The organism is Aquibacillus saliphilus (assembly GCF_020404745.1).
GTDB lineage: Bacteria > Bacillota > Bacilli > Bacillales > Amphibacillaceae > Aquibacillus > Aquibacillus saliphilus.
The window spans coordinates 57,672-169,431 of the sequence record NZ_JAIZAP010000004.1 but is presented as its reverse complement, the minus strand read 5'-3'; the positions used below and the strand labels follow the sequence as shown (position 1 = coordinate 169,431).

174 protein-coding genes and 1 pseudogene (1 of these 175 running past the window's edge) are annotated in these 111,760 nt (G+C 31.5%); 55 read left to right on the top strand and 120 right to left on the bottom strand.

Annotated elements, in window-relative coordinates; translation table 11 throughout:
• The 73 genes from LD272_RS06280 to LD272_RS05940 all read right to left on the bottom strand — a co-directional run.
• A protein-coding gene (locus LD272_RS06280) for a replicative DNA helicase (RefSeq protein WP_226035743.1) crosses the window boundary here: on the bottom strand, nt 1–1,251 show its 5' portion. Its footprint begins 357 nt before the window's first position; only the first 1,251 of its 1,608 coding nucleotides appear in the window; its start codon is at nt 1,249–1,251; its stop codon lies beyond the left edge, outside the window.
• A gap of 12 nt (nt 1,252–1,263) precedes the next feature.
• Entirely contained in the window at nt 1,264–1,848 is a 585-nt protein-coding gene (locus tag LD272_RS06275) for a YorH family phage-derived protein (RefSeq protein ID WP_226035742.1), read from the bottom strand.
• A complete protein-coding gene (locus tag LD272_RS06270; RefSeq protein ID WP_226035741.1) occupies nt 1,835–2,482 on the bottom strand; it encodes a sigma-70 family RNA polymerase sigma factor in 648 nt (215 codons plus the stop codon). Before LD272_RS06270 ends, LD272_RS06275 begins: the two co-directional genes overlap by 14 nt.
• A gap of 62 nt (nt 2,483–2,544) precedes the next feature.
• Nucleotides 2,545–2,784, bottom strand: a complete 240-nt coding sequence (locus LD272_RS06265; RefSeq protein ID WP_226035740.1) for a hypothetical protein — start codon at nt 2,782–2,784, stop codon at nt 2,545–2,547.
• A gap of 220 nt (nt 2,785–3,004) precedes the next feature.
• Entirely contained in the window at nt 3,005–3,712 is a 708-nt protein-coding gene (locus tag LD272_RS06260) for a DNA-methyltransferase (protein WP_226035739.1), read from the bottom strand.
• Nucleotides 3,713–3,780: 68 nt separating this feature from the next.
• A complete protein-coding gene (locus LD272_RS06255) occupies nt 3,781–3,987 on the bottom strand; it encodes a hypothetical protein (RefSeq protein WP_226035738.1) in 207 nt (68 codons plus the stop codon).
• Between the two features lie 54 nt (nt 3,988–4,041).
• Nucleotides 4,042–4,233 (bottom strand): hypothetical protein, encoded by a 192-nt coding sequence (locus tag LD272_RS06250; RefSeq protein ID WP_226035737.1) that lies wholly within the window; start codon nt 4,231–4,233, stop codon nt 4,042–4,044.
• Nucleotides 4,234–4,436: 203 nt separating this feature from the next.
• The gene (locus LD272_RS06245) at nt 4,437–4,682 is read right to left on the bottom strand and encodes a DUF3310 domain-containing protein (RefSeq protein ID WP_226035736.1); all 246 of its coding nucleotides are present in this window, start codon (nt 4,680–4,682) and stop codon (nt 4,437–4,439) included.
• Nucleotides 4,683–4,697: 15 nt separating this feature from the next.
• Nucleotides 4,698–4,898 carry a hypothetical protein gene (locus LD272_RS06240; protein ID WP_226035735.1) on the bottom strand — a complete coding sequence of 67 codons (201 nt, stop codon included), beginning with the start codon at nt 4,896–4,898 and terminating at the stop codon, nt 4,698–4,700.
• 30 nt (nt 4,899–4,928) lie between these two features.
• Nucleotides 4,929–5,954 carry an HNH endonuclease gene (locus LD272_RS06235; protein ID WP_226035734.1) on the bottom strand — a complete coding sequence of 342 codons (1,026 nt, stop codon included), beginning with the start codon at nt 5,952–5,954 and terminating at the stop codon, nt 4,929–4,931.
• Between the two features lie 4 nt (nt 5,955–5,958).
• Nucleotides 5,959–6,672, bottom strand: coding sequence for a 3D domain-containing protein (locus LD272_RS06230; RefSeq protein WP_226035733.1), 714 nt, complete (start codon nt 6,670–6,672; stop codon nt 5,959–5,961).
• A 10-nt stretch (nt 6,673–6,682) separates the two neighbouring features.
• On the bottom strand, nt 6,683–7,792 hold the full coding sequence (locus LD272_RS06225) for an AAA family ATPase (protein WP_226035732.1): 1,110 nt from the start codon (nt 7,790–7,792) through the stop codon (nt 6,683–6,685).
• A 49-nt stretch (nt 7,793–7,841) separates the two neighbouring features.
• Nucleotides 7,842–8,624 carry a hypothetical protein gene (locus tag LD272_RS06220; protein ID WP_226035731.1) on the bottom strand — a complete coding sequence of 261 codons (783 nt, stop codon included), beginning with the start codon at nt 8,622–8,624 and terminating at the stop codon, nt 7,842–7,844.
• Between the two features lie 16 nt (nt 8,625–8,640).
• On the bottom strand, nt 8,641–9,732 hold the full coding sequence (locus tag LD272_RS06215) for a YorF family protein (RefSeq protein ID WP_226035730.1): 1,092 nt from the start codon (nt 9,730–9,732) through the stop codon (nt 8,641–8,643).
• A 102-nt stretch (nt 9,733–9,834) separates the two neighbouring features.
• Entirely contained in the window at nt 9,835–10,341 is a 507-nt protein-coding gene (locus tag LD272_RS06210) for a hypothetical protein (protein WP_226035729.1), read from the bottom strand.
• Nucleotides 10,342–10,602: 261 nt separating this feature from the next.
• Nucleotides 10,603–10,770, bottom strand: a complete 168-nt coding sequence (locus tag LD272_RS06205; protein ID WP_226035728.1) for a hypothetical protein — start codon at nt 10,768–10,770, stop codon at nt 10,603–10,605.
• Nucleotides 10,767–11,168 carry a hypothetical protein gene (locus LD272_RS06200; protein ID WP_226035727.1) on the bottom strand — a complete coding sequence of 134 codons (402 nt, stop codon included), beginning with the start codon at nt 11,166–11,168 and terminating at the stop codon, nt 10,767–10,769. The genes LD272_RS06205 and LD272_RS06200 overlap by 4 nt, the downstream gene beginning before the upstream one ends.
• A gap of 62 nt (nt 11,169–11,230) precedes the next feature.
• Complete coding sequence (locus LD272_RS06195) at nt 11,231–11,389, bottom strand: hypothetical protein (RefSeq protein WP_226035726.1); 159 nt, start codon at nt 11,387–11,389, stop codon at nt 11,231–11,233.
• Between the two features lie 15 nt (nt 11,390–11,404).
• Nucleotides 11,405–11,932 (bottom strand): hypothetical protein, encoded by a 528-nt coding sequence (locus tag LD272_RS06190; protein ID WP_226035725.1) that lies wholly within the window; start codon nt 11,930–11,932, stop codon nt 11,405–11,407.
• A gap of 63 nt (nt 11,933–11,995) precedes the next feature.
• Entirely contained in the window at nt 11,996–12,640 is a 645-nt protein-coding gene (locus LD272_RS06185) for a hypothetical protein (protein WP_226035724.1), read from the bottom strand.
• A gap of 717 nt (nt 12,641–13,357) precedes the next feature.
• Nucleotides 13,358–13,609, bottom strand: a complete 252-nt coding sequence (locus tag LD272_RS06180; RefSeq protein ID WP_226035723.1) for a hypothetical protein — start codon at nt 13,607–13,609, stop codon at nt 13,358–13,360.
• A 32-nt stretch (nt 13,610–13,641) separates the two neighbouring features.
• Nucleotides 13,642–13,815, bottom strand: coding sequence for a hypothetical protein (locus LD272_RS06175; protein ID WP_226035722.1), 174 nt, complete (start codon nt 13,813–13,815; stop codon nt 13,642–13,644).
• Nucleotides 13,816–13,843: 28 nt separating this feature from the next.
• A complete protein-coding gene (locus tag LD272_RS06170) occupies nt 13,844–14,044 on the bottom strand; it encodes a hypothetical protein (RefSeq protein WP_226035721.1) in 201 nt (66 codons plus the stop codon).
• Between the two features lie 36 nt (nt 14,045–14,080).
• Nucleotides 14,081–14,356 (bottom strand): hypothetical protein, encoded by a 276-nt coding sequence (locus tag LD272_RS06165; protein ID WP_226035720.1) that lies wholly within the window; start codon nt 14,354–14,356, stop codon nt 14,081–14,083.
• Nucleotides 14,357–14,590, bottom strand: coding sequence for a hypothetical protein (locus LD272_RS06160; protein ID WP_226035719.1), 234 nt, complete (start codon nt 14,588–14,590; stop codon nt 14,357–14,359).
• Complete coding sequence (locus LD272_RS06155; protein ID WP_226035718.1) at nt 14,584–14,838, bottom strand: hypothetical protein; 255 nt, start codon at nt 14,836–14,838, stop codon at nt 14,584–14,586. Before LD272_RS06155 ends, LD272_RS06160 begins: the two co-directional genes overlap by 7 nt.
• On the bottom strand, nt 14,835–15,143 hold the full coding sequence (locus LD272_RS06150; protein ID WP_226035717.1) for a hypothetical protein: 309 nt from the start codon (nt 15,141–15,143) through the stop codon (nt 14,835–14,837). Before LD272_RS06150 ends, LD272_RS06155 begins: the two co-directional genes overlap by 4 nt.
• Before the next feature lie 19 nt (nt 15,144–15,162).
• On the bottom strand, nt 15,163–15,372 hold the full coding sequence (locus LD272_RS06145; RefSeq protein ID WP_226035716.1) for a hypothetical protein: 210 nt from the start codon (nt 15,370–15,372) through the stop codon (nt 15,163–15,165).
• Between the two features lie 79 nt (nt 15,373–15,451).
• Nucleotides 15,452–15,778 carry a hypothetical protein gene (locus LD272_RS06140; RefSeq protein ID WP_226035715.1) on the bottom strand — a complete coding sequence of 109 codons (327 nt, stop codon included), beginning with the start codon at nt 15,776–15,778 and terminating at the stop codon, nt 15,452–15,454.
• A gap of 33 nt (nt 15,779–15,811) precedes the next feature.
• Nucleotides 15,812–15,985 (bottom strand): hypothetical protein, encoded by a 174-nt coding sequence (locus LD272_RS06135; RefSeq protein ID WP_226035714.1) that lies wholly within the window; start codon nt 15,983–15,985, stop codon nt 15,812–15,814.
• Nucleotides 15,986–16,011: 26 nt separating this feature from the next.
• Nucleotides 16,012–16,344 carry a BC1872 family protein gene (locus tag LD272_RS06130; RefSeq protein ID WP_226035713.1) on the bottom strand — a complete coding sequence of 111 codons (333 nt, stop codon included), beginning with the start codon at nt 16,342–16,344 and terminating at the stop codon, nt 16,012–16,014.
• A 30-nt stretch (nt 16,345–16,374) separates the two neighbouring features.
• Nucleotides 16,375–16,578 carry a hypothetical protein gene (locus tag LD272_RS06125; RefSeq protein WP_226035712.1) on the bottom strand — a complete coding sequence of 68 codons (204 nt, stop codon included), beginning with the start codon at nt 16,576–16,578 and terminating at the stop codon, nt 16,375–16,377.
• Nucleotides 16,579–16,615: 37 nt separating this feature from the next.
• Nucleotides 16,616–16,954, bottom strand: coding sequence for a hypothetical protein (locus tag LD272_RS06120; protein WP_226035711.1), 339 nt, complete (start codon nt 16,952–16,954; stop codon nt 16,616–16,618).
• Between the two features lie 33 nt (nt 16,955–16,987).
• Nucleotides 16,988–17,173, bottom strand: a complete 186-nt coding sequence (locus LD272_RS06115) for a hypothetical protein (RefSeq protein ID WP_226035710.1) — start codon at nt 17,171–17,173, stop codon at nt 16,988–16,990.
• 16 nt (nt 17,174–17,189) lie between these two features.
• Nucleotides 17,190–18,047 (bottom strand): RNA ligase family protein, encoded by an 858-nt coding sequence (locus LD272_RS06110; protein WP_226035709.1) that lies wholly within the window; start codon nt 18,045–18,047, stop codon nt 17,190–17,192.
• 39 nt (nt 18,048–18,086) lie between these two features.
• Nucleotides 18,087–18,710 (bottom strand): HNH endonuclease, encoded by a 624-nt coding sequence (locus LD272_RS06105; protein WP_226035708.1) that lies wholly within the window; start codon nt 18,708–18,710, stop codon nt 18,087–18,089.
• A 114-nt stretch (nt 18,711–18,824) separates the two neighbouring features.
• The gene (locus tag LD272_RS06100; protein ID WP_226035707.1) at nt 18,825–19,475 is read right to left on the bottom strand and encodes a hypothetical protein; all 651 of its coding nucleotides are present in this window, start codon (nt 19,473–19,475) and stop codon (nt 18,825–18,827) included.
• Nucleotides 19,476–19,509: 34 nt separating this feature from the next.
• Nucleotides 19,510–19,881 (bottom strand): hypothetical protein, encoded by a 372-nt coding sequence (locus LD272_RS06095; RefSeq protein ID WP_226035706.1) that lies wholly within the window; start codon nt 19,879–19,881, stop codon nt 19,510–19,512.
• Nucleotides 19,882–19,898: 17 nt separating this feature from the next.
• Nucleotides 19,899–20,168, bottom strand: a complete 270-nt coding sequence (locus tag LD272_RS06090; protein ID WP_226035705.1) for a hypothetical protein — start codon at nt 20,166–20,168, stop codon at nt 19,899–19,901.
• Nucleotides 20,165–20,350, bottom strand: a complete 186-nt coding sequence (locus LD272_RS06085; protein ID WP_226035704.1) for a hypothetical protein — start codon at nt 20,348–20,350, stop codon at nt 20,165–20,167. Before LD272_RS06085 ends, LD272_RS06090 begins: the two co-directional genes overlap by 4 nt.
• Before the next feature lie 35 nt (nt 20,351–20,385).
• A complete protein-coding gene (locus tag LD272_RS06080) occupies nt 20,386–20,886 on the bottom strand; it encodes a ReoY family proteolytic degradation factor (protein ID WP_226035703.1) in 501 nt (166 codons plus the stop codon).
• Nucleotides 20,870–21,112 (bottom strand): hypothetical protein, encoded by a 243-nt coding sequence (locus LD272_RS06075; RefSeq protein WP_226035702.1) that lies wholly within the window; start codon nt 21,110–21,112, stop codon nt 20,870–20,872. The genes LD272_RS06080 and LD272_RS06075 overlap by 17 nt, the downstream gene beginning before the upstream one ends.
• Nucleotides 21,113–21,114: 2 nt before the next feature.
• Nucleotides 21,115–21,516, bottom strand: coding sequence for a hypothetical protein (locus tag LD272_RS06070; RefSeq protein ID WP_226035701.1), 402 nt, complete (start codon nt 21,514–21,516; stop codon nt 21,115–21,117).
• A gap of 82 nt (nt 21,517–21,598) precedes the next feature.
• The gene (locus LD272_RS06065; protein ID WP_226035700.1) at nt 21,599–21,904 is read right to left on the bottom strand and encodes a hypothetical protein; all 306 of its coding nucleotides are present in this window, start codon (nt 21,902–21,904) and stop codon (nt 21,599–21,601) included.
• A gap of 46 nt (nt 21,905–21,950) precedes the next feature.
• Nucleotides 21,951–22,271, bottom strand: a complete 321-nt coding sequence (locus tag LD272_RS06060; protein WP_226035699.1) for a hypothetical protein — start codon at nt 22,269–22,271, stop codon at nt 21,951–21,953.
• 35 nt (nt 22,272–22,306) lie between these two features.
• On the bottom strand, nt 22,307–22,513 hold the full coding sequence (locus LD272_RS06055) for a hypothetical protein (protein ID WP_226035698.1): 207 nt from the start codon (nt 22,511–22,513) through the stop codon (nt 22,307–22,309).
• Between the two features lie 62 nt (nt 22,514–22,575).
• On the bottom strand, nt 22,576–22,815 hold the full coding sequence (locus tag LD272_RS06050; protein WP_226035697.1) for a hypothetical protein: 240 nt from the start codon (nt 22,813–22,815) through the stop codon (nt 22,576–22,578).
• Nucleotides 22,816–22,857: 42 nt separating this feature from the next.
• Nucleotides 22,858–22,980: a hypothetical protein gene (locus LD272_RS21415; RefSeq protein WP_255639666.1), complete on the bottom strand. Its 123-nt coding sequence runs from the start codon at nt 22,978–22,980 to the stop codon at nt 22,858–22,860.
• Between the two features lie 77 nt (nt 22,981–23,057).
• On the bottom strand, nt 23,058–23,252 hold the full coding sequence (locus LD272_RS06045) for a hypothetical protein (RefSeq protein ID WP_226035696.1): 195 nt from the start codon (nt 23,250–23,252) through the stop codon (nt 23,058–23,060).
• Nucleotides 23,252–23,443 carry a hypothetical protein gene (locus tag LD272_RS06040; protein WP_226035695.1) on the bottom strand — a complete coding sequence of 64 codons (192 nt, stop codon included), beginning with the start codon at nt 23,441–23,443 and terminating at the stop codon, nt 23,252–23,254. The genes LD272_RS06045 and LD272_RS06040 overlap by 1 nt, the downstream gene beginning before the upstream one ends.
• 143 nt (nt 23,444–23,586) lie before the next feature.
• The gene (locus LD272_RS06035; RefSeq protein ID WP_226035694.1) at nt 23,587–24,036 is read right to left on the bottom strand and encodes a macro domain-containing protein; all 450 of its coding nucleotides are present in this window, start codon (nt 24,034–24,036) and stop codon (nt 23,587–23,589) included.
• A gap of 27 nt (nt 24,037–24,063) precedes the next feature.
• Entirely contained in the window at nt 24,064–24,270 is a 207-nt protein-coding gene (locus LD272_RS06030) for a hypothetical protein (RefSeq protein WP_226035693.1), read from the bottom strand.
• A gap of 32 nt (nt 24,271–24,302) precedes the next feature.
• Entirely contained in the window at nt 24,303–24,587 is a 285-nt protein-coding gene (locus LD272_RS06025) for a hypothetical protein (protein ID WP_226035692.1), read from the bottom strand.
• Nucleotides 24,588–24,611: 24 nt separating this feature from the next.
• Nucleotides 24,612–24,815, bottom strand: coding sequence for a hypothetical protein (locus tag LD272_RS06020; RefSeq protein ID WP_226035691.1), 204 nt, complete (start codon nt 24,813–24,815; stop codon nt 24,612–24,614).
• A gap of 36 nt (nt 24,816–24,851) precedes the next feature.
• Complete coding sequence (locus LD272_RS06015; RefSeq protein WP_226035690.1) at nt 24,852–25,436, bottom strand: HNH endonuclease signature motif containing protein; 585 nt, start codon at nt 25,434–25,436, stop codon at nt 24,852–24,854.
• Between the two features lie 141 nt (nt 25,437–25,577).
• Nucleotides 25,578–25,847, bottom strand: coding sequence for a hypothetical protein (locus tag LD272_RS06010; RefSeq protein ID WP_226035689.1), 270 nt, complete (start codon nt 25,845–25,847; stop codon nt 25,578–25,580).
• 330 nt (nt 25,848–26,177) lie between these two features.
• Nucleotides 26,178–26,429: a hypothetical protein gene (locus LD272_RS06005; RefSeq protein ID WP_226035688.1), complete on the bottom strand. Its 252-nt coding sequence runs from the start codon at nt 26,427–26,429 to the stop codon at nt 26,178–26,180.
• Between the two features lie 32 nt (nt 26,430–26,461).
• Nucleotides 26,462–26,764 carry a hypothetical protein gene (locus LD272_RS06000; RefSeq protein ID WP_226035687.1) on the bottom strand — a complete coding sequence of 101 codons (303 nt, stop codon included), beginning with the start codon at nt 26,762–26,764 and terminating at the stop codon, nt 26,462–26,464.
• Nucleotides 26,765–26,779: 15 nt separating this feature from the next.
• Nucleotides 26,780–27,322 carry a hypothetical protein gene (locus tag LD272_RS05995; RefSeq protein ID WP_226035686.1) on the bottom strand — a complete coding sequence of 181 codons (543 nt, stop codon included), beginning with the start codon at nt 27,320–27,322 and terminating at the stop codon, nt 26,780–26,782.
• A gap of 36 nt (nt 27,323–27,358) precedes the next feature.
• Nucleotides 27,359–27,565: a hypothetical protein gene (locus LD272_RS05990; protein WP_226035685.1), complete on the bottom strand. Its 207-nt coding sequence runs from the start codon at nt 27,563–27,565 to the stop codon at nt 27,359–27,361.
• A 47-nt stretch (nt 27,566–27,612) separates the two neighbouring features.
• Entirely contained in the window at nt 27,613–27,768 is a 156-nt protein-coding gene (locus tag LD272_RS05985; RefSeq protein ID WP_226035684.1) for a hypothetical protein, read from the bottom strand.
• Nucleotides 27,769–27,814: 46 nt separating this feature from the next.
• Nucleotides 27,815–27,940, bottom strand: coding sequence for a hypothetical protein (locus tag LD272_RS21410; RefSeq protein ID WP_255639665.1), 126 nt, complete (start codon nt 27,938–27,940; stop codon nt 27,815–27,817).
• Nucleotides 27,941–28,052: 112 nt separating this feature from the next.
• Nucleotides 28,053–28,187: a hypothetical protein gene (locus tag LD272_RS21405; RefSeq protein WP_255639664.1), complete on the bottom strand. Its 135-nt coding sequence runs from the start codon at nt 28,185–28,187 to the stop codon at nt 28,053–28,055.
• 40 nt (nt 28,188–28,227) lie between these two features.
• Complete coding sequence (locus LD272_RS05980; RefSeq protein WP_226035683.1) at nt 28,228–28,371, bottom strand: hypothetical protein; 144 nt, start codon at nt 28,369–28,371, stop codon at nt 28,228–28,230.
• Nucleotides 28,372–28,408: 37 nt separating this feature from the next.
• Nucleotides 28,409–28,540 (bottom strand): hypothetical protein, encoded by a 132-nt coding sequence (locus LD272_RS21400; RefSeq protein ID WP_255639663.1) that lies wholly within the window; start codon nt 28,538–28,540, stop codon nt 28,409–28,411.
• Between the two features lie 36 nt (nt 28,541–28,576).
• Nucleotides 28,577–28,942 carry a hypothetical protein gene (locus LD272_RS05975; RefSeq protein ID WP_226035682.1) on the bottom strand — a complete coding sequence of 122 codons (366 nt, stop codon included), beginning with the start codon at nt 28,940–28,942 and terminating at the stop codon, nt 28,577–28,579.
• Nucleotides 28,943–28,980: 38 nt separating this feature from the next.
• The gene (locus tag LD272_RS05970; RefSeq protein ID WP_226035681.1) at nt 28,981–29,145 is read right to left on the bottom strand and encodes a hypothetical protein; all 165 of its coding nucleotides are present in this window, start codon (nt 29,143–29,145) and stop codon (nt 28,981–28,983) included.
• A gap of 39 nt (nt 29,146–29,184) precedes the next feature.
• A complete protein-coding gene (locus tag LD272_RS05965) occupies nt 29,185–29,448 on the bottom strand; it encodes a hypothetical protein (protein ID WP_226035680.1) in 264 nt (87 codons plus the stop codon).
• Nucleotides 29,449–29,488: 40 nt separating this feature from the next.
• A complete protein-coding gene (locus LD272_RS05960) occupies nt 29,489–29,977 on the bottom strand; it encodes a hypothetical protein (protein ID WP_226035679.1) in 489 nt (162 codons plus the stop codon).
• A 76-nt stretch (nt 29,978–30,053) separates the two neighbouring features.
• Nucleotides 30,054–30,203, bottom strand: coding sequence for a hypothetical protein (locus LD272_RS05955; protein ID WP_226035678.1), 150 nt, complete (start codon nt 30,201–30,203; stop codon nt 30,054–30,056).
• Nucleotides 30,204–30,240: 37 nt separating this feature from the next.
• Nucleotides 30,241–30,396: a hypothetical protein gene (locus LD272_RS05950; RefSeq protein ID WP_226035677.1), complete on the bottom strand. Its 156-nt coding sequence runs from the start codon at nt 30,394–30,396 to the stop codon at nt 30,241–30,243.
• Between the two features lie 130 nt (nt 30,397–30,526).
• Entirely contained in the window at nt 30,527–31,555 is a 1,029-nt protein-coding gene (locus tag LD272_RS05945; protein WP_226035676.1) for a phage lytic cycle repressor MrpR family protein, read from the bottom strand.
• 189 nt (nt 31,556–31,744) lie between these two features.
• Entirely contained in the window at nt 31,745–32,173 is a 429-nt protein-coding gene (locus tag LD272_RS05940) for a hypothetical protein (protein ID WP_226035675.1), read from the bottom strand.
• 228 nt (nt 32,174–32,401) lie between these two features.
• On the opposite strand from LD272_RS05940, the gene LD272_RS05935 reads away from it, so the two are divergent.
• The gene (locus LD272_RS05935) at nt 32,402–32,725 is read left to right on the top strand and encodes a helix-turn-helix domain-containing protein (RefSeq protein ID WP_226035827.1); all 324 of its coding nucleotides are present in this window, start codon (nt 32,402–32,404) and stop codon (nt 32,723–32,725) included.
• 92 nt (nt 32,726–32,817) lie between these two features.
• Here LD272_RS05935 and LD272_RS05930 read toward each other — a convergent pair whose 3' ends face one another.
• The 44 genes from LD272_RS05930 to LD272_RS05730 all read right to left on the bottom strand — a co-directional run bounded on the left by LD272_RS05930 (nt 32,818) and on the right by LD272_RS05730 (nt 61,086).
• Complete coding sequence (locus LD272_RS05930) at nt 32,818–33,882, bottom strand: hypothetical protein (RefSeq protein WP_226035674.1); 1,065 nt, start codon at nt 33,880–33,882, stop codon at nt 32,818–32,820.
• 124 nt (nt 33,883–34,006) lie between these two features.
• Nucleotides 34,007–35,845, bottom strand: coding sequence for a DEAD/DEAH box helicase (locus LD272_RS05925; RefSeq protein WP_226035673.1), 1,839 nt, complete (start codon nt 35,843–35,845; stop codon nt 34,007–34,009).
• A 19-nt stretch (nt 35,846–35,864) separates the two neighbouring features.
• Nucleotides 35,865–36,515, bottom strand: a complete 651-nt coding sequence (locus tag LD272_RS05920; RefSeq protein WP_226035672.1) for an HNH endonuclease — start codon at nt 36,513–36,515, stop codon at nt 35,865–35,867.
• 82 nt (nt 36,516–36,597) lie between these two features.
• Nucleotides 36,598–36,864, bottom strand: a complete 267-nt coding sequence (locus LD272_RS05915; protein ID WP_226035671.1) for a hypothetical protein — start codon at nt 36,862–36,864, stop codon at nt 36,598–36,600.
• A gap of 32 nt (nt 36,865–36,896) precedes the next feature.
• Nucleotides 36,897–37,103, bottom strand: coding sequence for a helix-turn-helix domain-containing protein (locus tag LD272_RS05910; RefSeq protein ID WP_226035826.1), 207 nt, complete (start codon nt 37,101–37,103; stop codon nt 36,897–36,899).
• Between the two features lie 37 nt (nt 37,104–37,140).
• Entirely contained in the window at nt 37,141–37,815 is a 675-nt protein-coding gene (locus LD272_RS05905) for an HNH endonuclease (RefSeq protein WP_226035670.1), read from the bottom strand.
• Between the two features lie 119 nt (nt 37,816–37,934).
• Entirely contained in the window at nt 37,935–38,180 is a 246-nt protein-coding gene (locus tag LD272_RS05900) for a hypothetical protein (RefSeq protein ID WP_226035669.1), read from the bottom strand.
• Between the two features lie 16 nt (nt 38,181–38,196).
• Nucleotides 38,197–38,376, bottom strand: a complete 180-nt coding sequence (locus LD272_RS05895) for a hypothetical protein (RefSeq protein ID WP_226035668.1) — start codon at nt 38,374–38,376, stop codon at nt 38,197–38,199.
• Nucleotides 38,377–38,403: 27 nt separating this feature from the next.
• Nucleotides 38,404–38,610 (bottom strand): hypothetical protein, encoded by a 207-nt coding sequence (locus tag LD272_RS05890; protein WP_226035667.1) that lies wholly within the window; start codon nt 38,608–38,610, stop codon nt 38,404–38,406.
• Between the two features lie 44 nt (nt 38,611–38,654).
• Nucleotides 38,655–38,876, bottom strand: a complete 222-nt coding sequence (locus LD272_RS05885; RefSeq protein ID WP_226035666.1) for a hypothetical protein — start codon at nt 38,874–38,876, stop codon at nt 38,655–38,657.
• Between the two features lie 122 nt (nt 38,877–38,998).
• The gene (locus LD272_RS05880) at nt 38,999–39,199 is read right to left on the bottom strand and encodes a hypothetical protein (protein ID WP_226035665.1); all 201 of its coding nucleotides are present in this window, start codon (nt 39,197–39,199) and stop codon (nt 38,999–39,001) included.
• A gap of 19 nt (nt 39,200–39,218) precedes the next feature.
• The gene (locus LD272_RS05875) at nt 39,219–39,431 is read right to left on the bottom strand and encodes a hypothetical protein (RefSeq protein ID WP_226035664.1); all 213 of its coding nucleotides are present in this window, start codon (nt 39,429–39,431) and stop codon (nt 39,219–39,221) included.
• 109 nt (nt 39,432–39,540) lie between these two features.
• Nucleotides 39,541–39,723: a hypothetical protein gene (locus LD272_RS05870; RefSeq protein WP_226035663.1), complete on the bottom strand. Its 183-nt coding sequence runs from the start codon at nt 39,721–39,723 to the stop codon at nt 39,541–39,543.
• Between the two features lie 29 nt (nt 39,724–39,752).
• A complete protein-coding gene (locus LD272_RS05865) occupies nt 39,753–39,908 on the bottom strand; it encodes a hypothetical protein (RefSeq protein WP_226035662.1) in 156 nt (51 codons plus the stop codon).
• Between the two features lie 84 nt (nt 39,909–39,992).
• The gene (locus tag LD272_RS05860) at nt 39,993–40,679 is read right to left on the bottom strand and encodes a beta clamp domain-containing protein (RefSeq protein ID WP_226035661.1); all 687 of its coding nucleotides are present in this window, start codon (nt 40,677–40,679) and stop codon (nt 39,993–39,995) included.
• A 278-nt stretch (nt 40,680–40,957) separates the two neighbouring features.
• Complete coding sequence (locus LD272_RS05855; protein ID WP_226035660.1) at nt 40,958–41,200, bottom strand: hypothetical protein; 243 nt, start codon at nt 41,198–41,200, stop codon at nt 40,958–40,960.
• A gap of 27 nt (nt 41,201–41,227) precedes the next feature.
• The gene (locus LD272_RS05850) at nt 41,228–41,407 is read right to left on the bottom strand and encodes a KOW domain-containing RNA-binding protein (protein WP_226035659.1); all 180 of its coding nucleotides are present in this window, start codon (nt 41,405–41,407) and stop codon (nt 41,228–41,230) included.
• Nucleotides 41,408–41,492: 85 nt separating this feature from the next.
• Nucleotides 41,493–41,669: a hypothetical protein gene (locus LD272_RS05845; protein WP_226035658.1), complete on the bottom strand. Its 177-nt coding sequence runs from the start codon at nt 41,667–41,669 to the stop codon at nt 41,493–41,495.
• A gap of 46 nt (nt 41,670–41,715) precedes the next feature.
• On the bottom strand, nt 41,716–41,862 hold the full coding sequence (locus LD272_RS05840) for a hypothetical protein (protein ID WP_226035657.1): 147 nt from the start codon (nt 41,860–41,862) through the stop codon (nt 41,716–41,718).
• 88 nt (nt 41,863–41,950) lie between these two features.
• The gene (locus tag LD272_RS05835) at nt 41,951–42,217 is read right to left on the bottom strand and encodes a hypothetical protein (RefSeq protein ID WP_226035656.1); all 267 of its coding nucleotides are present in this window, start codon (nt 42,215–42,217) and stop codon (nt 41,951–41,953) included.
• 164 nt (nt 42,218–42,381) lie between these two features.
• Nucleotides 42,382–42,768 (bottom strand): hypothetical protein, encoded by a 387-nt coding sequence (locus LD272_RS05830; protein WP_226035655.1) that lies wholly within the window; start codon nt 42,766–42,768, stop codon nt 42,382–42,384.
• Nucleotides 42,769–43,078: 310 nt separating this feature from the next.
• Nucleotides 43,079–44,692, bottom strand: a complete 1,614-nt coding sequence (locus LD272_RS05825) for a DNA N-6-adenine-methyltransferase (RefSeq protein ID WP_226035654.1) — start codon at nt 44,690–44,692, stop codon at nt 43,079–43,081.
• Between the two features lie 68 nt (nt 44,693–44,760).
• A complete protein-coding gene (locus LD272_RS05820) occupies nt 44,761–46,623 on the bottom strand; it encodes an LPD29 domain-containing protein (protein WP_226035653.1) in 1,863 nt (620 codons plus the stop codon).
• A gap of 477 nt (nt 46,624–47,100) precedes the next feature.
• A complete protein-coding gene (locus LD272_RS05815) occupies nt 47,101–47,361 on the bottom strand; it encodes a hypothetical protein (RefSeq protein ID WP_226035652.1) in 261 nt (86 codons plus the stop codon).
• A 286-nt stretch (nt 47,362–47,647) separates the two neighbouring features.
• Nucleotides 47,648–48,013: a hypothetical protein gene (locus LD272_RS05810; protein WP_226035651.1), complete on the bottom strand. Its 366-nt coding sequence runs from the start codon at nt 48,011–48,013 to the stop codon at nt 47,648–47,650.
• A gap of 155 nt (nt 48,014–48,168) precedes the next feature.
• On the bottom strand, nt 48,169–48,294 hold the full coding sequence (locus LD272_RS21395; protein WP_255639660.1) for a hypothetical protein: 126 nt from the start codon (nt 48,292–48,294) through the stop codon (nt 48,169–48,171).
• 41 nt (nt 48,295–48,335) lie between these two features.
• Nucleotides 48,336–48,485, bottom strand: coding sequence for a hypothetical protein (locus tag LD272_RS05805; RefSeq protein ID WP_226035650.1), 150 nt, complete (start codon nt 48,483–48,485; stop codon nt 48,336–48,338).
• Nucleotides 48,486–48,528: 43 nt separating this feature from the next.
• Nucleotides 48,529–49,011, bottom strand: coding sequence for a hypothetical protein (locus LD272_RS05800; protein WP_226035649.1), 483 nt, complete (start codon nt 49,009–49,011; stop codon nt 48,529–48,531).
• A gap of 28 nt (nt 49,012–49,039) precedes the next feature.
• Nucleotides 49,040–49,222 carry a hypothetical protein gene (locus tag LD272_RS05795; protein ID WP_226035648.1) on the bottom strand — a complete coding sequence of 61 codons (183 nt, stop codon included), beginning with the start codon at nt 49,220–49,222 and terminating at the stop codon, nt 49,040–49,042.
• Between the two features lie 113 nt (nt 49,223–49,335).
• Nucleotides 49,336–49,542 carry a hypothetical protein gene (locus LD272_RS05790; RefSeq protein ID WP_226035647.1) on the bottom strand — a complete coding sequence of 69 codons (207 nt, stop codon included), beginning with the start codon at nt 49,540–49,542 and terminating at the stop codon, nt 49,336–49,338.
• A 21-nt stretch (nt 49,543–49,563) separates the two neighbouring features.
• Nucleotides 49,564–49,737, bottom strand: coding sequence for a hypothetical protein (locus LD272_RS05785; RefSeq protein ID WP_226035646.1), 174 nt, complete (start codon nt 49,735–49,737; stop codon nt 49,564–49,566).
• Nucleotides 49,734–49,862 (bottom strand): hypothetical protein, encoded by a 129-nt coding sequence (locus tag LD272_RS21390; protein ID WP_255639659.1) that lies wholly within the window; start codon nt 49,860–49,862, stop codon nt 49,734–49,736. Before LD272_RS21390 ends, LD272_RS05785 begins: the two co-directional genes overlap by 4 nt.
• Nucleotides 49,863–50,217: 355 nt before the next feature.
• Nucleotides 50,218–50,586, bottom strand: coding sequence for a hypothetical protein (locus tag LD272_RS05780; protein ID WP_226035645.1), 369 nt, complete (start codon nt 50,584–50,586; stop codon nt 50,218–50,220).
• A complete protein-coding gene (locus LD272_RS05775) occupies nt 50,586–50,909 on the bottom strand; it encodes a hypothetical protein (RefSeq protein WP_226035644.1) in 324 nt (107 codons plus the stop codon). The genes LD272_RS05780 and LD272_RS05775 overlap by 1 nt, the downstream gene beginning before the upstream one ends.
• Before the next feature lie 1,388 nt (nt 50,910–52,297).
• Nucleotides 52,298–53,824, bottom strand: a complete 1,527-nt coding sequence (locus LD272_RS05770) for a DEAD/DEAH box helicase (protein WP_226035643.1) — start codon at nt 53,822–53,824, stop codon at nt 52,298–52,300.
• Nucleotides 53,825–53,845: 21 nt separating this feature from the next.
• Entirely contained in the window at nt 53,846–54,034 is a 189-nt protein-coding gene (locus tag LD272_RS05765) for a hypothetical protein (protein ID WP_226035642.1), read from the bottom strand.
• A 99-nt stretch (nt 54,035–54,133) separates the two neighbouring features.
• Nucleotides 54,134–55,177 (bottom strand): tyrosine-type recombinase/integrase, encoded by a 1,044-nt coding sequence (locus LD272_RS05760; protein ID WP_226035641.1) that lies wholly within the window; start codon nt 55,175–55,177, stop codon nt 54,134–54,136.
• A gap of 227 nt (nt 55,178–55,404) precedes the next feature.
• Nucleotides 55,405–57,639, bottom strand: a complete 2,235-nt coding sequence (locus tag LD272_RS05755) for an FtsK/SpoIIIE domain-containing protein (RefSeq protein WP_226035640.1) — start codon at nt 57,637–57,639, stop codon at nt 55,405–55,407.
• Nucleotides 57,620–57,742, bottom strand: coding sequence for a hypothetical protein (locus LD272_RS21385; RefSeq protein WP_255639658.1), 123 nt, complete (start codon nt 57,740–57,742; stop codon nt 57,620–57,622). Before LD272_RS21385 ends, LD272_RS05755 begins: the two co-directional genes overlap by 20 nt.
• A 15-nt stretch (nt 57,743–57,757) precedes the next feature.
• Nucleotides 57,758–58,690, bottom strand: coding sequence for a hypothetical protein (locus LD272_RS05750; protein WP_226035639.1), 933 nt, complete (start codon nt 58,688–58,690; stop codon nt 57,758–57,760).
• Between the two features lie 185 nt (nt 58,691–58,875).
• Nucleotides 58,876–59,367, bottom strand: a complete 492-nt coding sequence (locus LD272_RS05745) for a hypothetical protein (RefSeq protein WP_226035638.1) — start codon at nt 59,365–59,367, stop codon at nt 58,876–58,878.
• Entirely contained in the window at nt 59,321–59,530 is a 210-nt protein-coding gene (locus tag LD272_RS05740; protein WP_226035637.1) for a DUF7394 family protein, read from the bottom strand. Before LD272_RS05740 ends, LD272_RS05745 begins: the two co-directional genes overlap by 47 nt.
• A 16-nt stretch (nt 59,531–59,546) precedes the next feature.
• Nucleotides 59,547–60,542 (bottom strand): hypothetical protein, encoded by a 996-nt coding sequence (locus LD272_RS05735; protein ID WP_226035636.1) that lies wholly within the window; start codon nt 60,540–60,542, stop codon nt 59,547–59,549.
• Between the two features lie 118 nt (nt 60,543–60,660).
• Nucleotides 60,661–61,086, bottom strand: a complete 426-nt coding sequence (locus LD272_RS05730; RefSeq protein ID WP_226035635.1) for a helix-turn-helix domain-containing protein — start codon at nt 61,084–61,086, stop codon at nt 60,661–60,663.
• 145 nt (nt 61,087–61,231) lie between these two features.
• On the opposite strand from LD272_RS05730, the gene LD272_RS05725 reads away from it, so the two are divergent.
• A complete protein-coding gene (locus LD272_RS05725) occupies nt 61,232–61,387 on the top strand; it encodes a hypothetical protein (RefSeq protein WP_226035634.1) in 156 nt (51 codons plus the stop codon).
• On the opposite strand, the gene LD272_RS05720 is transcribed toward LD272_RS05725, so the two are convergent.
• The 3 genes from LD272_RS05720 to LD272_RS05710 all read right to left on the bottom strand — a co-directional run bounded on the left by LD272_RS05720 (nt 61,362) and on the right by LD272_RS05710 (nt 63,461).
• Nucleotides 61,362–61,910, bottom strand: a complete 549-nt coding sequence (locus LD272_RS05720; RefSeq protein ID WP_226035633.1) for a M23 family metallopeptidase — start codon at nt 61,908–61,910, stop codon at nt 61,362–61,364. The two genes, LD272_RS05725 and LD272_RS05720, sit on opposite strands and share 26 nt — an antisense overlap.
• 177 nt (nt 61,911–62,087) lie before the next feature.
• Entirely contained in the window at nt 62,088–62,393 is a 306-nt protein-coding gene (locus tag LD272_RS05715; RefSeq protein ID WP_226035632.1) for a hypothetical protein, read from the bottom strand.
• 6 nt (nt 62,394–62,399) lie between these two features.
• Nucleotides 62,400–63,461, bottom strand: coding sequence for a ParM/StbA family protein (locus tag LD272_RS05710; protein WP_226035631.1), 1,062 nt, complete (start codon nt 63,459–63,461; stop codon nt 62,400–62,402).
• 168 nt (nt 63,462–63,629) lie between these two features.
• Here LD272_RS05710 and LD272_RS05705 point away from each other — a divergent pair, with 168 nt between their 5' ends.
• The 53 genes and pseudogenes from LD272_RS05705 (at nt 63,630) to LD272_RS05445 (ending at nt 111,727) form a co-directional block, all read left to right on the top strand.
• Nucleotides 63,630–63,854 (top strand): helix-turn-helix transcriptional regulator, encoded by a 225-nt coding sequence (locus LD272_RS05705; protein ID WP_226035630.1) that lies wholly within the window; start codon nt 63,630–63,632, stop codon nt 63,852–63,854.
• A 131-nt stretch (nt 63,855–63,985) separates the two neighbouring features.
• Complete coding sequence (locus tag LD272_RS05700; RefSeq protein ID WP_226035629.1) at nt 63,986–64,162, top strand: hypothetical protein; 177 nt, start codon at nt 63,986–63,988, stop codon at nt 64,160–64,162.
• 33 nt (nt 64,163–64,195) lie between these two features.
• Nucleotides 64,196–66,700 (top strand): hypothetical protein, encoded by a 2,505-nt coding sequence (locus LD272_RS05695; protein ID WP_226035628.1) that lies wholly within the window; start codon nt 64,196–64,198, stop codon nt 66,698–66,700.
• A 224-nt stretch (nt 66,701–66,924) separates the two neighbouring features.
• A complete protein-coding gene (gene hbs, locus LD272_RS05690) occupies nt 66,925–67,218 on the top strand; it encodes a non-specific DNA-binding protein Hbs (protein ID WP_226035825.1) in 294 nt (97 codons plus the stop codon).
• Between the two features lie 19 nt (nt 67,219–67,237).
• Complete coding sequence (locus LD272_RS05685) at nt 67,238–67,888, top strand: PhoH family protein (RefSeq protein ID WP_226035627.1); 651 nt, start codon at nt 67,238–67,240, stop codon at nt 67,886–67,888.
• A gap of 88 nt (nt 67,889–67,976) precedes the next feature.
• Entirely contained in the window at nt 67,977–68,891 is a 915-nt protein-coding gene (locus LD272_RS05680) for an HNH endonuclease (RefSeq protein WP_226035626.1), read from the top strand.
• A gap of 74 nt (nt 68,892–68,965) precedes the next feature.
• Entirely contained in the window at nt 68,966–69,166 is a 201-nt protein-coding gene (locus LD272_RS05675) for a YonK family protein (RefSeq protein WP_226035625.1), read from the top strand.
• A gap of 12 nt (nt 69,167–69,178) precedes the next feature.
• Nucleotides 69,179–70,435 (top strand): hypothetical protein, encoded by a 1,257-nt coding sequence (locus tag LD272_RS05670; RefSeq protein ID WP_226035624.1) that lies wholly within the window; start codon nt 69,179–69,181, stop codon nt 70,433–70,435.
• A 317-nt stretch (nt 70,436–70,752) separates the two neighbouring features.
• Nucleotides 70,753–71,034: a hypothetical protein gene (locus LD272_RS05665; protein WP_226035623.1), complete on the top strand. Its 282-nt coding sequence runs from the start codon at nt 70,753–70,755 to the stop codon at nt 71,032–71,034.
• A gap of 445 nt (nt 71,035–71,479) precedes the next feature.
• The gene (locus LD272_RS05660) at nt 71,480–71,809 is read left to right on the top strand and encodes a hypothetical protein (protein WP_226035622.1); all 330 of its coding nucleotides are present in this window, start codon (nt 71,480–71,482) and stop codon (nt 71,807–71,809) included.
• Nucleotides 71,810–72,017: 208 nt separating this feature from the next.
• Complete coding sequence (locus LD272_RS05655; RefSeq protein ID WP_226035621.1) at nt 72,018–73,043, top strand: YonG family phage-derived protein; 1,026 nt, start codon at nt 72,018–72,020, stop codon at nt 73,041–73,043.
• Between the two features lie 33 nt (nt 73,044–73,076).
• A complete protein-coding gene (locus tag LD272_RS05650) occupies nt 73,077–74,891 on the top strand; it encodes a terminase (RefSeq protein ID WP_226035620.1) in 1,815 nt (604 codons plus the stop codon).
• Between the two features lie 29 nt (nt 74,892–74,920).
• Nucleotides 74,921–76,396, top strand: coding sequence for a hypothetical protein (locus LD272_RS05645; RefSeq protein WP_226035619.1), 1,476 nt, complete (start codon nt 74,921–74,923; stop codon nt 76,394–76,396).
• 22 nt (nt 76,397–76,418) lie between these two features.
• Nucleotides 76,419–77,969 carry a DUF8531 domain-containing protein gene (locus LD272_RS05640; RefSeq protein WP_226035618.1) on the top strand — a complete coding sequence of 517 codons (1,551 nt, stop codon included), beginning with the start codon at nt 76,419–76,421 and terminating at the stop codon, nt 77,967–77,969.
• A gap of 75 nt (nt 77,970–78,044) precedes the next feature.
• Nucleotides 78,045–78,587 (top strand): hypothetical protein, encoded by a 543-nt coding sequence (locus LD272_RS05635; protein WP_226035617.1) that lies wholly within the window; start codon nt 78,045–78,047, stop codon nt 78,585–78,587.
• A 50-nt stretch (nt 78,588–78,637) separates the two neighbouring features.
• The gene (locus tag LD272_RS05630; protein WP_226035616.1) at nt 78,638–79,621 is read left to right on the top strand and encodes a YonB family capsid-like protein; all 984 of its coding nucleotides are present in this window, start codon (nt 78,638–78,640) and stop codon (nt 79,619–79,621) included.
• A 71-nt stretch (nt 79,622–79,692) separates the two neighbouring features.
• Nucleotides 79,693–80,325: a hypothetical protein gene (locus LD272_RS05625; RefSeq protein WP_226035615.1), complete on the top strand. Its 633-nt coding sequence runs from the start codon at nt 79,693–79,695 to the stop codon at nt 80,323–80,325.
• A 16-nt stretch (nt 80,326–80,341) separates the two neighbouring features.
• Nucleotides 80,342–80,770 carry a hypothetical protein gene (locus tag LD272_RS05620; protein WP_226035614.1) on the top strand — a complete coding sequence of 143 codons (429 nt, stop codon included), beginning with the start codon at nt 80,342–80,344 and terminating at the stop codon, nt 80,768–80,770.
• 35 nt (nt 80,771–80,805) lie between these two features.
• Nucleotides 80,806–81,465 carry a hypothetical protein gene (locus LD272_RS05615; protein WP_226035613.1) on the top strand — a complete coding sequence of 220 codons (660 nt, stop codon included), beginning with the start codon at nt 80,806–80,808 and terminating at the stop codon, nt 81,463–81,465.
• 18 nt (nt 81,466–81,483) lie between these two features.
• Entirely contained in the window at nt 81,484–81,795 is a 312-nt protein-coding gene (locus tag LD272_RS05610) for a hypothetical protein (protein WP_226035612.1), read from the top strand.
• A gap of 2 nt (nt 81,796–81,797) precedes the next feature.
• A complete protein-coding gene (locus LD272_RS05605; RefSeq protein ID WP_500784461.1) occupies nt 81,798–82,283 on the top strand; it encodes a YomW family phage-derived protein in 486 nt (161 codons plus the stop codon).
• On the top strand, nt 82,283–83,008 hold the full coding sequence (locus LD272_RS05600; protein ID WP_226035610.1) for a hypothetical protein: 726 nt from the start codon (nt 82,283–82,285) through the stop codon (nt 83,006–83,008). The genes LD272_RS05605 and LD272_RS05600 overlap by 1 nt, the downstream gene beginning before the upstream one ends.
• Before the next feature lie 42 nt (nt 83,009–83,050).
• Nucleotides 83,051–83,794, top strand: a complete 744-nt coding sequence (locus tag LD272_RS05595) for a YomU family phage tail tube protein (protein ID WP_226035609.1) — start codon at nt 83,051–83,053, stop codon at nt 83,792–83,794.
• A 94-nt stretch (nt 83,795–83,888) separates the two neighbouring features.
• Nucleotides 83,889–84,431: a YomO family phage-derived protein gene (locus tag LD272_RS05590; protein ID WP_226035608.1), complete on the top strand. Its 543-nt coding sequence runs from the start codon at nt 83,889–83,891 to the stop codon at nt 84,429–84,431.
• A 12-nt stretch (nt 84,432–84,443) separates the two neighbouring features.
• Entirely contained in the window at nt 84,444–84,941 is a 498-nt protein-coding gene (locus LD272_RS05585; protein ID WP_226035607.1) for a YomN family phage-derived protein, read from the top strand.
• Nucleotides 84,942–84,958: 17 nt separating this feature from the next.
• Nucleotides 84,959–85,957 carry a tyrosine-type recombinase/integrase gene (locus LD272_RS05580; protein WP_226035606.1) on the top strand — a complete coding sequence of 333 codons (999 nt, stop codon included), beginning with the start codon at nt 84,959–84,961 and terminating at the stop codon, nt 85,955–85,957.
• Nucleotides 85,958–86,233: 276 nt separating this feature from the next.
• Entirely contained in the window at nt 86,234–88,018 is a 1,785-nt protein-coding gene (locus LD272_RS05575) for a DUF4046 domain-containing protein (RefSeq protein WP_226035605.1), read from the top strand.
• A 75-nt stretch (nt 88,019–88,093) separates the two neighbouring features.
• The gene (locus LD272_RS05570; protein WP_226035604.1) at nt 88,094–88,276 is read left to right on the top strand and encodes a hypothetical protein; all 183 of its coding nucleotides are present in this window, start codon (nt 88,094–88,096) and stop codon (nt 88,274–88,276) included.
• A 96-nt stretch (nt 88,277–88,372) separates the two neighbouring features.
• On the top strand, nt 88,373–89,422 hold the full coding sequence (locus tag LD272_RS05565; protein WP_226035603.1) for a hypothetical protein: 1,050 nt from the start codon (nt 88,373–88,375) through the stop codon (nt 89,420–89,422).
• A gap of 273 nt (nt 89,423–89,695) precedes the next feature.
• A pseudogene (locus LD272_RS05560) lies at nt 89,696–90,235 on the top strand (phage tail tape measure protein); the annotation flags it as partial.
• A 215-nt stretch (nt 90,236–90,450) separates the two neighbouring features.
• Nucleotides 90,451–94,152, top strand: coding sequence for a LysM peptidoglycan-binding domain-containing protein (locus LD272_RS05555; RefSeq protein WP_226035601.1), 3,702 nt, complete (start codon nt 90,451–90,453; stop codon nt 94,150–94,152).
• 37 nt (nt 94,153–94,189) lie between these two features.
• On the top strand, nt 94,190–94,957 hold the full coding sequence (locus LD272_RS05550; protein WP_226035600.1) for a distal tail protein Dit: 768 nt from the start codon (nt 94,190–94,192) through the stop codon (nt 94,955–94,957).
• Between the two features lie 15 nt (nt 94,958–94,972).
• The gene (locus LD272_RS05545) at nt 94,973–95,812 is read left to right on the top strand and encodes a phage tail spike protein (RefSeq protein WP_226035599.1); all 840 of its coding nucleotides are present in this window, start codon (nt 94,973–94,975) and stop codon (nt 95,810–95,812) included.
• Nucleotides 95,805–97,514, top strand: coding sequence for a phage baseplate protein (locus tag LD272_RS05540; RefSeq protein ID WP_226035598.1), 1,710 nt, complete (start codon nt 95,805–95,807; stop codon nt 97,512–97,514). Before LD272_RS05545 ends, LD272_RS05540 begins: the two co-directional genes overlap by 8 nt.
• 42 nt (nt 97,515–97,556) lie before the next feature.
• A complete protein-coding gene (locus tag LD272_RS05535; protein WP_226035597.1) occupies nt 97,557–99,833 on the top strand; it encodes a phage tail family protein in 2,277 nt (758 codons plus the stop codon).
• A gap of 11 nt (nt 99,834–99,844) precedes the next feature.
• Entirely contained in the window at nt 99,845–100,273 is a 429-nt protein-coding gene (locus LD272_RS05530) for a hypothetical protein (protein WP_226035596.1), read from the top strand.
• Nucleotides 100,266–100,403 (top strand): hypothetical protein, encoded by a 138-nt coding sequence (locus tag LD272_RS05525; RefSeq protein ID WP_226035595.1) that lies wholly within the window; start codon nt 100,266–100,268, stop codon nt 100,401–100,403. The genes LD272_RS05530 and LD272_RS05525 overlap by 8 nt, the downstream gene beginning before the upstream one ends.
• On the top strand, nt 100,400–100,564 hold the full coding sequence (locus LD272_RS05520) for a hypothetical protein (RefSeq protein WP_226035594.1): 165 nt from the start codon (nt 100,400–100,402) through the stop codon (nt 100,562–100,564). The genes LD272_RS05525 and LD272_RS05520 overlap by 4 nt, the downstream gene beginning before the upstream one ends.
• A 158-nt stretch (nt 100,565–100,722) precedes the next feature.
• Nucleotides 100,723–101,532: a hypothetical protein gene (locus LD272_RS05515; RefSeq protein ID WP_226035593.1), complete on the top strand. Its 810-nt coding sequence runs from the start codon at nt 100,723–100,725 to the stop codon at nt 101,530–101,532.
• A 3-nt stretch (nt 101,533–101,535) separates the two neighbouring features.
• Nucleotides 101,536–101,820: a hypothetical protein gene (locus LD272_RS05510; RefSeq protein WP_226035592.1), complete on the top strand. Its 285-nt coding sequence runs from the start codon at nt 101,536–101,538 to the stop codon at nt 101,818–101,820.
• A gap of 121 nt (nt 101,821–101,941) precedes the next feature.
• Nucleotides 101,942–102,211, top strand: coding sequence for a hypothetical protein (locus tag LD272_RS05505; protein WP_226035591.1), 270 nt, complete (start codon nt 101,942–101,944; stop codon nt 102,209–102,211).
• A gap of 20 nt (nt 102,212–102,231) precedes the next feature.
• A complete protein-coding gene (locus tag LD272_RS05500; protein WP_226035590.1) occupies nt 102,232–102,459 on the top strand; it encodes a hypothetical protein in 228 nt (75 codons plus the stop codon).
• Entirely contained in the window at nt 102,460–104,628 is a 2,169-nt protein-coding gene (locus LD272_RS05495; protein WP_226035589.1) for a hypothetical protein, read from the top strand.
• 107 nt (nt 104,629–104,735) lie between these two features.
• Nucleotides 104,736–105,080: a hypothetical protein gene (locus LD272_RS05490; RefSeq protein WP_226035588.1), complete on the top strand. Its 345-nt coding sequence runs from the start codon at nt 104,736–104,738 to the stop codon at nt 105,078–105,080.
• A 208-nt stretch (nt 105,081–105,288) separates the two neighbouring features.
• Nucleotides 105,289–106,053 (top strand): hypothetical protein, encoded by a 765-nt coding sequence (locus tag LD272_RS05485; RefSeq protein ID WP_226035587.1) that lies wholly within the window; start codon nt 105,289–105,291, stop codon nt 106,051–106,053.
• A gap of 176 nt (nt 106,054–106,229) precedes the next feature.
• Nucleotides 106,230–107,096: a GIY-YIG nuclease family protein gene (locus LD272_RS05480; protein WP_226035586.1), complete on the top strand. Its 867-nt coding sequence runs from the start codon at nt 106,230–106,232 to the stop codon at nt 107,094–107,096.
• Nucleotides 107,097–107,126: 30 nt separating this feature from the next.
• The gene (locus LD272_RS05475) at nt 107,127–107,330 is read left to right on the top strand and encodes a DUF5659 domain-containing protein (RefSeq protein WP_226035585.1); all 204 of its coding nucleotides are present in this window, start codon (nt 107,127–107,129) and stop codon (nt 107,328–107,330) included.
• Nucleotides 107,331–107,377: 47 nt separating this feature from the next.
• Nucleotides 107,378–107,953, top strand: coding sequence for a helix-turn-helix domain-containing protein (locus tag LD272_RS05470; protein WP_226035584.1), 576 nt, complete (start codon nt 107,378–107,380; stop codon nt 107,951–107,953).
• A 284-nt stretch (nt 107,954–108,237) separates the two neighbouring features.
• Entirely contained in the window at nt 108,238–108,609 is a 372-nt protein-coding gene (locus tag LD272_RS05465) for a hypothetical protein (RefSeq protein ID WP_226035583.1), read from the top strand.
• 19 nt (nt 108,610–108,628) lie between these two features.
• On the top strand, nt 108,629–108,859 hold the full coding sequence (locus LD272_RS05460; protein WP_226035582.1) for a phage holin: 231 nt from the start codon (nt 108,629–108,631) through the stop codon (nt 108,857–108,859).
• A gap of 83 nt (nt 108,860–108,942) precedes the next feature.
• Complete coding sequence (locus LD272_RS05455; RefSeq protein WP_226035581.1) at nt 108,943–110,289, top strand: peptidoglycan recognition protein family protein; 1,347 nt, start codon at nt 108,943–108,945, stop codon at nt 110,287–110,289.
• Between the two features lie 16 nt (nt 110,290–110,305).
• A complete protein-coding gene (locus LD272_RS05450) occupies nt 110,306–110,482 on the top strand; it encodes a DUF5659 domain-containing protein (RefSeq protein ID WP_226035580.1) in 177 nt (58 codons plus the stop codon).
• 84 nt (nt 110,483–110,566) lie between these two features.
• Nucleotides 110,567–111,727, top strand: a complete 1,161-nt coding sequence (locus LD272_RS05445) for a hypothetical protein (RefSeq protein WP_226035579.1) — start codon at nt 110,567–110,569, stop codon at nt 111,725–111,727.
• The last annotated feature ends 33 nt before the right edge of the window (nt 111,728–111,760 follow it).

Here is a 111,760-nt window from a genome sequence, read left to right as displayed (position 1 = left end):
TACGTTTTTAATTTTCTTAGAATCGCCTAAACATCTTTCATCTAAATATCTCATTCTAATTGCTTCATCTGCAGCTTGAACAGTTGCAAACAATGAAACGTCTAATCCTGTATCCTTCTCCATCAAAGAACCAATCCGTTCAAAATCCTCTGTGAATCGTTGCCAACGTGGTAAATTACCACCCCCTTCAGTGGGTTTCGCTGTATCTAAAATCATTTTTCTGTAATTACGATGAGCATAATGCCTCATAACCATTTCAACGTGATCGATTGTATAGTCGTCAAGTGGTACAAATTTGACTAAGGCATTATCACCTTCAAGGTTTTCTTCAATCCACGTTATCGCTGCATGAAGACGTGCCTTTTCTTCGTCTGTAAAATCACCTTTATTAATATTCTTACGGTCAAATCCTTTCAATCCATTTGTTTTCTCATATAAATCTTTTGAACCCATTATAGTTATTAATGCAAGTTTTCTATATGCTCTAACACCCATTTCATTTCCCATAATTAACAGTTTCTCTTTGTTAACTAAGCAACCTATTATTAAACTATGTACAGAAAACGATGATTTACCATTACCTGAGAAACCTGAAAGAATTGTTAAAGTATTGTCTCCCCAACCTTGCATTATCTCGTTTAACTTGTCTGAATTATACATCGGCATTCCAAAATCAGACTCAATATCTAATTCATTTACCATTTCTCTCATTTCATCTGGATCAAACAAATCATATTCTTTTATAGGAACATCATTAGTTATAGCAATCTCATTAACAATATCTTGCCAGTATGTTTGCACTTGAAACCTGTTCATCTTTTTATAATTATACTTTTCTGTATTCTGAGAAACTTTATCTCCAAATACATCTCTTAAACTTCTTAAAAGATTATACTTCTTAACTTCCTCGTAATACTTTTCAAAGTTATCCTTTTTGTCTTTAACATAGTCCATATTCTCACTAATGAAATCAAATTCGCCGTACTGTTCAAACTTCTTTTCTAAGCCATATTCTTTAACGACTTGAGAGATAGCTATTTCATCAAAGTTTTGTAATTTTCTTTGATGTGCATAACGTCCAAGTTGGAAGAAGAATCCCCATACTTTATTACCGAATGATCTTTCACTCACTTTATCTGCCGGATAATATAAATAAAATTCAGGGTGTTTCCAAAATAACGCTGTTAAAAAGGATTCAGACGGATAAACCTCGTCTTTTAATTTGTCATCTTCTAATACTTTATCTGTCAAAAGTTATCACCTCTAGTCTAAGAAACTTGATGCATCTTTTTTTGAATCTGTTTTTTTATACTTTTTAGGTTGTTTGTTGATATGCTCAAATACACTTTCCGCTTGTTGTTCAGTAGCTTTTTCAAATTCTCTTTTACGATCTCTACTTTCAATCCTATAGGCAACTTGTCCAACTTTATCAGCCACAATTGCTCTCGTGTATTTAAGTAGATTCATAGTTCCATTGAAATCTCTGTTATTCTTCGCCCAATTAATAGTGTCCTTATTTTCCTCATACGTCATAGAAATCGCTTTATAACTATAACCAGACTTGCTTTTCTTCTGTCCAACCTTGCCAAACAGTTGATTACCATTGCGTAAGTCTTGTAGATAACTGAAAAATTGAGGCGGAACAACTTCTATCCCATGAACTTCTTTAATAACTTCAACTAACTCATCTAATTCTAATTTTTCTTGTTGTTTAAATTCTTGATCTTTTATGTATAAATCATAGCATTCAACCTTATGATATCGCTTATTCTGTTTGCCATGTTTTACGATGACCATTTTTTCATCTATATCTTTATTTTTACAATATTGACATTTAAACTGTCTCACTCACCTCACTCCTTTTTCTTGAGTGTCCATATCCAGTTAACTTTTTTCTCAACTTTTTCACTTCTCTAATATTCATCTTGCTTACTGCTTGTCTAGATATTCCATAATGATCAGCTATTTGTGTAAAAGTCATACCTTGATAATATTTAATAAGAACATCTCGACTTCTCTCATTTAACATATTAAAAGCTTCCTTTATATCCATTTCCATAATTTTACCGTCAATCGTATCAGCTTCATCCATTATAATATCCTCATAAGTTAAAGTTGCTGTATGTGACAAAGGCTGACTTGTACTTTTTGTTGTAGTTGCATGACTTAATCTTTCAGTATATTCCATGCTGTCTGGATAATGAATAAGATGATTTCTTTTTAATAGAGTTATCATTTTATTATAAATAATTCTATATACATATGTACCAAATTTAACTTGCAAGTCAGGATTGTAACTTTTCTGAGCTTTTATGATTACGATCTTTCCTTCTTGAATGAAATCTTCCAAAGCCATTCCTTGTAGAGACAACTTTTCTTCTATTTCATTTTTCCTGTTGGTCTTAAGAAGTTTGTGCATAATGTCGTAAATCATTCTCTCATAGTCTTCTATTACCTCATCTAATCCAGCGATAATTTTCACCTCCTGTTATATTAACCTTAACACTATTATAGTATAATTTTATTTATATATCAAGCATATTGTCAAATTAATTTCAATTTATTTATAACTTGCTCCTGATTAATTTGCCTCAATTCATAATTGAATAATATTTCATAATAAGGATCACGTATATCCATATCATCTTCAATTTGTAAATGATTTAATATTGTATCGTATATGCTATGTTTAAGATTTTCTAATGCTTCATCTTCATGTGTATTGATTAACTCGATTGATTCATCTGCTTTATTTAGTAAATCCTTAATTAGTTCTTCATTCACTGTAATTCCTCCTGTTGTTGTGATAAAAATTTCCTTTTAATGAGAAATATAACTTAATTTGATGATTCTAATTTTACTTTTTGTTCAGGCACATAATAAAAATATTGATCACACGCCCCACACCTATCGTCTGTAATCATAATTTCACCACTCGGAGTGATTAAAAAGTCGTCTATATACTCTAGATATTTTGTATCCCAAGCCTTAAAATTTATTTTTATCACCTCGCATCATATTTTTTATTATTAATCCACCTTAGAGATTTCTCATAGTAATCTCTATCCTTCTCAAACCCTATGTAGCTTCTATTTACTTCAATACATGCAACAGCAGTCGTCCCTGCACCCATACAATTATCTAAGACAATATCACTCTCATTTGTATATGTAAGTATCAATTTTTTAAACAGTTCAACAGGTTTCTGGGTCGGATGCCATTTATTAGGATCGTCGTTATTCATTACCTTAATATCCCATACTGACGTTGGGTACCTATCTGTTTGACCTCCACCACTTACGCCAATTTTTGTTTTACCATAATTAGTACCATCACTAGTATGTTTCGTGTAAGCATTCGCTGGTTTATGACCATTAGTTTTTTGTGGATTGTATATTGGTAACTTATTATAGAATACTAAAATTTCTTCATGTGATCTTAATGGCATTCGTTTAGCATTTAGGAATCCTGTACTCTTATTTTTTTGCCAAATAATGTCATAACGATACCATTTAGGATTACTCATTATTAATTGTGCTGAGAATGGTTTGGCTGCAGTTAAAACAATTGCACCACTATCTTTAATAACTCGTTTATATTGATTCCATAATTTATCAAAAGGAATAACAACATCCCATTTATTCTGAGCAGTTGTACCATAAGGCAAGTCGCAAAGTATCATGTCGATTGACTTATCTTCAATGCGACTCATACCAGTCAAGCAATCCTCATTATATATCTTATTTAATTCTATTTAAATCCACCTCCTCAAGAGTTTATTTACATTTCTGTTTTTCTAAATATTCTTACTCTCTCTAAGTTTTTATTATTTTCTTCTAACTCTCCCGTAACTTTTATTATTTCTTGTTGCAAGTTTATCTTTTTATTTAACAGTTTATTTCCCTCTTTGGGTAGTCGATTCTCCAAAAATGGGATACCAACCTTTTTAAGATACCAAGTGTTAATTTTTTCTTTAAATTTTTTCATTTCATTCTCCCTTTCACTATAATTTTATTTATATAACCTGATAAAACATGCCATTTACAGCTTAAAAACACCTAAGACATATCTCATTTCAAAACTCCCACCAACCCAAGTAAAGAATTTATTTTGATTGATAACAGCATTTTTATATTCTTCAATTAGATTCTTATCGGAATACACTATATGCATCATTGGCATACCCATTGGATGACCTACAACTAAATTATATCCTTCTGTTATTTCTTCCATTTTATCTCTCCTTTTTCATTACTTCTAACATCATTTTTGCGTTCAATATATCTGAAATATCCGTCGTTTTATTTAGAAAATCCTGAGTTGATATGTGAGAAGAATCCCACCTAACACCATCAATCTCTTTAAAATATGCAAGTATTAGGTGACGATTATTCTTTATGTTTTTGCCGTATTTTGCGTAAATTTTTTCTATATTTTCAATTATTGGATGCATTATCAACATACCTTAGTGCAAATTCCAAGTATTTAGCTGCTTTATTCAAATCTTCTTCTATTCCATCATGCTTATATGGTGCTCTTGCTAGATATTTCAGACTATTCCCAACACAATAACTGACAAACCCATCATCATAACCTTTTGTTATCTCCTCAATAATTTCAATTGTTTCAAATTTACCTGAGTTGTAATGAGATGGATGATTAATACTATCTTTTTCCTGCATGTTCTCAATCCCTCCTTAATCTACAAACTCGAATTGGTCTTCTGTAAACCAGTCATCAACTTGATCAGTAAATGTGATTCTATAGAACATTATTCCATCATCCATTTCGTTCTGATTGGTAATAAAGCCTACTCTCTCAACATAATCCTTTAGCAATGCTGGTTCGTAGTGTGATTTTACCTTTACGTGTTTACCTAACACTTCTGAAAATTCCATATATTATTTCCCCTTTTAAATTTAGTATTTTTATTTGTCCATTTCGCTAAATGGTATATTTTCTTTTCTGTAGTTGGCAACTACATTGTTAGCATCATTAGGGTTGTCAAAAGTTCCTAATCGAACAGTCTTTCCATCAATTGTAACTCGTGTAGCCCATTTGCCTCCGTTTGCTTTATGTACACCCCTGTACCCACTAGAATTGTTTGTTTGGCGACTTTTCCTGTTTAGCATATTTTGACTTTGAGTACCCAACCTTAAATTAACTCGTCTATTGTCTAATGGATTCCAGTTTATATGGTCAACAATTTCTTCATCTTTTGCATTCATTATTACTCTATGCAATCCGACTCTTTTCCCTTTTACGTTTATATAAACATAACCGTTACCACTCAAAATAAATATATTATTCTTCGCAAACTCCAATAGGTCGTCATCTACTAAGCAAATGTCTCCATTGTCAAAAACAACTTCAATATATTCACCTTTGTCAACAACAGTTCTCATGCTTTTAGTCAAGTTGATTTTTCTAAGATCACAAGAATTGCCATTTTTATAATAAATTTGATTAGTTGCATTAGGGACATCTAAAACTAATTGGATTAGTGAAACACCTCTCTTGCCATTGAAACTAGACATCGTTGGTGTTACACCACCTGCCAAGTAAACTGATTTAGTCTTAATTTGATTCCAAATATCCTTATCTAGTAAAACCTCTTCGTTTTTACGTGTATAAATAATTACATATGATCCTTTGTCAATGTAGAATTGATTACTTTTAATAAATGAAAGATTGTCTCGCATACAGTTAAAGTTATCATCATCAGCATTGTAAACTTTTTGCTTCATCAAATCATCTATATCTTTAAACTCACCTAACTCAAATAATATTAATTTTTTCATATACATTCGTCTATATTTGCCTTCGATACGGGTATATGTTGCAGGACTTCCTCTGTCTACATACCATTTGTAATAGCGTAATTTCTCATAAATTGAATCGTCTACTATAACTTTCTCACCATCACGACAATAAATTACACTTATTAAAATCATCTCCTTAATCTAATATTTTTACTTCTAAAGACTGTCTTCCAAATTCTCTAGCATCCTCAACATATTTCATATATACGTCTATTTTCCCTCGTGTTATAGCCGACCCTCTATCGAAGCATGTATAAGTGTTATCAAAATATGGTATGTAAACCCTTGTACCAAAATCCATGTTAGGTGGACATGCAATCGTGTGATAGCGTTGAACCGTTCTACCACTTGCCGTTACGCCATAATCAGGATGATCGGGTGTTTTCCCAGTGGACTCTACTCCTGCTGAATATGCTGTTACTTCGAATGTCCTATATTCACCACTACTTGTCTCATTATCGCTTGTTTCAGTTATAGCATTTTCACTAGACAATTGTTTTACTTTTCCGTCATGGGAAACGCTTTGTTTATCCATTTTCACCTTATCTTCCATACTAATTTCACGTTGATTTTCTATTTGTAAATGTTCAATTTTTATTGATTCATCAAGGTTTATGGTTGTCCACATACTTGTATCTTCTTCGTGTGTCGTTGGATTTAATACTTCACCTATCAACGTTTTACCTGAACCACTCAAAGGATCAATATCCTGTAAGACAACTGAAGGGGATGAGTCTTCGTTAACCCATCCCCCAGTTGATATGTACCAAATAAATGAAGTGATAATGAGAGTTCCGAGTAAAGTATAAAAGATGTCTTTTATTCTATTATTTTTGTTATTAATACTCATATATCCTCCATTATTTAATAGATTTTGCAATATTTACTGCATCATACAACTTCTCTTTAGTATCTAATTCAGCAGGTTTGCTTGCACCTAATTCATTTTGCAAACGTTCTTTAAATTGTTCCTTATCGACTTCGTTTAGCAAGGATTTAAGCTCAGCTTTAAGATCGTTTTCGTTATGCTTTGCTAACTCTTTTTCTTTTTCAACAATCTTGTTAACCTTTTCTATCTTTTCTTTCGCTTGTTCCTTTTTTACTTCTTTAATATTACCTTTTTTGCTTTTTTGCTTATCGTGTGCTTTTTGAATAGCGCCTTCTACTGCACTAATGAATTGATCGACATCCAAATCAATCTGTGGAATGATTTCAGAGAACCGTGATTTAGAATCAATATTAAAGTTGTCATCACGGAATGTAATAATACGACTTTCGTCCGTAACCTTGCCAACAGTCTTATCATCGCCAATCTTCTGTTTTACTCTGTGTTTTGCGATAGACCTGTCGATAGACGCAACGCCTAGCACATGCAATTTTGTTTTAATTGCGTTAAAGTAACGATTAGCAAGATTTGCAGTTAGTGTGTCGTACTCTTCGCCAGAAACAACATCTGTTTTCCCTCGCATTTTGGTGTGACCTAAAACCATGATTTGAACTCCTACACTTTTAAGTTCCCACATCTTATCTAGAACAATTTCAATAGCTTTATCTTCGCCAGCCATAAATCCGCCAAACGCAGCCTTTATTGATTTTGTTCTTTTTTCGGGATATTCTAAATTGTGCAGACGAATTACTTCTGGTTCGGCAATACGAAATAGCTCATCGATTGTATCATAGACAACAACTTGCAAATCTTTATAGTCAGTTGTGCGGTTTTCTACAACGTCATCCACAAAATCCTCAAAAGTTTCCCAATCAGGAATGTTTTCGTACACTGCATCAGGGATAGCATCTACTCCATCTTCCTTACCAATATTTAATAGAATATACCCGTCCTCGCTTACTAATTTATCACAAAATTCAACTGCTAGTGTTGTTTTACCAATGCCTGACTCCCCTAACAAACCAATGTTATAAGCTAGAGGGTCAACTTTTATTACATTCCTTTTACCAAATTTACGTCCCATTAATGAACATCTCTCCCTTTATTCTTATTGTATTTTTATATAATTTTATTTATATCAAGCATTTATAAAAATCATTATATCGATCAATGTAGTCCCATCGGTTTTCAAATCTTGAGTATTTATTGTTTCCATCTGCATTTATGTAAACAGTAGACACGTCTAACAATTTACTTGGTATCAGGTACCAATTTAATACCTGGTCTCGATTTTCATTAAATCCAAGACATAAGAAAATATCACATTTATGATACTTACTAGGCATGTTATATGCGTAAGTATTTTTACCGTTTCTTTCCCAAATAGTTGCTGATTTTACGTCCACTTTAACATGGTTGTTTATAAGTAGGTCGTATGGTGCAATAGTGGACAAGTTCAAAACTTCTTTCCCTAATGATCGTATTTTTTCAACAGCGACATCTTCTCCATTTTGACCAAACTTAGTATCGCTTTCTTTAATCTCAAGATTTAAATATTCAGCCCATCCTTTAAATCCTTTTGTTTTCATAATGGCGTTTGATAAAGATGTCGTATCGTTATCATATTCTTTTATTTCATGATATGTAGGCATCCTTGTTAAACCCTGTTGAGCCATGCACTTTACTATGTGTGACTCTATATCGTCTTCATTATACGTATTTATCCTCTTTTTCATGGACAGATTCAGTTTATCCGCCCATGAAATATAACCACCATATCTTGAGATTTTAGAGTCTAGCACACTGTTGGTTAACCGTGTCTCACTTGATGTAGGCATCCTAGATATATTCAATATCTTCATTACTTTAAATATCTCATTTCTTATATCCTCTTCGATCTGTAAGTCAACCTGCATTAAAAGTCAACCTGCATTAAAAGTCATCGCTTTCGGCAAAAGGATCGATATTCGAATCATCTGAATTAGGCGACTTACCCCAGTCATCGTTGTTATCTTCTTGTTGCTTAAAAGGATTTCCTTCATCTTGATTGCCATTCTTTTCTTCTGGTGGAAACAAGTCTTTCTGAGAGTACTTTCTTTCTTCAATTGTTTCAGGATATCCACGAGTGATTTCAAATGATTTATCTACCCCTGATACAGACTTTTGATTTTGTTGTGGTTGGAATCCTACAGGTTTTTCACCCCATCCATCATCAACGTCCACTTGAACATCTTGATATACAGGTCGGCTATGAATATTGCCAGAAACCTTTATTTGTGAACCAAATGGTAACTTTTTCAATTTACTAATCAAAGAGGAGTATTCTTCACCATTAATCCAAAATGTCTCTGGAACAGTTTTAATCTCACCAAAATCTTTTGCGATTATGTAGGCAGAAATGTATGCCTTCTTTTCTTTTTTATCTACATCAACGCCATTAATAATGACATTCTGATCAAATGAAGAAAGCTCTTCAAATCCTTCTTCATCAACATCAATTGAATTGTCTGACAGATAGATTTTATTAATTGACTTTTTACAATTAATAATCTTTTCTCCCTGTTGACTGTCAAACATACTAAACTCATTCCGACCACCAACAAATACTGTATCTCCGTCTTTTAAATTTTCATGGATATACTTTGCTGCATCGTATTGATCCATGCTTTGAGATACCGTTTTACCATCTTTGTCTCTTTTTACTTTTCCATCATCGTCCAATTCTAGACCAGTAGTTACTCCCATGAATACATTCCATCCATCAGGAATTGTCTCACCTCTTGCCACTTCATCTTGTCTGTTATCGTCTCTGTCAATTGGTTGGATTCTTATTTTATCAAACTTAAATCCCCTTAATTCGACTTTAACAACATTGTCATCGCTAGTCTTAATACTAAACTTTAACTGATGTTGTGGAAATCCATTCTTAGTATCATCGTCATTGAAAGAAAATTTACTGTTAGTTAAGCCCTGAACAGTCCCTCTAAGTTTAAAATTACCGTAAGTTGGTTGTAATTCTGCCAATCAAATCTCTCCCTTTATTCTTATTATAGTATAATTTTATTTATATATAGCATGAAAAATATGTATTAGCTTGCCATCACCTCCTATAATGAATCTAGTAAACTACTCTTCTCGTTGCAACTTATCTATCGTTTGTTTAATATCATCAGCTACCAGAGTACTTGATTCGATATACGCCTGTTTAAGTAGTCTAACTTGCTCAGATAAGTCATAAAGCACATCCCATGTATCTTCATCTTTAACAAGTTTCACCTTGTCCCACCCCAACGATCTCTTATATTGCATATCGTCATAAAAACTAACTCCGTTTTCAGTTGACGAAGTAACAATATAAAAAGGCTTCTGAGTTGCTTTGTCTCTATGTAACGGCGCAATCTTATCTGTCGGCTTAGCCGGAATAGGCTTGTCTACTAATTTATACTCCCCGTCTTGCAATACGTATGTAATACCGTAGCTATCTTCAGCAATAATTCTTCCCTGCCAAAGCACACTATCTGACGCTATGATTGGATTTGCATCGGTCACAACTACCTTTTGATTGTGCCAATCTACGTTCGGCTTGTTTACTATAACGAAATCTCCAACTTTAACATTCGATTCCTCGCTCATTCCTTTCCCCTCCCTGTTATTATTTTACCTGTAATTATAGTATAATCCTATTTATATATTAAGTCAACAGTTTTTATGAATATTTTTTATTTATATCACATATACTATTAAATTAACGTTTACTCCTCTTCCTTCTCACCATTCTGTTCATACATTTCCTGAATCTTCTCGATCACATACTTATCATTTTCATCAATTTTCTTTTGTTCTTCTTTTTTATTCATTTTCACCATCCTTTATAGGGGGGGGGGGGTAGGGGTACTAATCCCCTACTGATTGAAAATACTTCTTAATTTGACTATGTATAGTAAACTCATCTGTCAAAGGGAAGGCTGTATGCTCCCATAATATGTAATGACAATCATCATCTGTAGCGTCCGGCTGATATTTACGTATCACATCATACCATTTCAACCCTCTGAGTATCATTCCAATGCTTCCTCAAAAGATTTATCGATTTCTGACTTCATAATGGATTCAGCATTTCTAAATCCTGACTCTAGCATAGTCATGATTTCAGCGTACTTTTCTGTATTTTCAATATCTTCTAATTTAGCGTCAAAATAAATTTCTAACTCATCAATCAAAGCTTGTTTTTCTGCTGTTATTGTTCCTTCTAATTTTGATTTAATTAGCTCTTCAATCGTAGAATCAATATCTGTTAACATTTCGTCTCTAATCTGGTCTTTGACTGCTGCAACTTCTGCGTTATTGTCAATTTTAACCCTTGTTGACCAGTCTGTGTTTGCATTTCCTGTTAAATTCCCTACTGCGAATATTGAACCTGCTACGATAACTCCTGCGATAATTTTCTGGTATTTTTTCAAAACTAAAACCGACTCCCTTGTAATTTTATTTATATAATCACACTTGTTGTGTGTTGATTTGGTTATTCATTGCTAATAAATAATTTATAACTGTCTTCTTCACAATCTGGTTGAGGGTAAGCAATATACACTTGATCATGTTTATTTGGCGGTGCAGTAAACCGATAACAATCATCTGCTAAATCACAATTTTGATGAGTACACATCATTATATCTGCCATTTCATCACGTCCTTTCTAATCTTCTCTATCCCAACCTCGTCCATATTTAGTGTATCCAATATTTCTTAATCTCTGATAATCCCTTCTATACCTATCCCTTTCACGTTGCAAGTAACTAATTGTTCTATTCATACCATCGATGGCATTAGGATCTTTACTCTTCATCATCTTTTCTACCTCTCTAGATAGCGAACGAATCATGGAATCCTTTAAGACTTGTTCATCTTCACCTAACTCTTGTTTCTTGGCACGTTTAATGGATTGATAGCCATTAGAAATCACACCTATATGACTAGGTATCTCATCTTTAACTTTCTCATACAGTTCGTGAGGCATAACATAATAATTATAATGTCCACAGAATGTGTTATGAGCCTTGCTACGAAAATCGGCAATAGATACTTTAATTTCATAACATCTCCAAATACCCTTAGTGTCGTAAGTTAAGTAATCAACTCTTTCTTTACCAAACCAGCCAATAGTTACTTCTAAACAGCCGAATGTTCCTTGCTTCTTAGTATAATTGAATATGTTACGTTCCATTTCAGTTGTTAAATCTGTTTTAGCTATTTTATCATCACATCCTTTCTAGTTAAAACTGTTGTTTTAACCTAATATATTGAATCTATAATTACAAAATCCATCTATTGCTACCTTCTCATACTTAACTTTAGATTTATCATTGTAAGTGGCTAATGTTATTGAATCGTCTTGTATTTTCGTTAATATGCCTTTATATCGCTCTGAACCCCATTCACTTAGAACACTTATCGTGTCTCCTAGTTTTGCAATCTGTTCAATAGACGCTAGTCGATGTCTTTGATTAAATGATTTTTTATAATAATCTAGTTCCTCTGTGAATCGGTTGATGGCATCTTCTCTGATCGATTCAATTACTTGCGTCTTACTATCTGTATCATCATCAACCACAATCTTGTAATCTATAAAATATTTAATATGTTCTTTTTCAGGATCAACCACTGTTTTTGTTATTTCATATTCATTTCCTTTAAATTCAACTTTATGATTATCATTAATTACATCAGATAACTTATCAGTTTTAAGAATTTCAACATATTCTATAAATTCACTATCACATGACAAATAATTTTCTGGGTTCCTTAGTTTCTTTGCGTCTAACTCTCTTGGGGTTGTCTCTTGTCGAAATCCAAGACCTCCTCCCATAAATGAATATTCTCTTCTTTCACTAAAAACACGCTCAACTTTTTCTCCATAAAAAATATTTTCCAATTTAATCATTCCTTTCCAAGTAAAATTCTTAACTTATCAAGTTATTTCTTTTCTAAATATTTATAAACGTCAAATCTCAACCATTGGTATATTTTTAGATATCTATCTCTTGTGAAGAGTTCGCTATTATTAAAAAAGTGATTTACTGTGCGAATGTTTTTAATCCCGTTACAACTCTTGCATGAAGGAACACAGTTTTTTAAATCATTCCTTCCGTCATGTATAACATGTTCTTGGTGTAATTGTTGTTTATTTATTTCTTTATGAGTACTTTCATCTAAACCACAATAGGCACAACAATGGTTAAAATAAAGCTTACAATTTTCCCATTCTAAACTGGATATGTTGTGCGTTTTAATTTGTCTCGACAGCCTGTAATTTTTAATTTTGTCTTTGTTTAATCTTTGCCAATTCCTGTATTTTAACTTCGGTTCTTCTCGACTCATAAATATCTTCTTTAAATATCTACGTCTGTCAGAGTTGTTGTATTTTACGTTACTAATTCTCACACTTTCTTTGTTTTTGGACTTCCATTTTTTGCTTCGATTTATTGAGCATTGTTTACATTCAGGGTGGTAATATATATATGCTTCACCACTCCTTTTGAATTTTTCTTTACTGTAAAATTCACTTAATAATTTTGTTTGATTACACCATGTACATTGTTTCTTTGTTATTATCTTCCACATCCCTTGATAAAACCAATCTTTTAAACTATTAATACTTCTTATCAAATTGTATCGGACTTGCTGCAATATCCATGAATTGTACAAACTGCTTATCCATTTCGTCTTGCATAACATCTTTCACTGATTCCATTATTTCATCGTCAATCATTTCATATAATTTGTCGTTTGCCTTATTTCTTATTGCTTTTGATAGGAATGGAATTTTATACTTATACGAAAATTTAACCTTGTTAGCCAATTTAATAACTTCGTCTTCATCTATAGTTCGAAATTTAGCCAATTTATCATACCTTTCTTTTTAGAAAAAATGTTTTATTTATCAATGTAATCTTGGTAATCATATCTCCATAACTTGCATAGTTTTTTAAAATTCTTTTTGTAAATGCGATAGTTTTTAGTTCGCAACATTATGTTACAGTAAGTCTTGGCTACAGGATATAAATCATTTATTTCAGATAAATCTTTCCTAACTTGTTTTTTATCCATACTTATACCACCTTATAAAAGAAACATTTTAAAACGTTATCCACTCCATATTCACATCGTCATAGTTTAACAACACTGCTTTTTGCATCCAATCAATTTCCATAATCATAGCTTCTTTATCTTCATGTCTAACTTCTGCACCGATTAAATCAGTCTCTAATTCAAATAAATCTTCCTTCACATTTTCAATCCTGTCACTTCTTTTTTGCATCAATTTAATTAACTCCATTTTTACTCTCCTTCCCCGATAATACTCTTCTTTTATTTAGTACCAATCTTCACCATTCAATTCTTCTAACTCCTTTAATGTAGGCAAATAGAAATATTCACTCTCTATATCAAGCATTTCAAAATACATAAATCCTTTGTAATAAACGGTAATACTTAATGAATTATGGTCTAATTTGTAATCACATCCAGCTTTTAATAATGCCCACAACTCACCGATTTGTCTTTGAGCAGATGCAGAATCACGATTCCCCCACTTATCCTCAGAGACAATAGCCTTCTCACATAAATCAATCAACTCTTGTCTTTTCATTTAGTCACACCCACTTAATTTATCGTATTTCTCTTCTAACAACTGATCAATTGTTTCTTTGGTGACTTTAACTGTCATTGAAATCATTAATCTATCTCTACTTGTTAATTTATACCCTTGTTCATTGAATCCTTCTTCAACGCCATCTTTAATTGCTAACATTTGATATTCGCTAATAGTCAATTCGTTTACCGTCTTCTCGTTTAAAAACATGATTTTATCGTGTTTTACCATACGTCTTGAATAGCTTCAACAAAATCAAAGTTTACAATTTTAATATTTTTATTTGTTTTTAGTGTTAAATCATTGTCGTATGCCTTGGCATAATAATCTAATTTTGCTTGAAAGTTTTCTTTTGGATTAATAATAATCTCTGGTTCGTTATCAAATGCCTTAACTTCAATTATCATCCAATTTGCATCATATTTGGCAAAATGTGAATTACCTAACCTAATTAGTCCCTCTAGTGTCATTTCGTTCATAAGCATTCTCCTTTTTCTTCGTTTTTAAGCTGAACTCCTTCGTTTCTTAATCTACCAAACATTTCTTTAACATCCTGATCCTGATGAATAATTCCAAATATAATCTTTTTTAAATCGTGTGCGTCTAATTTATCAGCATATTTGCCATTGATATACGTATTAGCATAATCTTCAATATTACTTAGAGTTGAAGCTACTCCAAATTTATAATATCTCTCTAATGGCTCAACTGGGTAAATTTTACTCACAATTTCTTGACTAATTTTATCTGATTCAGATTCTTTAAATAATCTTTTAATGTCCATTTTCTACCTCCTAATGATTTTAAGTAGTCTTTTTGTTTTCCCGATCATACACTTCAGATTTTAATGACATTGGAACATAATCTCTCTCATGTACTAATACAACTGGTTTGCCTTTAATAAACTCAACACCCTTTGTATCAGCTTTTTTAATTAAAATATTATTAGTTAAATGGTTACTTAATCCCCATATCACTAAAACAAACAAAACACCTAATGTAAATCCTGTCAATACTTCACCTCATTTCCTGACTTTTAAGTTTCCAGCGATATTTACATTATTCTGTTATAGCAACTATCCCTTCAACAAACTAATCATTTTTTACAATCTTATAGATAACACCTTCTTGATCAACGATTTTATAATCTTTTTCATAAATTTCATTAAAATCTATTATTCTCACCTTCCAATATTCTGTTACACCTTGCTCATTTGTTCCAATTAATCCCCAAATTATCAATGATAATAAACCAGCAATGAATAGCATGGCAATAGTTCCATCCTTGTCCCACCCATCTTTAAAAGAATCAACCAATGCATAAAGAAGAAGAGATGCTAAAAATATTCCTGAAATGGACAGTATTGCTAATACAAAAACATACTCGCCCCATTGACTACCATGTGCTAAAATTTCCAAACTCACACCTCCTAACCTTGTAAATGGATAATTTTAACGATTGATCCCATCTATATGAATTTCCAACAACCCTAATGCCATCCTGATTATTTTCAGTTTTTCATCATAGATATTTGCCATTGTGCCGTTACCTCTACACCTAGCATCATTCTTCTTGTCAGTTATTTCCTGATATTTTTCTAATAACTTATCTTCCCTATATTTCAATAAATTCACACCCTTATTGACAATTTTTAAAGAGTAATACCTTTGTATTTTAATATCGCCTTACATATCGCCAATGGTGCATTATCTTCTTGAGAATAATAGGTTTTAATATCACAATCATCGTGTACTAAGCTTTGCACAAACACGTTTACCACATCTTCTCCTACACCTATTTCTATTTCACAATGCTCTTCTCTTAACTTTTCAACTAATTCCCAAGCATCACTAATATTTGTTGAGTATGATCTACCTTCTAACCATCCGTCAATATAGGATTCACTGTGTTTTACACCTTCTTGTGCCATTGGTAATTTTAAAACATGTTCAACAATTAATTCATTAATTTCTCGATTATTCATTTATTCACTCCTTATAAAAGTTCGTTTTTATCACATTTTTTCATGAATGAACAACATTACTATTGCTGCAGGTATCATAACGGTTAACATAAAGGAAACCATCGAGACACCTTCTTCTATTGCGTTGGGAAATATTGTGTAAATTGTCTCATTAATCATCCAATAATAACCAATTAAAAGGAACGGGACAAACACAATTCCTAAAGCTATTGGAATTTTTAATTTAGCATTCAATCAGATTCACCTACCTCCTCATAAAAGTGTCGTTTTATTAGTAATGAATATAAACACAGATACATTTTTGCCAGTCTTGACTGTCGATGAACTCTTGTGTTTTCTTATCAACAACTTTATCTTGTTCGTCATTTATAATCTTTACATCAGGATATAAATCGTCAAAAATAAGCTCTCCATAATGGTCAGACATCTCACCTTCGTTATCATATTTAAGCCAAACACGTTCATCATCAATCCAATACTCGTCTACAATTATTTCCGTAGGATACCCCATAGTATAAGGATGTTCTGAACCTTCTTCTGGATACATGAAAATAAGTTTATGTTCAGGATACGTATTAATTATCTCAATCAACTCTTTTGTTTTACTCATTCTACCTCTCCTTTTCTTGATATAATTAGTGTTTTAAACTATAATAATTTGCTTATAATGTATTAGAATTAAATCCAATCCATTTAATGAAGATAATTTAATATCTTTCACGATTGAATCTTTTGGCATATCCATTAACCACTCATTCGTTTCTTGTTCATTGTTACAGACTTTTACTTGATCTACTTGTTTTGTATAGTTACTCTTATCTCTAGACAAGATATTCACTCCCTTATCAACTAGACAATATTTCCTTAACCACAGATGGATATTTCTTACCAATTTTCTTTTTGACTATTTTAACCAGTGAATCCATTTCTTCTTCTAAAATATCGTCAATCATTCTGTTGCCACTATTCTTTAAAATTGTTCCCATATCCTCTAATGAGGGTTCTTCTTCAATGATTCCTTCATCAACAAGTTTATGCAACATCTTTTCAACTCTAGCTTGAGTTAAGTATGTATTAACGAAATCATCTAACTCATTTGAATGTTGAGGCAGTTGTTGTTTTTTAGACTTTGCCTTCTCGGAAAATTGTTCAGATACTATTTTTGTAAAAATCTGATCACCATGCTTATCTTCATAGTTGTAATTTTTAACAACTACGCCCTCACCAACTTCACCTATCTTAGACTTACCTACGAATGAGTTAATGTGGTCTAGTGACTGGAATTCTCCTTGATAAAACAATGGTACAAGTTTCAACCCTAATTTATCAGCCTGTTTCTCGACTAGGTGATAATTGATGTATCTTTCAGTCTCTTCGTCATAAATATCGAATAAATAAAAGTTTTGGTATGCTTCCTGTGGATAGTTAATGGTGTGTTTGATAAGCCATTCCCCAAAATAAATACCGCCTTCGACTAAATCGTCAGCATTCACATTTTCTTGCACCCACTCATAGAATCCTCTCAGATTATTATCTTCATTTACTTCATTATTCCGGCTAAAACACTTAATTTTTCCATCTTCTTTTTTAAAACTAGCATTAGCACCATCTAATTTTTCCATAATAACGATTTCTGGATTATTTTCGATAGTTAAATGAGTGCCTTTTTGTCCATGACGTACAATTTTATCGTACTTTTTCATTTAATTCTCTCCTTATTATAGTATAATTTTATTTATATATTATTCTTTGTACTGTAAATAATCTCCATTAAGCCAACTATGTATTTTATTTAGTCTCTCGTATGTAAAATTTGGATTATCTTCGTTATACCATACAGTCCATTCGCTTTGATGCTTACTACTATTACAACCCTTGCAACTAGGAATACAATTATCTAGTTTGTTGCTACCATCGTGGTCAACGTGTTCTTGATGAAATTTGTTGTTATATTCTTCAATGGCTTCATCTTCTGATTTACCACAATAAGCACATAAATTATCGAAATATCTTTTACATTCTTCCCACTCGTAATTCGAAATATCGTGGTTTTTATTCAATCTTTTGTTCTGATAACCCTTAGTCTTATCTTTATTTTTGCTTTGCCACTTCTTCAAAGTCATTCCTCTATCAACAGATTCTTTTTTACGTTTGTTAATCACATCCATATTTCTCCTTGCCCAATTCCTGCCACTTTCTCTCTTTCTGTCTATGTTATTATTTTGCCATTTAGCAGCACTTTTTTTCGTACACTCCTTACAATCAGGTCTATAATAAATCCATTCAGTTCCATCATTTCTCTTTTTGTTTTGTCCATAAAAACTATTTACAGGCTTCTCTTCGTCACATTTCTTACACTTTTTCAAAACTATGCATTTCACTCCTTCGTATTTTCTGTCAACTTAATAAAACCTAAATTTTACAGTGTTTACGCCTTAGTAAATGGAAGTATATACGAGTAAATGGAAGATAATAAGAGTTTAATTTTCCTCATTATTTAAATGATCACAATATTTCTGGCAATCTTCTTTGTCTTTGAAAAATGTATTGTATCGATTTACATCTTCGTACTTCATTCCTTTTTTATAGAATGAGTCTGCTTTTGTTGAGTACCTCATTGATCCGTATTCGTCATCATACTGATACCATGCAAGTAATTCATTGTTGTCTCGATTTATTCTAAACTCATATATTATATTTTCTTTAGGCGAATAAGTAAGTTTACCTTTTGAGCAATCGCACGATTCATAAGCATCTTTACCTAACGGCGTTTTATAGTAAATTCTCCTATTATCATCGCATCTATCACATTTATTTTTTCTCTCTGACTTAGCACTTGCCCGATATAAAACTATCTTATAATCATCCATTAACTTATCCAATCTTTCTCTTCGTGCTTCTTGCTTTGCCTTCTCCTTTGCTCGTTCTAAGTCAATCTCTTTACTTTCATAATTCCGTTTGATTTGTTCAAAGTTTAGTTTGACGTTCTGAAGTTCTCTATTTTCCTTTTCCAATCTTTCCATCTCATTAGCATATTCTTCTTTTACTGACTTTAATAAATCTTGTTTGAATTCATCGACCTTCATATCAAACTCGCTTGGCTCATTATAAAAATCCTCGTCATAAAACATTAATCATTTCCTCCTTATAAATTAGTACTCTTACTTAGTCCAAGATTGTCCATTCGGCATTATCCAGCATCTCAAAACTAAATGCTCCTTGATCGAAGTTGTGTAATCTTGAATTGTAAGAAAACTGTCCGACCTTGCCTCTTAATTTGTACTGTACTAGTTTTCCTTTCTTTGCAGCCTCTCTTACTTTTTCAAAAGAAACAGGTTTGCTTTTTATAATCCAACTTGCTCTATTTCTTATAAATTCTGTAAGGATAAAGTCACAACCATCTGTAAACTGTATATTTCCGTATCTACTAATTTCTACGGTGTTGACACATTCGATTGGTGCATTAATACACTCGCCAATGTACCCTTCTTGTAACTCCTCAATCATTTGTACTGTTGTCAATTCTTTTAATTCCATTTTTTCATTCTCCTTTTCTAGTAGTCTAATTCATTGTCTACTAACTCAATAATATCGTCAGCGTCCATTGATTCACCATATCCTTTTTCCTTGATTCTTTCAGCATGATATTTGCATGATTGTAATGACATTTTTAAAGACTCAACATCTTCTACTTTATCAATTAGAGCTAATATTAGATTATCTCCAATTAAATTTCTCCACTCCTCACCATGACGCAACGCCTTGAATGTACCATTTTCAAAGTCTTCGATTATCTCATAGTCGCTTACTTTGATTCTTCTCATTCTACATCTCCTTTTACTTCTTCTAAACAAGTAGTTGAAAATCCACCAGATTTACCTTTAAGCAAAACAACACTTTCTCCATGACACAATTCCCACGGTTCGCTTCTTGTGACCCAAACTTTATCTGGATTAACATTTGCCTCATAACAATTAACCATCTTTACTTTAGTTCCAATTTTCATATACATTCTCCTTTTCTATTAAAATATCAGTTTTATTAAACGTTAACTTTTCCTACTAATTCATTAAACAATTCTTCATTTCTATTATCTAAAGCCTTATCAATTTGTACTTTAAACAGGCATTCATCTAAAAACTTTGTAGCTAACTCACTGTATTCATATGTTTCTTCTTCTTGGTAGTATGGATTTTCTTCTATGATGTTTAGATATTCTGGTGATTTATGAGAGTCTGGAAATCGTAGGTGTATGTATGTTGGTGATTCTTTATTAAATCGGATGTCATGGAATGTCCTTTCTGCATCCTCTGTCATATTTTTATTTATATAAAACCTGAATGGAAGGTGTTTTGAGCCTACTGAAGATATTATCAATCCTCTTGGACAATATTCAATCCCTTCATCGACAAAATGAATGTTTTTTAATAAATCCTCATGGCTTATCATGTAATTTAATATCCAAACAGCTTCTCTCCTCTTTAACTGGTGTTTAGCTAGTACCCATTTGATAAACTCTTTTTTCTCATGTGTTTTGATCATAATTTCCCTCCTCCAATCCATATGTAGCCGTTTCTACAACTGTAATCTTATCAGTTTCTTCATCAAAATAACCGTGTACCAATACTATATAATCGTCATCGATACTACCATAATCAACACTAATGAAATAATTGTCTTCACTCTCTTCTTCCAATTGACTTGCTAATGAGTTTACCCATTCTTTAACTTCATCCGTCTGAGGATTACCTTCTTCAAATTTTCTCATATTTACACCTCAACTTTCTCTCTTTCTGATTCAAAAATATCATGAATATCAAAATCAAAATCCTTTGTGTAGTCTGTCTCCTCACCATTTTCAATCATTTTCCTTAGATATTTATCCCCGTTGTTTAATTGTTTTTTAATAATGTCCATATTCATAGACTTAAAAACACAACTCATATTATTGAATTCAGTTTTTACAAGTCTTCTTTTTTGAAGAATCTTTTGCAGCTTCTTGGTTATGTAATAACCCTCACATGCATTGAATTTTCTGGTCTCCAAATCGTGATATAGGTTGTTGATCTCTTTATCATATTTCGACCTAAGTAAATTTAATTCATGTTTCCGATTGTCAAAGTCTTTCTGAGCTTTAATGATTGTATTAAGATATTCGCTTGCTAGACACATAATTTTTATCCCCTTTGTCGTTTAATTTAACCTTAATTATAGTATAATAATATTTATATATAAAGTCAAGGAAAATTGATAGTTAACTAGATATTTCATCAAATAATTTGTAAATGTTATTGCGACTGTTCTTTCTTTTCTTTCGATAGTATGTAATAACGACATAATTTCCTTTATCATCAACCTTGAATATTACTTCGATTCCACGATGTACACTTTTATTGGCAACATAACCAGCGTATCCTTTTATTCCATATGACAAAGCTTGAGCAATTTGATTTAATGTTATTCCTGTTCTGTCATGCCCATCTATTCTTGTTCCATTATAATTCTCTTTCGCATGATCAGATAATACTAATTTTTTCCTAACTTCTCGCCATTTTTCCATATAATTTATTCACTCCTTTCTGTTTTTACTTGATAAACATTAACTTTTATTGAGTTATTCTTCTATCGTTATCAAATATTGCCAAGAATCTATTGCCATCTGTTTGAGTATCCACCATAACCATTGTGTAATCCTCTCCAACGTACACCCATTTGTCATAGAATCTCTGCTTGTAAATGGAATCAACGTACTGGTTTCCTGTGTCGTTTATAATATCTTCTCTTCTGCCAAAAGAAACTTCACTGCCTGTCAGTTTCCACGCAAATCCTCGCCTATCATCAAATGGTAAAACAACCCAATCCTCTACGAATCCAAAATAATCATAAATCTCCTGTTGCTGATTAAAAAATTTGCTGATAATATCCATTTTTACACTCTCCATTTCCTTTTAAAATTTACATTTTACTCTTTTTCTCCAGACCATTTTGAATCGTAATCCATCTCAAATTCTAAAACTTCAGGTCTGTGATCTTTTTCTATTTGATAATCAAATTCCCACTGATTAATCAACTCAATTAATGCTAATGGTCTAATCTTCTCATTATTCTTTGCCTTCCAATCACAATAAACTTTAACCCTTTGTAATGCATATTTTTCCTGTGTAATCAAATCATCACATCCTTTCTTGATAAATGAGACTTTTTATTCTAAATTTTGCTTAGACTACGTTGTTAATCTATTGTGTTTCCTTGCTCGTCAATTTCGTAATAAGCATCTTCATTAGTGCTGTATTGAATTTCCTTGTCACGACATTTTTCAACTTCTCCATCTTCGTAGTTAAATGACTGTCCCTTTAAAAAAATCAAACCATTTTTCATTTGTGACATGTCAATTTCTGTCACAATTACAAATCCCATTTCGCTTTCTAATTCAACTAATTGCGGTTCTTTTAACTTCTGAAAATATCTCAAAATACTCCCTCCTTTTTCTATATCATATACTTACCTCTTCCATCAACTACCGTAATAGGCAATATTATAAATCATATCAATTGTTGAATCAGGTGTATCTGCATAGCTTTCCGGCTTTTCGTTATATTTCTCACATAAAAATTCAATCTTTTCTTCTCTACTCAATTTAATCTCTCCTTTATTATAATGTAATTTTATTTATATGTCACGTAAAAATTGCCAGCGATATTTAACTTCGACTGTTATAAGCGAAAATTCTTAAAGTTATGCAAGTAATCTGTTACAGTGATACCTGTAAACCATTCTGATAAATCAACTCTAGTATATTGAAACTGGTTATTTATTGCTGCAAACTTATAAATTATACCCATATTGTCTTCAGCATATGCTATTTCTCCATCATCCCATATTGATTTCAATGTTTCATATTTGTCCATTATAATGACTCACTCCATTTATCTAATATTAATTGACAATCATGTGCCAATTCTTCATTATGATCTTTAATTAATTCAAGAATTTCCGATACTGCTGATTCAAGATTGCGTTCGTTCGTCTCCATCATTTCTAAATATTCTCTATCTCCTGATAGTTCATCAATACCAATTTCATCTGACACTCTTTTCATTTGTATTTCCTCCTTTTAAATTAATAATTCTTTTTCCATTTTCCACATCTTCTACATCTAATTTTGGATGTTCCTGTTTCTGGTAGTCTGTGACCTAAAAACAAACAGATTAATTTATTCTTCATATTTATACCTCACCTTTATTAAAGTTTGTATAATGTAACTTTGTAATCCTTAAAAATATCATCAATAATATTGTAAACAGTATCCCAATCTCCACCAGCTAACCCACATCCAATTCCATGTGGAAGTGCAACGGTCTGATCAAAGTTTCTTGCTTTTATTTCCAACGTTCTTAATCCTTGTTCCAATGCATCATAATTTGTCTGTTGTCTTCCTCGACCATATCCATATTGACTAAAAATGTGTGCAATGATCTTTCCATCTTTCTGCTTGGATTGTTTTATCGTGCCTAGCAAATCTTTTTTATTTTCAATATCATTCCATCGGTACATGTAACTTTCATATGCAAATGGATACTTATCTTTAATTTGTTTAGCTAATCCTGCACCCATCACTCCCATACAATTTACTTGATGACCAATTATATTTTCTTTAGCTTTAAGGATATTTTTCTTAACTATTTTTATCATTTAATCACTCCTTTTAAAATATGCTTTTTATTCTGATTTTCCAATCCATCTAGACTCAAATACTGTCTCAAATTCTAATACTTCAGGACGGTATGTTTTATCCATTTGATAATCAAATTCCCACTGATCGATTAAATCAATTAAAACTTCTGGGTTAATTTTATTATCCTTTTTCTTGTTCCAGTCACAGTATATTTTAACTCGTTGCAACACATACTTTTCTTGTGTTGGCATTAAATCACTCCTTGTAAAAGTATTATTTTAACTTATATCCTGTTCATAAAATCGAACAATTTACCTTTTATGTTATCTCTTACAACATACTGAGAGTCATCAAATCCCCAATCATATATCATAGGTAGCATTGATGCTAAAGTTTCTGCGTCTTCTTCTGTGTCTAACAAGTAATCTTCTGGAAGCATTCTTTCAAATTCGTAACTTGTACCATTTAAATTTTTATGAAATGAAGAAACTTGATAACCAACTTCAAAACCTTCTGACACTTCTTGCGCTTCAAAATACATTTCTTTGTTTTCTGTATAATGTTTCAATGTACATCCTCCTTCAAAAACCTTTTAATTGATATTTATATTCCATCCAAATTGTTCAATAGTGTCAAATGACCAACAAGTCTTGTTGTCATCAGCATAAATGATCGGAAACTTATTCTCAGATCTCAACGGAAACCTGTTATCGATGCTTTTAACTTTTGCAACGAGTCCAGTATTTGTCTTAATCCACATTCCTACCTCTAATTGTTGAATTTCATTAACCTTCATTTTCTTCCTCCTTCTTAAAACAGACATTTTAAACTATCAATCTTTAAATATTAAATAATCATCATTTAGCCATTTGTTAATTTTGTCTAATCTTTTTTGAGTAAACGTTGTTGATCTTTCTTTAAACCAAAACACTATTTCAAATTCATTCTTAGAACTATTACAACCCTTGCAACTTGGGACGCAATTAGATAAATCATCGTTCCCTTCATGGTTAACATGATCTTTATGTAGTTGTTGATTATAAATGACTTTATGATCAAATTCTGACATTTCACAATATGCACACTTGTAGTTAAAGTATTCTTTACATGACTCCCATTCCTTTTTGGTGATATCATGATTATGATGCTTGTTTTTATATCCATCTGCTTTATCTTTGTTCTCTTTTAACCATTTATACCAATTCCCATTATCTCTTCGTCTTTTAGAATCCTCTCTTTTGGCTTGTCTACCACGTTCAGTACTATAATAGTTTTTCCACGCTCTTCTATTTACCTCTGGGTGTTTTTGATTCCATTCCTTTGCCTGACTTTTCGAACATTCTTTGCAATCAGGTCGGTAATAAACATACTTTGTCCCATCTTTTCTCTGTTTCTCTTGATAATAAAACTCCGACAACCTTTTCTCTTCCCCACATCCGTTACATGTTTTATATCCTATATCTTCCACCCCTCTAAAATTTATCTTCCATTTACTTCAATTTACTTCCATATGCTATCCTATATGATGAATTATTTCGTGATAAAATCGTTATTTTATCTAATAAATATAATCTTTCATATTTTCATACATTTCACGACTGACAATAATAAACTTATCTTCTTTTACATTTGGTGGATTATAAATGCCAGTAATCTTTCTACAGTCATCTCCGTAAAGAAAGTAATTCTCATTGTTAATATACAAAATTCCCTTAACAACATCTATTTTATCCCCATGTAAACAATCGCCATATTCGCCATCAACTTTAATTGCGACCTCATCTAACTTCATAGTGTCGATTACCTGTCCTAGTGTTAAAAATTCCATTCAATTTCCTCCTTGAAATGTATATTCTATTTTATTTTTAATTTATACTCTAAGCCAATAATGTCAAAATACACGTTTGATATACTCAGATAAAACAATCCAAAAATATCTTTCAACCTAGAAACTCGTTCTTCTTGACTTAATCCTATAAGGCTCACCTTGAAAGTGGTTACTTCATCATACAAGCCATTAAAACGTTGATTAATTTTTTCAACAGCATTCAAAACGGTGATTAGTTTATGGTTTAAAGGTGCTAATTCGTTATATATTTTCAATACCAATCCTGTTGTATTTATAATAATAATCATCCTTTCTGTATAAATGTGTGTTTTAATTTGTTATTACTCGACCTTCAATATAAGCTAAGTGTTTAGTGTATAACCCATCCCTATTCACGTCGCAAGAAAAGTGAAAATCATCATAAATAATATTTTCAACTTTAACTTTTTTGTTTTTTGAAAATAGAAATCCAGATTTAACCTTCTCAATAAATGAATCCCAATCTTGTTCTTCCTGTACATATGACTGATGATCAACAATTTTACCGTTTGGTATCGAAAGATTTGTTTTAATTATTTTCACTATTTTAATTTCCTCCTCATAAAATGTGTATTTTAATCAATAACTTCAATAGTCACCCTTATATTTTTATTTTCATACTCTTCCAATAGGTAATTAAACATACCTTCGTCTTTCCATATGTATCCAAGGCTCTTATCGTCGATAATAAAATAACGGATGCCGTAATCTGTGTGTTGTTTATTTACTTTACCTTGAACAACCTTGTAGTCAGCAAAGACAATCTCCCCATCTCCTTCTCCCACTTCGAAACCGGACTCCTTTAATAAATTATCAAATTCTTTCTCTGTCATATTATCAAAAAACTCTTTAGCAGTCTTCTCTCGTTTTGATTTCAATTTAACCCCCCCTTTTTATCCAGCATACTCAACAAATTCAGTCCCTCGATCACTAAACTCTCTTACCATCGAACAAACTAAGCCAAAAGACATTCCTGAATGACCTTGATTTTCAATTTTCTCTTTTGCATCATCCAATGTTCCAGTTTTTAATGTTTCAACTAGGTCTAAACAGTTACCTAGTTCCATTCCATGATACAAGTCGCCCAGTCTAACCGGTACAATTTTATCCCAATATTCCCATTTATCCTCAGAAAGAATCCTCCTACCTTTTCTCATCCATTCTTTCGATAATTCTGGAATACTTTCTTTATGTTTTTCGTCCTCTCTGTCCATTCTTTCTCTCCATTCTTGTTGAGATTTATCAAATTCAGATTTTGTCTTACCAATGATTTCCTTGTATGCTCCATCTACTGTTACTGTATCTGAATAGAGTTTGAATCCATTAAATTCTCCGAAAGCCAAATACCCGTTTTCTTTATAAGTGAGCAGCTCTCTTACTGCACCTTCTATTGTGCTACCCGCATGAAAATCGATCTTAATATAATCGTTATCCATTATCTGAATTCCTCCTCATAAAATTTCTTTTTTATTTTATTTCACAGTGGGTGGTGTTATCTTAACTTTGGCTAATATTAATCCTTCTCTATCATTTCCATTTATCCATAATTTTTCAGTTTTATTATATTGATAGCCATTAATCTTTAAGTTGTCCCTTGCTTCATCCTCTTTCTCAAAAGCCTCGTAGAATTTAAATCCATCTACTCTATATAAAGCATACCCTTCCCACATAATCATCAAGTACCACCCTCCTTTTAAAACTTCTCTTTTAATTGGTTGCAAAACTGTTATTTTAACTCGTAAATAATAAAACCTTCAATCTTATCTTGATAAGGATTTAACTTTATCTCTTTGGGATAATATTGATTTTTAAAATGTTCATTCATCTTCTCTTCTAGTTTTTCTGGGTTGCAAAAGTAATTTTCAACAATAAACTTATTCATTTCTTTCACTCCTTTTGTAATTGCCAGCGATACAAATCAACTTCTGTTATAGACTACTCTCTCTCTCCATATCACTAATCTTGCGATCAATTTGTTCTAATTCTTCCTCATATCGATTAATTTTATTTACAATATCCTGCCTAATTACCTCTAATAACTTCTTATTTGACATTATTCAAAACCTCCAGCGATATTTAATGTTTTCTGTTATGCATTATAATTTTATTTATATATATATGTAATTTTCTATGTTGCGTTGGATGAAATTTCCGTTTTAAAACGTATCAATAAATTTCACCTGTATCTGATTCACTTTCAAAGCAGCCTCGACAACACTCAAATTCATTATGTTCTTCCATATCCTCAGTGTTAAATTCAACACCGATTCCACAGAATCCACATTTATAAACGTCAATCATTCATTGCCCCCCCCTTTTTTTTTTTAAGTAAAAAGATTGTTTAACTTAATTTTTCTGCTTGATCAGACAATAAACCCAACATGAAAAAATATGATGCAATTTCTTTCTCAGATTCAGTAAAGTTGACATCGTTTGAATTTTCATACTCTTTAACAACTTCATCTGCTATGCCATTTAAATTCATTTGTATCCCTCCTTATTTTGGTAGTAAGAACAATGTTTTAAGTTAATTTTTCTATGATTTCTTCTAACTCATCTCTACTTAGAAGATAATATCTCGATCCATCATTACCAACTTTATATACATCATCCTCTATTTTATCTTCTAAGTATTCTACAAACGGACTTTTCAATTTAATCACCTCTTTTCTTATGGAATGTAGTTTTTATTAAGTCGTTATTAACTCTAAGTATAGGTCTTCAATTAATTCAACTGGAACATGACCATATACAGTTCCTTCATAAAAATCATCAAATTGATCAATTAAACTTTGACTGTGTATAACCTCATCAACTGGTACAAATTCACCGTTTAAAAACACTGCTAATTCCATTCTATTGTACTCATCTAAAGGCAATGTCTTTCTAGGATTGCAATAATGTCCATAACTAGCTTGAACAGATAACGAGACATTCTTATCGCACTCAATAGGGTTAAATATTCGTGTACCCATATTCTCATAATCACCGAACATTAACATTAATTTCATTTGTTCAGGATTTGTTTTCTCTACCATTTGTTTAATGAATTCCATTTTTGTACTCCCCTTTTTAATTTAAAATTCATGTTTAATCAAGTTACGTTTATTGATTCTCCAAAATCTTCTAAGTGTCTACCTAAATGTAATTGCAAAAAGGTTACGTCTGTGAGAGTTAACTCATCCTTTGAATCTTTATAATGATTGATATCATTTATCATCTTTTCCATAATTTCATTTTGAGTTTTATTTTTAGCCATTATTCTTTTCACCTCCTGCAACTTTATAAAAGGAAACTTTTACTTTGTTTTACCTAAACCACCTGTAAAGTTTATAAAATTTATCCCGTAATCATCCTCAATAATAACTTTATTGAATGTTTTCAAGTAATCTATATCATCTTGGTTTAATCTTTCTTTATTAATTCTTTTTAAATCAAGTCGTTTGTACCAGCCATCTTTAAAATTCATATCTCTCAATTTAAGTATCCTGTTCCACCTGATATAAACATTTGATTGTTCAAGTAAATCTCGTTTATCAAACGTTAATAATCCACTTAGCATTTCGATCACCTCTCTCTTAATAAAAAATCACTTTTATCAATTAAAACCAATCAACTTTGTAAGTTCCGTTTAAAAGATTGTCTTTTCTATCACGCAGACTTCCTATTTCCCATTCTAATGATTTAATTTTAGAATCAATTTCGTCAACCATCATCTCTTTGTTTTTTATCCTATCTATGTCAACAAAATATTTCGGAAATGAATACCCACCACTATCTACAGCTACTCTATAATGATTTTCGTAATGATTGGTTTCTTCTAATCTAATTTTTCTAACCTTAACCCATTCAAAAATTAATCTAAATTCATCAATGTTTTCATCAGACAGTGGTATGGAAAGACTATCACCTGAACTCCAATACGTATCTCTCATAAAATAGTTTCCTTCGTGGTTTTTAACTACTTGAAAAGTCCAGTTACAGCAATGATTTAAATTATCATAAAATAACTGTCCCCTATATTTTTTATTTGGCTCACAACCATACAAACCACTCATATTTAACTTGTTAATATTATAATCTGATAACATTTAATATCTCCTTTCTTAATAAAAGAACAATTTTAAGTCATAATTTAGTCGAAATCTCTATTAACTAATGTTCGTCTTATTCATCTTTATAAAACTTTACTTCGTGAAATTCACCAGTTTCAACAGTAAGTTCTTTAGCATAATCTAAACATTCAATTGCGAAATGGTAATTGTAATAATTACCGTACATTAGCACATCATTAAGAAATACTCCTACTTTATTCAAGGTAAATCACCCTTTCTTACTACGGTTTTTCTATCTCCTACTCAATAAATTCCTTGCTAAATGAACAACGTAAACTCTTTTGTTTAATCATCTTCCACTCTCTAGATTCCATCCATTTAATATGATCTTCCATCTCTTGCAGCTCATCATATGTAAACTCACTGATGATTGTTTCTTTTACTTGTTCCAGCAATATCACCTCATATAAATATTAATTTCTTACCTCTTATTATAGTATAATTATATTTATATAATATGTCAAGGTTAATGTATAAAAAAGAGTAAAGAAAATCTGGATTGCATCGAATCCAGACATCTCTACTCTATACTTTTTCTTTGTTCACCTTTCCTATATATTCGGGATATATTCTCGGAAGTTCTTTTCTTATAAATTGTAGTTTTAGGTATTTGGATTGGTCTTTTGCATTCTCTAATCCATATCGCTGAAATAGTGCTTTATTGACTAGCTGGTTGTGAATGCTCAAGTCTTGATTAGCATCTATTATCTTCTTAGCCACATAGAGGACTCCTGACTCTCTTATCTTCTTTACTGTCAGTGATTCTCCTACATAGTCTCCAATGGAGTTAAGCCTAGCCATTAACCCCTGATAACTCATTTGCCCAAAATCCTCATCATACTTTCCTACTTTAGACTTTCTAAACACATATGGAGAATCAGATAACTCATAAGATTCTGTTTTATTTTTCATCTCTTCAAGTTCAACATCTTTGATATATCTAAAATATTCCTTTTCTCTTTTAGACTCTCTGATTAACTTTAGTCCGAATTCATCTATTCTTACGTCTCTAATATATGGGTCTATTTCACTTAATTTGATCAGCCTATTTTCGAAGTCTATATGTTTGTACTGTAATTCTAATAGTTCATATGACTGCTTCCCATTTATACCTAAGAAAATTAGATAAACCAACAACTGATCTTGTATGTTTTTCAGGCTTGGTAAAGAATTGTCTACGGTTTTTCTACCTACTAATTCGTAAATCAAATCTACATGAAAGTAGTTGTTCTCTTTTTTAATAATCTCCTTCAAATCGTCTTCAGTAAACCCTTTAATAACATTTCTATCATACAGTTTATGATTGTTCTTTATAGCCCAATCTATATACCCTGATATCCATCTACTATATGTTGTCATGGTATTCTCTGTAATCTTTCTGCTTTTTAGGAAAGTTTTCATTTCCTCTTTGTTAAAATCAAAAAGATCTTTGCTGAAAGTCTTGTTTTCAAAATCAAACGATGTGTCAAATAGCCATTTCAACAGGTCACGACGAGCTTCTGATTGTTCATTCATGAAGCCCTCTTTGTATTTTCCTTGATACAATCTTGCCATAATAAATCCTCCTTTTTCTTTTCTCTCTTACTATACATTATACTCAGTATAAACAAAAATATTCATAAAAATAAATATAAATAAAAAAATACGAATTAAATTTATTATATGAGAATTTTATTTAAGTGTAAAGTATAATCTATATAAATAAAAAAAGATACCCACCCAAGAGAGGACAGGTATTACTCCTTACAAATCAAGCAGGAAATCATCTGCCGTTTCGAAGTCTACGATATTCCAATTCTTCAAAATACTAAGGAATGACTGGTTTGTCGAATGAATTATCTTTTCATATAATTCTAGATGTGTTATATTTAAATCGTCCATTAGGTTAATGTGGGCATAACTTACTGGTTCTTGAAGTTCATTTTCAAGAGCCAGTTTTCTATTTGTTTTAATATTACGCAAGAAAACGTTTAGAGCACTCCTTTCTATTGCCCGCTTGTAACGTTGAAATGCCATTAAATCGGTTACAATATTATTTGTATAAAACTTATCCATAAATAGGTCGAAAGACTCTTCTTCTTTAGTTAGAAATAAAAATAAATTCGCATGATCCCCTTGAGTAATTCCTAATTCATCTATCCATTTCCCCTTATTACGCTCTAGAATTTTCATAATATTTCCTCCTTCTGCTATTATAGTATAGTACAAAAGGTATATAAGAACAAGTGTTCTTTTAATATCATTTATACTATTTTTATAATTTCCTATTATTGTAAGTTGATTTTACTAGATTCGTTGCACCACTGCAACACTTTTTTCATAATTTACCATTTTATTATTGTAATCGATATCTTATCCTACTATACTACTATTAGTTAGTAGGGGTGATCGAATGTGTCAATGAATGAAGTAGTTGGTAGAAATATAAAGTATATTAGAAAACACCATAACCACTCACTTACACATCTTAGTATATTTACAGGGTTAGAGAAATCTGGAATTTCTAGAATGGAAAACAATAAAAGATCAATAACAATAAGGGAACTAGATTTATTATCTAAATTTTATAATATCCCCCACTTAATCTTTTGCATTCCTGTAAATGAATCAAACTATCAAGAATATATAGAATTAGTAGAACTTAGCAAGTGCGTTGAATTATCACTAGACGATGTTTGGATTATAATAGGTGCAATCAAAAATAATAACAACAACTTGTCCTAAATTATAACTTATTTTGTAACACTTTTGTAATACTATCGTTCGACAAATAACTACATAGAACAACAGAAGAAGTAGGAATCCTCTACAGAATCCTACTTCTCGCCTTTGTGATTATTTATTATCTTCTCCAATAACTCCCAGTCCAACTCTTTTTCATCATTATCAGAAACTTCGTTTATCGACATATTAATTTTGAATTTACCGTTCCCATTTACCAAGGAAGCGAATGCATGTAATTTGGCTGATAAAGTTGCACCATCGTATTTATTATTTAACTGCATAGAGAATGAGTTATCTTCACGACTTCTTACATCGGGTCGTACCGGTTGTTGATTAGGTTGTTCTTTGACGTTATCATTATTTGCTTCAACTTTATTTGCTTGAGACTCATTCAGTTGATATTCCTCTATTGGGTCATTATTATGCTCAACAACTTCTTCATCTTCATGTATATCCTCTTGTTCATCTCCATATTCTGGTTCATCATCAAGTAAAAAGTCATCCCCATAGTCAATCCCTGTATCTATAGGTTCTTCCTCTATTTCTTCTTCTGGCTCTTCTAAATGTTTTGTCCATGCTTCCTTCCACTTTGATTTACTTGTACCTATACTATTTGGAGATAATTTACCGTTCCATATTTCTGAAATCTCCCTTGCCGACTTCTTTAGTTTTTTCTGATAGTAATCAACAAGCTCGTATTTCTGCCATTTAGGCAATGATACAAATTCATGATAAGGTATAACTTCCTGTTTAGCCTGTTCTAATTCTTCTCGATTCATAGTATTAGCCTCCTTCTCATTTTCTTCTATGTTTAAATCATGTATAAGACGATCATAAACTTCAATTGACACCTTCAACTCTTTTCTAATATGAGTATCAGTAAACCTTCTTCTCCACTCAATTAATAAAACAATCCGCATATCTTCATCAAACTTATTAAATATGTGAAAGGTGATAACATTATCAAATATATTAGTTGTTGTTACTTTTGAATTTTTCTCATTTCTTTTAAAGTTATTCTTCGCAAATCGGAGACCGCCTCTTACACCTGCTCTATCTCCACCTTTACCTGTTCGCCTATGTACATTAGAGCCAATTTTCTTTTTACCAAACGAATCGCTATAAAACATTTTTTCAATTTCTCTTGAGCTTTCCATATTGTCACCTACCTTTAATATTAAACTTGTCTATATATTATTATATTTATATTATAACCCAAATAGAACAATTTTAAAACATTAAAACATCAATTTAAACTAAAAACCTCTTAATTTTAGAGGTTTAAAGTGAACTTATCAATTGATCTGTAAAGAAATCCTCTTTCTTACCATCAATAATCATACTTGAATCGTTTAATTTATCTTCTAACATACCTAACATCATTGTATCAATTTGAGCACCTTCAACATATAAGTACTGAATGCTCACTGGTTTTGTTTGTGTGATACGATGTAATCTCTTTTCTAATTGATTAACCATTACTACTGGAGACCAATGAAAATCAATTACAATCATATGATGTGACCTAGTTAATGTAATACCTTCACCCGCAGCATCAATATTACCGATAAATACTCTCTTTTCTCCTTCTTGAAATAAATCAACCGCCTTTTGTCTATCTTTCGTCTCAACATCACCTGTAATTTTAACTGCATCATCTTTAAACTTTTCTTCAATTAAATCAACTACGTCCGTGTAATTTGTAAAAATAGCTACTGATTCATTTTGTTCTAGCAAATCTTTAATCATAGTAACTGACTTTTTAGCCTTAGCAACAGCCAATTCCATACGCATAATACTTAAATGTACTAAATGTTGACCATTTGTTTCAAATGATTTTCGATTATCCATATAATCTTTAACTGCTTTATTATATTTGCTCATATTAATATCAACAGGAATAAAACTCCTAGTACGTTCTGGTAACTCAATATGGTCTTCTGTTCTGATTCTCATCATATAGTTAGGATATAAGCGTTCATTCAACTGTTCTTGATTACTTGAGCCATCATAGTTAACACCAAAACCACTACTTCTATCTGGAGCACAATAAGTGTTAGCGAATGAATACCAATTAGATGTATCTGGATGATCAATAACTTTTAATAAGTTAAATATATCTCTTGTATAGTTGATGAAAGGTGTAGCAGTAATAGGAAACACATACTCCATTTCTTCAGCTAACCTTACGCATAGCCTTGCACGTTTACTTTTTGGTTTACCCCTACCGTCTATACCTCTAATTTTATGTGCCTCATCAAATACAATAATCTCAAATCCCTCATTAACAATGTCAGAAATAAAATTATCAATAATATCATAGTTTAATATAACATATTGACCAGTTTCCCATTCGTCTTTACTATCCGATACAGTTACGTCTGCATGAGGATTAATTTTATGGATTTCCTTTTTCCAATTATCTTTAATTGTAGCAGGGCAAATAACTAATGTTTTCTTATTTAAATATTCACATGCCATTGTTGTAATAGGAGTCTTACCCAAACCAGCTTCCAAAGCATTGACCATCTTCTTATTGTTAACTAATTTATTAACAGTGTCCATTTGAAAGTCATATGGAGTGATTGTAATGTGAGGGAAATCTTGTAGCGATATTTTGACCTCGCTGTTATGTGAATCTGATGTATAGTTATCCAATTCGCTCACCTCCACATATTCCAAACTGCTTAATTTTTCATATAGCCAATCGATTTCAGTTTTCTTAATAATCCAAGAATAATCTTTAGGTTTGTAACTCCTTCCTGCGGTCATTTTTACAAATTCCCTAGTCTTATTATCAAAATCAAAACCTATTTGTAGTGATTTAGGATTCTCTTTAAGTATCTTTATTTTTACAGTTTTAATAATAATTTCTTCATCTTCTGTATTATATTTCTTTTGTTGGATATTACTATCATTGACAGCGTTTATGGACTCTAATACATCATGATTTAATTCCTGTAATTGTTTTAACAACTCCCTCGCATACTTAGAATTTAGAGTCCATGAATCGTTGTCACTATCAAATTCTGAATCAGGTACTTTCTTCAACTCTCGATATGTTTCATAATCATAATCTACTCGGACAACTGTTCCATCTTCATTTATATCTAACTTCAAGTGTATTACCTCCTATGCATTAAATAATTTGTTCTGCTTCAATAAAGTTTAAATAATCATGATTTAACCATTTAACTATTTTGTTAAATTTTATTTTAGTATAATCAGGATTATCTACACTATACCATTCCTTCCATTCAAAAACCCATTTGTGGCTGTTACAAACACGGCATGAGGGAACACAATTTGATAAGTCATTTGCACCATTGTGGGCTACATGTTCTTTGTGCAAATAATTCCCTTGTTCTTTTTTGGCGGTCTTTTCATCTATGCCACAATAAGCACATTGGTAGTTAAAATATCTTTTGCAATTTTCCCACTCGTCATTATTTATATCGTGGTGTCTGTGCAGTTCTCTGTAATGCTTAAATTTTTCCTTGTTATTATAGTAGTATTGCATGTAATAATTTTCTTCTTTTCTTCTCTTGTACGCTATTTTTAATTCCTTTTTGTGGTCTGGATGTTTATTCCTTCTTTTTTGTATATCTAGAAATGATTCACGGTTTTCTTTTCTCCATTTAGTTGATGCTTCTTTTCTACATTCTTTACATTCTGGGTTATAATAGACGTACTTTTCTCCATCTTGTTTTGTTTTATTAAAACTATAAAATTCATCCAAAGGCTTAACTTCTCCACACCACTTACACTCTTTGCTCTCTAAGTTTTCCATTTAATCATTCCTTTAAATTTTATTTGCCACATAGTATCACCTCCTCTTTCTATTTACTTGGTAAAATGATTATTTTAATCCATTATTTATATTTCAAATGAATGTCTTCCCACAAAGACATATCCCAATCTTTTACACTTCCAAAAATAATTCCATTATCCAAATCTACATAATCATATATTTTGTCTAATACTTCATCGCATGTTTTACAGTAATAAGAAGAATAAATATCTCCGCCATCTTGTGAAACCACATACCTCATTTTTGTTTTAGCAGGATACGAATGACCACAACCGTGACAATCATGAGTTTTCCTTGTATTGACTTTTTTAGTTTTTAAAACACCCACTACATTACGCCCTTTCTGTATTACATGTTATTTTAATCCTCCACATATTCAATAATTAAATTAATATCAGTAATGTTCAAAGCCTTCATGATCTTATTTAAATGTCCATAATTGATTGATATGCTTGTTTGATGACATATATTATAGATAGTTGCATATCTCATCTCTGCATGTTCAGCAAAGCTATTCATATTATATCCATGAGTTTCTAAAAATTCCTTTAGTTTAATTTTGATCATTTTGCTCACCCTTTCCAGCGATATATAGTGCTGTCTGTTATAGTTGATTAATGTGTTTTTTATAGTCTTCATTTATCCATTTGTAAACAATATCGATTTTTTCTTGTTCAATAGCATAATCAAAGATGAATTCATCTAAATCCTTAGTGTTTTTACCGCTATTGCACCCTTTACAGGATGGTATGTTATTACTTAAATCATTAGCACCATTATGATCCACATGTTCTTGATGTAACCTTTGATTATATAAACTTAAAGATTCTTCTTCACTTATCCCACAGTAGGCACAACAATGATTAAAATAGTTTAAACAAGAGATCCATTCATCTTTTGTAATTTCATGTTTTTTATTGGCACTTCTATACAATTGATATTCTTTAATTTTATCCTTGTTTTTATATTGCCATTCGGTAAAGTACTCTTGTTGTTTTTCTTTATTGTCTCTATACCACTTTTTTCTTCTTATGTTCTCGCTTTCCTTATTTTCTTCATGATAATCTCTTTTCCAATTAATATACCATTCCCTATTTTCTTCGTTATACTTCTTAGAATTTTTAATCATACATTTCTTACACCATGTAGTTAAACCATCTTTGCTACCTTTATTTTTATAGAAATTATCTAAGTTGTTCTCTTTCCATTCGGTACAATTAGTACATTTTTTAAATTCTACATTATTTTTTACTTTTCTCTCGACTTTTCTTGAATTCAATAATTTTCCTCCTTTATTATACACCTTTGCGTATAAATTAACAACTCAAAATGAAGATTTTACAGCGATTAAATCAACTTTCTGTTATGTGATAATTTGATTTATTCTAGTGATATTTATTAATCGCTGTTATTAACTAATTTGACAATCTTATATAGCATTTCTCTGGTGAATGTATCACCTTCATTGTCCATAATATCAATAGCTGCCTGTAATTCATTCTTAACAATATGATAAATCGTCTTTGTTAATATGCCTCTGTCTGATTCAGTCAAAATTGATTCAAGTGTAAACTCATCTATTGTCTGTATATAATTATCTATTCTCAATGGTTTAACTTCAATTGCAATATCGAATAATGTCAATGTGATTATCTCCTTCCTATCGCTTAATCCAATTTAGACTTGTTGGTAAACCTTTTATAGACAATGACCATACTGGATTACCTTGTTGCCATTCAATCTTATATCTGTCTTTATTTATAGTGTATTTGCCACATTCACTAATGAATTCTGAATCAGGATCTTTATTTACCTCGTTAACAACTTTATAAATATTCAATAATATTACCTCCTAAAAAATTGTTTTTTAATCACTTTCTATTATCCATTCAGTATCCCTGTATTTGTAAAAATCACTTTTTCTAATTGGTACAGCACCTCCTACCCCATCCTCATCTACAGAATGTAATTCACCTTCACTCCAAAATAACTCCTCGCCTTTTAATTCCCCATAAACACATATAGCAGTTTGATCTTCTTTTAGGAGTTTGATGACTTCCTCAAGTGAGTACATATCTTACAACTCCTCTCTGATAATCAATCAAATTGTCATTTTACTTAATGATTTTTAATTCTATACCATGTACCATTATCCACATTGTATCTCCATCCTAAATCCATTGCATAAGCCACCTTGTACTCATGATTATTTAGATGTTGAAATTCAACACGATCAAACAATTCTTCTTCTAGAATATAGACTGTTCCATATTCAGCTTGTATGCTCCACTTATAACCTTTTAGTGGATGATTATCTTCATGCCATTCTTTATTAATCAATTCTCTCCATCTCCTTTTAAAATACCTATTTTAATAATTTATACATTTGTTTGATCGCATCTATAATAGATGGTATTAATCTTTGATACCGTGGCTTATTCAACGATATTTCACCCCTCCTGTTATACAACTCTTTTCATATTGTTTATAATATCTTGTATGGTTATATCCCCATCTTCAATTTCTCTTTTAGCTTCTTCCCAGTCCAGATTAGCAAATAATCCACAGTCCACATACTCTAAAAATAAATCAATCAAACCTTCTTCATCATGTTTTCCAATATATCCGGCACGTTCTAAAATTTGACCAATCTTATTATTCAACTCAACCACTCCATTTCTATTATAATAGGATCAACTCATCTTCTTTAAAGCGAAAATCGTTCAACCCTCCTAATACATAAGGCATATCACTATACATTGACTCATGATCAATATCCACCACTTCATACACTCCAGAAAACAATTGATGTAAGTATGGTCTATCTAATTCTAGAAACTCATCTGGATTTAATTTTGTGTAATCCACCTTTACAGTATCCTTAACGTTAATCAATTTAAACACTCCTCTTATATAATTTTATTTAAATCATTTAATCGTCTTTACCTACAACTAGCAGCGATATTCTAATCGATCTGTTATAGGTAAAATTACAATAAACGATTTATACAACATCTTGATACAAATATTTGAAACTTTCCGTATCGATAAGCCTATACTTCATATGTGGAAAGCGTGATTTCTCTTCATTTAGATACCTTTGTAATTGCTTATCGTTATCGCATTCAGCTATTGTCACCCATTGAAATGGAGTTTCAGCGTAATCTAAGATGAATCTTTTTGACATTGTTATTACCTCCTATTATAAATATGGTTTTAACTTGTTTGATGCACCACTACGCCCTTGTTATTATCACTCAGTAAAGGTGTAACCTTATATCCTTCAAAAGATGGATCATGAATAACGTAATAAGTTATATTATCTCTTTGCGAATAATGTTTAGCTGTTTCAATAGCAAATTCTTTATTCAAATTACATCCTCCTCATTTGTTAAAGCAACTCTTTTATATACAACAGACAACCCTTGATAAGCGTAACCGCCTGTCGCAGACAATTTAATATGTTCTTACTGGTAAAACCATTGTTTCCATTAATTCGTTGTTTAACCTCCATATTGAAGGCTTCATTCTACCTTTAAGATCAATTTCTACATGTGTACCATTACTTAGTTGTAATGCTTTTTTAAATGACTGTATAGAATTTAATAAATATTTAGTATTAAAGTTGATATTTAATTTTCCCTTATATACTTCTGAATCACATTCTAATTTTTCTTTACAAACCTCTTGTTGATCATTTGTCACTTGTAAAAATACATTATTATCCTCAACCATAAATTTAGTTAAAAAGTTATATCTTTTATATTTCAGTTCGTCTTTTGCTGTCTTGAAGAATGACTCAAAATTTCTTAATTGATTGATGTCCAATTTAATAATTGCTTCACTTTGATAACTTTTAGTTCCTTCATAAATCCTTGTTACATCTGGATAGTTATGATCTGTACCACATGGTGTTTGTTCATCTGGATTGTAAAAATGTGTTTTATTAGCATAGTGTGAATCCATGTATTCAATAAATGATTTATCAATCTTTATCATCTGGTGCGAATCGGTTGCCCATAAGCTTGTAAGATCAAAATAAGCAAATTCTAAAACGGGTCTCGCATCTGTATGTGCAGTAAATCTGTCTAGAATTTTTGATAAGTCCTTATTTTTTAAAGTTCTAATAGTCATTGTGTTCATCTTTCAACAACTCCCTTTATTTTATTTGTTTAACTCTATAAGTTCATTATACACCTTTGAGTATAAATTTCAAGTGTTTTATAAGATAATTTTATTTATATTTAATATTATTTAAGTCCACCTTTAAAACCTAAACACAAATTAACTCCCATCATTCCAATTGCAGCTACCGATAATACGATCATTAATGTTATCATAATATATCTCCCTTCTATATAAGTGAATTAACTTATAATTATTTAATATAAGGTTTTAAGCTTATATTTTTTAAACCGTTTTTATTTAGTTAGCAAATCTGCTAATTTTAATGCAATTTTCACCCTTCCACCATTTAGAAACTCACACTCTTTTTCAAAAGACTTCTTACCTTCTTCATTCAATTTACTTAAATTATCCACCATCTCTAAACATTTATCAGAAAATTTCCTATCTTCACGTTTATACAATTTGATTAAACCAGCAACATTCGTGCCTGTCATTTCATCTTCTAAGTCGTAATAATCAGCGTTATATAAATCCAACATCTCACCCCTTTTGAAATACTTCTTTTAAACAGTTTCATAATTGTGCAATTCTACATCGTCCACTTCATACCATTTAATCATGAATGGTTCTTTACTACTCGTATCGTCAAAAGACAACTTAACTCTGCTTTTATCTCTATTATACTTCTCTAATGTTCCATACCATCCAGCCCATTCACCATTAACAACCTTATATAATTTCATTTTAACCACTCCCTTTAGTTTTTTAAAATTAATCCAATTGCGTTCTGATATGACCTTTTTCAAGTGTCAATTCAATCTCATATTGTTACTGATGTTTCTCTTTAATCATGTTAATAGTAGCTGGAATAAAGTTCCCTGTTGTAATACCGTGCTTATCCTCTAAATTGATCGCCCATAAGGATGATGCTTTTGTCATCATGTTGCCGTACCCAATCTTTTCACCTAACTCTTTAACTGCTAATATTTGCTCTGTTTCATTCAAAAATAAAACCTCCTGTCTGTCATGATGTACATAATATAACCCTCCATTATTTTAATAATTTATCAATTAATTTTCTTATTTCTTCATTTGTATAAAGTGATATTTCACTATCATGTAATTTACTTAGTCCTGATACAATCATTTGTCTTTCTTCAGCACTTAATTTAATAGCCTCTATTATTGTTGATTCCATCCGTTTCAACTCCTCTTTGTTAATTTTATTCCTGCTATCAAGATATAAACTGGTTATACCCTCATAGCAGGAATAAACCTGCTAATTATTATGCAATTGTTATATAGTATGAGAAGTCACCTACATTTAAATCATAATCGCCTTGTTCAAATTCCTTTAAATCGTTTACCATTGCTTGATCATCTTCTTCTAACTCCAAACCATTTAAATTGTGGAATTCTTCAAATTCAAAGATAGCTTCTTTGATGTCGCCTTTTAAGTCATTCATTTCAAGTTCTGGATTATACTCCTCTTTAAACTCGCTACCCGTAATGTGTTCGTGATTACTTCTTCTTTCAATTGTTACTTTTTCCATAATATTTCATCTCCCTTTTTATAATTTAATTACTTATCTTATTTACTATTATACACCTTTCAGTATAAAAGTAAACCCTTTTATTATAACTTTTTAATATTTATATAAATTAATTCATTCAACATTATAATATAATCTCTTTTATATAAGATAAAACAGGACTTTTAAACAGTCTGATCAATTCTATTTACAATTAAATTCTGGATACGTTTATCTATATAATCCTCATGTATAGCCTTATAAGCCATTGTATGATAATAGTCACCGTTATAGGTATCAGTTAACACAATCGAATTATTTGTATAGTTAGCAAGCCATGTTAACCGATCATAATAAAGATTATTTAATTCGATATACTTATTAGACAATTGAGTTTCAGCCTCTAATGCTTCATTTAATTGATAAGCTTTATCTGTCTGCTTACTATTGTTGTAATGATTGATTAACTGTTGCATACCTTTAAAAAATTCAGATTGGCGTATGTTCTTAATTTCAGTCTGGAGATACCTATATTTGTTATCAATATTATTTTTCAAGATAATTATATTCATTTTTAAAACTCCTTTTATTTTTTGTAAAAAAGTCTAGCGATATTTTAGGCTTGCTGTTACATGAATAATGCCAGCGATATAAACCAATTTCTGTTACAGTAATATTTGAGTGGTACAATACATAAAATAGTGAAAAACAGGTCAAAAATGGGAATATTTGTTCTATTTTATTGATTTTGCCTATAATTTGGATATAGAAGCCATATAAGCAATTAGATTAATTTGATGAACATTACCATTCATTATGTTTTAAAACCACTAACAATCACTTATATGGATTCATTTTCTTGTTTAGTGTTTAAAATTGTTACTATCCTGCAATTGACGTTAGTTTTAATAAGTCGCTGGTCTCCATTATATAATATTGTTTATTGTCCATAACTTTATTATAGGATTTTTCCCCTTCAAACTCTTTTATAATTTCTTTTTCTTCTCTGGTCATATCATTATAATTTACATTGCCATATGTTGGAGGCAACCAATTTTTCTTTTGCGATCCAAACAAATTAAATTTGTGCAGCAATTCCATATTTTTAAATTCTATATGACATGTTCCCTTTTTATAAAATGTTATATAGAAGTATTTTAATTCTACTTTTCTTGATTCTTGATAATGTTCAGCCATTTTTAAAGATTGTATAATGTCTATTTCTTCAGTGTCCCCATTATCTAAATAATTAAATACCTTCTCAATGTCTTTTAATTTATCCATAACACTATAATAAGTTGGTTCATATCGTCCCCATGAATGCGACATATCACGGAAACCAGCTAAAGGAATAATTACCTTTTTATTGATCTTATATGCCTTGTTAGTTTTCCAGCCGTTATATAGGTGTATATTATTAGATGACTCACTATAATAATGCTTATGACTGAATTCCTCGAATAGATTGATAATGGTATCTTCTACTCCTTGTATCATTTCTTTACTTATTTGTATTCGTAATGAATAAATATTAAAGAAAGAAAAATCATAATTCTTTAATTCTTCGACCTGCTCCATATACTTTCGTTTTAAATTACTTGTAAACAATCCCATAAATTGATCATTATTGAAAAGAGCATTCCAATACTTTGACCTTATTTGTTTAATATAGGCATTCTCTAGGTTGCTACCTTCTTTATCCTCATAATCTAACTGTAGGTTTAATACTGGTCTGTTGTCATCGTTAAAACTCTTTAACATTAACGGCTTTAAATTATTATATTCACTGATTAGTTTTAATCCGGCTTTTACTTCAAAATTATATTGTTGTACGATTCCTTCTATAAAATCAGAATGTATTAAGTCTTTACTATCATAGGTTTTATTTTTAATTTGTTCTTCTTCTTGTTTCAGATCATCCAGTATAACACTACTGTAATCAATTTTAGGAATGTTGATATAAATCAATGCTACTTGTACGTTTGTCTTTCTTTCTGCATCCATAAAGCCATTATCAATATAATTGATTGTAGCGTTATACTTATCTAATTTTTGAAGTAAATCAATCCTACTATTACTATAAGCATTTTTTAAAGTGTCCGCATTTAACAAGCAAACAATTTCCCCTCCATTTTGTTGCATATCAATAGCTTTTAATAGATGTTTATCACCTGTTGAAAATGGAGGATTTAAAGCAATAAGATCATATTTTTTGTAAGTATCATATGTTAAAAAATCATCATGAACAAGTCTATAATTTTTACCTTTTAATATGTGCTGCAAATTTTGATCCTTTTCTATTGTGTCAATGTCATAATTTTTATTTCTAGAATAGGACTGATTGTAATTAAATTTCTTTTCAATCATTTGTACTATATTTCCTTTTCCTGCGCTTGGTTCCAATACTGATTTAATTGTTCTAAAATCAATATATGATAACATTTGTCTAATTATATTATCTGGAGTAGGGTAAAAATCAATATTATTATTAAACACTGTCAAACCTCCTAAAAAAGTTAAGGTTTTTTATATAGTAGAAACCTATTAAAACTACTTTATTATTCCTAAAATGTAGGCTTATACGTGTTAACTATCGGTTTTATTTCTTGCTGTTCAAAATGTCTTAATATCTCATCATATTGTTTGTTATCACATGAATGATATTTACTACTAGTAACTATAAAGCCGTTTCTTTCTTCTACTTCATTTAATACATTTGTAGGCAATTCATACCAGCCATTATAAATTAACATTGTAGAATGAAAATAGTTATAATGTAGTTTTCTTTTCTTCTCTGGTGTAAATACTAATTTAACTGCATTGTCATATTGTGCATAGGTTGTATTTACTACACTATCAAATGTTATTCTACTTGTTACAATTGATCCAAAATCTGATATATAAAACATTGTTAATTTATCGCCTTGCTTAATATTAGTATCTTTAAATTGTTCCTGTATGCCGTCAACCTCTATTAATAACTTATACATTTTAACTTTTAATGATTCAATTTCTAATTGTTGAATGATATTTTTAGTTAATTTAAATTTGTGTTCTTTTAACTTTTCTTTTAACGTTTCTTTGTATTGCGTCCAGCCTTCATTACCCCATGAATTAACTATGTCTAACTCTTCTATAACATCAGTTGATATACATTCTAATTGATTTGCTTGATGCTTATATTCGTTTAATTCTAATTCATTAATGACTTGTTTATCATTCAAAGACTTTTTAATTATTGCGTTATCTGTTAAGCCTATATACTTAGAATAATTAGATCCTTGTGTGTCAACAACAAACTGCAATTGATTATTGAAATAGATTGCTACTCCTATCCTATTCCATTGTACAGTATTTTTTTCTTCAGTGACCATATTGTAAAAGTCTATCATTGAATTAATTCTTGTATCGTTTGTATAACTACCTCCAGTATCATTTAAAAAGTCAAAGTCATGTAGTAACATATTAGAAAAGTTTGTTAATGCTTCTTGATTATTGAAATGTATTTCTTTTGTAACTTTTACATTTTCTATCATAAAATCATTTTTGTTCACTTCTTCTTGATATTGTTCGATTGTATTATTTTTATTTAAATTTGCAAACTCTGATCCAATAATATAATACTGGTTATTTTCTTCTAATGAATTAACATTAACACTATTATAGATATGTTCCGTTTGTTTCTTTTCTTCTTCTCTTTGCTTTTTATATTCCGTATCTCTTTTTTCTTGTTCTTTTAAATATTCTTGGAATTCCTTTTCTTTTATTTCTTCTTCAGCTTCTTCATGCTCTTTTAATTTAATATCGAATTGTTTTAAATCCTCTTCAATTTTTTCTGTTGATTCCGTTTGAATATAATCATAGTCTATAGATGTATTGAAAAAGTAAAAGTTGTGACTGCTTGGTAAATCAGTGTAGGGATCGCCTTCTCTGTAACAAACTTTATAAGCGTTAACTAGGTTGTTACAATATTCTTTGACAGCCTTTAAATACTTACTATCCTTATTATACGGTGATTGTTTAACAGTAACATTAATATGTGAATAGTCACTTGTTACACTAAATTTACATTGTGGGAACCTCTTTTTAATATTTTGTCTTATTTCCTTTGCAATTTGTTTTGTATCTTGCTTGTTGTTTACTTCTTCATTTGTCCATTGTGTAGCATCCCATAGGCTTAAATTATTAATGTTAGTCTTATTATTATGTTTAACTGTACTTTTCTTCACTTCTTCAATCGCTCCATTAGCTAAGTTATCAGCAAGCTTTAAAGCCTTTTCCGATTGCTTATTGTACCAGCATTTTTTAAACTTCGACCACCTGAAGCCATTCGTTTTTAGACTGCTTAAAACGGTTTGTTCCGGCTTAGAATCAAAATATAACTCGATTCCGTTTAATTCTTCGTTAATTTGTAATGATACTGACATTTAAAACAACTCCCTTTATATTATAATCTTATTTATATGTTAATACCCATTATACTCTATTCCGTATAAAATACAAGTGAAAAACGTTAAATAATTTAAAATTATTGTATAATAATATTTATATTATAAATTTATCATAATAAAAAATAGTATAACCAGTACAGAAGCAAATAACACTTGTATTCTTAGTTCCTGTTTATTATTCGGTTTAATATCATTTATAAAGCTTTTTAACATGCCTATAACCTCCATAGTTTAATATTTAATCCACCTGCACCCATACACAATAGGTGCAACGCTTGTAGCTTAAGGACTATTTAAAGAGGCTACAACCTCTATATAATTTTATTTTTCTATAACCGTACTATCACAATTTAAACATTTTACCTTATTATTTTTGTATTCGTGTTCGGTCTCTTTGTCACACCAGAAACAATAGGAAACTTTAATCATATTTGCACCGCCTTTAATTCTTGTTTAAGTTGCTTTCTTTTGTTTCTTATTACCTGTTTCAAATTGCTTGCTTAATTCGTCCCATGATATAGAAAAATAATTATTATTATCATCTCTAAAAGTACGATCAAATGAAGGATACTCAAATCCTATATTATACTCTTTGCCTTTTCTTAGTTGCTTTAACCTTTGTTTATAACAGTATCCGGCAAACTCACCAAAACAATATTTTTTATATACTCTAATACCATTAAAACTTTTATTTGTTCTTTTATATCCCCACATTTACAACACTCCTCTAATTTATTTGGTATGGATAAATAATTGTACTATCTAGAATTTTAATATCATTAGATAGCGTTAAAACTTTCTTTTCTTTGAATGAATTAATTAATGTTACTACTTTCTTATCATTAGAACATAAATGCAGCTTAAAGCCATTTACACGCTCACTCTTGAGTATTTCACATATAGAATTATATATCATCTCTACTACTCCTTATATTGCTTTTATTTCAACCTTTACAAATTAAATTATTTTCCAATCCATAAAGCAGGAAATAAAACCCGCTTATAATTCAATTAACTTCAATTCGTTTTCTATTCCCTGTTTATGATTTTCTATTGTTTTCTCTACATTTTGTAAATTTATAGCTAATGTATTTTGCTTTCTGGTTAACTCCTTTGACACTCTTTGACTGTTAGACAATTCAACTAGATAATTGAAAAATTCCATATATTCTTTTTCTAGTTGAGTATGTTTACTTTCTAACTGGATAAGACTGCTTTTTAATGCTTCAATTCTTTTTAAAGATGCTGAAATACTACTATTCACCTTTTCAACTTTGCCCGATCCATTACAATCAAAACATTTTCCGTTTTCTATATGAAGAAAAGGAACAACTCCAGATCCGTTACACTTAATACACTTATACATTTTGTTCAACTCCTCTTATTAACTTCTATAATTTCATTATACAGGTTTGAGTATAAAATACAAGTGTTTTTATAATATAATCCTATTTATATTGTTTAATGCTTACAGATGTCTACAAACCAATTATAAAAGCTTATAGACATTTAAAACATTACTTATTTATAAACCTTTGAAAGTTTATCTTTTGCCCATTTGACCGTAATTCTAGAATGATAGTCATTCTTATTACTATAACGATTGATAAGACTGTGATAATAAAATACCTTGTTTTCTATGTCCATGAGATCACCTCCAATTTTTAAAGTAAATTATAAATTTTAACTTATAGATTACCTTTTATTTCTTTACGAAGTCTTTCTACTTTACCTGCCCAATAAGATAAGCCGTGCATATCGACTAAACAATTCTCTTTTTCAAGTGTACTTATTACAGCTTTTTTGGCATATTCTAACTCTTTAAATAATTTTTCCATTTTAAAACATCTCCTTTTTATTTAATAAAATTTGAATTTTATACTATATTGATACTTTTAAAAATTCAGTACCGTTATTTAATTCTTGTTTAATTTCTTGTATGTTTTGATTAATAGTTATTACTTTACTTAATAAAGTATTTCTATAATTCATTTTTTCTAATTTCCATTTTAAAGGACTGAGGATGTTGTTATAATATTTGTCGTCACTATAACCAGTAAAGATACCTACTTTTATTTTTTCTTCCCATGCTATTACAAGTTTATCAAACGTATTATTATATTCGTTTACGCTGTTAATATATTCTTGTTTTTGATCACGTAAAATCTTAATAGTATCAGTCTTTGCAAGTGATACGTTATTATCTTTTAATTGTTTTCTTAATGCCTTTAATTCCTTTTCTAGTTTATTAATATCTGGAAACTCTATTCTTTTAACTTCACAAAATAAAGTATGATCATTGTCGATACGGATATAATCATTTTCAATAATCTCATTATTCATTTTAATTTTTTCTTTAATCATTTTTAACACTCCTATAATTTTATTTGTCTTATATTACTTGATCTAATAATTCTACATACAAAGTTGAACGTTTAGTTATATTAATAAATGGTTTCCTATTCATTGTAGGAATATAATTAAATTTATATAAACCTCTATTATCTTTTTTAGCTACTCCATAAGCTACAATACTGTTAGACCCTTTACTTTTTAAGTTTGCATAGTATAACATATGATCTCCTCCTATGTGATTAACTCTATAAATTAATTTTATACGATAATAAGTATAAAGTCAATACATTTTATAAGATAATTTTATTTATATATTAAGATAAAAATATAATTTTAAATATAATTAATTGATTCCATTATATTTAATAAGTGATCTTGAATACTTTCATAACTATCATAATACTTGATATAACTTTTTTCATGGTTTACTTGATTAAATAAAAATACTCGATAATTGTCCCAGCCTTTACGTTCGATCACAATTGATTTATTTTCTTTTAATTCTTGTATTGAATGTAATTCCCATGTATAACCCAACATTTTATTACCTCCTATTTAAATTTATTTACATTGTTCCTTTGCAAATGATTCGTCTTTATTATATTCACACCAAGCCGATTGCATTTGCTCTGCTTCTTTATTAGTAACATTACCATCTGCTAAATTATTACTCTGACTACTACAACCCGTAACCATTGATAAGGCAATGACTGATACAATTATTAATTTTTTCATATTGTCTTCACGTCCAAACCATTAAGATAAGAATAAACTGCTTTATATTCATTCTCAAGATCAACCTTTGACATAATATCTAGTACAGCAACCGGATACCCCTTACTAATTAAATAATCATACATGTGATTACCTCCTAAAATTTAATAATTAATATCTTAATACCTATATTATACTATATTGCGTATAAAGTCAAACATTATTTATAACTATTTAATATTTATATATGATTAGTTTTATAAGATAATACTAATCATATGATATCACCTACAGCAAATAGATAAAAAGAAGCATCAACCTATATATTAACTGGTCAATGCTTTACTTATCAATGTATTATCATTATAACTATAGTATTTATTATCCTTACTACCTTCTAATATACATGAGTAGCTGTCTTTTAATACCTCTACTACTTTAAATACTTTACCTTTGTTTGATCCAAACGTGCAGATAACATTATCATTGATTTTAAATTTATTATTCATAAGATGAAACTTCCTCTATATACATATAACCTAAGTCTGAAGCAATGGATGTAATACCATATTGATTGATGATTGTATGATAGTCTGCATTATTTTCCTCACATTCTAATTTGACTATTGCTTCTATTTCTTCATTAATTATTAGTTTAATTTGCTTACATGCAAGATCATTCCATATTTTAGAATAGTGATCCTTGTTACCATAACCATAGTATATGCCATTGCTTAATGATTGCTGAGTCCATTCCTTTACACATGGGAAAGGTCTTTGACTGCAAACTACAGTATAACCATTGTTCATACCTTCTTTTATATTATTATTGTAGTGACTGGATAGTGGATTGATTAGAATTGATTCCATTAGATACACTCCTTTAAATTTGATTGACTGAATTCGTACCATTCATTATTGATTAAAGTTAACAGATCATCATATAACATATGGCTATAAGGTTTATTATTAATGAAGCATGTATATTGTAGTTTAGTTGGATCATGTAGAGATGTAGAAATAATATAATAAGTATTTGTATCTGTACGTTGAATAGAGAATAGCTGATACTCTTTATATTGATTATACGTGTTAGTGATCGTTGATTGCTTATAACGTTTATATTGTTCTCTGTATGCCTTATCCTTGATATATACTTTAGTATGATTGATACCAGTTAACGGAACAAACATATATATACCTCCTATACATTTAATATTATAATACTTATTATACTTGATTGCGTATAACATTACAACAACTTTATAATATAATCTTATTTATATTGGATAGGATAAATTATTGACACCCTTTTAATGGAAGGAACATGGTTATATTAATATAGATTGGTGAAGCTTAAGCATAGTCATAGCATAGCATAGCTTATACATACATTTGATTGGAGTAGATGGATGGTAACATTGATAAGGTGATAGAATAGCTTACAATTGATCTGGTACAATATGGATGAATGATATTAGGATAGATTAGTAGCTAGTCTTAATTTATATTAGATAACATAGTATAACCATTGATACATAAGTATATTATACTAGTACCTGATAACAATTATAAGAATACAATTAGATAATATAGTTGTGGATAACCTGTTGATAAGTTAATATTTATGTGGATAAGTATAGATAAATTGTGGATAACATTGTGAATAATCGATTGATAAATACATAACAATATGAGATAGATAAGCATAAAACTATTCTAATTATGATATATTAGTATATGTTCATATAAAGATATTAGAAATCGATTCGCTGTTACTTATACGACGTAAAGGTAAAATACTTTACACACAAGCCCCATCTATTCACACCTCATATTATACTTATATAGGTATAAACATATCATATCACAATGGCAACAAGCTATCACACCACATATAAATAAGATTATCTCATAATGTCCATATAATAACAATTCGATAGACACCTACAAAGCCTATTATATCAATGTTTGTGAGGTAGGGGGCTACAATAAAACTTGAGATATGATCAATTTTGCTGGGAAATGTCCTAACACTTCCATCTCCACACCTTACCTAAATTTTCAACTTTTCTCATATTATTTTATCATCTCACAATTTTCCCCATTATCTCATTTTCACCCTAATTGGACTCGATTTTGTCCTCGTAACGGTCTCGTCAAAACTCAATCATATCATCACTTTATCCATCATCATCCATCCCAATTTTCCATCATATTATCCAATTTTACTTAAATTTTACCTATCCATCCTTACTCTCACATAACTTTACACGAGATTGCCTTATCGATATGCCAATTTAACCCTATATTCATCCATATTATTCACCTTACCCTTACTCCTACTTACGTTTATCCGACACATGCTATTATCGTAACAATTTTCCAAAATAAAAACGATCCAATTTAATGAATCGCCATAGTTTATTATTATGTAATTTATATATTATTTGTCTATGATTCTTTTGAACTTGATTTTGAACTTATCACTTATGTAAATATAGTATAATTTTATTTATATGTAGTCTAATTTATGGATATATGTTCCTTATAGAACTTAATCCACTTTTAAGCATACATTTTATAATTCAATATCGCCTATAACTTCCCAGTATGTATAAGATTGTGGTTCACCATTTACTCTTTTACTAGTCTTTTTAGAAATTAACATATACTTAAATTGATTATCATTAAAATAACCATTAATTGTTTTTAATCCTTTTTGCAATCTTCCTCTGGAATCCTTTAGGTTAATTTCTCTGACAAGTCTTTCTTGCTCTTCTTTAATTAACTGTCTTCCAATCAAACTATCTAAATATCTTTCTAGTTTACTTTTATTCTCTTCTTTTTCTACCATTTTATAATCATACCATCCCTTTTGACTGTCATAGAATCCAAAAACATCTGCTATGTATTTGCAAAATCCGAATTTACCTAAGTTTAACATTTTATTTATTTCTACTATATCAACCTTATTTTTAAAATAAATCATTTCATTTACTCGTTTGATTGCTTTATCTTCCCCTTTTATAATATCGTCATATACAACACCTGACGTATCATGTGTATTTCGCATATACTCCTTAATATATTTTTCTGTTCCATGTGACCTAACGTATTCTGCTTTTTGCAGTCTTCTGTTTATTTGACCTTTGATACCACCTAATTTTTTATTTGAATTAGACTCTATGTACAAGTTAATGTAATCATTAGGTTTGTTATCTTCAATTCTTTTTCTTCCTACACATTGAATAATAGTTCCAGTGTCATACATACCACTAACTACAATATTATGTAACTGATCATCTACAATATTAACACCAGCTTCTAATGTTCTGGTTGTAATAAGAATCAATTGATTGAAATTTTCATCATCTAACATTTTTTCAATAGCTTTACTTTTTACATGCTTATAATGCTTTTTATTACTTTTACTACAATTAAATAAAGTATGCTCTTTAAATTGTCTATGTAATTGATAAGCAACTTGGACTGATTCAACAAAAACTATAGCCTTTTCTTTCCTTTTAATAAATCCGCCAATTAGTTTTTCAAGAGTTGATTCTTGATGAAAGAAATGCAAACTTTTTATGTAATCATAATTTATCGGTATTTTATATGAGATAGGATTGACACTCTTTATTTCTCTCATATACTGATCCATGTAGTAACCAGTAGCACTCATAAATATTCTAACCTTATCTTTTTGATTAAGTATTTCCGTTAATGAAATATCAGTAGATTGGTTAAAGTTTGCATCAGACATAAAATAATGAAACTCGTCACAGACGATATAATCAAATTTATTTAAAAATGATTTGTTGTGTTTTTTTCTATACTCTTCTACAGATTGATATGTTTTAACAACAATATTTTTAGATTTTCTATCTTTTTCTATCTCACGTTGAAATTGATCAACACAGTTCGACCTATGTATAAGCATTAATATCTTCTTATTATTATCCTTTGCGTGAATGAATAATCTATTTTTTATAAAATAACTCTTACCAGAACCCGTACCTGCTTTAATCGTTATTACATCTCCATCTTCCCAATTATGAATATCTTGTACAGATATTACATCACTAACTCTCTTAATATTACTCAATGATAGATTCTCCTTTATTAATTATTTATAGATTCTTTTATACTTGTCTATGGCTTGTTGTAATTCGTTTGTTTTTTGATATAAACTAAAAATATTTTTTGATTTAGGATTGATTGCAATGGTTAATGGCGTTAAACCACACTCAAATAGGTGGTCGGATAAACGTTTATTGTAACAGTAAAACAAATCTGAATTTGTAATCTCTTTCATTTACTTGATTCTCCTTTAATATATTTATTTGCACACTATTATAGTATAATCCTTTTTATATCTAATGTCAATATAAAAAACACCATAGACCACCCCAACTTATTTATTGGAGTAGCCTAACTTATCCATAATGTCCTTTATTTCAAACTTAGCAGACCTAGACAACTCATTATAAACATCTTTCCATTGTTCTGTAGATAACTCATCAACTGTATCAACGCCTAAATTTTGATTCATATATAAGGTTGGATCTTGTTGAATAGAATTCCTTTTAGAAATATAGTTAAAACTTGTGTTTATCGAGCTATGGTTTAAATGATTCTGTACTTTTAATATATCTCTGCCAGACGATAAGTAAACCATGTAAGCTGACTCTCCTCTAATTGAATGAAAAACAATATTGCGATCTGGTGATATATTAAATTGTTCACGTAAATGTGCAATTAATCTATCCATTGTCTTAGTTGCAAAGAATATTTGTTCATCTGAATCATCTGTTTTCTTCAAGTTTAAAATTAACTCAGCATCCTCCTCTGTTAATGAATATTTCTTTTGTTTACCTTTAATCCTACTTTGTAATGTCCATACACCATCAATCTTTTGCAAATGTTTGAATTTGAGGTTCGCCAAATCTTGTTTTCTCATCCCAGTTAATCTTGCAGTATGAATCAACACAGCTTTCTTCTCACCATTTGCTACAGACTTATCTGTACGAAGATAAGATATCCAGTCACTCAGCTCATCCCACTCTATAAATCCGTATTCCTCCTTATCTGACTCCTTGAGTTTACGTACTTTTAATTCTTCAACATCAATACTGTAAACATGATTTCCTTTATCGTCTTTGATACGCTTTAAATATCTAAACATTCCATATAAAGCATACATGATTCCATTAACAGAACTAGACGCATGTTTTTTTCTTGCATGATCTCTAAACTTTTTCACATCAACATAACTTATCATGTTAATGTCATTTGTAGAAATATGATGAATAGATTCGTTTGGGAATTTCCAACTTAAAAACTTTTTAATCCGTTGACGATAATTAATTCTGGTACTTTCTGTATCTAGCCCACTGATATAATCCTCTAAATGATCATAAAAAAACTCTTGTTGATTCAACCTTACTACATTATCCATGTGTAATCCTCCCATAATTAATGTCCTATATTACTTATTATACGAACAAATCAATCAATTGTCAACTTATAAATAAAAATTTATTATAAAAAATATTAAGATAAGTATCAATATTTAAATACCTATCTCAATATGGCTCCATATAATCATCTCTAAGCCACTCTAATCTCTTTATGAATTACTCCCTCAAAAGTATATTATCGTTTAAATTTGATACTCTCTCGTGCTCACTGTTGCCATTCTTTTAATATTTCCTCATCTGCTATTAACTCATAACCTTTTGCTTTTGAATTATGGCGTTTTATCCAACCTTCTTCTATTAATTGATTAAATAAATCTGTCATAGTCGTTCCTTTTACGCCTAAGTCCTTTCTCAATTCGCCTATCCTTGTATTCTTTGTAGTAGCTATAATCGTTTTAAGTTGGTCTATCAAAGGTATGTCCTGCCTTCCTTCATCTCCAATAGGAATTTCTTCACCTATATCATAATCTTTTTCTTTGTAGTATTGAATTAATGAATCAAATATTTTTCCCTCTTCTTTCCCATCTGGATGGATAATACTACTTTGGAAACGTTGGAATTCTTTTGGATACCCCTCTATTCTCATAACGCCATCTCCATTACCTAATAAGTTCTCATATGGAATTCCCTCATCAAATACAGTCCTATAATTTCTATTACTCCCTAGATTAAAACTAATAGCATTTTGTAAATTAGATTTCGTTGTTCCTTCAATAACATCTGCACTAGGTCTTTGAGTAGCAACAATTAAATGAATACCTGCTGCTCTCGCCTTCTGACCTAATCTTCCAACATAGCTATCTACATCGGGATACTGATCTTTTAAATCTTTAAACTCATCTATCGCAATCACAATATATTGCATCTTCTTTTTTGATTGTTTATTATAATCAATTATATTTTTAACACCTTTAAACTCGCCAAATTTGTCATATCTTCTATCCATTTCAACAGCCAATGATTCTAATAATGTTATGGTTTCACTCATATCGGTTATTACTTTTTGCACGTGTGGGAAATCTTGATACTGTGATAACTCTACTTGCTTAGGGTCAATTAAAAACATTCTTAACTCATTTGGCTTATAGCACATCAATAATACGGTTAGTACAGTGTTAATGAAAACGGATTTACCACTGCCAGTAGAACCTGCAATCAACAAATGGACTAATTTAGCTAATGACAAATAAATAGGACTGTTCAATTCATCCATTCCAACAATAAATGCTAATGGGTTATTCTTTTTAAATTCCTGAAAATCTTTTCTTTCTATCATCTCTCGTAAAGATATTATTTGATGATTATTATTAGGAATAGAGAATTTAATTGTTCCGGCAACATCTCCTTGCTCAATTCCTAATGATTGAACACCTAGGTTAACACGAATATCTTTAGACTTAGACTCAATCTTGCTAAAATTAACATCTGGTGGCAGTTTGGATGTAATAACAGTTAATCTTGATCCTGATTGTATTGTTGCGTCATATAATCTTGCCTGTTTAATAATTCCAACCTTTTTCATCGATTCAGCTAACTTCTCCACTAAAGACTCATCTATCTTTACTTCTTCTTTCTTTAAATAAGGCAATAATTCAATAATATTATCCGATATTGGGGTAGAGGGTGTTGAATTCTTGTCAATCACATCTATTTCTTGTTCTGGTTTAATAAACTCCTTAGCTTTCCCTCCAAATAATGAATATATTTCAGATAAACTCAACATTTGTCCTTGATTAATAAAATTATAAGGATTATCTACTTTAATATTGCTTAATCGTAGTCTATTATGAGAATCATACTTTTCTAATAGTAAATGAATCAATTCTGTTATCTCCTTATGCCTATCTGATTTAACCAACACTTTTAATTGAGAATCAAATCCCTTATCTAATATTTTCTGTTCAACATCTTCTGAATACTCTCTATTTGACTCAAAACTAGCTAATTTATCTAGTCCTTTAATGGTTTTTTGTTGAATATTACGTACAAATGGAACAGTAGAGGGGTAATCATTCCCTTTTAAATAGCTTCTATACATGTCTAATGCGTTGTATTTCCATTGATATTTCTTCTTAAACAACCACAAAATAACAATATCCTCATCTTTTTTAACTATTTCCTTCAATAAATTAATTTGTTTTTCAAAATGTCCGTTTAAGTCAATCCTAAGAGGTAAAAAGTATGGTGAGGATAAGCAACCCTCGAAACAATTATAAGATTCAAATTGACCCCCTCTCGTGTCCACAGTTGTCTGGTTCTTATTTGTTAGAAGGTGGGCGGGGGTAATAATAAATTTATTTACCCCATAGTTGTTAATCCCAACCTCTACTCCAAATATAGAATGATCAATTTTATTTAATAATATAGATAAATCCTCTTCAATATTGGTTGTAGTAATAGACTTTAACGGAAAATTGACTTTATGATTTCCATTCATCATTTTTCACAACCTTAAATACTGTTTGTGATTGCATGATACTTGTAACACTACTTATAATTAACGCAACAGTATTTAATAAGATAACCAATTCAATTTGTGTCATTATTTATCCTCCTTTTTACTTTCCGTGATTCCTACTCATACGAGTATTTGGCTTAGTTATAACTACAGGTTTGCCGATATCCATAAACTTCTTGAAAGCAATAGCTGAATTCTTTGTTATTCCATGACCTAGTTTATAACCATCTTTAACTTTATTTGTTGACTTCTTAACCTGACTACCTAGCTCCATAATGCTTTGACCATGATTCATTTGTCTATGGAGAATATTTGGCGGATCAACTAACCGATAAAAACCACCTATGACCATTAATATTTTAATTAACGAACCAGTAGTCGTAGGAGGTGTCGGTACTCCATATATAAATAATCCAATTAATAGTAGGTAAAAAGCATATACAATTTGAACGAGTGATTTATCTTTCAAATTAGCCCACCATTGTTTGAATAGGTGGTTGTAAGAATTAAATATCCAAGCTACACCTGCCATTGGTGCTAATACGGACAATGTGAGTATGTCAAAGAATCTTTTCGCATTCTTTAATAGTATAGGGATAGCTACACCTATCATAACAATGTTAAATAGTAATAAGACGAATAAGTCAAAAGGTGCTACGGCTTCTTCTAATACATTTGTCATACTATGAGAACTTAATCCAATTATCTTTTCTGATACCCAATTTAATGCTTGGAATCCTTTCTTAAATAGATAAGGAACAATAGTGCTTAGTCCTGCAACTATAAACCATCTTTTAGCAATAGTCTGAATATCCATCGATTCTTTTTTACACATTCGTTTCATGCCTTCAATTGAAGTTAGTATAGTTACAACACTGATTGCTATAAGACTAAATAAATATGTTGTATTGTCAAACCAAGTATTATCAAATATCCATAATGGTGTTTTTAAAATTAGTGCTGTTATAATTTCGTAAGTCGAAGCCATCCAATCAAACGTTAACGCTGGTAGGTTTTCTTTAATATTTTTCATCCAATCAAAGGCATCTCCTATAGTTGCGAAAACTCGTTTAATACTTTCCCAAACAGATTCGTCAACAAATGATGGTGACTTATACGTATCTACATTTTTATCAAAGAAGGAATTAGCGTAGGCTTTGTCAGTAAATGCGGTAAGAAATGTTGTGGATACTACTGCGAACGGAATAATTGTGGTTTTTAGAATAGTCCTTCTAAGTGTCCTAAGTTTCCGAAGAGGATTGTTCCTAGATACCATATGGAAAAGGTGACTGGGATTGCTATCATTACCTGAATGAATCCGCTTATTATGTCTGACCTCCACTCTTTTGCGAATTGTTTCTTTCTTAACATTCTCATTATCCCTGCTAGAGACAGGAATACCATACTTGCCCCTGCCCCTATTGCTACAGTTGCTACTGCGATTGCTAACCCGTAATCCATTATCTTGTTTGGATCGAAAAGTATATTTGTATCCGTTACTGGTGCTGCTAATACCATTTCTGGAATCAACATTGTTCCCAACATTAACGGTAATATTCCTACTTTGTTTAGTTTGCCTATATTCTTTCTTCTCACCTCCTGTTTTAGATTTTGTTGAATAAAAACTTTGTTATTAAATTGAATCGGATGGAATGGCTTATAATTAAGACCCTGATCTAAGTCTTTTGCCGAGATTACTAATTTTGTCATCGTTGGAGTCCTCCTTTATTTCTTTTTTCTCCTTACCTACCTTCACCTTTTTATTTCTTGGCTCAATTTCCACTTCATCTAACCAATTAAAAGCTGTAACTAATGCGTAACCTGCACTACATAAAACTGCAACTCCACCCAATGTAATTAATGGTGTAATCATTTTAAATTCCTCCTTATTAGTTTGCTACTTTATTCAAAATATCACTTGCCATAAATTCAAACTTAGCCCGATTTTTATAATCTGTTTTAAAGTTTCTATCTGCGTGTCTAGAGATAGCATTTATAATACCGTAATAATTTTCTTGTGGTTCTTGAGAATACATATCCATTAATGAACTAACATGGTGCTGACCTAATTTATATCTACTACTAATACGATTAAATTCTTCTTTGGGGTTCTTAACTTCAATGTTTTTTGTTCTCTCAAATAATTTGATACTATTGTTTGATTGATCAACCGCCTTTTCAATACCACTATTTAAACTATTCCTTCTTGCAAAAGGACTGAAATCATTTCCACGTTTATGAAATATTTCTTTATTATCTTCATCTCCAATCAAACCCATCATTCCATTACTACAAACTTGACGATAGACTAAACTATTAAGTCCAATACCATTTGATCCAATCTCACTATTAGTTATTTCGATACCACCTTGAACAATATCATAATCTATTCCATTTTCATGAGCCATCCCCATATTTGAATCTACATCATTTAACATTAATCTAATTCTTGTATGCTCATCATCTTTGTTGAGTATCTTCACATCGTAATCTAATTCGTTATCAACTAGATAATCGTTAACAAGATTGAATAAATCATAATCATCAAATTTCTTATAATTCATTCCAACAAACCCTTTAATACGATTGCCTTGAACAGTTCTCATTTTCATCATTCTGTCATCTCCACTTAGGAAATGATTAAACTGACTAGATACTAGGTCATACCTTCCTTCATTTACTAATGTTTTCATGTGGCTGTGGTTTAATTTATAAAGATTGCATAATTTCTTAATAGTAACCTCGGAAGGATTAAATTCCCCATACGTTCGTGATTGGATTATTCCGTCATCTCTCATATTCAATGTGTTTAATGATAAGTCAATATCTTCACGATCATTTTCAATTTCTTCCATCTCTTTCAAAACATCGTCCAAAGTTTTCATTTATAAAACCTCCATAATGTTTTTGATAATTTTCTTAATTTTATTATATTTAATCATATGGGCGAATGTGCTTGTCTTATTACAACTAAATAAAAAAAGAAGACTAAGTTGATTAAACTTAATCTTCTTCTACAATATATAAACAATCCTGTAACTTTGGACATCCAAGTATTATCCATATCTTAATAAATAATTCCATTCTTGGCTGAGATTTATTATTCCATATCTTACTAACATTAGGAGGTTTCATGTCTAACTGATCAGCCACTTGCTTAATAGTAATATTCTGATTTTTAGAAATTTCCTTAAATCTATTTTTAATTATTGAGTTTTTATCAATGTCTTGAATTAATAAAGGGTTAATATCATCAAAATGGCTAAACTCTTCCACCTTAGAAATAATAAATCCTCTTACTATCTCTTCAATTGTATAATCATTTGGTTTATCAGGAGATTTAATTTGATTATTTAAATTTAACCAAGTGATTATTCGTTCTATACTCTCATATGTTTCATCCTTTAAATTAATTTTTAATTCCTTCATGAATACACCTCTTTTATTTTGGACATAATATAATTAGAAAGGGATGATAAAACAATGGAAGAGAAAGACATTGAACAAATTATTCAAGAATTAGCAGATAAAGGACGTAAAGGATAATAATATATATGAAATGGAGTGATCGGATATGTTTTTTGATTTCGATAAAGCAGTTCCTAAATATGAGGAAAAATTACGTGAGATTGAATATTTAGTCATGCATGATTTAAAAGACACTGGTGTAACTAAAGACCAAATGTATAAAACATTGGAAGTGCTCAAAAGATATAAGGTAGTAGATTAATCATGTTTATTTTTAAATCCAATAAAGAATTGCCAAAACTATCCATCGCTTGATTGAATATTTCTGTATGGTCTAACTTGCTAAAATTGCCTACTTGAAAGTTATCTGAAAATTCTTGTAGTTTATCCATATTCTGAATCAGGGGAATATATGGTTCTGGATTAATGTAATCTCCATTAATATCCTTTAGTCCAAAGTGAAGATGATATCCACCGTTCTGCCCAAAAGTTGCACCAGTGTTTCCTGAATAACCTAATAATTCTCCAACTTCAACGCTATCTCCTTTGTGAACAATTGTCTTATTCATATGTGCATATATTCCAGTCATTCCATTTTCAAATTTAACAAAGACAGCTTTACCCCAACTAGTTCCATTATCAACCATGATAACTCTATCCACTACTCCATCCATAATCGACCTCAACTCAGTATCTCGTGGGAAGGCAAAATCAACTCCCTTGTGGATGTGATCTCGGAAAGAATCGTCTGCATTAAATTTTGAAGTAATCGGAAATTTAGTCAAAAAATCACCCCCTTCTGACACCCCAAATCATACCCAATTTAGACGCTAATCAGTTTCGTTTTTCCCGAAATTCCCTCAAATACATATACTAAAATCCCTGTAAAATAAGGGTTTTATTCCTATTTTCCCTAAAATTAATGGGAAAAACGGAAATTGGGAAAATAGGGAAAAACGGAATCAAAATTCATCTAATCGATTTTCCAACTCCTCTTTTTTCACCTCTTTTTTCTCCAATTTTACATTTGAAAAATCTTGTTCATTTTTTGAGGTATTACTTTGTATTACTTTGTCATACCCTGATTCTGGACGTACATATTCTTCAACAATCCTCCCAGACTTTTGTAGTTTCCGATATTTGATTCCATCCCTAGCCAATTCTTTTATTATGTGAGAGAAGGTGAGTCTCTTTTCGAATTGTTTTATATAATTATCTAAATCAGCATCTTTACTCGGACTCATATAAACTGTTCTTCTCGTCTTCATTACCACTTACCTCCCAATCTTTACAGATACCCTTTTACTTTTCTCATTTTTCATAACCTGACGTAATGCAAACCATCTTAGTCCCTGAGCATTAGCATATCTATTTAAGAATATTTTCTGTACATTACGTTGCTCGAATGCTTGTAATAGATAAGGCTTAAGAATTTCTGCTCCTCCACCTGTGATTATTAAACTGGTAATAAAACTCCATGAATGGATGAATGTTTTATCTAACAGAGATATAATGTTATTTGCATGATCTTTAAATGCCATATCTATCAATGGCTTAATATCAATACCCTTTATCTCACCTTTTTCAATAACCTGTGGCAACTTTCCGTCTGGTATAATAATTCCATATTTATCATGTAAAACTTCTGCAATTTTAAAATAAGCCTCAAACATCCCATCATTCGTATGGTCAGTGAGTGCAGGTTGTTCTTTCATGGCATCAATAGTTAGTATGTTTAATGTTCTTGCACCAATATCTACGACAACATTAAAACCTGCAGCAAGTTTCTCATCTTTTATTCCACCCTGTTCATTTAAAATTTTATAACAAAAACTACCGAATGATTGTTTCTTAATTAACACATCCTTTACGTGGATACTTCTATTGTGAAAATTAATTCCATCATAAGAAATTCTTAAGTCATGATCACCTTTTATAATATTGGTTAACAATTCTCTTCTTTCTTGAGTATCGTACCGGATAGGTAAATTCATAGCTAACATATCAATAACCTCAAATGATTCTGTGTTCATCATTCCTAGAATTGTTTTAGCTAAAATAGGAAACCTATCATCAGCATGTTTATTTTCTCCACCTATCCATTTAATCTGAGGATCTAACTTAGCTGCGTAATCTCCTATTGTATATTTTTCTCCATTTACTTCTGATGCGATGTAGATTGTTTTATCTTTATTATTATTTAGAGAGAATTCATTACTAGGATTTGGCTTAAACGATGTAACATGAGATGAAATATGGTGTGGTGCATCATCGTTACCGACATATTTAGTATCTCCATACCCGTCATCCATCACTTTTACATTTAACTTAACCATTATAAAACCTCCCAAATGTATTATGTTTGTATTACTTACTCACACTAAAGTAATACTTATTAGAGAGTATATGCAGGAAGTTGCAATTATGCAACTAAAATAAATATTTGTTTGTATGAGGATAATTCTATATAATAAAAACACAATTAGAAATGGTGGTAAATAAAAATGAAGCAATACGTATATAGCAAATTAGATGATTATTTAAAATCGATTAATAAAAATCAATCTTGGTTAGCAAAAGAATTAAAAGTAAATAAATCAACAGTTTATCGTTGGTGCAAAAATGATGAATCAGGACAAGCAACCAATACACCAAATGTTTTATATTTAATTAAGTTATTAAGAGTGTTAGATTGTACTGTTGAAGAAATATTTGAACTAATTGAATAAAACACTTGACAAATTATATAAATATTATTATACTATAATTAGGGTTATTGTTATGTGGGCAAGAATATTTTTTGAAATATATAAATAAAATTACACTATAATAGATTGAAAGATAAGGAGGTTAACGTTGCTTGAGACACGACGACCAAGATAGCATTAATGAAAAGTTTGACTCGTTTATAAGACGAACTCATACATACGAAGAAAATAGTTTCACAGATTGTTATGAAAGATTCTATGATGGCGGATGCAGCTACGAAGACAAAGACGAATTAGATAGCTTGATTGAATATTACAACAATAGATAAGGAGGAATGTTTAAATTTGGGTGATGTCATAATATGAAAAAATACCTTAGTACACAAGTACATATTTATAGTTTAGATACATCTGCTTTTTATAATTATAGTGAACAAAAGCTACATAATAAACTTAGAAAAGTCTATCGGTATCGAGATCATTTAAAAGGATTAAAAGAAACAAATCCTAAACATAGAAGATATGCTAATCAAAGAATTAAGAGAATTAAAGAATCTTTATACATAGAATTTAATATTAACACGGAAACTCGTCACCTAAACTGCGACCACTTAAGAGAAAATAATATTATTTCAATTTTTGACTCTGTATTAACAAGAACATTAGGAATCAAAGAGAGCGAATTGACTGAAGATATAATTGTAATCCAGACTTACTACTTTGGTGTTTTGGAAGATTTAATTAAAAACGGATTCATACATAATGGTAAACAATACGTGTATTTCTCGTCTAGTGCAGGGCAAATAAGAACAAAGAAAAGCGTTTGGATTGAAAAATCTATATGGGATAATCACAAAGATACGTTAATGTGTGGCTTAAGTGTAGAAGGAATTAATAATCAAGGTGGAGCGAATGTCAATAAGTATTTAGCTTATCTAGCATTAACAAATAGTGCATCTTTAGAGATGAAAGACTTTGACATTAACAAATCAATAGTTGTAGATGATATGGAAACCAATGTTAACAGCTTAGTTGATTATATCGACAGAGACACCTATGAGATCACACGTCAAACAATGGATATACCAATAGAACATACCGATGGTTGCGGAATGATACTGCCAAAGAAATCTAAAAAAGCGTTTATGGTAAGACTACCTTTTCTAAAAGGATTATTAGTCCCTTTCCCTTTTGATAAATTTGCAGAAGAAAATAACTCTCATATTGTAAAGGACATTTACGGTAAAGAGTGGAATGTTCAAAAGGATGATATTGAGATTATTTTTACTAAGTCTCAATTTAAAATGTGGAAACATTACAAAGACTGGGAGGATTATAAATCTAATTTTATTAAACACAATTGTCAGGCTGCTAAATTAAATGAAGAGGAATATATCTTTCCTGATGCTAAATTAAATTATCAGATACTTCAAACATTAACAGACATTACTGATGATGAAATCAAAGAGATTAGTGAAGACACTATTCAGGATATTCTAACCGTCGGATCTGATAAGGATACAATGTTAAGGATATTGGGTGCAACAGAATCTAATAGGCATAAGAATAGTTTTCAAGAAGCCTTGCATATTTATCCTGAATTATTAAATGATATTCACGCTAAAGAAGTAATCAAAAACAAAAAGAAATCAATGGTTAAGGATGCTAAGTCAGGAAAATTAAACGTTGATGGCAAATACACATTTATCTGTCCAGACCTATACGCTGTATGCGAATACTTATTCTTAGGTGATGAAAATCCAAAAGGACTATTGACAGACACTAATGTTTATTGTGATTTATTTGAAGAAGGAAAAGTTGATTGTTTACGAAGTCCTCATTTATATAGAGAACATGCGGTCAGAAACAATACATTAGATGAGAATATGAAAGATTGGTTTATAACTAATGGATTATACACAAGTATCCATGATCCAATCAGTAAGATGCTGCAATTCGATGTGGATGGAGATAAATCGTTAGTAATAAGTAATCCTACTATTGTCGAAGTAGCTGAAAGAAATATGTATAACGTTGTTCCTATATATTATGAAATGGCAGTTGCACCAAAACAAGAAATCAATGGTGATAACATTTACAATAGCTTAATCCTTGCCTTTCGTGCTAATATAGGTGAAATTTCAAATAACATTACAAAGATATGGAATAGTGATGATATTAATTTAGATGTAATTAAATGGTTATGTATGGAGAATAACTTTGTTATAGATTATGCGAAGACTCTTTATATGCCCAAGCGACCAAAGCATGTAAATGAGATGATATCGAAACATATAAAGAAGAAAGTCCCTAATTTCTTTAGATATGCCAAAGACAAAGAAAAGAGAAATGTAGAAAAAATTAATAATAGTGTAGTTAACAGATTAGAAAACATTATTCCGAATAAGAGAATAAATTTCAAATCTGTTGCTGGTGATTTCGATTATTTAAACTTAGTTCACCAATCAAATGTGCAAATTAACGAGGATATTATAAATAAATATACTTATTTAGATAGACGCAAGAAGTGGTTAATGAATAGCAAAAATGAATTAAATAGAAGTGATAGTTTGCATATATACAAATTTATTCATGACGAATTAGTGCACTTTTATGGGGACGCAGGTTACATAACAGATGTGTTAACTAAGCATTTATATAGGGATAGAAACAGTAAAAACAAAACAACTTTGTGGGAATCGTTTGGGGATGAGTTGTTATTAAATTTAAAGGACAGCATTAGAGATACAATCCAATGTATGGGGTGCGGTGAGAGAATACAATATCAAAGGAATAAGCGATATTGCAATAGTTGTTTGACTATGAGAGAACGAAGGAGAGTTAAGGAATATAGAGAAAAAAAATGAACGATGATTACACGCTTGTAATGGTTGATACGACAACATTCTCTCTTAGTAACAAATTTTGAAATCGCTAAACGCTTACTCTAACAAGGGATTTGGGGTTTTGAGATAATCCCCTTTAAAGGAACAAGAAGGTTAATGTACACGTAGAAGGATTAGTACTGTCCCCCGTCTTTATTGTTAAAAAATTTTTTATATAAATAAAATTACCATATAATACAATCAGAATAAAAGGAGATGATCGTTTGAATAAAACCGATCTAATTAATTCAGTAGCAGAAAAAAGCGAGTTATCTAAGAAGGATTCTACATTAGCAGTCGATGCTTTATTTGAAACAATTACAGAATCATTAAGCGATGGAGAATCTGTAAAGGTAATCGGATTTGGAAACTTCTCAACTAGCGAACGTGCTGCTCGTAAAGGTAGGAATCCAAGTACAGGAGACGAGATTGAGATTTCTGCGACTACTGTTCCTAAATTTAAGCCGGGTAAAGCACTAAAAGACGCAGTAAAGTCATAACCACTAAGGAGAGAAAGCAATGCCATTACACGGCAACAATATGCTCTTCGGATATCGAGAAAAGTTAACAGATGAACAATTTGAATATGTCAATTCAATCTTAGACAATCAATTAACTATTACAAATAGTAAGAGTGGTACGGGGAAAACTACATTAGCAGTAGCTTGTGCAAAAATGTTAGGTAAAGACTTACTTTATACATTCGCACCATGCGAGGAAAATAAGCTAGGATTTACACCCGGAGATGTTGAAGAAAAGGAAGAAAAATACATACAACCTTTAAAAGACGCTTTAATTGAGATAGGCGAAATGCCTGATAAGGTTATTGCGTTTAAAGAGAATGTTGACAATATTAAAAATGGGAATACGTGGGTTGAAGCAAAATCTCATGTATTTGCTAGAGGTACAAATATAAAAAATAAAACGGTGATTATCGATGAGGCACAGAACTTTTTAAAATCAGATTTAAAGAAGCTTCTTACTCGTATTCATGACAGTTGTACAGTTATTATGATTGGTCATACAGGTCAAATAGACTTAGAGAATCCTAACGCTAGTGGATTTGAACCATACATAGAACATTTTCGTAAAAAGGATTATTGCAAAGTTGTAAATCTTCATTGGAATTTTAGAGGGAAGTTAGCCTCAGACGCAGACGATTTAATTTAATATATATGCTATTGACTGTATCTCAATGAGCACTACTAGACAACTAGACTGTTTATCTATGTGTCACTTTTTAATAGGAGGATACATATTGACGAAAAAGTTAAGTTATGAATTTGTAGAGAAGTTCTTTAGTGATAATGGGTGCGAATTAATTGATAAGGCGTATATAGATGCACGCACACCAATGAAATACAGATGTTCTTGTGGAAACAAATCAAAGATTAGATTCGATGATTTTAGGCGTGGGAAAAGGTGTAGGCAATGCGGTTCTGCAAAAGTTGGGAAATCCAATCAAACGCCATATGAAGAAGCAGAGCGTATTTTTGAAGAACAAGGGTACAAGATTGAAAGAGTAGAGAATAGAAATAGAAGACTAATTTATTTTTATACTTGTCCTAAAGGTCATAAAGACTATATGTATTTAACATCTTTTAAAAAAGGTCATAGGTGCAGACAATGTGCTATAGAAGAAAGAGGAAATAAATATCGCCTAGATATAAGTGTTGTAAGTAAAATTTATGAAGATGAAGGGTGCACACTTATAGGGGACTATATTAATTATGAAACTCCAGTTGAATACTTATGCTCATGCGGAAATATTGCGTTTGGCTATATCAAGGCTATGAAACAAGGAATAAAGTGTGGATGCGGATACAAATCTGGAAGTGAAAGCCCAAATTGGAATCCAAATATTTCGCAAGAAGAACGTGAGGAGAAGCGAGGTTATCCTGAGTATCATGAGTGGGTTCAAAACGTTTATGAACGTGATGACTACATATGTCAATGTTGTGGTGAACGGGGTGGCAAATTACACGCACACCACATCTATAATTACTCACAGCACAAAGATTTGAGAACCGATTTAAACAATGGGATAACGCTGTGCGATGCTTGTCATAAAGATTTCCATTATTTTTATGGGTATCAAGATAATGACGAGTTTCAAATCAAAGAGTTTATAGATGATTTTCATGAAGATATTTTACAATTAAATAATACATAACCATCCCCCACCCTGTCATTCAATGAGTGGCAGGGAAACAAAAATAAAATTGGAATAAAAGGAGAAATGATTTAATGGGTAATCCAAAATCAAAAATTGACCGTAATCTAACACTTGTCGGTCTATTGAATCTAGAAGAAGGTTTGATCACAGAAACGGTTAAGGACGTTGGAGATTTAGAATATCGTTTCTTAGAAAGATTACGAGAATTTGATGGTAAAGAAGTTACGCTTACGGTGCGAGAAAAGCAAGACATTTCTCCATCGTCTATGTAGGTTGGTGATTAGTTGATATTACCAGATAACCTAAAACGACGTGAAAATGAATCGGAAATTAAATATAAAGTTAGATTGTGTGTTGCTAAGTTAAATAAAGATGTTGATTTAGACTGGATTGAGATTAATCAAATTCTAGGATTAAATCAATCTGGCGACCACATCAGAAAATTAGCTTATGGGTATAAAGAAATCTATGATGATAATCCTGATTTATTTGAAAAGGAAATTATTGAAGATAATTCTGGTCAATTAAAGTATAAAGAAGTAACGGAAATTTTAAGTGATGGTTCTCACAGGAGTGATAAATTACTAGAGATGTCTAGTGAACAATCAAAAGATCCTGATTACCTGTTAAGGTCACATGGTTATGATCATAAGAAATGGGAAATTACTTCATCCAAATCTAGTATTTGGAATCAACATAACAAAAATGATGGTACTTTAACTTTATACTCAAGTAAGATAACTACTAAACCATTAAAACAAGGCTTTGACTATGATAAGTTTTTAGATAAAGCTAATGTTAAGATTGATCCTGTTTATAAAAGTATTGATGTTGTTGAAGGAATAGACTTATTAGAAATACCATTATATGATTTACACTTTGGCGTTAATACATACGAATACTACAAGCCTGTTCTAGAAGAAATCTCCCAAAAGATTAAAAGTAAAAAATGGGATAGGATATTCTTTATCATTGGACAAGACTTACTTCATAATAACGGGTTTTCTGGACAAACATCAAGTGGTACGCCTATTGAACAAGTGGATATGGATCAAGCTTGGGAAGATGCTTGGAGATTCTATTGTGAGTTATTAAAATTAGCTCAAGACAATGCTAATCAGGTTGATGGTAGTTACTCTATTGCAAACCATGATGATTCAATGGCATGGGCATTCGTTAAATGTTTGGAAGTTAAGTTCCCAGATATATCATTCGATACAAATAAAAAAGTTAGGAAGTCATATGTGTGGAATGGCGTATTTATTGGTTATACACACGGTCACAAAGGTGCTAACAGATTACACGAAAACTTCCTATCTGATTTTGGAAAACAAATGGCATTGGCTGATATTGTAGAAATACATAGTGGACATTTACATACTGAGAAGGCAAAAGACAAGTTCGGTGTATTAGTTAGGACGTTATCGACTAAAGGTCAGACAGATGGTTGGCATGAGGATAATGGTTTTGTAGGAGCAAATAAAAGATTTCAACTATTTGAATACTCTCCTGTATCATTAAAATCAATTTATTACATATAAACAAAGGAGTTTTCATTATATTTAAATTTCAGGAAGAAAACGAAGAAGAAGATTTCGAATGTCCACATTGTATTGCTGTTCATCAGTATTTACATAATATATTAGACGCAAATAGTCCAGAAAAATTATTAGATTTATTACACAGTTTACATGATGATGGATTTCAATCTGGGATTAGGCAAGGGTTAATAGACGATATCAATTTTAAATCTGATGTATTAGAAAAGCTTCAAGGTAAAGGAAAATTCGAATTCTAAATAAGATTATTGACTTTATGTGGTAATCCTCTATTTAACTTAACTTAGAGGAGGATTATTGTGGGAGTATTTGATAAGTATGATAATTTCATTATTGTTCCAGTAGATGAGGAAACGCCCGAAGAAGTTATCCTTCATTACGCAATATTAGCTGCAGACTGTGATGATATTAGTGAGATGGAAATGTTGATGACAGGGTTCTTTAATGAGATATCGTTAATGGTAGAAAAGCGTTTTACAATTCAAGGCTCATTACAAAATATTGAACGGATTAAAGAAATACAGACTGAGATTGAAATGTATCGTGATTATGGTGCAGAGAAAGATGATGAAGAAGATTAACATTATATGTCCTGAGTTGGTGAGGTGGGAAAGGTTACCCACGTGCCCTTGTGGTTAAAAAAGATGTGGGACACGCCGACCCACCACCAACTTAGTTTTTTATAATTGGTGTTTCACCACCATAAACGTGAGCTTTAAAATGTTGAGAGTTTGGCTGTTGTCTCTGACTAATAATACAACAGAAAATGTTAAAAAGATCTTAAATGGCACATCGTACAAAACAAACCAAATACGACTTTAGTCCTCATGGCGAATATGGGTAGCTCCCAGATGAATGTGAAGGATTATATTAATTTATAATCAGTATTGAAAGTGAAGATTGGCTTTACGCCATTAGTGTAAGAGGAGAGTTTTACTCGAAAGGTATTCTCTCCTACTCTGTCCTTTGGGTATTAATTATGGTTCAACTCCATAAAAGGGCTAATAAATGATGAGGATGATGAAGATGAGTATTAGTTTTGAAGACAGGGATTTTTTAATGAAATATTTAGATGTATTGACAAAATTGCAAGACGCTGATGTGAAAGTTAATAACGAAATTAATGATGTTGTTGCCACATTACACGAGAGTATTGGATTACATGATAATCGAAAAATAAAGTATTTATCTAAGATGTCTACTGTAAATTTACACAATGAACTTATAAAACGTGATGGTGTTGATAATTTTACGGCTAGTTCGGGAGATATTGTTATAGGTTATGTTGATGATATTGGAACTCCACGATCCGTTAGACTGTCATCACCTGCTAAAATTATTATTAATAGAGATTAATTATTAAAGATTTCATTACATCGTCTGTCTAGCCACAGACAAATCCACTCTACTTCTGTAGAGGTTCTATTTTAGATTCTTTTTAAGGCTATATAAGGTACGGACACTTGCTCTGCTTTATATAGTCCTATAAAAGAATCTTTTTATTATGTAATAAATAAAATTATCATATAAAGTAAATTAAATTGGAATGAAAGGAGTGGTGCGATTGGCTAAAAATCAAACTAAACCAAAAAAAACCTGTGCAAAATGTGAGCGTACTTTGGTAACGGAAAACAATTTTTACCAATGCACTAATTCTCCACTTTTCCCTAATAACTATTTTCATATTTGTCGTAAATGTGTTGGAGAATTGTCCGAACAAGACGATGGTTACGAAATAACATTAATGATGCTTCATGCAATGAACAAACCTTTTATACAGGGTTTATTCGATAACTCAGAATCTGTTGGTAAATACATAAGTCAAATTAATTCGTTCCCACAGTATAAAGGGTTGAGTTGGGATAACAGTGATATTGCGATTACTAGTTCTAAATCAAATAAAAACAATCAAAACAAAGAATATGAGATTATTAATAAAGATGAAGGTAAAACATTTGACAACCAAGACAAAGAAGATATTCTCAAAATGCTTGGTTATGACCCTTTTCAATATGCAAATGAAGAAGATAAACCACAAATGTATAGTATGTTGGTTAACTTTATAGATGATAGCACACTCGAAGACGGATTCAAGTTACAAGCTGTTGTTGAAATCGTTACGGGATTCAATCAAATTGATAAAATTAATAGGTCAATGACAGGTATTACAAGCAATCCTGAAGCAATGGCTACTAATTCTGGTGGAATTAAAACACTTGCAACAACAAAGAAGACGATATCAGACACTCTTGTAAAATTAGCTGAAGAAAATGGCATTTCAGTTAAACATAATAATCAGAAAAGCAAAGGTGCTGGAACACTTACTGGTATTATAAAGTCATTACAAGAAAAAGGTGTTGAACAAGCAGATGTTAATCTGTATGACATTGAAACGTCACAAGGCATGGCGCAGGTTGCTGACATTTCTAATCAAAGCATTGTGAAGCAGCTAATGTTTGATGAAAATGACTATACTCAAATGTTAATTGAACAACGTGATTTAATTCAAGAATTAGATAGCAAGGCATCTAGACTAGAAGAAGAAAACCGTCTATTAAAGAAGCAAGGGTTGTCTGTTAAGGATGATTAAACAATTTATTGCTTTTGCTAATGGAGGTTATTTATGAGTAATAATCAAAATACAATGTCACAAAGAAAATTAGATGGTTACTTAAAACTTGCGAAAATCATACAATGGGGCAGAAAAAACCCCGTAAAGTTCACGGAGCGTTTTTTGGGAGTTGAACTTTTAGATTTCCAAAAATATATATTCATGAAAAGTTGGCATACTCCTTTTGTTTTGTGGTGTATGTCACGTAACGCAGGTAAATCCACACTAGGGTCACCGTTGATTATGGCAAAAAGTTTATTGATCCCCAATTTTCAAGCTTATATATTAGCTGGGGTAGGTTCACAGTCACAAGAAATGTTTTTAAAAATAGAGAAAATTGCAAAACGTGAAATCGCCTCTTTTACGGGTTTAACAGATGTTTTTTATAATGAAACAGTTAAAAGTGCTTCTAATACGGACGGGTTCACACACAATCCTTCTTCTTTTCAATACAAGTTGTATAACGGAAGTGCAGTAAATTCCTTAAATGGTGCTGTGGATAATAATCGTTCAAAAAGATCGAATTTGAATTTTTATGATGAGAGTGGATTCGCTAGTGATGAGTTATTTCAAGTAACAATTCCTTTCACAACACAAAATAGCGATTTCTCTCTAGGTGGGGATTCGAATATCTCGTTAGCTTCTAAGAAATTTTCAAACCAGATAATACTAGCATCTTCAGCATCGTCAACTGAAACCTATTTTTACAGGCAGTATAAAGACTTTAGCCAAAAGATGTTCTTAGGAGATAAAAGATATTTCGTCGCTGATATAAGTTCTGATGTTGTTATTAACGCTACTTATAATGGGAAGTTGTATCCAGTTCCTTTACTATCTCAAGAAACTGTTGATTCTGCCATGCGTGACAATAAAGAAAAGGCTATGCGTGAGTATAAAAACATATTCACAACGGAAGGATCAGACCAACAGATTATTAAACGGGCAATGATTATCAGGAACTCAGATGTAAGACCGCCTACTCTTGCTAATGACGGCAACAGAAAGTTTGTGTTTGCTATTGACCCTGCTAGAAGCAATGATAATTCAGTGTGTACTATTGCAGAGTTAATAGATGACCCTCAAGTTGGTTGGAGAATGGAAATTTCACACAACGTATCATGGACTGACTTAGCAAAAAAAAAGAAAACACCTATTAAAACACCTGATCAAGTTAAAGACTTTAGACGAATGCTAATTGACTTTAACGGGAATAAATCTGCTGATTATGAAAATATAGACAAGATATTAATTGATTCTGGTGCAGGCGGTGGCGGTATTAACGCATGGGCAGACTCATTGTTGGACGATTGGACTGATGCTAACGGAAATAATCGTCGTGGGTTAATAGATAAAAACCATGACGAGTACAAGGTACATGCTTCAAAATATCCAAACGCATTAGATGCGGTGACTTTAATTTCTCCTAAGAAATACAAAAGAGATATGTTCGAAGCGTTAATTGAAATGATGGACTTGAATTTAATATCTTTTCCAGAAACATATGACGGTAAAGGTGAATTAACTATACCCTTAGATAATGGTGAAGTTAAAAAATACAAATTAACAGATGAGGAAATCTTATCGCTGAGTAACATAGATGTTGCTAAAGAGGAACTTGTAAGTATTTACGAATTTAAAAGCACAAACGGAAGTTCTAGGTATGATTTGCCACCTGACAAACAAAATAAAATTCACGATGATAGAGCTTACACTATTGCTATGTTGGCGTGGCATTTACAAAAATTAAGGAGAGAAAAAATAACCAAAAAAGTAAAAACTAAGACTGATATTTCAAAGTTATTTTTATTTAAACAACCTAAAATATAGCCTGTATTAGAGTACAAGGAGGTGCATGAATGCAGGACGAATTATCAAAAGAAGACCTTAAACAAGACCCTAAATCAGTCACTTTTGCTCAATTAAGTAAACTTTTATTTAATGATATTGAGAAATCAACTTCTAAATCAACGTTGACTAAAAAATATACAAAAGAACAGATTATTGGGTTTTTAGATAACCCTCAGAAAAATCAAAAACAACTACGTGACTTGAGTAACTATTTGTACAATACCAATGCAAATTATCGCAGATTAATACTTTACTTTTCAAATTTATTAACTTTCGATTATGTAGTTGACTCTGCTGATGACTTAGATAAGGACAAAGTAGAATTAGATAAATTTAAAAAACAGTATTCACAAGCAATTCAACAATTGGAGAATATGAATATTTCTCATGAGATGTTGAAGGTTTTAAAGACATCCTTTAAAGAGGATGTTTTTTATGGATATGAATATTCAACATTTGAATCCTATTTTATTCAAAAATTAAACCCAAATTATTGCAGAGTTAGTGGGTTTGAAGACGGTGTCTATACATTTGAATTTGATTTTTCTTATTTTGATAATAAAGATATATCAGTCGAGTCTTATGCTCAAGAATTTCAAAATAAGTATAAATTGTATCAGAAAAATAAGAAAAATAGGCGTTGGCAAGAAATCGATGCAAGGAATTCTATTTGTATTAAGATTAATGAGGAAGTTGAGTACCCACTACCCCCTTTCAACACTGTTTTTGAATCGGTTTATGACATTGATGAAACAAAGCGTATGCGTGTCATTAAGAATAAAATGGATAACTATATGTTGCTTACACAGTTAATTCCTGTTGATGAAAGCTCTGGCGAACCGAATAACTTTGCGATTGATTTGGATACTGCGATATCTTTTCATAATAAAGCTATACAATCATTGCCTGAAGAAGTAGGATTGGTTACTTCTCCAATGAAAATAGACGCAATTAAATTAGAGAACAAAAACAAAGATAGCGATGTCGTCGCAGAAGCTACTCGTGATTACTTTAATGACACGGGTGTCAGTCAGTATCTATTCAATAGTGATAAAGCAAGTAACTCTTCAATCAGTAAGTCAATTATCACTGATGAGCAGATTGTATTTGGTGTTCTTAGACAAATAGAAAGATGGGTAAACCGTAAACTTAAATTTTCTAATAATAAATATAAATTTAAGGTGGAATTTTTAGACACTACTATTTTTAATAAGGAAGAAGTGCAAGATAGATATTTAAAAGCTGCACAATCTGGGATGCCTGTTATACAAGAGTACGCTGCCTCGCTTGGGCTATCGCCTTCTGCACTAACATCTAAGTTAACGTTGCAAAATGACATACTAGATTTACATAGTAAATTAACTCCATTGGCTAGTTCTCACACTCAGTCAGGGAAAGATTCATCTGGTCGCCCATCAAAGTCGGATGACGAATTAGGAGAAGAAGGTTCTAAGACTCGTGAGGGTGATAAAAATGACAATTAACCGTTTAAGGAGGTGAAAATAATTGGGTAAAGATGTAGACAAGTTTATCCCTGTACTTTTTCAAAAGTTAAAAACATTTGAAGATGAAACTGAAGATACTAGATTCCTCAAAGTAAAGATTTGGCTATGCCATACAGGTGAAAACCTTAATGGTAGTTACTTTGACAAATCCATTATTGAAGATGCAATACCCTCGCTTGCTAATACACCTATTCTCGCTTTTGTCGAAGAAAATTCTGACGGTGATGAAGATTTTTCAGACCACCGTATGATTTTAGTCAAAGAAGATGATGAATTTAAAATCAAATATATTGGTCAAGCAATTGGTACAATACCAAGTGATAACAATGCACAGTTTGAGATGAGGTTGGGTGATGATGGTGTTGAAAGAGAATACCTGACTGTTGAAGGGTTGATTTGGACAAAGTGGGATGATCCTATTGATATATTTAATAGGAATCAATTCAAGTCACAATCAATGGAACTTCACGACAATTATTCTGGCGAATGGGGAGACGATAATTTATTTCATTTTACTAGTTTCCAATTCTTTGGTGCATGTGCATTAGGTGACGATGTATTACCTGCAATGCACTCAAGTACTATAGAAGCTCAATTCTCAGAGAATAAAATATTTGAAGGTATCCAAAAGAGAATGAATCAATTTAAGGACATTCTCAGTGAGACTGAAAAAGGAGGTAAAAAACAAGTGGATGAGAAATTAGAACTACTTAAAGAATATTCACTTACAGAAGAGGATTTAACGTCTAAAGAAATCAAATTAGAAGATTATTCTGTTGAACAATTGGATGAAAAATTAAAAGAAATAACTTCTTCTGACAACAAAGACTTTACACTTGTGGCAAGTCAGTTAAGAGATGAGATTCGTGCTGAACTGTACAAGGATCTCTCGGAAGACGAATGGGGGTATCATTATCATAACTATTGGTATGTTGACCATACCGACAATATGGTGATAGCAGAAGACAATAACAACCATTATCGTCTAGTTGGTTTGACGTACACTAACAGCAACGATGTTATTAGCATTGATTTTGAATCTAAGAAACGAATCAAACTTGCTTATGAAACAGTTGAAGGTGATACAGACTTTGCTTTCGATTTAGCATCTAAGGATAGAGCAGAATATGATGTAAATGTTAAAGAGAAACAGGTTGAAAGTGAATTTAAAACAAAAGTTGATGAATCTAAGACGGAATTGGATAAAATGACAAAGGATTTTTCTAATTTAGAGGAAGAAGTTAAAGATTTACGTCAATTTAAATCTACTAGACTGTCAGAAGAAAGAGCGGAACAAGAAAAAGAATTGTTTGAAAGTTTCTCTTCCGAATTAACAGAAGATGAAATAAAAGATGTTAAAGACGCTGCTCCTGATTATAGTTTAGAGGAGATTGAGGAAAAGTTATTCACCTTGGTTGGTAAAAAGAAATCCAATTTCTCTAAGCAAACTAAAAAGGATAAGCAGTCAACAATTAAAATTGGTGTAAGTCGTGATAACCACAATGATAAACCAATAGCTTATGGTGGAATATTTGAAAAATACAATAATTAGTTAAAGACATTATTCAAATTTGGATAGTGTCTTTTTTATATTTAAAAAAGAAATTTAAATTAGGAGGAAAAATAAATGGCTCAAGTAGTAAGATTAGATAATTTAATTAGCGTTTACGGTGGAGGTCACATTTACTCTTTACAAGCAAGTGAGATAGTAGAAAATGGTTCGGTGGGTGTTGCGGGCAATTTGCTTGCAGGAGAGCGTGAAGTTCGTTCTTTTGACAAACCTTCTGACCTAGCAACAGACAAGGCTGTATTAGTTGCACAAGAAGAAATTATCTACGATCAAACTCGTCGTTCTCAAAATAACCTAAAAGATTTCCAAATTGAATCAGGAACTCCTTTCCGTGGTTACGAGTTAAAAGAAGACGATGTTTTCTCTGTGTCTGCTGATGCAATCACTGCATTGTCTACAGATGTAGTTGAGGGTAACAAAGTAGTTTTAACGGTTGGTGATTACGGTTTTTCAGAAATAACAGACGCTTCTTTAACTACCGAACGTTTTGTTGGTCGAATTGAAGCAGTTGAGCAAGTTGGCACAACTACTGTAACAGGTGCACCGGGTGTTATCGGTGGAATTATTGACTTTATTGTTATCCGTGTAGAAAAGAATTAATTAAAGATCAAAACAAAAAAATTATTTAAAAATTTATAGGAGGTTCAATAATGAACGAACTAGTAAAATTAGGTATTGATATTTATAAAAACAGAGTTCAACAATATACAAAGGTAGAAGGAAACGACGTAATGCGTAAAGCATTTGTTGATATTTTAGGTACTGAAAAGCCCGATTATCGTCAATTCCGCAAGCATAAAAATGAAGTTTTTGAAATTATCGAGGAAGTGTTGCAACAAACTATTACTGATGGGATGGAAAATCCTTTCTTCGAACAGTTTGTTGAGTATCGTGATTTGGATCTTGGTGACACAAACGAATTCTACGCAGAAGATCGTACAATGCTTACAGTCGCTCGACATGCTGGTAATCATTGGAATATCCGCAGACAAAAGTTAAACATTGGTGATACTTTTACGGTTCAAACTGAGCCAATGACTGCTGCTGTTTACACTGATTTCAAACGTTTCTTAGCTGGTCGTATTGATTGGGATGCATTTGTTAATAAAGTAGGACAAGCATTTACAAATGAAATTAATGATCGTATTCATACTGAGTTTATGTCTACTATCGACTATCTTCCTGCTGGATTTAAAGAGACAGGTTCTTTTAGTGATACTACTCTATTAAACATTGCAGAACACGTTCAAGCTGCTAACCAAGGTTCTGAATTGGTTATTGCAGGTACAAAAACTGCATTAGCTCAACTTAGCGGTGTTCAAACTTTGTCTGACGGAATGAAAGATCAGTTAAATCAGCAAGGCGTTCTTCAATATTGGAATGGCTATGCTTTACTTCCTATCCCACAGTCTCACAAACCTAACACGTTTGAATTTGCAATTGAAAATAATCGTTTAATTGTACTTCCTTCAAACGCTAAGCCTATTAAGGTTGTTAAGGAAGGAATGCCATTAATCAAAGAAGTTTCCGATGGTTTAACTAATCAAGATATGTCTATGGAATATAAATTTATTTCTCAATACGGTGTTGCCACTGTATTTAATCTTTTATATGGTATGTATCAATTTAGCTAATTTAATAACAGTAATTGAGGGCAGAATTCACCTGTCCTCAAAATTATTTCGGAATAAAAGGAGAGTAATAAATGAATAAAAAAGAGTTAGTTGAAACTATTTTAGAAATTAAAAAGGTTGATACTAGAACCAATCTCATGAAAAAGAAGAATGAAGTTCTCGAAGGTATCTTGGAGGGTTTACAGGTCTCCGATAAAAATGAAGAAGTGGAGAAAACTACAACTAAAGAACTTAAACAAGAAGTTCCTAAAAAGAAATCTATTGACAGAGATTTAATGGTTTCTTGCCGTAACCTGACTAGCGGAAGGTTGACTTACATATCAAAGAAAACAGGTTTGGAGACAGTCTGGTCTGAGTTTGGTGACGAGGAATATGTTGATGTTGCCGAATTGTTAACAATGAAAACATCGCAACCTAAATTTCTAAAAGAACCTTGGTTGTTTATTGATGATGAAGATGTCTCTGAATATTTAGGTTTAAAAGAGTTGTATAAAAATATTATCCCAATTGACGAAGTTGATGATTTCTTTTCACTAAGTGCAAACGAGGCACGTAAAATCGTCCCTAAATTACCAAAAGGAACAAAACAGTTAATTGGTGAAAAGGCTCGTATAGGTATTACAGACGGCACATTAAACAATCTTCAGTTAGTAAAGTTGCTGGAGCAAGAACTAAAACTAGATTTAATCTCGTTGATGGAATAATAAGGAGGAGCTATGAATGGCAACCTCTTACGAAGATGTTTATGCAAGATTTTTACCTAAGATAACTGACTACAGTTTTCTTAATATGGTAGATGAAGATATACAGGATTATTTAGAAGGATATCTGAAATCATCAATTACAAAGTTTCATAGATACTGCAATAAACTAAGTGATCGTGATGAAGACTTGAAACAGTTTAACAAAGATTTGAATGATGAAGAAGAAGAGATACTTTCTTTACTCATGTGTATAGAGTTTCTGATGCCTAGAATATTGACCGATGATCTTTTAAAACGGAAAATGAGTACTAAAGACTATAACATCCACTCACCTGCTCAACATATGGCTCAATTGCGTGAGTTGAAGAGCGATTTCCAAAAAGAGATTAGATATCTTATAACTTTATACACATTCAAGAAAGATAAAATGGATGAATTTTTGTAATGCCTCAACAAATTAGATGGGAAGGAGAATTGTAAATGGATTATATGTATAAATACAAAAATAGACTTCAATCCAATGGTGGTAGTTTAGCAAATCAGATTTTCAACGACTCTAAAATTGAATTTGAAGAAAATTTATCTAACCCATTATTCTCTCAAACTGTCACTGTTGACGGTGTGCAAAAACAAGTCTCTGTATCTTCTACTGCTGATCCAAATAAAAGACGAATTTTATTCAAAGAAAATGACATAAATTGGGGAGATATTGTTTTACATGAGAGTCAACAATGGTTAGTCACAGAACGTCCCTTCTTCAATCGGATACATGACAAATCTAAAATGACTTTATGTAATAATACTCTAACATTTGAAGTTGAAAATGAACGAGAAATTATTGGATATGATGATTTATATAATCCTATTTATGCAGATGAAGCAACAACTACTATTGTTGAATTTCCTTGTGTAATCGACAATATATCCAATTTAAAAACACCAACAGGCGAAAAGATTAACGTTCCTGAAGGAGATATGGCTTTATTTATATCCTATACAACAAATGAATTAATAAATGAAGAATCTGTTTTTCAGATGTTCAATAATGATTATCGAATTGTTGGAATAGATAAAAGTGGCGTATTGAATGAAGAAGGAATATTAATGCTTGTCGCAAAACGTATAGCGAAATCTAACTAAGTTTGGGAATGATCGGATGTGTTTATATCAAGTAAAACATTAGATAATTTATTCGACTATTACAAAGATCAATTTTATAAAATGTTAAATTTGTTTGAGTGCCAAGATAAAAATGCATTCAAATATGGCAATCGTATTCGGTCAGAAATCGAACAACTTCCATTTCAAATCCCTGAATTATATGACGATTATCGATTTAACATTGTAATAATGAAGATGGATGTAATTGTGGAAGAATTATTTTTTTTAGATGGTGAACACCAATTTATTAGGAATCATGTATTTGAGTCAATGAATCTATTGGATGATATTAAGGAGGGGTTAAAGTGAAGATGTTTTCTTATTTAGATAAGGTTAACTCTATTTTGCGTAATGATTCTGACTTATGGAAGTTACTTTATTATAAATCAGATAATTACAATGATAACCCATTAGATAAGCCTGACATATTAGCCCTCCCCCCTGCTGAACAATATCCGATAATAAATAAACGACTTAAACATACTCCTTCAACGAGTGATTTAGTCGAGGAACAACTATGTAGGATTATTTTTTATCCTGCTAGGCGTAGCCCTTCTAGTTCATTTAATTATGCAACTGCTACACAAGAAATTACATTCGATGTATTTGTTCATGCTGATTACAATGATACGGATATGCGATTATCTAAGATATGTGATCATTTAAATGATTTAATATTTGATAAAAAGATATCCAATCTAGGGACAGCAAAGTTACGTAGTGCTCAACCGTTTATTTTAGAGGAGCAAGGTTATATCGGATATACGATGACCTATGAGCTTGGAAGTGTTAGTTAATGAGTGGATTGAGTAACATATTCGGTAAAATGCAAAAAGTTGAAGGGATAAATAATATACATCCTATTAGGCTTAATCAGTATGAAGAATTTATGGAATGTGCTCAACTATTAAGCTTAACAGAAAAACACTTTGAAGAATCTGCTGTGGAAAAACATACTTTGTTCGAGTTAGTTGTTGGTCAAGGAATAAAAGCCGATGTCATTCATCGATTTATACATATGCTTTACTTGGTTACTGGGGAATTATTTGAATTGAAAATCGCAGACATGGAGTTTACCTTTATTGGTGGGTTTGACATGTACTTAGATAAAACAAACTTTGAATCATTTCGTGAAGTAACAATGAAGCAGAATTTATTGTATGAAGATAAAGTTTTTAAAAATCCAATGGTTAAACAATGGGCAGATAAAGTTTTGGAAGCACGTAGTAGGAACTCTGTAGATATGTCATTGGAGGATATTGTGAGCGTTGTACATGTATTTACGGGGATTTCATATGATGATATTTCTGCATATACAATATACCAACTAAAACATACTTTTCAACGAATATTAAAAGTCGAGGATTATAACAGAGATATTCAATTTATGTGTGCTGGTGATGATAAAACAAAGCCTAAACCATTTATGGAGAAAATTGAGTTGTATCAAAATCCATATGATGATGTATTTGTTGATAAGAATAAGTTGAACAATTTAAATAAGGCAATAGGAAACAAATAAATAGAATTATAATGAACGTAAATTTTAAGGAGGAATTAAGTTATGGGATTTGTAGCTGACGTTTTTGATGTTACACTTATCGACCCAGTAACACAAGACGCATTCGCATCAACAACTTTACAGGATGCAAATATTGAATTTAGTTTAGAATCAACGGATATTACAGGTGGACAAGGTGCTCAGTTATTGGGTGTTCTTCACTCTACTCGTAATATTAACATTAACTTGACTGAGGTTTCATTTAAGTATGATTGGTTAGCTCGTCAACTTGGTACTGACGTTACTACTGGTACTGCTATTGCATATGCAAAGCCAGAATTCTATGAAGTTGCAACTGCTTCAGTAACATTAAATAAAGAGCCAAATGCAGACGACCACGGTGTTATTGCTTACACTGAAGATGGTCAACGTATCACAGGGTTTACTGTGACAGGATCAGATGTTGATTTTACAGCAGCTACTCCAACAGTTGCAGATGGAGATACAGTAGAGATTCGTTCATACAAGTATGACACTGACGCAACTACTGAAATCGTCGAGTTTGATGTAGCTAAGTTTCCTAAAGGTGTTATCGCTGTGTTGGAAACAGTTGAGATTAGTGGAGATGAAAGAATTACTCATACTATCCAATATCAATTCGAAAATTCAGTTCCAGATGGTAATATTACGCTTAATACTGCATCCTCTAGAGAAGCACAAACAACTGCGATGATGTTACGTGTTATTAAGCCACAGAATTCAACTAACGTTGGTCGTGCTCTACGCATTCCAATTGCTGCTGTGTAATATAAATAAAATTATAATATAACAATTAATAATTGAGGGGTCTATCCCCTCTTTTTTTTTAAAAAAATTGTATGGAATAAAAGGAGGATTTAAATTGGCTAAATTACCAATGTCCAAAGTAAGAAAAGATGTACGAAAGTTTGATGAAGAAGTTGATATCTCTTTTGATATCGATGGTAAGGAATATATTGTAAAATTTAAACCATTCTTTGATAATCAAGGAATTAAGAAAATTATGAAAGAATTAAAAACTAACCTCGACAAGTTTAAAGAATATAAAGTCGAATTTGATGATGAATTATTAGTCCCCCTAATCGCCTACTTTACAATTAAAAATTATAGTGATCTTATCACACCAAATATTAAAGATTATAAAAAAGAAGAAACCTATTATAAAGCTGACTTACAATTTTTTATTGATTTATTTAATGGAGATTATATTAAAACCATTACCGAATATTTCATTGAATCAGAATGGGCAAAAGTGAATAATGCCATTGAAGATATTATGGTGTTAAGTGAAAAGATGAATAGAGATGTTCAAAAAATGCAAGAGGAAATGCAAAACCTCGACTTAAAATCTCCAGAAGTAAGAGACAGAATACAAAACAAAACTAAACAAATTCCTGAAGTTTAAGGATGAATATAAATGAGAGACTTTGATGATTTAAATAAATTATTGCGTTATGTAGAGGAACAGTCGGCTGAGGTTATGGAAAATGACGTTTCGCATAATGTTAAGCAGCTTCAATCTCAACACGTAAAAACTGATGTATATGATGCCTATACAGGGCAAGACCCTTATATGGATAGACGTGGATATAATGGTGGTTTGGCTGATACGAGAAACATGATACATACAGTGACAAACACCATAAATGGAATTGAGTTATTCATTAAGAACGTTACGGGCGGAAATGAATCCGTCTATAAAACTGGTGCTACTAACCCACCTGATTACCTTGCAGGGATTATAGAAAATGGACGTAACAATGGTAGATATATGACAAATAAAACAGGAACACAAAATCAATACTTAAATGCTAGACCATTTATATCCAACACAATTGAAGAGTTGCAAAATACTTTACAACATATTGATTGGTATAAGCGTGGAATGAAACGTAGAGGAATCGACTTAGAATAGGTAGGTGATAAAATAATATGGATAAGAAAATTGAAAAGAATATGCTTCGTGATAGAGCAGAAAAGTTACCAGAAGTAACAGATGAAATGTATGAAAATGTGAATGAAGAATATAGGGAGTTCGTTTCTGAGTATATAAGTTCACAAAACCACTCACCCGCCACTAAACGTCAGTATAAGAGCGGTTTACGCCAATTTGGATTCTTCTTATATGATTCATTAAATAATAAACGAATGTGTAAATTAACTAAGCGTGACATGTTGAGATATATGAGTTTTCTTAAAGATCGTGGAATGTCATCAAGTGGAATAGGATTTAAAAAAGCATGTGTATCTAGTTTAATGAATTACATAGAAAATTTTATAGCAGATGAAGAAGAAGATTATAAAACATTTCGTAATTTAACTCGTGGATTACCTGCTATACCAAAGAATGCTGTATATGAAAAAATTAAAGTTACTCATGAAGAATATACAGAAATGATGGATGCATTAAAGAGTGATGACAACTATTTAGGCATGGCTTGGTTAGCAACAGCGTTTAATGTTGGTGCAAGGTTAAGTGAGATAATCCAATTTAAAACATCAATATTTGATAAAGAATTTCCTGAAAACAACTCTTATATTATGAGTCATAACGTGAGATTAAAAGGATCAGGCGATGATGGTAAGATTGAACCTTATATGATAAATCGTGAAGCCTATGATTATATGAAACTATGGGTAGATAATCGTGGCTATGAAAGTGAGTATATATTTACAACTAAGTATGGGAAAAATTATCAAATGTCAGCTTCATGGGCAGAGTATTTTTGTCAGGAAGTATTAACATATGTTTTACATAGAAGGATTAACCCACATTTATTTAAGGCAAGTTGTATAACATATTTACTTGAGCAAGGCGTAAAATTGGAATTAGTTTCAAAATATGTTGCCCATCACGAAAATGTGGCTACTACAATTGCCCATTATGACCTACGTGACTTTGAGGAAGAAAAGAATAATATATTTAAATAAAACACATCTTTTACCTAATTCAACCTATCCCCCATTTGAATTTTGCACCTTTGAATGAGGGTGTAAAGTTGAAATCGTGGATATAAATAAAATTATATTATACTTTTTTATATTTTATGTTGCATAATTGCAACCATTACAGTATAATTATAAGTAGGGATAGATAATGACTGATCATCGTTATTGATAAGAGGAGTGGTTTACAACCTTTCCGATTACTCCTCTTCCCCACTTACATATAAAATCGGAAAATAATATTAAAAGGTTGTGTTATAAATGAGTATAGTTTGGAATCAGAAAGTTGAAGTTAAGATACATAATAGGAATGTTAAAAAGTATAAGGATTTAGGTTTTAAATGTGATATTGGAGATAAACTAATTGTTCACCCTACTCAATTATTAAAAGTTTCAAAAGGAGCAGGTGTGTCGATATCGTGTTTATGTGATAATTGTGACACAAAATTTCCAAAAGACTTTTATAGTGCAAATACGAAAAGGAACCAATTTTGTTGTTTAGATTGTAATAATAGATATCAAGCTAATAAACTAAAAGGAAAGACAATAACCGAGAAAGTCCAAACGGCATGTGGGTATTGTGAAAAGAATATCTTCCTATATCCTCGTGAAATTAATAAAAGTACTGGCGTGAATTTTTGTAGTACAGATTGCATGAATAATTCAAGAAGAGGTAAACGGGTTAAAGTGTATCGTGTTATGAAGTGTGTTTTAAATTGTGAATATTGTGAAGAACAAGTAAAACTTGATAGACATGTGTATAAGAACGTTATGGAATCTTCGTTCTCAAAGATAAGTTGTAAAGATTGCTCTAGTAAAAAGATAGAGGAAATACACAGAATTGAAGTGGCAGATTTCCTTGCAGAAGTAGATGACATTAAAACATTTTATATTGAAGTGTTGAGTGGCAAAAAGGAATTCCCTGTTGGATTTTTTAGACACGCAACAAACAAAGTTAGAAAACCTATTCTTGATACATTTTTTAAACAAGCAATTAAAAATAAAGATATTGAGTCTTTTAATACTATTCCTAGAGATTTAAACAAATCAGCCATCGTTAAATATAAATTGTACAGCCTGTATTTAGAATACAATAGTTTATATGATTTAATTAATATCTGCTATCCAAGCAAGTTTATGCCTTGGGATATGCCATCAGGTGTTAAGGATTATTGGTTTGAAAAGGATAATAGAATAGATGCAATAAAATGGTTTTATAATAAATTGTTAGAAGACAATGTGATTGAAAAAGAATCAGATGTGCTACATGTTCAAAACCTAAGAAAATATCTCAAAAAGTATAAGTTAGAAGGGTTGTCTTCCAAATACTATAATGCTTCCACATATAAATGGTGGAATGAAATCTTCCCTAATCATTTTTTCGAGTGGGAGTTTGACTTGACCTCTCGCAATTATTGGCTTGAAAAGGATAATAGAGAAAAGGCATTGAAGCAATTAATTGAAGAAAAGTTGAAGATTGATATTGCCGATATACCGAATAAAATATCTTATGGATTTCTCAAAGATAATTTTCAAAAATTTATTGGAGTCTGTGACACTCATTATAGTAGCAATTTATTTGAGTGGATTAATGAAACTTACCCAAATACTTTTAAACGCAAAGATTTTTACAATACTATAACATCAGATGGATACAGAATGGATAGCATGGATGAGGTTAAAATACATGAGATACTAGTAAAATCAGATTGTAAAATTGCTTATTTTGAAAACAAGCAATTAATAAAAGAAAAGTTTGTCAATGAAGCTTATAATGAGTACTATGTACCAGATTGGATTATTAATGATAACATAATTTTCGAATACTTTGGATGGTATAATAAGAAGCAGTACGGAAAGTACAAAACTACTACTAAATATATGGACAAAGCGGATAGGAAAATGAAATATTTTCATAGCTTAAAAGATTACAGGTTTATGCCTTTATTTCCAGCCGATTTAAAAAATATTGATTTATTAATAAGTAAACTAAATTTTTTAAACATTAATGTAGACGGGAATACAATCAATAGAGTCATAATCTAATTTAAACTTTAAGGTATATCTACCTCTCAATTATGGTATAATATACCAAAAGACCATTTAAAAGGAGTGGTAGATATGTCGGAAGAAACGCCAACAACATTTCCAAAAATATTCAGCACTATTGTTATTATATTTTTATTGTTCGTAGTGTTGTTTATGTTTAATGCATGTATTACACCAAGCGATTCTAACAACCCTTCTATTTACGACGATGATTGGCAACGAGATAATTATGGCGGAACAGAACATTATGAATAAAATTTTAATATAGTTTAAGTTTATTTAAGTCATTCTTCGGGATGGCTTATTTTTTATGCCAAAAATACCGAATTAAAGGTAGGTGAGTATTATAATATGGCAGATAATTTAGGAATAAGACTGATAGCCAAATTGGATCATGGAAAATCCGTAGCAAAAATAAACAAGGATTTAACAGTTTTAGCATCGAAACTTAAAAATTTAGACTTGGATATAAACATTAAAGGTTTATCATCTGAGTTAAAAAATCAAGTTGCTAAGGTTAATAAGAAAGATAAAACAATTGATATGGATGTTAACACTGCAAACTTGAACAAGGAATTTAAAGTTGTGTCCAATACCGTTGAAGGATTAAAAAGGGAATTTGGTGCTACGACAGCAAGCGTTCAGAAAAACATTGATGCTCAAGAGGGTAATATAAAATCATTTATAGTTACCTTGAAGAAGGCAGGGGACGAAACTAGGCGGATTAGGTTAACTCCAGAAGTGGATGATGTAACTAAAAAGACTAAATTTATAGCTAGAGATTTGACTGAGATTAATAATCTTGAAGAAGAACGGATTAAAAAGTTAAAAGCAGGACTAGCCGTTATTAATAAGCATGAAAAGACATCTAATGACTTGCTCAGAACACAACTAAAGGAATCTGATGAATTAGATCATCAGGTTCGAAAAGCTAAGGAGTTAGCTAAATATAAACGACAAGATTTAGAAAGACGCTATGGCTCAGTTTTAACACCTGACCAAAACAAACAACTAGATAATTATATTAATAGCATGAATCGAATTACTAAAGATACGCCAAAAGCTAAAAGGCAAATAGACCAATTAAATACATCATTTAAAGGCATAGAATCTCAAGTAAAAGCTACAGGAACAAAGGTAAATAGTTTTGGTGCTAATTTAAAAGAAGCATTGACTCGTATTCCTGTTTGGATGATTGGCATGTCGGCATTTTACGCCCCTTTACGTGGACTACAAAATGCAGTAGATCAAATTATCATGTTAGATGGTCAGATGACGGAGTTAAGGCGTGTTATGGACGCTACTCCTCAAACTTATAATAATTTAATGAGTGAAAGTATTGCGTTATCTTCTGAATTAGGTAATAAAGTTGAAGATGTTAATAACGCAATGGTTAACTAAATAGCCCTTCATATTAGTGATAATATGTCGAACCTAGAATATGCGGGAAATTCCTTAGAGTCTTTGATAGTAGTTATATTAGGAAACTTTTATAACATCTAAAAATTCAAAGAATTGGATAATCCGCAGAGATAGTCCTAAGTTAATTATATATTAATACGGAAAGCTCTCAACGACTGCCAATAGGTGTCTCTGTAAGAGAGATGATGGGACAGTCTAAACCCTTTAAAATATGATGAAAATCAGGGTATTAATTGAGAATTTAGTAGACAAGGTTATAATCCAGATGTATTAATGGATTTAACTAAAGTAGCAACAGTTGCAGCAAATATATCAGAATTAAAGCCAGAAGAAGCAATGAGTTCACTTACTGCTGGTATGCAAGCATTTGGCATTGAAGCTCAAAATAGTATGTCAATAATCGACAAAATGAATGAGATTGATAATAATTTCGCCATTGATACAAAAACTTTGTCGGACGCTATGATGAAAAGTGCCGCCACCGCAAACACATTTGGTGTTAGTATGGATGAGTTGCTAGGGTATATTTCAGCTATTGGTATTACGACTCGTGAAAGTGGAAATATTATCGGCAACAGTCTCAAAACGATTTTCAGTAGAATAACCACTATGCAACCAGCCATTGATGGTCTCGCTTCTGTAGGGATTGCAGTTAAAGATGCTGGTGGCGAAATGCGTGATGTGAGTGATATTCTTGGAGATCTTGGCGGAAAATGGTCAACTTTAAATAAAGAACAACAGCAAAATTTGGGTAAAAATTACAAATTGCCCCTTATATCAGTGATGGTATAAGCACACTCCTCTAATTCAGGGAAACTCCTAACAAGTGATGTTGAGGACAATCCTGAGCGAAGCCTATCCCAATAGGAACGTGCAACGACTAGTCGAAAGACGTAGGGTACATTTTATGTATTCGAAACGGGGAGATACTCTAAATTTGAGTATAAGATATAGTCTAAACCCACTCGTTATTGAGTGTTAAAGTATAGCGAAAGCTAGGGTATTAATTGGTAACACTTGCTGGTCGTTTCCAAGTTTCTAGATTTTTAACTTTAATGCAACAACAATCAACTGCTATAGATACAACTACAGCATCTTTAAACTCACAAGGATCGTCTATGCGTGAGCAGGAGAAGTATTCGCAATCTTTAGAAGCTAGGTTGAATAGATTAACCAACGCAGGTATTTCACTTGCCGAAAGCTTAGGAGATGCTGTTTTAACTGATGGGTTAATCGCCTCGGTTGAAGCAATAGAAAGATTAGCAAATGCCTCTGAAGATGTCGTAGATACAATCGGATTTCTTGCACCTGCATTTGGTATCGCTGGAATTGCAGTCGCTGGATTTAGCACTAAGATACGTGGTATGGCTGCAAGTATTATATTCGCTGAAACTCAAGAAAAACGTATGATTGCTACTACTAAAATACTAACAGGTGCATGGAGAGGGTTGTTAGCTGCCACTGGTGTTGGGTTAGCATTTGCTGTTGTAGGATTTTCTATTGAAAAGTTAATATCATCAGTCGGGGCACATATTCAAGCACAAGAGGAATTACAAGCAAATAATGAAGCAACTATTGAATCACTAGGAACTGAACGTGAACGAATAGATGAGTTAAGAGCATCTTACGAAAAACTATCCAATGTTGACCGTAACACTGAACAAGAAGCAGAATATACTCGTATTCAGAATGAATTGTCTTCCCTCCTCCCTCTTATCAAAATTGGTGAAAATGAAAAAGGCGATGCAATCATTGCCAATATTTCTGTTGTTGATGATTATATCGAATCATTAGAACGGCAATTAGAGGCTGAAGAAGCATTAGCTAGACAAGAAGCACCTGAAACTATTTCTGAAAATCGTGACATTGTTCGTGATACTAAAGCACAGATTGCAGAAATGGAACAAATTTTAGAAGAGAGACAAAGTGCTGTATTACAGGCAATGCAAGATGACGCTGTTTCTGAATTAGATTTAAGCGTTCTTGAACACTCAGTTGAACGTGCAAAGGCAAAACTTGGTGAATTATATACAGAACAAACTGACGCTGTTTTCAATATTCAAGAAGCATATCGTTCACTTGGTAATACAATTGACGGAATATCTAATTCTGATGTGCAATGGTTGTCGATTCAAGCAACCGACGCTAACCTTGCAGCTAGTGAAATAGATAAGTATGCTGATAAGATTCTCAATCTAAAAGATTCATTAGGTGAAGGATTTTCTCTTGAAGGTATGGATTTAACACAATTAGACGCTATTAGCGGTGTCATGGATAATGTTTCTGACTCTGTTGAACAAGGAACTATTGAATGGCATGAAAATAAAAACGCATTAGTCGAAGCTAAATTTAGTGCTCAAGATGCTGTTCAAATTGTTAACATCCTTGCAGGAGAAGAAGACAAGTTAGCACAAGTAACTGCCGGTGCTGCGGATATGATAGACGAAGAAACTGGAGCATTAGATGAAAACACAGCAGAAAAATGGGAAAATGCTGAAGCTGCTGAGATGTTATTTGGTGTTACTTCTGCACAAATATCCAAAATGGAACAGGCTATTCAGGTTGTAGCAACATTATCTCAAATGGAAAATTTAAATGCACAACAAAAAGAAATGCTTGCAGGTGCAACAGGATTCCTTGCAGAAATGTATCCTCACTTATCAGGTAATATTGCAGAAAATATTGGTTGGATTCAAACTGAAATGGTTGCTATGGCAGATTTAAACGGTGCGAGCGGAAATAATGCATCAACTATGATGAGCAATCAGGACGCTGTTACACGTAGTACTATCTCAGCATCTAATCAACGCATAACTGCACTAAGAAACGAAGCAAGGGTATTGCAACAGATTGTCAATGCTCACGTTGCAGCACAGCAGTCTCGTGGTCGTACAGATGGCATGGTTGCGGAAAATGGGTTTATTCGAAATATTATGTCTGTCCGGATTCCAGAAGTTAGTGGTCAATTAAGCAAAGCTTACTCTACTAGACAATCAGCTACATATGGTGGTATCATCCCTAAAGACTATTCATCATCTTATCCATCCTCCCCGCGCTATAGTGGTGGCTCAGGTTCAAGTGGAGGTTCATCAGGTGGAAGTGGTAGTCGAGGTGGTTCAGGCTCATCTGGTAGTAGTGGTAATCAGAAATCTCCTGAAGAAATTGCATGGGAACGTGCAGAAGCATCATTACAAAAATATATTAATAAATTAGAAGACTATGATTATCAAATTTCTCGTCAACAGTCTCTTCGTAAGCAAATGGAAGAAGGCTCTGCCGAATATAATCAATCTATTAATAAAGAAATCGATTTAATGGAAGCACGTCAAGGTGAAATTAACCGTTACAAGTCTTCTATGCAAAAAATTATCAATCAAGATAAAATTTCATCTGAAAATAAACGTAAATTAACTGAACGTGTTAGAGACTTATCTCTTGAGTACCTTGAATTAGATAATAAAATTCAAGACTATATTAATACTCAACGAGAATCCATTGCTAATGAAAGCATAGACTTACTTAAAAGTGCGATGAATAAACGAATTGAGTTATTAGAAGGAGAAAGAGATAAAGAATTATCTTTATTAGATGAACGTGCTGATGCTTACTCTGATTATATTGATGAAAAATTGAATCAACTAGACAGAGAAGAGTCTGAAGATGATTTCCGTGGTAGTGAACAAGATTTGATGACGGAACAGGCAGATTTACAAAATCAAGTTGATATCCTCTCATTAAATAATACAGAAGATGCTGCTTCTAGGAAGCGTGAATTACAAGAACGATTAAATCAATCTATTCTAGAATTAGAAGAATTACGTGATAATCGGACTTCTACTTTACGCAAACAAAGTCTACAAGATGAAAAAGAAGCATATCAAGAAGAAGTTGAAAGTAAGAAATCTGCTATTCAAAAACAATATGAACAACAGTTGCATTACTATGAAGAACAACTTAAAAATGAACAATACTTTGCAACATTACGTGAACAGGTTATGGCTGGTAATATGAAAAATATCCAAAATATCATCAATGGGTATTTAGATGGTTTTAAATCTTATAATCAGTCTGTTGTCAAAGGAATGGGTTCTAGTTGGCAAGAATTAGTTAACATTATGAAAACGGCAAATGATTTAACGAATCAAATTAATAATTCTTCCGATAGTGTTTCTAAATCCAAGTCATCAGGTGGGTCATCTTCTAATAATAATTCCAATAAAAGCTCTAATTCGTCTGGCAAAGCCAAGAAAAACAGGTATCACACTGTCAGTAAAGGAGACACCTTGTGGGATATGGCTCAAAAGTATTATGGAGACCCTTACATGTGGACGAAGATAGCTAAGGCTAACAAGAATCCAGATCCTTATAAATTGAAGATAGGTAACAAGTTTCTAGTACCTTATCATAAAGGTGGAGTTGTTGGTGGTAAATCAAATAAATTAACTGACTTAGCCAACAGTATATTTAACTCTGAACCAAATGAACAAGTTGTTAAATCGTTAATCGGTGAATTGCAAATACCGCCACAAAATATTCCGAACGTATTTAAGACAATGGGTAAATTGGTTAGCTCTGCATCAATGGCGGGATCAACTGGTGGGAACAGTTATAGTCTTACTATTGAGAACTTAAACGGTGGGGCTACAAAGCAAGACGGTGAAAGGTTAGGTCAAGCATTTAAAGATTTTATTAAGAGGTCAGGTGGGTAACTCCATCTGTTCTCTTTTTTGTTTTGGAGGTGTATAAATGACAATAAGTGAAAGTTTAGACTTTAGCTATGCAGGGGTTCAATCTTACACTAAAGGATTATACAATGTTTCAACTAGTGGTGGATTATATGAAGAAGAAATTGCAGGTAATCGATCAATTAATGAAGATGAAGATATTCAAGGTAATCGATATTTAAAAGATATTGATAACCAACCATTAGAATTTCCTGTTTCTTTTTATTTTAGAGATAAATTTGACAGAGAAAAAATTAGAGATACTACCCGTTGGTTATTACAAAATAAATATCAACCATTGATATTTAACAATTACCCTGACCGAATATTTTACGCTATTGCAGTTGGTTCGTATCGACTTATTCATAACGGGTTAGAACAAGGGTATTTACAGTTAAATTTTCGTTGCAAAAATCATTATGCCTACTCCCCTACTATTCAATCTGAATCATATAATTTATCTAATAACATAACAAGTGGGACAGTTATTGATTTTGAAAATAAAGGTGATATGGATGTTCAGCCTGTTTTACATATTCAAAAAGTAGGTGCAGGAGATATTTCATTTACCAACCTCTCAGACGAAGGTAAAACGATGTCTCTTAACAATCTAGTTGACGGAGAAGAAATAACGATTGATTGCGATAGTGCAGAATTAAACACAATCACAGGATACAACAGATATAATGATTTTAATTTTAATTGGTTAAATTTAATTTATGGAATAAATAGAATTAATGTTAAAGGAAATTGCATTTTCTCTTATACTTGTCAATTTAAAATTTATTAGGAGGTGAAGGATTAATTGGATATAACTAAAAACGACATACGTATATTTCTGCATAAGCCTAATCGAGATAGCTTAGGTGAAATTTCAATTTTCAAAAACCCTCAGCATAAGCCAATATTAGGAAAAGTTAATGAATTAACCTTCACTCTCCCCCACTTTGATGATAATGAAAATGATAATAAATATTTTAATTTAATACGTGAACGGTATTTGTTAAAAGTTAAATATTTAAATAAAGAAGAATGGTATATTGTTGACGACATTACTAAAAGTGGAAGTCGAGAAGGTAACGAAAAACAAATAAAAGCTTTTCTCCTCCCTTATGAAATGCGTGGAGACCGTTTGTTTAGTTGGGATGGAGTTTTAGTTAACGGTGAGTACAGAAAAGAATCTTTGACTATTGAACAGATAACAAACAATGTGATCGCTAAAGTAGCATGGACGCTTGATTATGTAGACATTGATTTATTCGACATTTATCGTTTCTTTGATTTCTCAGACAATATAACAGTGTTAGAAGCTTTATATGAGATTGCAAATGAGTTTAATGCAATTATCCTATGGGATACAGAAAATAGAACATTTGGTTTTTATCATCAAGACAACTATGGAATTGATAAAGGTATTCTACTTTCGCAGAATAAATATTTAAAGTCAATTGAAGATCAAATCAAACCAAATGATATCATTACTCAATTAATTCCAGTAGGAAAAGATGGAATCACAATCAACTCTTTGAATTCGACGGGTAGTTCGTACTTGATGGATTTTTCCTATTTTATGCAACCATTTAAGCCATCTGCAAAGTATTGGAGTGACATTGAAAATAAAAGTTGGAGTGATATAGATGAGTAGTAATACAATAAATTACAACTTAATTAAACCGGAAACAAGTGACAATATAGGAGTTACTATTAGCGATTTAGCTAATAATTTTGAAACTGTCGATGTAGAATTAGATTATAACAAAACAGAAAATAACAGCCTACGTGAAGATGTTAATGAGAATAGCACTCGATTAGGCAATATTAATAAAAAGTTTGATGACTTTAATTTTACCAAGGTTTCACCTTCTTATTATGATACATTACACCTGCCTTCTGATACAGTCATGCAATGTATGGTCATTAATGAACAGACAAATGAAATGTATGTGTCTCAATTAGATGGACAACAAACAGGTGTTGAAACCTATTTGTTGTCAAGGTTTACTCTTGAAGGTGTTTACCTTGATAATATGAAATTAATCAATGGAGGTCACAGTACTTCTTTTGGCATTGAGAACATAGACAACGATGTGTACATATGGTCAAATTATGAAAATGAAGCAGGAACAACTTATGACTTAGCTCGATTTAAATACACTCCCAATACCACTTTAACAGAGGATTCAAGTGAAATTCAAAGATATGATAAGTTTACTACTGAATACGTTGTTCCTGCTATTGACCAAAAAAATGGAAGAATAGCATTTAGAGTTAAACATACGGAAACAACTCAAACTATTGAATTAAGAGATTTAAGCGATGTAAAAAATGGAACTGATGACATTTTAGCAAGTTATGAGATCCCTACTTCAATTAACTATATGCAAGGCATGTCTATTGACGGATATGATTTGTATTGGTACTCAGGAGACTCTGACGCTACAAATTACCCAAGCGTAATTACATTAGTTGATATGCAAACAGGAGTAATTAAAGAACAATTAGATGCTAATTTTGGTAAGGGAATCAATGGTTATTATGAGGAAAATTTTCATGAACCAGAGTCTATTTATCTATATACTGAACCACAAACAGGTTCCAAATCGTTATTCGCAGGTATGGTCACAGATGAAGCAGTCAGACGTAACAATAAAATTTATGCTTTTCATAGCGTGGGGAATGAATCAAAGTTCTTTGGGATGATTGCACAAAAACTACAAGCTTATCGCCTAACTCAGAGTGATGGCTCGGCAAAAAGAATTCCTACAAAAACAACATTATTATCGACAATCAAAGAAACTGGTTATTATTACTTTTCTAGCATTGATTTTGCTGAATTTTCGGATTTGCCTTCAGGTATGACAAGCGGTGGTGCTTATTTAGAAGTAACACCTCAAGCACCTAATAATGGGACATTCCATCAACGGTTAACAAGACATACAAGTGTAGGAAACTTTCAATCTTACATAAGAGAAATAACTGACGGAACAACCGTCGGTTCATGGTACTCAATCAATATGTCTAGTAGTTTAGTCTGGAAAAATATACCTCTGCAAAATGGGGCATCTAATGAAACAGACTATCCTTTTCAATATGCTCAAAGTGGAACGACTGGTTATATTAGAGGTCGTGTTAATGTACCCAGTACAGACGGTGTAACATTTGCAACTATACCCGAAGAGGCTAGACCAAAACAATCAACTTACTTCAATGCGAGCGTCGCTGGCACAACAGGGTTTAGAAAAGTGATGATTGATTCACTTGGGAATGCTAGTGCCTATGGTGTTTTGGCAAACGACTCTTCTGCTATTACATTTTTATATTTAGATATGACATATCCACTAGGGTAGTTGAGCCATGAAAATAGAATTAAGAGAGGAGGAATTTAATCAATGACGACATGGGACAGTCTAACCTCTCAAACATTGGAAAGTAGTTATTGGCTATCTGACAACCTAAGCCATGCATTAATTAACTACAATGGATTAGTTCAGTCTAAGCAATCCGAATATGATAGTTTAATAACTCAACGCACACAATTACTGACCGATATGTCTAATAAAAACTCTGAAATTTTTAATGTAGAAACTGAATTGGCAACCACTAGAGATATTATCGATGTAAAACAATCTCAGGGTTTAGACGCTAGTACGGAATTGGGTCAAGAATCAGACTTAGAGATTCAATTATCAACATTAAATAATGAAAAAGATACTATTCAATCAGATTTAGATGCTAATCTAGCATCGTTAAATGATATTACTACCCTATTATCATTTGAGAATAACTTTACTCAATTGCAAATCGATGAATTAGCACCCTTCCGTAATACAGCAATATGGGAAAATAGTAATATTGCAACTGTTGATGATTTATTGACTGCTAGTAAAGAATACTTTTCTACTATTAATTACCCTAAAACTGATTTACGTATTAGTTTAGTTGATTTATTAAAGATTGCCGATGTGCCTGATAATGTTAAAAATTTAACCATTGGAGACAAAATTAATATCTACTATGAAGTATTTGACATTAGTGTTCAATCACAAATTATTGAAATGGATTTGGATTATGAAAATGGTGGAATTAGTCTTGTCATTGCAAATACACATGATGTTATTGCAAATCCTGATGAGGAAATGTTTGACCAAATCTACAAAAACGTCAGTGTTGCAGGGGCAGTTTTAAGAGAAAAGTACAAATGGGATAAAGTAACAGGCGTAGAAAATACTATAATGGACTACATAAACAGTTCATTTGATGCTGCTCAACAAGAAATAACTTCAGGTGTTAATGAATCTGTAACGGTAAATAGACGTGGAATTACCATTAAAGACTCTGATGATCCTAACCGTTTTATTCGTATGACAAACAGTGTTATAGGTCTGATAAAAGACGGTAAAAATTTAGGCGTAGCTATTTCTCCTGACGGCATTGTAGCCGACTATCTTTATGGAAAAATAATAGCTGGTGCTAATCTTGCTATCGAAAACGAGTCAGGTACTTATACCATAGATGATGATGGGTTTGTTATTACTCGAACTGATGGATTAGTGAAAACCGTACTTGATTCTAATAGCGGTATTAAAATACAGAAAAAAGAAGGCAATAATTGGATAGATCAATTGTATTTCGATACTGATGGCAATGGAATATATAGAGGTTCAATTACTAGTGACGATGGTCAGGGCAACAAGGTTGAAATAAATAGTGGGACTATGACTACGACTGAAAATAATGAGACTGTAGCTAGATTGGCTAATTATAAATTAGAATTGTTTGACAGTCCAAAAGATAATCCTAACTATATAGGTGGAATAGTCGGTAGACTCGCAACCGTATGGGGAGAATCAACTAATAGTGATCGTGGAATTTCTCTAGTAGGTAGTGCTGACTACGTAACTATCGGTAAAGATGTTGTTGGAGATTCAACAAGCAAAAGATGGATGATGTTTGATTTTATAGATCGTAAAACTACACTTGCTGGTGGAGACAATACATCAGACTCGGGAGAACTATTGTTATCTTCTACATGGTCTGGAGGTACTGCTGACGGTAAAGTATCTAGTATAAGTGCCAGAAACTATACAGATAACAATAGTGTGGCTTGGTCTAATTTAATGTTTTATACCGGTAGAGATAATCGTTCTCCGGGTGGGTCAAATGAACGATTTGGCTTTGAAGTATGGCAATATCGTGGAACTGGTGACGGTTCTAATAAGCAAATGTTAAAAATCGATACTGATAGTAGCGGAAAGGCTTTTACAGGAATTTATACTGATAAAGCATATTTGCCATACGACACTAAAATACAGGCGGGAAATGTAAGTCAAAAATACTTTCAAGGTGTAGGCATGAGTATGTCATCGTCTTTAGAGAGTATAAAGGGAGCTTTAAATTATAATGCAGTTATGTATTATCATTATTGGGATTTAACGGTAGGAACTGGTTCTTACACCTTTGGATATGGAGATTTTTCATTCAGTGGGGCAGAAAATATATTTCATGTACAAGGTCAAGCAGTTGGGACAGATGCAAGTTGTGTGACCGTTAGTGTTGACAACATGAGCTCTACGGGTTTCCGTATGTACGTTAGAGGAACTGGTGCAAAAGATATATCTAATCAAACATTTAGGGTTCATTTTATAGTAACTTATGAACCAAATTAAAGGTGGTTTCTATGATTGAAATGAGGGAAATAACCAATACAAGTTGGACGATGCAAGGGTTTGATTTAAGTGAAACAGATGATATTTATTCGATAAGTGAAGGAATAATTACTTCTGACTCGGAAGATTATTTATTGGAGAATGTGTCTTTTGATGTTTCGCCTGATTCAGAATCTGATATCCTTTATGATTTATATATTGTTTATGATAAAGATATTAATAAATATGAATACCATTTGGATAAAACATTTCTTAGCGACGGATTTATGCCTGCTTATTCAGGCGAGAAAAAACTAACTCATACGATACTAAGTATAAGAGTCAACACGCTTGGAGAAAAGACTGGTTATTTTTGTGTTGTTACACAACCTGAAGGAGTGCTACGTACAGATGATGGTTATCCAGACAAAAACAATCCAGAGGTGATTGTTAATGAGTAAGCTAACACCAAATATTAAAAATTCAAAAAGTAAGAAGCCTAAAAGCAAGAAAAAAGTATCCTTAGAGGACTTAGAAAAACGAATTAAAGAAATAGAAAAACAATTAGGAATAAAAGGAGATAAAACATGAAAATAAATATTGAGGAATATCAGGTTAAAAATCTAGTCATGTTTTTGAATCGTTGTGAATTTAAAGGATTAGAAGAGGTTCAAGCGGTTTCAGAAATTCTTGATATTTTAGATAGTACGATAAAACAAGAAGAAAAAGATAAAGATATTATTAAGAAATAACTTAACCTAATAAAAGTGCTGTTTTATCCTAAAATCATGTTAGTAAATGGAAGTAAATGAGAGATATATAGAGTAAATAGAAGATAATATTTCCGTATTTTTAGAGTGGGGTCTCTCCCCTGCTCTTTTTTATTTGCAAGAATTTAAGGAGGAAAGTTATGAACAATTTCGAGTACACCAATCCGATTATACATAAAAGGCGTAGTGGTACAAATGACGATCATTTTATCGAAATTTCAGAACTACATACTATAAACAACAATGGTCAAATCGTATTAACTGAGCTTCCTAATGAATACGAAAGGGTTCAAGTTGAAGGTAATAATATAACTTGGAAAGAAGTTACTAGAATTGACAACACACTCAAAACAGATGAATTTAAAGTGGATTATAAAAATAAAATTGTTACCTTTAATATTAATCATGTTGGCGTACAATTATTATTCTCATATCTTGGTACGGGACTTACGTATTTGCCTACTTCGATGATATATACATCAGAAAATAATGGGGATGTAACTGAGACTTTAAAACAATTGACTGATACAACTGAACAGGCTAGACAGGATGTAATCGAAACAGATAATACTGTTCAGACAAATGAATCCACTAGACAATCTCAAGAGCAAACAAGGGAAACACAAGAGACAACCAGACAAAGTAATGAAACTACAAGAGAATCTGAACATGACGCATCTATGCAAGAATTAGATGAAGCCGTATCAACAACAAAACTAAATTATCTTGAACCTGTCGCAACTTATAACGATATTTCTACAACCTACCCTTCTCCTTCTGTTGGCGACTCTACTATTGCTGAAGATACAAGAATTAGGTATAGGTATGATGGTGCAAATTGGGTGGGAATTCAGCAATTAGACACAGGTAACTCTAGCGTTATGGGTAATTATCTTATGGAGTTTAATACATCTACGAATACATTAGATTTCAAATATATAGGAGGTTAATAAATGTCACAACAAATCGGCTACGGTTTTCTTGGTTCACCCGACATTGAGGTGAGTACCTCTAATAAAGAAATTATACCTATTAAACGTGAAAACGTAAGACATGTATTTTACAAGTTTAGTTTTAAATCATTTCAGGATGTCCACGTAAAAATAAACGGTGGAGATCCTATTTTTCTAGAAGCAAATGAATGGTTTACAACTGAAAGTGAAGATAGGTATGTTGATAGTCTCGTAATTGTTGAAGCTGATATCAACTATCGTTGGCTAGGTGGGTATAAATTTTAAAGGAGTTGATAAAACGTGGGTTTTATCGTGATTTCTCCAATCATATGTGGTAGTAAATCGAAGTAAATGGAAGTTAAACAGAATTTGAATATTTATTCATTTTACATATAGGAGGTAAAGTATGGGTTTTATAAAAAATAAGTTTGGTTCTGGTGCTAATTTAAACTTTCTTGAACCAGTTTCAACATTTTCTGCTATCTCTACTACTTATCCTAATCCAAAAGTTAAAGACTCTACATTCGTATTAGATAATGGAACACGTTACAGATACAGTGGTAAAGAATGGGAAAATATTGGTCAAGTGGTGATTGATAATGGTTCAGTTATTGGCAATTACTCCATTACATATAACACAGATAATCAAACGTTAGATTTTAAATTTATAGGATAATAAATAAGGAGGAAGATTAAATGGCAGTACATCCTTTAAAGGATTTTTTAACAACACTTAAAGATGGAGTAAGTAAAGCATTGAGAGTTAAAGGTGAAGTAGAACTAACAGGGAGTACTCTTGAAAAATACGGCGCAACAATAACACAAAGACCTGATGCCACAACTGTACCTGTTGGTTTTATCTATATGGCAGTTGATACGCAGGAAATGTGGCAATCTAATGGAACATCTTGGGTGGTGGTATAGATGAGTTTAATTGATAACCTTAAAGCAAAAAACTACACAGACAAAGCGATTGAAAAAATCAAACAAAAGCTAGAAATTGACAATTATCAACATTTAAAAAAATACACTGTAGAAGTAAGAAATAAAACAAGTGTAAACTACACAAACAAGCAAACCCAAATTAACACGAAGTTTCCAATAGGTCTTGTGAAAAATGAAAAATGTTTAGTTGTTAGGGATTCGAGTGGTAACATCATTCCTCACCAATGGGAAGATGACAGAGATGTTAAACTTTCTTATGACAGTAACAGAGGGCGATACAGTGACGGTAGTTTAAAGGCAGGGTACATTTGGATTGAATCAAGCATACTAGCGGGAGCAAGTGCCGTATTTGAGGTAGTTGTCTATCCTGATGAAGTTTCCGAGCATTCGCAAGTTGTTACGGGTTCGGTAGATGAGACAGATGTCACACTGGATAACGGCACTATATTGATGAGTTTCCCAGAGTCAAAATTTTACGAATTACAGGAAATTAATAATAACGGAAATATCGAAAAAATGTTAAACAGAATACAAATTGGGTATAGCGGTGTAAATTACCTTGTTGCTGCAACAAATTATCGAAACGTTTCAACAGAAATCAATGGTAGCGGGGTTATTTACAAAGAGTTCAAAGGGGTTAACATGTTTTTTAAAGATGGAATTGACTTGTGGCAAGTGACATACCGCACTAGACTATTTAAAAATGGAATTATCAAACAGCGTGTCGACTTTAAAAACATGAAAGATTTACTTGCGAGTGAGGTAACAAATGCAATGAACCGTTTTGCTTTTACTGGCACACATACCCTCGCAGGCGGAGTTACACAAACATCATGGACGCAAAACACAACAAAGCGAACGGCGGTTATTGTTTCTGCGGTGGGGGATGAGCCGAGAGGTGGTAATGATATACCGACTATTTATGCACATGCACAAATAGTTGCCAATTCTCCGTTATCCGGTGATTTTGAGATGTTGGCAGGATTTAAGAGCAACAACAATACGGCAGACATAACATCAGGTAGAACCTATACTTCCCAGTACGAAATAAATATGGTCGGTGTGGATACTGCACAAAATGAATTAACACGTTCTTTAAACACTTTGATTGGTTCGATAACCGATAAAATGCCAATAACTTTAAAAAATGACATCCTACAAAAAACGGGGCAAGTAACAAAACATTTACTTGATTACTACTATGATCGTTATGGAAATACACCTGTAAATGGGTTACACCCACCAACTGCCGCTAAACTAGGGCTGCATAAATTATATGGTGATTACACACTTGATGAGTTATCCGCTGAGTATAAAAACACCCTATCCACTTTGTACGGGGAAATTACTATCGCCTCTTTGTGGGATCAAAGAAAAGTGGATGCGTTTTCTTTGGATATTGCAGGAAGATTATTTCCACTAGCTTACGAGTTTTATAAAGAATACACCAAATTAAATAACCAAACAGAGGTTAATTTTTATGAAGGAATCATTGAAGCATATACCGAAATGCTATGTAGTTCCTATGAACAGCAGGGATTTATAGGGTTAGTTTATACCACAGGGAATAACTCAAATGCAAATGCAATGGGTCTACATGGCATAGCGCTAGGCTTAAAAGTAAAAGATATTGCATATGCAAATTATACAAGATGGTTGAATATCTACGATGCGAATTTAGTAATATTCCAAGAATTTATAAGAGGGGAAAATATTCTTGTAGATTTAAAAACACAAGGATTAAGTGTGGCTAACTATTATCACTACGCTTTGTTCGCTATGTATGAATATTCCAGGGCTTGCGATTTGATGGGTAGCGAACCGATACTAGACCTAACCTCGTATGGAATGACAGGTGCTTCTGCATACGGTGGATTGAAAGAAGAACAATATTGTGTGTCGAGTGCAAGACGGGGGACACATTTGACTTATTCTTATTTGGCATACCTCCTAACCAAAAGCGGAGGGGTATCTGAAAAAGAGCAATCAAATGCGGTATTAGAACACTTAATCAATCAAAATAAACCACTCGCCGGAACAGAGTTTCCACTCGATAATTTCTGGAATCCAACAAGCACGGAAAACGGAAGCATTTGTATCACAACCCAAAGTTTTGGTAGTTTAATTGACTATCTGATTAATAAATAATATCAGTTTCTGAAGATGTTATAATGCAACTAACGGATGTCTTTAGTTGAATATCATATAAATAAAATTATCATATAATATAACTCTATTTGAGGAGTTGATAACTAATGGCAGAAAAATTATTAGGAAGATTATATCCAAATGGGAACTTAGAAATCATCAATGAGTTAGTAGAGATTATGCCTACATATGAAGGCACAGAATCCGTTGATGAAGATTACTCATTAGACGGTGAACAAACTTTTGATGGCGAGGGTGAATTCCTCACCTTTTTTAATTATTTATATGGAGTAGATAACGATTTATCTCCTGTAGAAAACTTTGGATTTGATGAGTATGGTAATTTATATTCTCCTACTCTTATAGAAGATAATAGTATTGCCCACCCTATTCAAGCATCTAAAACTTCTACCAAGATCAAAGGAATATTGAGTGAAAAGGTAATCCTATAAAAGACAGGTTTTATCAAGTTATCCCAATTTAAACAAATTAAATATTCTTATATAAAAACGTCTGTATCCCTTGAGAGAGTAAGGGTATGGGCGTTTATTTGTTGACAACGTTGATTTTACAGTATTTCGACTAAAATTAACACAATAAAATCGGAGTTTTATCAAGTAATGAATATTTAATGGTTAAAAATATGCAAGGAGTGAATATATGGCTCAGTTAAGCGACGGAAGTAAAGTTGGTACATTTATTATACAGAATACTAATAATGGAACAGTTAGACCAAGTTCACCTGTAATTGGTCAACAATACTTTGATACTACTTTAGGTAAGCCAATTTGGTATAACCCTGTTAATGAAGTGTTAAGTATTCAAATTACAGCAGCCGCAACAGCAGATGGAAATGTAACAGTAACACTAGATGGTAATGCGACAAATATTACAGTTGATGATGGAATGGCAGAAGTAGCCTCTTTAGATTTGTCAGGAACAGTTACAACAGCAGGTAACGTAACTGTTACTCTAGACGGAGTTTCAACAAATATTGCCGTTGCGTTAAATGACACTGCTGCGATGGTTGCGGATAAAATAAGGGCAACTGTATTTACTGGTTGGACAACAGGAGGAACTTCAGGAACAGCAAATGTCACCTTTACATCTGATACAAATGGAGTAAAAACTGATGCAACATATAGTGTTGGCACAAGTGCTGGTGTAACTGGTATTATGACAACGACAACTCAAGGTGTTAATGCTGATACTGCTATTGAAATTGCTGATAGGATACGAAGCACTGTATTTACTGGATGGACAACAGGTGGAACAATAGGAACGGATACAATTACATTTACATCAGATACATATGGAGATAAGGTAGACGGTTTGTATAGTGAAGGAATAACAGGTGCAACAGGTACGGCAACAACGACAACTCAAGGAACTTTTTGGGTAGATGCTGTAGGAAACGATGCTTAAATGAAAGAATTGTTTTATCAAGTTATAAGTTCAAGTGATTAAGTTCAAAAGAATCATAGACATCAATAAAGTATTAAATATATTTATTATTGTTAAGGTGCACTCAGGTTTTGAACTTGGGTGTGTTTTTTTTGTTTTGATTAATTTTAAAAACTTTAAACCAAGGAGAATGCAAAATGCAAGGAATCTATAAAATTGAAAATATAAATACAGGAAAGGTTTATATCGGTAGCAGTGTCGATATAGATATCAGGTTTAAACAACATAAGTATGATTTAGAAAGTAAAAAGCACCATTCAATTAAGTTGCAGAGGTCATGGAGCAAAACACAAGATCCATCTAACACATTTGTTTTTCAGATTATTGAAAACTGCGATGGTTTAAATCGTCATGAGTTGTTAAAGCGTGAAGAGTTTTTAATAAATGAATATGACTCAATTAAAAATGGATACAATGTTGCAGATGTTTTCGGAGTTTTACCCACAAAGAAAAAGACTAAAAAGAAAATAAAAGAGAATTTTGACATTGTGGAGAACGAGTTTAATCAATGGTTAAAAAGCAGAAAAAACCAATCTATAAATATGAAGTTTAGAATTAGAAATAGGGATTTTTCTAAAACTGTATCAATTCAAAGGCAAGAAGCCTATAGCCATTATAAAAACATATATAACTTTGTTGAAAAACATATGCTACCAAAATTTAAAAATGAGATTATATCACCATTTGATGTTGTCTTAGAGATTTTAAATCATTCATTGTCAAGAAGTGGAACGCAATTTTATATAATAGCAAAACTAAAAAATGGTAAGTATTTAAGAATTCATGCTTCACTAAATATCTTATACGATGCCAATAATCGTATGGGATTAACAGATCATGAGTTTCTACACCTTTCCATGAATCAATCCGAAGAACTGTCACCTTATCTTAGATTACATAAATTTGATAGGAAACCACATTGGCTTGATGACAGATTTAACTATAGCGATGATATTGAAACACCAATGTACAGAGTTGACTGTCTTAGTTATCCTGAAAAATAATTTTAAATACATAAAACAAGGAGAGATTTCATGAACGACAAATTAAACAAATTTAATAAGAAAGATTTATTCTACTGTTACTCCATTAACCTTTTCCATTTTTTAAAGGCTAATGGATTTTTCTATGTTGTAAGGGGAGTTAATCCGAATAACGATTTGAGTTATTGGGTGTTTGAACGTACACCAAATTTCTTAGAGGCACTTACACAATGGAATGAAGTTAAGAAAAAATAAATAAGTAATCCAAGTTAAACAATTTAAAACTAGGGACGTGAAAAAATTTGAGTAAATATATACGTATAAACGATAGTATCTATGACTCTGAAACTGGTGAATATACTAGTCAAGTAGATGCAAGCAAAGAATATAATAACAATTTAATAAATCAATATAATGATAACGTAGAAGATATTGCTGAAATAAATGGCGAGTTAGAATATAAGTTAATTAAAATTAGAAGTGGTCAAGAATTTTACGTATCAAATGTAAAACCTAAATATGAGTTTACAAAAACATTTAAAACGGATGTGAGAGTAATGAAACCAAGTTTATCGCCATACGCAAAAGTATTTATACTTGAAGCTCAACCATATTTACATTATCCAACAAACACGATTGTATGTAATGGTGAAAATCCTTCGTTAGATACGCTGTGTGAATGGTGTGAGGTTAAAGTTGCCAAAATGTATCGCATCTTAAAGGAATTAGAAGATAAAGATGTTATAAAAAGAAGAAAATTAAACGGTCGAACAGTTGTCTATTTTAATCCTTATTTGTATAGTTGTGGGTTAACTGATGAAGTAGTTAATGAAATGTTCAATGAAAGTAATTATAATCCACGTAATAGGCAAGGTTAGTATAATTTATATACTGTAAGAAGAGAAGAAGAAATAAACACTAAAAACGCCTGTACTCCTTGTCGCACAAAGGATATAGCGTTTATTTGTTTATACCTGTGTAGAATTAACCTATACTCGTGTATAAAACTATCACATATATAAATAAAATTATAGATAAAGCAACCTCCAAATAGTCTGAAGGTTGCCCTAGATGAGATTTAATATGCCAAACCTCTCCTCTAGTATATCACACTATCTGAATAAAAGGAATATTAATTATTACAACATTAGGAGTGAATATATTGGATAGCTTACCAACAAAAGTTGCAACACATGACTATCAGATAAAGGGGTTGGATAAAAGGATCGAGTCTGTTGAAATAGATAACAAAACCCTCACTCGACTAACCACTTTACTAGAAGAACAAATGAAAAATAGCAATCAGAAGGATGACAAACACAGCAAAGTATTAGAAAAAATTAACGATAATCTAACTAACTTAAATTCTCGGTTTGAATTGGTTGAGAAGCGTGTTGGGTACTTAGAAAAAAAGAGAAATGAAGCATTGATAGATTTAGGTCAGTTGGGTAAGACAATTATATTTAAGGTCATTCCTACCGTTATAGCAGCTCTATTAGTTGCTTGGTTAGTTTATACATTAGGATGGAAATAAAATTTAGGAGGAATTATAAATGAAAAACAATAACACAATGGTAAGGTTAATCGTAATGGTATTAGTAGGTGTAAACAGTATATCAACTATGTACGGGTATAACTTAATCCCCTACACTGACGAGGAAATTAACGTTGGAATCTCTGCTATCGCATTGGTAGTAAGTGAGTTGTGGAATCACTATAAGAATAACAACTATTCACCAGAGGCTAAGAAGGCGCAGGCAGAATTAGATAAAGCTAAACAATAATTACATATGCAAAATTGCTTAAGGTGTAGGGTTATTCCTATGCCTTTTTATTTTGGATTTGAATAAGAGGAGGAATTTATTAAATGGGTAAATGGATAAAAGATAAGGTTTTTAATAATGCAGATGAGTTCATTAGTTGGTTAGATGATAATTTTGGTGAATTTATAGATGAGCATATCAACGATAATCATATACACCATACTTGGGCTCCAAATCATTCTTCTAATGGCAGTACGTTGCAATTACATAGAAATATGCGTAATTATCATGTTAATACAAATGGATGGAATGATATTGCACAGAATATAACAATTGGTAAAGATGGTGTTATTGTAACTGGACGTACTATTGAAGTTATGCCTGTTTCTGCTTTGTCTTACAACGGCACAAGAGACTTGCACCCTTTTGCATATGAGATGATTGGTAATTTTGATAAGGGTAACGACAAATTAGAAGGATATCAATTAGAGTCAGCTATCAAAGTTTCTAAGTATTTCTATGAGAAAAGCAAAGGTATTGTGTTTCATAGGGAATGTCTAATTAACGGGAAACAACCTAAATCATGCCCTGGAACAGGAATTGAGAAAGATTGGTTTATGGATATGGTTAAGGATAAAAACTTTGGTATAGATAATGTTTCCGAGTCTCCTGAAGTAAAAGAAGAAGATATTCATAGAGAAGATATACAAAGTGCCAATTATCTTCAAAATGGAGATAAAGGAATTGAAGTTAAAAACTTGCAGAAACGTTTAATTAAAGCTGGATATGAGTTGCCTAAATTTGGCGTTGACGAACATTTTGGAGATGAGACAGAATCCGCTGTCAGAGAGATGCAGAAGAAAAATAAAATTACAGTTGATGGACTATATGGTTCAGAATCAGAATCTAAATTGAGTGATGAATTATCTAAACTTGTTGAAGAAAAAGTTGAGGAGCCCAAGAATTCTAAGACTAAATCTGAGACAATTGAAAAGGAATCTCGTCCATTATTAGAAAAAGGTGACAAAGGTAAATGGGTAAAAGAAGCTCAGACTTTACTTGTGAAAAATGGTTATAAATTACCTAAGTATGGAATTGATGGAGATTATGGAAATGAAACGCTTAGTCAAGTTAAGAAATTCCAGAAGGATCAAGGATTGAAATCTGACGGGTTGATTGGCAAAAATAGTTGGGCAAAACTGTTGAAACCTAACCCTAGAAAATCTAAAAATCCTTATGATGGAAAATCAGTTGTTGCTAAAGTCGATGTAAAATTTTACGATTCTCCTCGATGGGACAACCATTCTGGAATTTGCGAAGCTGGACAGAGTTTCCCTCATGTGTTGGGAAAATGTAAGACTGGGAATGGATACCATTATGTTGTAATGAATTCTAGCAAAAATAAACGTTATTATATTACAGCTAATTCTCGCTATACATATTTAAAGTAAAAGGAGAAATCATCTAATGCAAAAAGATTATATTGTATTTAGCCAATCATTAGCAGGTTATTTAATGATGAATCATCATGTTTTAAGAAAACTAAAACAAACTAATAAGCCTAACTCTAATAGAAATATATTTATATTCAATGAGTCTCCTGAGTTATTAAACTTAGTTGAACAATATAAAACAACTAAATAATTAATCTATAAGACTATGAGACCTCACTTTTGTGGGGTCTTTTTTTGTGTCATCAAAAATAAATCAACGAAAGGAAAATGTAAAATGCCAAGAGGGAAAAAGAAAACGCATGAAGAGTTTCTTAGTGATGTTTATAACAAAGTCGGGAACGAATTTATTGTTGTTGGTAACTATCAAAACATGAACACTAAAATACGAATGAAACATAAATCATGTCAACATAAATGGATCATATCACCATATAATTTTTTAAAAAGTCCAACGTGTCCAAAGTGTAGGGTGAAAAGTCATCAACAGTTTGTTAAAGAGGTTGGTGATTTAGTTGGGCGAGAATATACCGTTATTGGGGAATATAAAAAGTACAATGAACAGGTAAGGATGAAACATGAGCTATGTGGAAATGAATGGAGTCCAGTCCCAAATAATTTTTTACAAGGCAGAAGATGTCCTGTTTGTTCATTATATAACGGAAATAAAAAGAAAACAAAAACACATGAAGAATTCGTCGCTGAGGTTTATGATTTAGTTGGAAAAGAGTACACTGTATTGAGTGATTATCAGGGTGCAAACAAACATGTTCAATTGAAACACAATTATTGCAATAATAATTTTCCTGTAACAGCTAATGGGTTTCTGCATGATAGAAGATGCCCTGAATGTGATAAATTAAGCCGAATTAATAAAGGTAATTTTGAACAAAAACTATTTGATAAACACGGTGATAAGTATAAGCCAGTTGAAGAATACACTAATAGCCAAGATCGTATAAAATTCAAGCATAATACGGATGATTGTGGAAAAATATTTAAAGCAAGACCTAATCGAATTATCCTAGAAGGTCAAACGTGCCCATGTCAAAGAACGTATTCGTATGGTGAAAGAAGAATTATGGATTTTATGGATGTTAACAACCAACTTTATGATACTCAATACACATTTAACGATTGCCGTACTTCAATTGCGTTACGTTTTGACTTAGCGGTATTTAGTAATCAAAATAACTTAATGTTTCTGATTGAGTATGATGGCGAACAGCATTTTAAATCCGTTGAATATTTTGGTGGAGAAGAAGGATTTAAAGAAACAAAGACCAGAGATCAAATCAAAAATACATATTGTAAAGATAACGATATTCCACTTATACGTATTCCTTATTGGGAATTTAATAACATAGAAAACATATTGGATAGTTTAATACTTAGAAAAGATAATGGAGTCCAAGGTGACTCTTTTTTTGTACAATAATACATAGAATATCTAGGCAATAACATTACCCCC

Excerpts from the sequence above, each read along its gene's own strand:
- LD272_RS06160 (WP_226035719.1), bottom strand. The coding sequence starts at position 14,590 with ATGGTAAAACACGATAAAATCATGTTTTTAAACGAGAAGACGGTAAAC.
- LD272_RS06095 (WP_226035706.1), bottom strand. The coding sequence starts at position 19,881 with ATGGAATTAAAAGAATTGACAACAGTACAAATGATTGAGGAGTTACAA.
- LD272_RS05795 (WP_226035648.1), bottom strand. The coding sequence starts at position 49,222 with ATGTTATACTATGCAAACTTAAAAAGTAAAGGGTCTAACAGTATTGTA.
- LD272_RS05920 (WP_226035672.1), bottom strand. The coding sequence starts at position 36,515 with ATGGAAAACTTAGAGAGCAAAGAGTGTAAGTGGTGTGGAGAAGTTAAG.
- LD272_RS05605 (WP_500784461.1), top strand. The coding sequence starts at position 81,798 with ATGTTTTCTTATTTAGATAAGGTTAACTCTATTTTGCGTAATGATTCT.
- LD272_RS05745 (WP_226035638.1), bottom strand. The coding sequence starts at position 59,367 with ATGACAAAATTAGTAATCTCGGCAAAAGACTTAGATCAGGGTCTTAAT.
- LD272_RS05445 (WP_226035579.1), top strand. The coding sequence starts at position 110,567 with ATGCCAAGAGGGAAAAAGAAAACGCATGAAGAGTTTCTTAGTGATGTT.
- LD272_RS21405 (WP_255639664.1), bottom strand. The coding sequence starts at position 28,187 with ATGATTGACGTTTATAAATGTGGATTCTGTGGAATCGGTGTTGAATTT.
- LD272_RS05595 (WP_226035609.1), top strand. The coding sequence starts at position 83,051 with ATGGGATTTGTAGCTGACGTTTTTGATGTTACACTTATCGACCCAGTA.
- LD272_RS05940 (WP_226035675.1), bottom strand. The coding sequence starts at position 32,173 with ATGAAAATTCTAGAGCGTAATAAGGGGAAATGGATAGATGAATTAGGA.
- LD272_RS05980 (WP_226035683.1), bottom strand. The coding sequence starts at position 28,371 with ATGAATTTAAATGGCATAGCAGATGAAGTTGTTAAAGAGTATGAAAAT.
- LD272_RS05935 (WP_226035827.1), top strand. The coding sequence starts at position 32,402 with ATGAATGAAGTAGTTGGTAGAAATATAAAGTATATTAGAAAACACCAT.
- LD272_RS05515 (WP_226035593.1), top strand. The coding sequence starts at position 100,723 with ATGAACAATTTCGAGTACACCAATCCGATTATACATAAAAGGCGTAGT.
- LD272_RS05985 (WP_226035684.1), bottom strand. The coding sequence starts at position 27,768 with ATGAATAAGTTTATTGTTGAAAATTACTTTTGCAACCCAGAAAAACTA.
- LD272_RS05585 (WP_226035607.1), top strand. The coding sequence starts at position 84,444 with ATGAGAGACTTTGATGATTTAAATAAATTATTGCGTTATGTAGAGGAA.
- LD272_RS06220 (WP_226035731.1), bottom strand. The coding sequence starts at position 8,624 with ATGCAGGTTGACTTACAGATCGAAGAGGATATAAGAAATGAGATATTT.
- LD272_RS05910 (WP_226035826.1), bottom strand. The coding sequence starts at position 37,103 with ATGATCAAAATTAAACTAAAGGAATTTTTAGAAACTCATGGATATAAT.
- LD272_RS05835 (WP_226035656.1), bottom strand. The coding sequence starts at position 42,217 with ATGGAAAAAGTAACAATTGAAAGAAGAAGTAATCACGAACACATTACG.
- LD272_RS06075 (WP_226035702.1), bottom strand. The coding sequence starts at position 21,112 with ATGAGAAAATTTGAAGAAGGTAATCCTCAGACGGATGAAGTTAAAGAA.
- LD272_RS05635 (WP_226035617.1), top strand. The coding sequence starts at position 78,045 with ATGGCTCAAGTAGTAAGATTAGATAATTTAATTAGCGTTTACGGTGGA.
- LD272_RS05540 (WP_226035598.1), top strand. The coding sequence starts at position 95,805 with ATGAGTAGTAATACAATAAATTACAACTTAATTAAACCGGAAACAAGT.
- LD272_RS05550 (WP_226035600.1), top strand. The coding sequence starts at position 94,190 with ATGACAATAAGTGAAAGTTTAGACTTTAGCTATGCAGGGGTTCAATCT.
- LD272_RS06175 (WP_226035722.1), bottom strand. The coding sequence starts at position 13,815 with ATGGATAAAAAACAAGTTAGGAAAGATTTATCTGAAATAAATGATTTA.
- LD272_RS05730 (WP_226035635.1), bottom strand. The coding sequence starts at position 61,086 with ATGAAGGAATTAAAAATTAATTTAAAGGATGAAACATATGAGAGTATA.
- LD272_RS05570 (WP_226035604.1), top strand. The coding sequence starts at position 88,094 with ATGTCGGAAGAAACGCCAACAACATTTCCAAAAATATTCAGCACTATT.
- LD272_RS05785 (WP_226035646.1), bottom strand. The coding sequence starts at position 49,737 with ATGAAAAAATTAATAATTGTATCAGTCATTGCCTTATCAATGGTTACG.
- LD272_RS05800 (WP_226035649.1), bottom strand. The coding sequence starts at position 49,011 with ATGATTAAAGAAAAAATTAAAATGAATAATGAGATTATTGAAAATGAT.
- LD272_RS05725 (WP_226035634.1), top strand. The coding sequence starts at position 61,232 with ATGTTTTTTGATTTCGATAAAGCAGTTCCTAAATATGAGGAAAAATTA.
- LD272_RS06120 (WP_226035711.1), bottom strand. The coding sequence starts at position 16,954 with ATGAGTAAAACAAAAGAGTTGATTGAGATAATTAATACGTATCCTGAA.
- LD272_RS05615 (WP_226035613.1), top strand. The coding sequence starts at position 80,806 with ATGGATTATATGTATAAATACAAAAATAGACTTCAATCCAATGGTGGT.
- LD272_RS05565 (WP_226035603.1), top strand. The coding sequence starts at position 88,373 with ATGGCAGATAATTTAGGAATAAGACTGATAGCCAAATTGGATCATGGA.
- LD272_RS05960 (WP_226035679.1), bottom strand. The coding sequence starts at position 29,977 with ATGTTATCAGATTATAATATTAACAAGTTAAATATGAGTGGTTTGTAT.
- LD272_RS21390 (WP_255639659.1), bottom strand. The coding sequence starts at position 49,862 with ATGTATGATTATTTAATTAGTAAGGGGTATCCGGTTGCTGTACTAGAT.
- LD272_RS05995 (WP_226035686.1), bottom strand. The coding sequence starts at position 27,322 with ATGGATAACGATTATATTAAGATCGATTTTCATGCGGGTAGCACAATA.
- LD272_RS06040 (WP_226035695.1), bottom strand. The coding sequence starts at position 23,443 with ATGAAAAGAGTGTCAGATGAAATTGGTATTGATGAACTATCAGGAGAT.
- LD272_RS05455 (WP_226035581.1), top strand. The coding sequence starts at position 108,943 with ATGGGTAAATGGATAAAAGATAAGGTTTTTAATAATGCAGATGAGTTC.
- LD272_RS05775 (WP_226035644.1), bottom strand. The coding sequence starts at position 50,909 with ATGTTTGTTCCGTTAACTGGTATCAATCATACTAAAGTATATATCAAG.
- LD272_RS05650 (WP_226035620.1), top strand. The coding sequence starts at position 73,077 with ATGAGTAATAATCAAAATACAATGTCACAAAGAAAATTAGATGGTTAC.
- LD272_RS06080 (WP_226035703.1), bottom strand. The coding sequence starts at position 20,886 with ATGATCAAAACACATGAGAAAAAAGAGTTTATCAAATGGGTACTAGCT.
- LD272_RS05600 (WP_226035610.1), top strand. The coding sequence starts at position 82,283 with ATGAGTGGATTGAGTAACATATTCGGTAAAATGCAAAAAGTTGAAGGG.
- LD272_RS05970 (WP_226035681.1), bottom strand. The coding sequence starts at position 29,145 with ATGGCTAAAAATAAAACTCAAAATGAAATTATGGAAAAGATGATAAAT.
- LD272_RS05685 (WP_226035627.1), top strand. The coding sequence starts at position 67,238 with ATGCCATTACACGGCAACAATATGCTCTTCGGATATCGAGAAAAGTTA.
- LD272_RS05710 (WP_226035631.1), bottom strand. The coding sequence starts at position 63,461 with ATGGTTAAGTTAAATGTAAAAGTGATGGATGACGGGTATGGAGATACT.
- LD272_RS06100 (WP_226035707.1), bottom strand. The coding sequence starts at position 19,475 with ATGTTTTATGACGAGGATTTTTATAATGAGCCAAGCGAGTTTGATATG.
- LD272_RS05575 (WP_226035605.1), top strand. The coding sequence starts at position 86,234 with ATGAGTATAGTTTGGAATCAGAAAGTTGAAGTTAAGATACATAATAGG.
- LD272_RS05660 (WP_226035622.1), top strand. The coding sequence starts at position 71,480 with ATGAGTATTAGTTTTGAAGACAGGGATTTTTTAATGAAATATTTAGAT.
- LD272_RS06065 (WP_226035700.1), bottom strand. The coding sequence starts at position 21,904 with ATGGAAAAATGGCGAGAAGTTAGGAAAAAATTAGTATTATCTGATCAT.
- LD272_RS06030 (WP_226035693.1), bottom strand. The coding sequence starts at position 24,270 with ATGCCAACACAAGAAAAGTATGTGTTGCAACGAGTTAAAATATACTGT.
- LD272_RS05760 (WP_226035641.1), bottom strand. The coding sequence starts at position 55,177 with ATGGATAATGTAGTAAGGTTGAATCAACAAGAGTTTTTTTATGATCAT.
- LD272_RS05500 (WP_226035590.1), top strand. The coding sequence starts at position 102,232 with ATGGCAGTACATCCTTTAAAGGATTTTTTAACAACACTTAAAGATGGA.
- LD272_RS06205 (WP_226035728.1), bottom strand. The coding sequence starts at position 10,770 with ATGATACTCAGAGGGTTGAAATGGTATGATGTGATACGTAAATATCAG.
- LD272_RS05645 (WP_226035619.1), top strand. The coding sequence starts at position 74,921 with ATGCAGGACGAATTATCAAAAGAAGACCTTAAACAAGACCCTAAATCA.
- LD272_RS06020 (WP_226035691.1), bottom strand. The coding sequence starts at position 24,815 with ATGAAGGTTAATGAAATTCAACAATTAGAGGTAGGAATGTGGATTAAG.
- LD272_RS06130 (WP_226035713.1), bottom strand. The coding sequence starts at position 16,344 with ATGAATAATCGAGAAATTAATGAATTAATTGTTGAACATGTTTTAAAA.
- LD272_RS05705 (WP_226035630.1), top strand. The coding sequence starts at position 63,630 with ATGAAGCAATACGTATATAGCAAATTAGATGATTATTTAAAATCGATT.
- LD272_RS05790 (WP_226035647.1), bottom strand. The coding sequence starts at position 49,542 with ATGTTGGGTTATACATGGGAATTACATTCAATACAAGAATTAAAAGAA.
- LD272_RS05840 (WP_226035657.1), bottom strand. The coding sequence starts at position 41,862 with ATGGAATCAACAATAATAGAGGCTATTAAATTAAGTGCTGAAGAAAGA.
- LD272_RS06060 (WP_226035699.1), bottom strand. The coding sequence starts at position 22,271 with ATGGATATTATCAGCAAATTTTTTAATCAGCAACAGGAGATTTATGAT.
- LD272_RS05810 (WP_226035651.1), bottom strand. The coding sequence starts at position 48,013 with ATGTATAAGTGTATTAAGTGTAACGGATCTGGAGTTGTTCCTTTTCTT.
- LD272_RS06010 (WP_226035689.1), bottom strand. The coding sequence starts at position 25,847 with ATGGAATTTTTAACACTAGGACAGGTAATCGACACTATGAAGTTAGAT.
- LD272_RS05505 (WP_226035591.1), top strand. The coding sequence starts at position 101,942 with ATGGGTTTTATAAAAAATAAGTTTGGTTCTGGTGCTAATTTAAACTTT.
- LD272_RS06090 (WP_226035705.1), bottom strand. The coding sequence starts at position 20,168 with ATGAGAAGAATCAAAGTAAGCGACTATGAGATAATCGAAGACTTTGAA.
- LD272_RS21385 (WP_255639658.1), bottom strand. The coding sequence starts at position 57,742 with ATGACACAAATTGAATTGGTTATCTTATTAAATACTGTTGCGTTAATT.
- LD272_RS05510 (WP_226035592.1), top strand. The coding sequence starts at position 101,536 with ATGTCACAACAAATCGGCTACGGTTTTCTTGGTTCACCCGACATTGAG.
- LD272_RS05490 (WP_226035588.1), top strand. The coding sequence starts at position 104,736 with ATGGCAGAAAAATTATTAGGAAGATTATATCCAAATGGGAACTTAGAA.
- LD272_RS06195 (WP_226035726.1), bottom strand. The coding sequence starts at position 11,389 with ATGGCAGATATAATGATGTGTACTCATCAAAATTGTGATTTAGCAGAT.
- LD272_RS05755 (WP_226035640.1), bottom strand. The coding sequence starts at position 57,639 with ATGATGAATGGAAATCATAAAGTCAATTTTCCGTTAAAGTCTATTACT.
- LD272_RS05520 (WP_226035594.1), top strand. The coding sequence starts at position 100,400 with ATGAAAATAAATATTGAGGAATATCAGGTTAAAAATCTAGTCATGTTT.
- LD272_RS06150 (WP_226035717.1), bottom strand. The coding sequence starts at position 15,143 with ATGGACATTAAAAGATTATTTAAAGAATCTGAATCAGATAAAATTAGT.
- LD272_RS05975 (WP_226035682.1), bottom strand. The coding sequence starts at position 28,942 with ATGGAATTCATTAAACAAATGGTAGAGAAAACAAATCCTGAACAAATG.
- LD272_RS05870 (WP_226035663.1), bottom strand. The coding sequence starts at position 39,723 with ATGTCAAAAAGATTCATCTTAGATTACGCTGAAACTCCATTTCAATGG.
- LD272_RS05740 (WP_226035637.1), bottom strand. The coding sequence starts at position 59,530 with ATGATTACACCATTAATTACATTGGGTGGAGTTGCAGTTTTATGTAGT.
- LD272_RS05850 (WP_226035659.1), bottom strand. The coding sequence starts at position 41,407 with ATGAAATTATATAAGGTTGTTAATGGTGAATGGGCTGGATGGTATGGA.
- LD272_RS05820 (WP_226035653.1), bottom strand. The coding sequence starts at position 46,623 with ATGTCAGTATCATTACAAATTAACGAAGAATTAAACGGAATCGAGTTA.
- LD272_RS06260 (WP_226035739.1), bottom strand. The coding sequence starts at position 3,712 with ATGAGTCGCATTGAAGATAAGTCAATCGACATGATACTTTGCGACTTG.
- LD272_RS05580 (WP_226035606.1), top strand. The coding sequence starts at position 84,959 with ATGGATAAGAAAATTGAAAAGAATATGCTTCGTGATAGAGCAGAAAAG.
- LD272_RS06190 (WP_226035725.1), bottom strand. The coding sequence starts at position 11,932 with ATGGAACGTAACATATTCAATTATACTAAGAAGCAAGGAACATTCGGC.
- LD272_RS06230 (WP_226035733.1), bottom strand. The coding sequence starts at position 6,672 with ATGAGTATTAATAACAAAAATAATAGAATAAAAGACATCTTTTATACT.
- LD272_RS06085 (WP_226035704.1), bottom strand. The coding sequence starts at position 20,350 with ATGAAAATTGGAACTAAAGTAAAGATGGTTAATTGTTATGAGGCAAAT.
- LD272_RS05530 (WP_226035596.1), top strand. The coding sequence starts at position 99,845 with ATGATTGAAATGAGGGAAATAACCAATACAAGTTGGACGATGCAAGGG.
- LD272_RS05535 (WP_226035597.1), top strand. The coding sequence starts at position 97,557 with ATGACGACATGGGACAGTCTAACCTCTCAAACATTGGAAAGTAGTTAT.
- LD272_RS06210 (WP_226035729.1), bottom strand. The coding sequence starts at position 10,341 with ATGAGCGAGGAATCGAATGTTAAAGTTGGAGATTTCGTTATAGTAAAC.
- LD272_RS06070 (WP_226035701.1), bottom strand. The coding sequence starts at position 21,516 with ATGTGTCTAGCAAGCGAATATCTTAATACAATCATTAAAGCTCAGAAA.
- LD272_RS05765 (WP_226035642.1), bottom strand. The coding sequence starts at position 54,034 with ATGAAAGAGATTACAAATTCAGATTTGTTTTACTGTTACAATAAACGT.
- LD272_RS21410 (WP_255639665.1), bottom strand. The coding sequence starts at position 27,940 with ATGTCAAATAAGAAGTTATTAGAGGTAATTAGGCAGGATATTGTAAAT.
- LD272_RS05965 (WP_226035680.1), bottom strand. The coding sequence starts at position 29,448 with ATGCTAAGTGGATTATTAACGTTTGATAAACGAGATTTACTTGAACAA.
- LD272_RS05495 (WP_226035589.1), top strand. The coding sequence starts at position 102,460 with ATGAGTTTAATTGATAACCTTAAAGCAAAAAACTACACAGACAAAGCG.
- LD272_RS05930 (WP_226035674.1), bottom strand. The coding sequence starts at position 33,882 with ATGGAAAGCTCAAGAGAAATTGAAAAAATGTTTTATAGCGATTCGTTT.
- LD272_RS05860 (WP_226035661.1), bottom strand. The coding sequence starts at position 40,679 with ATGAACACAATGACTATTAGAACTTTAAAAAATAAGGACTTATCAAAA.
- LD272_RS05695 (WP_226035628.1), top strand. The coding sequence starts at position 64,196 with ATGAAAAAATACCTTAGTACACAAGTACATATTTATAGTTTAGATACA.
- LD272_RS05480 (WP_226035586.1), top strand. The coding sequence starts at position 106,230 with ATGCAAGGAATCTATAAAATTGAAAATATAAATACAGGAAAGGTTTAT.
- LD272_RS05780 (WP_226035645.1), bottom strand. The coding sequence starts at position 50,586 with ATGGAATCAATTCTAATCAATCCACTATCCAGTCACTACAATAATAAT.
- LD272_RS05890 (WP_226035667.1), bottom strand. The coding sequence starts at position 38,610 with ATGTACTCACTTGAGGAAGTCATCAAACTCCTAAAAGAAGATCAAACT.
- LD272_RS05630 (WP_226035616.1), top strand. The coding sequence starts at position 78,638 with ATGAACGAACTAGTAAAATTAGGTATTGATATTTATAAAAACAGAGTT.
- LD272_RS06240 (WP_226035735.1), bottom strand. The coding sequence starts at position 4,898 with ATGGAATTTTCAGAAGTGTTAGGTAAACACGTAAAGGTAAAATCACAC.
- LD272_RS05830 (WP_226035655.1), bottom strand. The coding sequence starts at position 42,768 with ATGAATATAATTATCTTGAAAAATAATATTGATAACAAATATAGGTAT.
- LD272_RS06225 (WP_226035732.1), bottom strand. The coding sequence starts at position 7,792 with ATGGGACGTAAATTTGGTAAAAGGAATGTAATAAAAGTTGACCCTCTA.
- LD272_RS06045 (WP_226035696.1), bottom strand. The coding sequence starts at position 23,252 with ATGGACAAATATGAAACATTGAAATCAATATGGGATGATGGAGAAATA.
- LD272_RS06110 (WP_226035709.1), bottom strand. The coding sequence starts at position 18,047 with ATGAAAAAGTACGATAAAATTGTACGTCATGGACAAAAAGGCACTCAT.
- LD272_RS05715 (WP_226035632.1), bottom strand. The coding sequence starts at position 62,393 with ATGAAGACGAGAAGAACAGTTTATATGAGTCCGAGTAAAGATGCTGAT.
- LD272_RS05475 (WP_226035585.1), top strand. The coding sequence starts at position 107,127 with ATGAACGACAAATTAAACAAATTTAATAAGAAAGATTTATTCTACTGT.
- LD272_RS05735 (WP_226035636.1), bottom strand. The coding sequence starts at position 60,542 with ATGAAAACTTTGGACGATGTTTTGAAAGAGATGGAAGAAATTGAAAAT.
- LD272_RS06250 (WP_226035737.1), bottom strand. The coding sequence starts at position 4,233 with ATGGAAGAAATAACAGAAGGATATAATTTAGTTGTAGGTCATCCAATG.
- LD272_RS05485 (WP_226035587.1), top strand. The coding sequence starts at position 105,289 with ATGGCTCAGTTAAGCGACGGAAGTAAAGTTGGTACATTTATTATACAG.
- LD272_RS05460 (WP_226035582.1), top strand. The coding sequence starts at position 108,629 with ATGAAAAACAATAACACAATGGTAAGGTTAATCGTAATGGTATTAGTA.
- LD272_RS05450 (WP_226035580.1), top strand. The coding sequence starts at position 110,306 with ATGCAAAAAGATTATATTGTATTTAGCCAATCATTAGCAGGTTATTTA.
- LD272_RS05675 (WP_226035625.1), top strand. The coding sequence starts at position 68,966 with ATGGGTAATCCAAAATCAAAAATTGACCGTAATCTAACACTTGTCGGT.
- LD272_RS06035 (WP_226035694.1), bottom strand. The coding sequence starts at position 24,036 with ATGATAAAAATAGTTAAGAAAAATATCCTTAAAGCTAAAGAAAATATA.
- LD272_RS05625 (WP_226035615.1), top strand. The coding sequence starts at position 79,693 with ATGAATAAAAAAGAGTTAGTTGAAACTATTTTAGAAATTAAAAAGGTT.
- LD272_RS06155 (WP_226035718.1), bottom strand. The coding sequence starts at position 14,838 with ATGAACGAAATGACACTAGAGGGACTAATTAGGTTAGGTAATTCACAT.
- LD272_RS06245 (WP_226035736.1), bottom strand. The coding sequence starts at position 4,682 with ATGCAGGAAAAAGATAGTATTAATCATCCATCTCATTACAACTCAGGT.
- LD272_RS05620 (WP_226035614.1), top strand. The coding sequence starts at position 80,342 with ATGGCAACCTCTTACGAAGATGTTTATGCAAGATTTTTACCTAAGATA.
- LD272_RS05750 (WP_226035639.1), bottom strand. The coding sequence starts at position 58,690 with ATGAAAAATATTAAAGAAAACCTACCAGCGTTAACGTTTGATTGGATG.
- LD272_RS06170 (WP_226035721.1), bottom strand. The coding sequence starts at position 14,044 with ATGGAGTTAATTAAATTGATGCAAAAAAGAAGTGACAGGATTGAAAAT.
- LD272_RS06165 (WP_226035720.1), bottom strand. The coding sequence starts at position 14,356 with ATGAAAAGACAAGAGTTGATTGATTTATGTGAGAAGGCTATTGTCTCT.
- LD272_RS05805 (WP_226035650.1), bottom strand. The coding sequence starts at position 48,485 with ATGGAAAAATTATTTAAAGAGTTAGAATATGCCAAAAAAGCTGTAATA.
- LD272_RS06255 (WP_226035738.1), bottom strand. The coding sequence starts at position 3,987 with ATGAAAAAATTTAAAGAAAAAATTAACACTTGGTATCTTAAAAAGGTT.
- LD272_RS05525 (WP_226035595.1), top strand. The coding sequence starts at position 100,266 with ATGAGTAAGCTAACACCAAATATTAAAAATTCAAAAAGTAAGAAGCCT.
- LD272_RS06235 (WP_226035734.1), bottom strand. The coding sequence starts at position 5,954 with ATGATTTTAATAAGTGTAATTTATTGTCGTGATGGTGAGAAAGTTATA.
- LD272_RS05815 (WP_226035652.1), bottom strand. The coding sequence starts at position 47,361 with ATGTGGGGATATAAAAGAACAAATAAAAGTTTTAATGGTATTAGAGTA.
- LD272_RS05945 (WP_226035676.1), bottom strand. The coding sequence starts at position 31,555 with ATGGCAAGATTGTATCAAGGAAAATACAAAGAGGGCTTCATGAATGAA.
- LD272_RS21395 (WP_255639660.1), bottom strand. The coding sequence starts at position 48,294 with ATGGACATAGAAAACAAGGTATTTTATTATCACAGTCTTATCAATCGT.